Origin of the sequence: Peristeroidobacter soli (genome assembly GCF_004138485.1) — a bacterium.
GTDB lineage: Bacteria > Pseudomonadota > Gammaproteobacteria > Steroidobacterales > Steroidobacteraceae > Steroidobacter > Steroidobacter soli.
Map to the genome: position 1 here is coordinate 229,955 of NZ_ML142848.1, position 115,343 is coordinate 345,297.

A 115,343-nucleotide genomic window follows, 5' to 3' on the forward strand; every position below is an offset into this window, starting at 1 on the left:
CGGCGGCAATCCGCAACTCGATCCCGAGATCGCCGACACGCTGACCGTCGGCGCGGTGTTCACACCCTCGTTCGTACCGGGCCTCGAAGTGTCGCTCGACTACTATCACATCAAGATCGAGGACGTGATCTCCACGCTGACGGCGCAGGAAATCGTCAACAGCTGCTATGACGAGGGCAATCAGAGTGCCTGCAGTCAGATCACTCGCGACGGCACCGGCGGCATTTCCCAGATCAACGCCACCTACATCAACATCGCCGAGTACACCAACAAGGGCTACGACCTCGAGGCATCCTACAAGATGCCGATCGGTCCCGGTCAGCTGACCGTGCGCGGCCTGTTGAACTACGTCGATTCGCTGGTGGTGGACAACGGCATCTCCGCGATCGAAGGCGCCGGCTATCTCGGCTGGCAAACCGGATATCTGGTCCCGAAGTGGCGCGGTTCGCTGTCCTTCGCCTATGAAAGCGAGTTTGTCGGCGGCGACGTGCGCGCCCGTTATCTCGACGGCGGCGGCTATGCACCCGAGGAAGTCGTGGCCCTGGCCGGCAACCACATCGGCAGCCGCGCTTACATCGATCTGGGTCTGCGCACCTACATTCCGGTGGGCGATTCGAAAGTGACGGTGTTCGGCAGCGTGCAGAACGTGTTCGACAAGCAACCGGCGGTGGCCGCGTTGAACTCGCCCTACTTCGACATCATCGGCCGGTACTTCACGCTCGGCGTGCGTGCCAACTTCTGATAGAGCAGCATCATGAAACAGTTGATCGTCGCCCTCGTGGCAGCCCTGGCTCCGGCCGTCGTCTGGAGCGCCCCTTATGAATTGGTGATTCGCGGGGGGCGCGTGCTGGATCCCGAAACCGGGCTGGACGCGACCATGAACGTCGGCATCAACCAGGGACGCATCGCACGCGTCTCGACGGAGCCACTCACCGGAACCCGCAGCATCGATGCGAAGGGACTGGTGGTGGCTCCGGGTTTCATCGATCTGCATCAGCACGGACAGAATGAAGAATCCGGCGTGCTGAAAGCGTTCGACGGCGTCACCAGCGGCCTCGAGATGGAGATCGGGGTCCCCGACGTCAAAGAGTTTCTGACACGGAAGTCCGGTCACTCGTTGATCAACTATGGAACGACCGCGAGTCACGCGGCGGCGCGAGCTGCCGCGTTCGGCTCACCGCTGGCGGGAGACGACCTCATCCCTCAGAGCGGACATGCGACCAACGATCCGGCCACGCCGGAACAAGTCAGGCAGATGCAGGCTCGCCTCAACAGCGAGATCGATGCCGGCGGTCTGGGCATCGGCATGGGCATTCAATACGTGCCGGGCGCGACCCGTCAGGAGATCATTCATATCTTCCAGACGGCGGCGGGCCGCAATGTGCCGGTGTTCACGCACATTCGCAGCGTCGGCCGTAAAGAGCCCGGCTCCAGCATCGAATCGGTCAGCGAAGTCATCGGCGCGGCGGCGGTGACTGGCGCCCCGCTTCAGATTGTTCATATCAATTCGACCTGCCTGGCCGATGTTTCGGACTGTCTGGCCATGGTCGCCGGCGCGAAAGCACGCGGGCTCGATGTGACCGCGGAGGCTTATCCGTACATCGCCGGCATGACCTCGATCAACTCCGCCCTGTTCAATCCGGGCTGGCAGGAAAAGTTCGGCATCGGCTACGACTCCTTGATGCTGCCGGAGACCGGCGAGCGACTCACCAAGGAACGCTTCGACGAGCTGCATGCCTCGCCGAAAACCCAGGGCGTGGTGCTCTTCGTCAATCGTCAGGAAGTGGTCGACGGCGTCATCGCCAACCCGCTCACCTCGATTGCGAGCGACGGTGAAATCGGCCACCCGCGCAACGCAGGCAGCTACAGCATGATCCTCGCGCGCTACGTCCGCGAGCTGCGCACGATCAGCTTGAGCGATGCGATTCGCAAGATGAGCCTGATGCCGGCGCAGCGGCTGGAAAAAGCCACCGTGTCGGCGCGACGCAAAGGCAGAATTCAGGAAGGCGCGGACGCGGATATCGTGGTGTTCGACCTGGCCACGGTGAAAGACCGGGCCACCTACGAGAAGCCCAACGAGCGCAGCACCGGCATGAAGTTCGTGCTGGTGAACGGCACGCTGGTAATCGATAAAGGCGCGCTAGTTTCCGGCGTATTGCCGGGTAAAGGCATCGTGTCCAAGCAGTGAGGTCGATGCCGTACCGAGTCGATCCCACAGACTGCCGATGAGCGTGTCGCCGTTCACGACGAACACGCTCTCGTCATGTAACACGGTTCGATTCGGCACGGCGAGGCCCGGATAAGGCTTGGCGCTGTCGGGCTCATCGGTCTTGATCACCCCCGCCAGCGACAAGCGCGGCGCCGCGCTCGTCACATCATCTATTTCCAGCAGATGGATGCCGCTGTACGTCCACTTGAAGCCGTTGTTATACGGCGTATCGAACACATTGATCGGCAGCGCGATCCGGTAACCTTTGGTTGGTTCGTGCGGCAACACCGCCAGTGCCTGCGGGTCGTCGGTCGCCTCGCTCGATGAGCCCAACTGCCCGAACACTTGCGTGCCCAGCGATCGCGGCTGCCGAATGTCAGTTGCGTCGAAGAGCTCGACCTTGATCCCGCGCTCTCGCCCCACAGAGAGCAGCAACGTCTCGCCCGTCGGCCCGATGATGGGCTGCAGATGAGTCGCGACGCCGGGAATTTCGAGCGCGCCGGCAATGAACGGGTCCACGGGCCGGCTCAAGTCGATGACGTACAGCGGGTCGGTCACTCTGGCAGTCACAACATACGCGCGCTCGCCAAAGAAACGCACGGCGTGTATCTGCTCACCTGGCTTACCGAGAGGCGCTGGCTGTTGCGCGTTCGGCAACTTCGCCATCACGGCGAGCCGTCGATCCGGCGTTTCACGCAACACCGACAGGCCATGTACGTCGCCATGGCTCGTAACGACGCGCAAGTCGCCCCGGAACTCATCCATAAAGTATGAAGCCTTCAGCCAGCCCATCCGGCCGCCGACCGCGCCGCTCGCGCGATAAGTGATATCGCCGCGATTCAACCCGAACTTGTGTAGCACCGTAATCGCCGCGCCGTCGGCGTCATCACCTTCGCCACCGACATACAAACTGTCGACCGAAGCGTAGATGCCGTTGACGTTGGTGCTGACGCAGTTGACATCGGTCACGCGCCGCTCGCTCAGATCGACGGCGGTGATGACCACCAGGTCGGCGTACGCGTCCCGTGACGACAGACTTGCCGGTAACACGCAGTCGCGGATCGTAGCGAGCGGCAATCTGGCTCCGCCGTCGATGCTGTAACCAGGCAGCAGCTCCGCCGCGGTCGCGCCAAGAATGCGCCGTTCGTTTGCTTCCCGGGCCGCGACCGTGTCCGCCGGCAATTTCAATCCCGACAGTCGCGGTCGATAGCTGCTGACGAGATACAACATATCGCCGATCTTGCGACTGGCACGCAGCCAGCCGTCGAGCTCGAGCTTCCAGGCCTGCGAGATGTTGAAAGGATCGCGCACATCGAGCAATTGCAGGACGGTGCGATCGGGCAGAGCCACGAGCGCGTCGACCGCCAGCCGGGATTGCAACCAACCCTGATAGTTCTGACTGACCGCCGCGACATAGTCCGTCCGCCCGCTGGCGGATTGCACTTGATACAGCAGCGGCGCGGAGCTGCGCTCACCCTCCAGGGTGAACTCGGAGGTGACTCGAATCTCCGCGTCCGCCGGATTGGTGCTCGCGACTTTCAGAACGTTGCGAATCAGCCCGCCAGGCTGCGGCCTGGGAACGAGCGCATAAATGCGCTCGCCGTCGTATTTGACGAGATCCGGCTCATCCACGCCTGCCACCGGTACGGTGGTGCCGGAATATCGGGCTGACCCGTCGACGGTGGCCGCCGCGGGTCCATCGATGAGAGCGATCTCAGGCGCGCCGCCCAACGACATCCGAATTCCATTGCGGAGGGCTGCCAATACCTGTTCGCCCTTTGTCGCATATTGCAAGCCACCCTCGGTCGAAGTCGCCAGTCGCAGATCGGAGTAGTCGGTATTCAGCGACTGCCCGTCGGAGCCGTCACGGCCCGCCAGCCCGAGCGAGGTCGCCAGCAGCAGCGCAGTGTTTTTCGCTGATGAGCTCATGCACGGTTCTCCGGATCGGTGCTGACATCGGCCGCCGGCATACTAGGAACAGGTGGCTGGCGAATCCGTCGCGCATTTGTAAAGGTTGTCAGTGGGACGTACAGATGGCACGCTGTGTTAACAGAGCAGGAACACGACGTACATTTGCGTAACAAATCGCTACTAAAGCTTCACAGCTGAGCGCGTGCGCACTGGGGACAATGCCGCTCCAGCGCGGCCCGACCGCACGCACGCAGCACACGCCAATGCCTACGAAACTGCGCACATTCGCCCTGCTTCTGCTCATTTCAGCCTGCCTCCCGCAGCCCGCCGGTGCACAAGTTAAATGCACGGCCGTATCACCGGATTGCGTAGTCGTCGGTGAGTGGGATCTCAGCGTCGGGCTCGGCGCCGGCGTGCGCACCAACCCGGTCGCGGGTCGTTCAGACATTCCACTGTACGTCATTCCTCAGTTCAGTTATTACGGCAAGCGCTTCTTCGTCGACAACCTGGAGCCGGGATTCACATTGCACGAGGGGGCTGTGCACACGATCAACCTCGTAGCCGCGCCGGGTTACGACCGCGTATTTTTCAGCCGTAGCGATCCGCAGAACCTGCTGGTGAACAGCCTGGCTGCCGCGCCGGGAGTGGGCGCAGGCGCGGGCGGGGATAACCTCGGCTCGGGCGATGGGCGCAGCGCTCAGGAATTTCCCACTCATCGGCGCCGCACGACTTATCTCGCCGGCCCCGAGTGGTTGTTTTCCTACGGCCGGTTCGCCGGACAGCTCAGCGCCCTGTATGAAGTGACCGGTCGACACGATGGCTATGAAGTCCGAGGCGCGATCTCCACGCCGCTGATCCAGACCGAACATTCCCTGATCGCAAACGCCGGCTTCACCTGGAAGAGTGCGCAGACGGTGCGCTACTACTACGGCATCGAGGGATTCTATCGACCGGCCGCGGCGCTCAATCCTTTCGTCAAACTGGCTTACTCCCGCGTGCTGTCCGAACGTTGGACGCTCAATGCCTTCGTTCACTACGAATATCTCAGCGATGAGATCGGTGACAGTCCGCTGGTCTCCGATCCATCGGTGGTAACTGCGTTTGTGGGTTTCAACTTCAAAGTATTCTAGTGCGGCGCTGCTGTATGGCCTGCTCCTCGCAGTCCCGGCCAGTGCCGCGCCCGAAGCCGGGCCGCCACCGATCGAGCTCCAGTTGCGTCCGCGTGTCTGCACGCTTGCCGACAACGACGCAACCTGCAACACCACCGTCCGTGCGCAATGGCGCTCGCCCAAGAACGAGTCTCTGTGTCTGGTGATCGTCGACCAACCTCACATCAAGCACTGCTGGGAACAGCACTCCGAAGGCACGTATAGCGTGGAAGTTTCTTTCAGCCAGGATCTGGTGGTCCAGTTGCGCGATACCGAGCTCGATCGGGTGCTGGCCTCGCAGGCGATCGCCGTCATTCGCAAGGCATTGCAGTTTCGACGCAAGCGCCGGCAACCCTGGAGCATCTTCTATTGAGCGCCGAACCCTCCCTGCCGGTCATCCTGCTGGTCGAAGACGACCCGCGGCTGTCGGAGCTGGTGCGCACGTATCTGCAGGGCAATGGCTTTCGAGTGATCGTGGAACATCGCGGTGAGCTGGTGGTCGGGCATCTACAGCAGGACCGGCCCGACCTGATCATTCTCGACCTGGGTCTGCCGGGCCGCGATGGCTTTTCGGTATGCAAGGAAATCCGCAGCCTGTCGTCGCTGCCCATTCTGATCCTCACCGCGCGCAACAACGACATCGATCATGTCGTGGGTCTGGAGCTGGGCGCCGACGATTACGTCGCCAAGCCGGTCGAGCCTCGCGTGCTGGTAGCACGCATTCATGCGCTGTTACGTCGTAGCAAGAGCAGCGCACCGCCCGAACAGCGCCTGTTGAAGTTCGGCAACGTTTGTATCAATCCGCTGTCCCGCTCGGTATTCGTTGGGACGGATGAAGTCACCCTCTCCAGCAACGAATTCGACCTGCTGTTCTTCCTGGCGTGCCGCGCCGGAGAGATTCAGTCGCGCGAGACGTTGTATCAACAGCTCTACAAGCGCGACTACGACGGGCTCGATCGCACCCTCGACGTGCGGGTCTCGCATCTGCGCAAGAAGCTGAGTGACGCCGGCGCGCCGGAACGAATCAGAACGGTGTGGGGCCACGGCTACCTGTTCGCGTCCGAAGGCTGAGCATGACGCGTCACTTTCTGCAGCTCTACTTTGGCATCGTCGCGACGCTCGCCATCGTCAGCTGGGGTCAGGACCGGTTGTGGCATCTGTATGCGGACTCCGCACGGCCCGACAGCTATCCATCGCAAGCCGCCGTGCTGACTCTCGTCGAACGACAGCTCGAATCGATTCCGCAGGAACGCTGGCCCGCGGCGGTCGATGAGCTCGCTCGCAGCACCGGCTTGGATCTGGATCTCATGGAGCCCGAGGAATTGGCCGGCATCGATGCGGCCGGGCCGCGGCAAGACGAGCCGGCGCTGTGGACCGACGCGGAGAATCGAGTCTGGGCTCTGCAGCGACTGGCCAACAGCGATCGCATGCTCGCGTTCCGATTCGTGGCTGAAACATCCCAGCGAACGCCGCTGGAATGGCTGGCGGTCATCGTTTTCTATGCCGCCATCGCGCTGGTCATCATGCTGTGGCTATGGCCACTGCGTCGCGACCTGCGCGCGCTCGAGGACTCGACGCTGAAATTCGGCGATCGCAACTGGAGTTTCGACGCCGCGATCCCGCCCCGCTCTCCCGTCGCCTCGCTCGCCGCCGCGTTCGGCCGCATGGCGCGCCGGATCGACGGACTGATCGGCTCGCACAAGGACATGGCGAATGCAATGTCGCACGAGATCAAAACACCGCTGTCGCGCATGCGCTTCGAGATCGAGCTGGCACGCTCGGCCGAAACGCGCGAAGCCATCCTGCAACACCTCGACCATTTGAACACCGACATCGCCGAGCTGAACGCCTTCGTCACCGCGACCCTGGAATATGCGGTGCTGGAGCGAGCGGAAGTCGCGTTGAACATCGGCCAGCACGATTTCACGCTGGTGGTCCCGGCCGTGACCGAATCCGTCAGGCGCAGTGCCCGCAGCGACCTGATGTTGAGCTACGACGTCGCCCACGATACTCACAAGGTGATGTGCGACGCGCACCTCATCGAAACGGTACTGCGCAATCTGCTGTACAACGCCACGCGCTACGCGAAGCAACGAGTCCACGTGAGCTTCAAGATTGCGGCCGACAGCTATCATCTCTACGTCGAAGACGATGGTCCCGGCATTCCCGCACCGGACCGCGAACGCGTGTTCGGCTCGTTCGTGCAACTCAGCGCGCGCAGCACTTCACACACCGGCTTCGGACTCGGCCTGGCGATCGTCAAACGCGCCATCGAATGGCACGGCGGCGCCGCCCGCGTCGACGGATCACCGCTCGGCGGCGCCAGATTCATGGTCGAGTGGCCGGTGCGAACCAGCGGCGCCTGAGCGCCGCGGTCTCATGACACCTTTGAGAGTTGCCGCGCCGTAAGGCCCCGTTCTTTACGGCAGCATTGAAAATCAACCCGAGCCGTAAAGCCGCGTTCCTTACGGCACGCCTCGAAAATCATCCAGCCGTAAACTTCGTTCCTTACGGCACGCCTCGAAAATCATCCAGCCGTAAACTTCGTTCCTACGGCACGCCTTGAAAATCATCCAGCCGTTCCTTACGGCATGGCTCTCACAACTCGAAATCCCAGCGTGTTATTCCGCCGGGCCGAGTCATCGCCGCCATAGCGCTGCGCCGAGCGCACCGCTTCCGGCTTGTTGTACCAGCCGCCGCCACGATCGATACGCCGGGCACAGTCTCCGCTCAACCAGGCGCGACCATCCGTCGGCGCGCCCTGATACGACTCGTTGTAGCAGTCCTCCACCCATTCCCAAACATTGCCGACAGTGTCGTACAGGCCGAATCCATTCGGCTTGAAGCTGCCCACGGGTGAGGTCTTCGCGTAGCCATCGTTGCAATCATGGCGCGGCCAATCCGGATGTTCCTGCTTCACCGACTCATCGCCGACGTTGGCGAACTCACAAGCCCGCTGCGAATCCTCACCCCAGAACCAGGGCGTCGTCGAGCCACCGCGCGCTGCGTATTCCCACTCGGCCTCGCTCGGCACGCGATACTGCTTGCCGGTTTTCTTCGTCAGCCACTTCGCATACCCCTGCGCCATCTCGAAGTTGACGTTGAGAACCGGCCGACGCCCGCGCCCCCAGCCTTCATCTCCGACCGCGTCGCACGCCTTGGCCGCCACACAAGCGTCCCATTCATCGAACGTGACTTCGTACTTTCCAATCGCGAACGGTTTGACGAACGTGACCGTATGCAACGGCCCTTCGTCGGCGAGACGCCCCTCCTCCCGCTCGGCAGAGCCCATCTGAAACTTGCCAGCGGGCACGACGACCATTTCAGGACAATCCGCGCAGTCCCGAATGCTGGACGCATCAGCCCAAACGACGCCGGGAGCGAGCATTACGCAGCTCAACCAGAAGTCTCTCATCGCTCAACGCCTCCAACCATCGCCTCATCACGAAACTTTCGATACACGGCGCGCGCCTCGTCGAACTGCGCATAGACGTGATCCTTCTCACGCTGCGAGCGCCAGCCCGGCCACGCCTCCGCCATCTGCTGCAACTTGTCGATCCACTTCAGACAATAGTCCGCGGCCGCCGCGTTGCGCACGGGCTGATCGCCAACTGTCACCCACACCGGATTGGTGAACGCCTGTGCGAACTCAGCATCGAGTGGATAGCGCTCTTTCGGATTTCCCTCCGCGCGCAGGTGATACCAGCCACTGCGCGCGACCTTGAGCTTCTTGCTCAATTGCGCGCTCCTGCGATTCGCCGACAGCGGGATCTTCTCGATAGCCTCACCATTCCATATGAGCGTGACGGTCTCCAGCGGCGTGATCGATTGCACGCGCGCCTCGACGGTGACTTCACCACCGGCGGCCGGCAGTTTGATTTCGTTGCCGGGGATCTGGCCGTTCACCGTCAGCTCAACCAGCGGCCCCGTCGATACAAACGCGTGTCCGTTGCGCAAGCCTTCGAACCAGGCGTCGGCGTCGAGCCCGCGATCGCCGGTGTGCACATAGGTCCGCGCCGAGCCGACCATCTTCGAGATCTGCATGCTGCTGATCGAGTCCTCACCACCGACAGCGGTCACGCGCAGTCCGTTGTTGAGGGTCGCATACCAAGGAAAGAAACTGCCCAGGCCCGGGTAGGACCATTCGAGCGCATCCGTCGTGCCGAGCGCGGCATCGACGATATAACCTTTGCCGCCACCGAGCGTGCCGAGCAGCGGATCTTTGCTGCCGAACGCATGCACGTATCCAACGGTCGCGCCCTGCGCCTTCGCCTTGCGCAGCATGTCCGTATTGCTCGGATACAGGCTCTCGATTGCCGTCCCCTCGTAGCCCGTGGTGAACGGGCTGATCAGATGATCGCGCAGCTGGAACATGAACACGTGCCCATAAAACGCCGGCCGATATTCCTGGCCCACGATCATCAGCCGCTCCGGCGTCGAGATCGGGTGCGGCTTGCCGCCGGGAATGAACAGGTCGTAATCGAGGATACGATTGTCCTTGTTCGCGACCTGCTCGTTGACCATGTCCTGATCTTCGGCGGCCGACATCATCATCAGATTCGCCGGCGTGTTGTGCAGGTTGCCGGCGTAGTTCATGTGAACGTGGGTCGAGCCGTTGTACCAGCCGCGGGCCGACAGATCGGTCAGTGGCTGCAGTTTCAAATCGATCTGCGCGAGCTTGCCGTCACGAACCTGCACCGTCGTCTGCACCGGCGTGTATTCGAAGCCCTTGACGGCCTCGATGGTCACAGGCCCGACCGGCACCTGGACCCGAAATGTTCCGGTCTGATGGAAGACCCGATCACCCTCACCGGTCACGCGAGCGTACGCGTCTTCCGGCGCATACATCTTTCCATCCGATGCGGTCAGATGAATGCGCGAAGCGGTCGGACGACCGGTCGCCGCGTCGAGCGTCCGCACCGAAAGCGCAGCTGTCGGCCGTTTCCAGCGCCGCTCACCGATGTGGATCTTCTTCAGCGTTCCGCCATGAGTCTCCAGCAACTGCAGCTGCGGCAGACCGTCCTCATTCGAGATGAATGCGATCCACTCGCCATCCGGCGACCAGCGCGGATGGAAAGCGTCGTGCCGGAAGAAGGTCAGCTTGTAGGGTTCGCCGCCGGCGGTCGGCTGCACGTAAAGGTTGTTGAATTGATCCGCCGCGCCCCGCGTCGACGAATAGACGAAACGCTTGCCGTCGAGAGAGACATCGGGCCTTGTACGGAACAGCGATTGCTCCGCAAGCACTGTAGTCGCCTGTTCGATGCCGTTCGCCGCTGCTGGCACGCGCAAGACGTTGCCCGAGCCGAGCGGCACGTTGCGATTCGAAACCAGCAGCAACTCCTTGCCATCGGGCATCCAGGCCGGCGTGATGTGCAGGTCCATCGGTCCGAAATAGAGGCGGTCCCGGCCGAAGTCGTTGTCGTGCGTGACGGCGATCTCGTCGCCCGCGAAGCGTCCATCTTTCAATGCGCGGATGTAGACATTGAAAGCGCCCTTGGGCCTGGTCGACACGTAGGCGAGCCGCGTTCCGTCCGGTGAGAACGTGGGGTCCATGTAGACCTGATCATCCGAGGTCAGCGGCCAGCTCTTGCCGGTCTGGACCTCGACGATCTCCAGTTGAATCGTCTGGCCACCATCGTCGGCGACGTACGCGATCCAACGCCCGTCGGGCGACCAGGTCGGCATCGAATGATACTTGCGAGAGTAAGTGAGCTCACGTGCACTGCCCAAGCTCGGATCGACGATCCAGATGGAACCGCTCATGGCGACCGCGATCTTCGATCCGTCCGGTGACCAGGCCGGTGCCCACGGCGTCGAGCTCGGCGCAGGGCCGAAGTAATAGTTGTGCGTGTAGAAGCCGCCCTGCGTCGAGGCAGGATAGGAAACATTCTGGCCGACGCTCATTGCGCTGACCAGCAACAGACCCACAGCAACCAAGCTGACAAAGGGAGAGCCAAGACGTTTCATGCGGGGCGTGATCGCTCGAACAATGGAGACAGACGTTTCATGCAGGACGTGATCGTTCGAGCACTGGAGACCGACGTTTCATGCGTGGCGTGGTCGTTCGAGCGCTGTGGAGAGTCGGGTCAATGTTGCTGGGACTCGCTCATCCATTGTTTCAAACGCGTCGGCTCATGGCGTTTCAGCGCGGGATGACGCTCGATCGCGCGGTCGATGCTCGCAGCGTTGCCGTCGCGTACGTGCGCATCGAGGAAAGCAAGGACCACATCGCCAATCGCGGACAGCGCTTCATTGCCATCGATCTCACCCACACGTTCCACCCGTTTCGGGCCATCGAGCAAGGCGACGAGGTCCGTGAATCCCATGTGCCGGATGCCCTCCAGACGAACACGCAGCACATCGTTCTTCTGGCCCGCCTCATCCCAGGTTTCATAGGCAAGATCGTTGGGGCTGAAATCCGCGGCGCGAGGCTGGCCTTCGAACAGGCTGTATCGTTCCCAGTCACTGAGCAGCAGCAAGAAGGGACGGCCCACCGGTCGATCAAACAACTCCGGATCGAAGTTCTGACCATCGAGGTTCACCGCCGCGCGACAGGCATCGACCAGCTTGCAAGTCGTGCCCGCGGTCGCGCCGCCGAACGACATGCCGGCGAAGGCAAGGCGACTGCGGTCAGCCGTGGCCAACACGTCGCGCAGACTCTTGGGCTCGTTGTTGGTGACGATAGTCTTGGCAACCGCCAATGTATCGTCTCGCCATTCGGCGAAGGAACGGCCGAGCCGGGTCGCCGGAAAGGACTCCGCATAAACGGGCAGCGCTTCGCGAGCTGTTGCGAGGTCCTTCCCTCCCACCAGCGCCTTCATTGCCGTACCAAACCTCGCGTCATCTCCCAAGCTCGCGAGCTTGGTCGCGGCGATGCTGCCATCCTCCAGACGCACGTCCGCGACGTCTCCAGGATGCGCAATCGACACCACGATGTAACCATGACTCGCGAGGCGCGCGGCGAGCACGCTGTTCTGCTCTGGATATAAGAAGAAGCCGTGGCTGTACACCACCACCGGAAATCCCCGTGACGGCTTCGCCGGCGTCGCGCCTGGTCGCACTTTCATCCGCGTGGTTGTCAGCGCGTGCAGGTCTTCGACTGCGTAACTGAAATTGCGAGCGATGGCCGGCAAGGTGACGGTCGCCGCATCGCCTTCCATATAGCCCGCGCCGCCGACCGCCCGCCCCTTCGCCGGATACCAGACAATCGCCGGCATTCGCCTCGGCCCGCTGACCGGATCGGCGGCATCGAGTCGTCGCGACAGGTCGGCGAATTCGGCCCGGACCACGCCGACGTCGTACTTGCCGTCCGGCATCGGCACTGCCGACGCCGACACCGGCGCAGACGCGAATGCAGCCCACGCCGCAATGACGATGCAGAAGAACGATTGCCCCATGCTCAACCACCTTTGTCGACGACAATGCGCGGTCATCGCGCTGGCATCAGTAACGCTCGACTTTCTTGCCTTCGGCAAACGCCGCCAGCCCTCGCCTGGCATCGGCACTGGTGAACGCCAGTTGCCCGAGCACGGCCTCCCGACGAAACGCGTCCTCGAGCGGCAGATCGCTCAACTCCCGGACCGCGCGTTTGGTGACCTTGAGTGCCGTGGGACTCAAACGCACCAGGCGCTCGGCCCACTGAGTCGCAGTCTCCGACAGCTGCTCTGGCGCGACGACTCGATTGAGCAAACCGACCCGCAACAACTGTTCGCTGCTGAAACGATCCGCCGTCATCAGGATTTCCATCGCCGCCGCGTAGCCGATCTGCCGGACCAGCCGCACGAGCGTGCCGCCCGCCGGCACGATTCCAAGCGAGACTTCGGGAAGGCTGAATACTGCCGCGCTGGACGCGATACGCAAGTCTGTCGCGAGCATGATCTCGAATCCGGCCCCCATGCACAGCCCGTTGATGGCGCAGACGATGGGCTTGTCGAGGTTCAAGTGCTTCAGATGCGCGGCATCCCACGCGGAGATATCGATCTCGTTGCGCGCCAGTGCGGGGATGGACTCCTTCAGGTCGGCGCCGGCACAGAACGAGCGATCGCCTGCACCAGTGAGGATCACCACGCGCACGCAGTCGTCTTCGCCGGCCGCCTTGAATGCAGCGCCCAGCTCGTCGTACATGGCCAGCGTCATCGCATTGAGCTTGGCCGGCCGATTGAAAGTGATGCGGGCGATGCCGTCCTGAACGTCGTAAGCGATGGCCATCAGATCACCTTGCGCTCGCGCAGCGACTCGAAAGCCTGCCGGTCGAGGCCGAGCCAATCGAGAAAGACGGTTTCGTTGTGCTCGCCGATCAATGGGACCCTGGGCTCCGCGCCGACGGAGCTTTCAGACAAATGCACGGCGGAGCCAAAGACCTTGACCTTGGTATCGCCGTAGCCCACCTGCACGAGCATGTCCCGCGCCAGCATGTGCGGATCCTCGACGACTTCGCCGATGTTCTTGATCGGGCTCAGCGGGAAGCGGTCGGACGCGATGGCCTCGAGCTCCTGCTTGGTCTTATCGGCGAACCAGCCACGAACGATGGGTTCGACCCGGCGCGCATACACCGCTTGATCGAAGCGCTTCTCCATCGTGTCGATCTCGGGATCGGTCGCGAACTGCGGCGTACCGAACGCGGCACAGGACTCTTGCCAGAACTTGTCCGTGTACCCGCCGAAGAACACATGACCGTCCTTGCATTCATAACGGCCATACGGCCGCACGAACGGATGATCGTTGCCCAGCGGCTCCGCGATCTTCCCTTGAGTCGTGAAATTCACAACGGCGTTTTCGGTGAGTGTGAACACCGCATCCTGCTGTGAGACATCCACGAGCCGGCCGACGCCTTTGCTCTCCGCTTCACGCAAAGCGGCAACGGTGCCAAGCGCGGCATATAACGAGGCAGCGAGATCGCCGATGATCGTGCCGACCCGCTGCGGCTCACCCGGTGTTCCGTTCATCGACCATAGTCCTCCGCTTGCTTGAGCGGAGTTGTCGTAGGCGGGACGCGCCGAGTTCGGACCGCTTTGCCCGAAGCCGCTGATACCTGTGTAAATCAACCGCGGATTGACCTTACGCAGCGCCTCGAAATCCAGGCCGAGCTTGCGCATGGTGCCCGGCCGGAAGTTTTCGACCACGACATGAGCCTTGCGAACCATGTCGAAAAACAACTCGCGGCCCCGGGCCGACTTCAGATCCAGCGTCACGCCCAGCTTGTGCCGATTGTATTGAGCGAAGAATCCGCTGAGCCGTTCCGTGCCCTGCTCCACCATCGGTGGAAACGTGCGCACGTAATCGGGGTCCTGCGGATTCTCGATCTTGATGACAGTCGCGCCCAGGTCGGCGAGCATCATCGTGCAGTACGGCCCCGCGACGACCCGCGTCAGGTCCAACACCAACACGCCATGCAACGGCCCGACCGCGGGAGCTGCCGGCACTTCGTTTTCAGCCGCGGCCATGGAGAAACCTCACTTGCGCGCCTGCGCGAGCAATTCGACGGCCAGATCCATGCGAACGTCGCGCAACTCGACCATGCGTTTGACGACCGCATCCACTTCAGCCCCGACGGCACCAGCCGCCACCGCGATATTGCGAGCGTGCAGCGCCATGTGCCCGCGCTGGATTCCTTCGGTGGCGAGTGCGCGCATCGCACCCATGTTCTGCGCGAGACCGACGGCAACGATGATCTCGGCCAGCTCTTGAGCCGAAGTCACTTGCAGGATTCTCAACGCAGCTCGCGCCAGCGGATGTGTCTTGGTCGCGCCGCCGACCAGGCCCACCGGCATCGGCATCTCAATGGTGCCGATCAGATCGCCGTCATTCGCGCGCTCCCAGGTCGTCAACGAAGTGTAGTGACCGCTGCGCGACGCGTACGCATGCGCACCTGCCTCGACGGCACGCCAGTCGTTGCCGGTGGCAACGACGATGGGATCGATGCCGTTCATGATGCCTTTGTTATGAGTCGCGGCCCGATAAGGATCGACAGCGGCGAACGTGTAGGCGTCGAGCATTCCTTCGATCACGCGTTCACCGGAATATTCCGACGTCGCGAGCACCGACGGCGATACACGCAGACTGGCCCGCGCCAGACGCAGGTCGGCGAGATTGGAAAGGATACGAAGGCGGACCGACCCGCCGGTGATGCCTTCGATCTTCGTTGCCACCGCCTCGGCCATGGTGTTCACGGTATTGGCACCCATGGCGTCGCGGACGTCGACGATCAGGTGAGCGACGACCATGGGACCGCGAGGCGTTTCGGGGAACACATGCACCTCGATGTCCCGACAGCCGCCGCCCAACCCGACCAGTACCTTGTCACGGCCGTTCGCCACCTCGATCAACTCGGCGCGCGCACGCAGGATGGCCTGACGCGCGCCATGAGGATCGGACACGCCGATGACTTGAATCTGAGAACGCATCAGCGGCGGCGTGCTCGATGTGAAGAAGCCGCCCGACTCACGCACCAGCTTGGCCATGAACGAGGCCGCGGCGACGATCGACGGCTCTTCCACCACCATCGGCACGACGACGTCCTTGCCATTGATCCGGAAGTTGCTGGCCACCGCGAGCGGCAGCTCGAAGGTGCCGATGACGTTCTCGATCATTCCATCGGCCGCGCCAATCGGCAGCGAGCCGGGCTTGGCGAGCAGATCCACGTCGGCGGCCGCGACGATGCCGGCATCGGCAAGCGCACGCAGGCGCTGTGAGGGAGTCAACGAGCGGAAATTCGGCAGGCGTGAATCGAGTGTCATGATCGTCTCGCGAGTGCTAATCGATATTCAATACGCAGAACGAAACAGCTCCAGAAAGTCCTGCTCGCTGGTGAGGCGCGGATTGCAGGTGCTGTGGTCCGAGGCAAAGCTGCGTCGAGCCAATTCATTCAGCCGATCTTCATCGATCCCGACATCGCGCAAGCGCGGCGGAATGCCAAGATCGCTGCAAAGTGCGCGCAGCCCGTGAATGGCCTGTGCCCCACCCTTCGCTTCACGTCGACCGCTGCCGTCGATGCCCAACACTGCAGCGATCCGCGCATATCGCTCGGGATTCGCAGGCGCGTTGAACGCGGCGGCGTGCGGCAAACAGACGGCACTGGCCAGCCCCTGCGGCACTGGGAACAACGAGCTCACCGCCGACGCCATGCAACTCACATTGCCCAATCCGGTGACGCCGAACGACATCGCGGCCATGGCCGATCCACACAACATATCCAGCGCGGCCGATGGGTTGTTTCGATCCGCGACGAAGACGCGAATGCTGGCCGCGATCAGTGTCATCGCGTGCAAGTTCAGCGCATCGGAAAAGACCGTGGCTCGTTTGGACAAGTAGGACTCGAATGCATGCACGAAGGCGTCGATGCCGGCATGGGCCGCGTCATGGCTGGGCATGGGGCCCACTGTGAGCGGATCCAGAATCGCGGCCGCCCCCTCCGCCGACACTGCGGCTCGCGTGCCGGCCGTCGTCGGGATGGAGATCAGCGGCAACGACGACATCAGCAGATCGACCGACTTCGCCACCTCGATGGTGTTCTCGCCACCGATAGCCACGATTCCTTCGGCATGCCGTTCACGACTCCGCTCGAATGCAGCTTGAACATCGATATCGCTGAGCACGACCGTCGCAACGTCGATCTGCGCCAGGATGTCGGCCACCTTGCGGTGAATGGCGCTGTCCACGAGCGCGGGATCGAGCAGCACCAGCAAACGTTTGGACGCATGCTCACGAACCAGATCGGCGAGCCGCTCATGAGCACCGACGCCGAAGATGAGCTTCGTCGGACACTCGAATGAGCCGATGCCCGCTTCATGCCACATGGACGCGGGCACCTCGCTCATGCAGTAACACCGAACGCAGGAACGCGACGCCGTCGTCAACCGCTTCGTTGGCAACGCGCGAGATGGCAACCGCCTCGATGAAGCTGTGCGGCGCGCCTGGGTAAACCTTGGCCTGCACCTGGACGCCGGCTTCGAGCAAGCGGCCGGCCATGTGCAAGTTCTGTTCGGCCAGGATGTCGCACTCGGCAATCACCAGAAACACTGGCGGCAAGCCCTGCAACGGCGCATACGCGGTTGCTACATACGGGTCGCGCCGATCGCCGAGGCGGCCGATGTAGTTGTCCCAGAACGTGTCGACTTCGTTGGTCGTCAGCATGTCTTGCTCGGTGCCATAGCGTTGCCGAGAAGCCGGCGAGCAATCCGGCGTCGAGCCGCCGTAGATGCTCAACACTGCTTTCACCAGATTCGGATGACCGGCGTCCCGCAAGCGCAGCGCGGCGCCCATCGAAAGATTGCCGCCCGCGGAGTCGCCTCCCACCGCGATCCGTTCGCCGTCCAGACCATGCGCCCGACCTTGCTCGTGCAACCAGTGCACGACGGCGATCACTTGATTCAGTGCGGTCGGATAGCGGACTTCGGGAGACAGATCGTAATCGACACCCACGACGGCCATGCCGCCGCGGTGTGCGAATTCGCGCATCACTCGATCGTGCGTGTTCACGCTGAACAACGACCAGCCGCCGCCGTGCATGTAAACAAACGTCGGCTTGCCGTGACCCGGCGACGGATCGTAGATACGCAGGCGAACGGGACCGGCCTTCGTCTCGGCGACGATGTTGCGAGTGTCGGCGATCACCGGCCCGCCCTTGGTCCAGGGCGCGCGAGTGATCTCGCAGATTTCGCGGCGCTCAGGCCAACTGAGGTCACGGCCCGCGGTCAGCTCGCGGCCCTTCGCGATGACGTCGTCGATGAAACGTTTGATTTCCGGATCGAGCGCGCGCGGCGGCGGCTGACTCGGTGCCAATGCCTGCGCCGGCCGGGATTCGCCGAAGCGACGCATCCACTTGGTCAACGGCGCCTGGTCTTTGATATCCAGCGCACGCAGGATGTCGGCGAACACTTCGTCGCGCTCGTCCTGACCCAGCTTGAAACAGCTGCGCACGGCGAGAATTCTGGCCTCGAAACCGATGATGCCGGCCACGAGCTTGTCGTAACGCGCACCCATCTCTTCGCTCGACCAGGCGGCCGGACGATTCGTCTCCATTTGCTCGACCAGCCCCGACAGCAAACGATCCGCATCCGCGCGCGTGTCGCAAAACTTCAGATCGACATCGAACACCGCGCTCGCGTAATTCCACGTCGGACCCCAGGTGCGGTCGCTCACCCACGAGGGCGAGATGTAACCGTGCGGGCCGATCAGCAATACCGTGGCTCGCGAGGTGGCAGCGAGCGCTGCCACTTGCGGATTGCGTCGGGCGAAATGACCCAATAAGGTTCGCGGCGTGCCATCGGCATCGCACACGAGTTGCACCGGCAGCGGCGTCGCATGCTGTGCGCCCGGCCCGCCGGAGACGATCCATGCCAGAGGTTGCTCCTGCACCAGGGCACGAAGGTCCTCGGCGCTGCGGGGTTCGAATCGGTTGCTCATGAAAATCGTCGAGGTGAACTTATGAATTGAAAGTGGCGACGCTGTGCCTGGGCCAGCGCTGGGCCCAGGGCAACGCGGCTTCGAGCTCGAACGCCAGCGTGAGCAACACGTCTTCTTGCGCGCGATCCGCGGCAAACATGCTGCCGATGGGCAACCCTTCGCTGCTCTGGAACAGCGGCAACGAAATGGCCGGCGTACCCGCCATGTTTTGCAGCGGCGTGTACGCGATCCAGTCGAACATCGTCGACATCAGCTGTTCCATCGGCACCGCCGGCCCATAGGTGCCGAGCAGCGGCGGCGGTGCGTTCGTCACCGGCGACAGAACAACATCGAAGCGCGAGAAGAACTCATTGAGCTGAATCGGCAGCCGTGCGATCTGTTGATACGCGCGCTCCAGTGCCGTCGTCGGCAATCCTTCGGCACGCTTGCCCAGCCCGATGGTCCACGGCTCGATTGCATCCTCCAGCCGGCCGCCGCCCAACAGCGCGCGAGTCGCATCGACACAGTCCGCGGCCAGGTGCGACCAGATGTTTTCGAACGAATCGAGAAAGGCATGACCGTCGATGGGCCAGGAAGTCCGTTCGACCTTGTGCCCAAGACTCGCGCACAGATCCGCGGTGGATGCGATTGCCCGAGCGACGTCCGCGTGCGGGACATTCCCTCGCAAGCCATGTTCGATCACTGCGATACGCAGGCGACGTGACGAAGGACCAGTCACAACAGAGCGTTTTGAATCGTAGTGAGCCGCGGCGAAGCCCCACGCAACGTCACGAACACTGCGTGAATGCAGACTGTCCGCGACCAGCAAATCTTCGACGAGGTGACGGGCGCGCACGCGAACCGTGCTGTCGCGTCCGGGTTTCAGTCCGACCACGCCACAGCATGACGACGGCAAGCGAATCGAACCGCCGCCGTCACTGCCGTGCGCGAGTGGCACGAGCCCGGCTGCGATAGCAGCGACGGCGCCACCGCTCGATCCGCCCGGTGAATGCTCGAGCGACCACGGATTGCGCGTCGTCGGTCCCGCGAGCGGCTCGGTCGACGCCAACAATCCAAACTCCGGCATCGAAGACTTGCCGAGCGCGACCAACCCGGCCTGCTGCATGCGTTGCACGTACGGATAGCCATGTTGAATGGCCTTGCGCGTCCGGCTGCGTGAACAGGACGTCGTCGGCATGCCGGGATAATCCAGCGAATCTTTCGGCAGCCACGGCACACCGCGCATCGTGCCGCCGCTTTCGCGCAGCGCTCGAGCTTCAGCGCGAGCCAGAGCGGGATCGTAATGACTCAAGGCACGCACGGTCGGATCGAGCGCGTCGATGCGCAGAATCGCGGCCTCCGTCAGTGCCTCGACCGGCAGCTCGCCAGCGCGGACGAGTCGTGCCTGATCGTGCGCATCCAGCTTGCCGAGCGCCAGCGCATCGGACAATGAAACTTCGCGGATCGTCATCAGTTCAAACTTCCCGAAAGCTCGGCGGGCGCCGTCTGCAGGCTCTGAGCCCGTGGCTTGCCATACAGCGTGTAGATCGCGAATCCGATCGCGAGATAAGTCAGCAGCAGGCAAGCAGGCAGCCATTCGCCGTGACGGATCTGATTCACCAGATCGAGCAGCACCGGCAAGGTCATCAGGAAGCTGACGATGATGGCGAGCACCGGCACCGTGCCGAACCAGATCCCGTTGATCCACACGCCGCCCAGCGGCACGCGGAAGCGCCCTTGTTTTTCCGGCTCGCGACTGCGCAGGTCGATCAGCGCGGCCGCCACCATCGCGAACGTGAGCGACACGCCGAGCGAAATCATGTCGGCCAGCACCGAGATCGGCAGCAGCGCCGCGCCGAGCCCGGCGAGACTGGCCAGCATGAGATTGGCCTTCCACAGACTGTTGCGCTTCGGATGGACCACCGAGAACAGTCGCGGCAGATAGCCGTCGTTGGACATCGCGTAGCAGACGCGCGAGTGACCGAAGGCATTGGCGAGAAGCACCGAACCGAGGCCGGCCAGCGCACCGATCTTGATCAGCGTGGCGATCACGGGCCAACCGATGCGATCGACCGCGAGCGCGATGGGATCGGCGACGCCGAGCTCGCGGAACGGCACCAACCCAGTCAGCACTGTCGCGACCGCCACGTACAACAACGCGCAGATCGCCAACGAACCGAGAATGCCCACCGGCACGTCGCGATGGGGATTGCGCGTCTCGGCGGCGGCCGTCGACACCGTTTCAAAACCGAGGAAGGCGAAGAACAGCAACGAAGCAGCGCGCGCGATGCCTTCCCAGCCATACGTGAATCCGCCTTCGTTGGCCGGGATGTACGGCTGCCAGTTGGTCGGATCGACCGCGTGCGCACCGGCCAGCACGAAGCCAACCAGCACCAGCACCTTGATCACCACCAGCACGGAATTGACGAGCGCGGACTTCGAGATGCCGAGCGCGAGAATGATGCCGGCACCGAGACACGCCGCAGCCGCGACCAGGTTCACGCTGTTGCCAATGCCGAATTGAAAGCCGACGCCGTCCACCAGTTTCGCGGTCACCAGCGAGGTCGACACGCTCGCCGGCACGTGAATACCGAAATCGCCGAGCAGGCTCAGGAGATAGCCGCCGAAGCCCAGGCCGAGCATGGACGCGGCGATGTTGTACTCCAGGAAGAGCAGCCAGCCGAGCGCCCATCCCGGCAGTGCACCGAACGTGCGGCGGGTGTAGGTGTAAGAAGATCCCGACTCCGGCAGCCGCGACGCCAGCTCGGCGTAGCACAGGCCCACCAGCAAGCACGCGAAGCCGGCGAGCAGGAACGAGATGGTGACGGCCGGCCCGGCGAAGGACGCCGCGGCGGTACCGGTCATGACGAAGACGCCGGCGCCAAGGATGTTGGCGACCCCCAGCACCAGCAGCCCCGCCCAGCCGAGCGAGGGACGCAGCGAAGCTGCGGATTGCGAGTCGGGAGGATTCCCTGGTTGTGTCATTACTTCGGCCAGAACGTTCGGGTGGCGTGACGCGTGCGAGTAAATATGGATATAGTCGGCGTCAACGTCCAGCCATCAGCCACGGCGTGAGGCAGGTGCACAGCCCTTGATGTGCAAGGCTTTTTTCCTGAGACCACGCAACAATCGGCGCGGCGGGCCGGCAAAAGACGCAGATCCTTACCGGCAGGTCCGGGAGATTGACAGGATCGACCGCCCGCGCCGCTCGCCCCGCAGCAGGTACGTGTGATGAGCGCCCCGCATGAAAAGAAAGACACCCCCGCGAACTTCGAAGAGGTGGACCAGATCGACCTCAAGATCATGGAGGTCCTGCAGAAGGACGCCCGGATCACCAACCAGGCGCTGGCCGATCGGGTCGCGCTGTCGCCGAGCGCCTGCCTGCGACGGGTACGCGACCTCGAAACCCGCGGGCTGATCAGCGCCTACCGCGCGCAGATCCAGGTCGACAAGATGCGCAGCGTGACCATCGTGATGGCGCACATCACGTTCTCGCAGCACACGATCAAGAATCTGCACGACTTCGACGCCTGCATCGAAACCCTCCCGGAGATCGTCGAGTCGTATCGGGTCAGCGGCAACGTCGACTACATCCTGCGCGTGGTCGTGCCCGACATGCATGCGTGGAAACGCATCATGACCGTGCTGGTGAACGGCGGCTTCGGCGTGGAAAAGATCGTCTCGCACTTCCTGATGGATCAGATCAAGACGTTCAAGGGCTACAAGCTGATCCAGAAGCCCGGCGACTGAGGTCACTGCGTGACGGGCAACACGATGTGACTTGCATCGGGGCCAGCGACCACCACCTTCTGCGTCGCCTTTACGTAGTCACGCGGCCTGGCGAAGAAAATGTTCGGGACGAACGTCTGCGGATTGCGGTCGTAGAGCGGGAACCAGCTCGACTGCACCTGAACCATGATGCGATGACCGGGCCGGAACACGTGATTCGCATCGGGTAACGCGAACTCGTACAGCAACGGCACATCGGGCTCGAGCGGCGCCGCTTGCGACAGCGACTTGCGATAGCGGCCGCGAAAGATCTCCATTGCTATGGGCAACTGATAGCCACTCATCCCCGGATCGTCCGCTCGATCCGGATACACATCGATGAGCTTCACGACCCAATCGCTGTCCGTGCCGCTGCTCGACGCCATGAGCTTGACCATTGGCTCGCCCGCGATGCTCACTGCTTTATCGAGCACTTTCGATGTGAATGTGAGCACGTCAGACCGCGCGGCACTGCTGCGCTGATCGCTCGTCAGCCACGGTTCCCATTGCTCGCCGTCGTCGTCCACTCGAATCGGACGCGGCACGAACGTCACCGGATCGGCCGGATCGGAAATGTAGTTCGCCGTTTGCATCGCGCCTGGAGTTGCCGCGAACCCCAACTCGCCCTTCGGCTTCAGATAGAGCCTGGTGGTGCTCGCTTGCGCCGGCGGCCATTGTTCCAGCCGTCGCCATTCGTTGGTCCCCGACTGAAACGCGGTGACCGGCGCCACATCCATCGGCGTGCCTTTCAAATGATGCGCGAGAAACGGGGCGAGCACGTGCTGTCGCCACCACTTCGCCGTGTCGTGCCCCCAGCGAATCTTGCCGACGCTGCTGCCATCGAAGATGGCGTGCGCGTGGTGCCAGGGCCCCAAGGTGAGATAGACCATCCTGCCCGTCTTGTCCTTGGGCTCGATGGCTTGGTAGACCGCGGTGGCGCCGTAGATATCTTCCTGATCCCACAGCGAGTGCGAAATCATCACCGGCACCTGCAGCGGCCGGCTCGCAAGGATCCGGTCGACGGCCTGCGACTGCCAGAACTCATCGTAGGCCGGATGCTCGACGATGTTTCGCCAGTACTGAACCTTATCGGTGCCGCGCTGGCGCGCCAGTTCTCCCACCGATCCGGCGCGCATGAATGTTTCGTAGCGATCGGTGCTGTCCCACGGGAATTCGAGACTGTTGTCGCGTGACTCGCTGCCGTGAATGGCGGCGATCGCGTACTGGCGGAAGGCGCCGTTATGAAACCAGTCGTCGCCGCGCCAGCCGTCGACCATCGGGTCCATCGGCACGGCGACTTTCAGGGCGGGATGCGGATTCACCAGCGCCATCAGCGTCGTGAAGCCGTTATAGGAAATGCCGATGACGCCGACCTTGCCGTCGCTCTCGGCGACGTGCTTCACCAGCCAATCGATGGTGTCGTAAGCGTCCGTCGATTCGTCCACTGAAGTGCGATTGAACGGCGAGCCGGCGAGCGGCCGGGTCATGACAAAGTCGCCGCCCGAGCCGTGCTTGCCGCGAATGTCCTGAACGACCCGGATGTAGCCGCCGTCCACGATCACATCGGCGGCATTGTCGAAGCCTTCGAGCAGCACGCGCATGTCGCTGCTCTCTTTCTGCTTCGTCATCCACTCCGCGTTGTAGGGCGTGCGCGTGAGCAGGATGGGCGCCTCGTTCGCACCCTTCGGAATCACGATCACCGTGTGCAGCTTCACCCCATCGCGCATGGGGATGTCGAAGACGCGGCGTTCGTAGTTGGCCGCGCTGGCGAGCGAGCTGATGAACAGCACTGTAACCAGCGCGCATCGTCCCAATGCAGTCCAAGCAGAAGTCATATGACTCTCTCGCCGCCGGCCAACCACAGGCCGGCGGCGATGATGCCAACGATGCGGACGACTTAGAAGCGCCAGTCCACGCTCAGCGAGTAGTTACGTGGCGCACCGTAGTAGCCCACGTTGTACAGGCTGGTGATGTACTTCTCGTCGCCGATGTTGTTGACGTTGCCGCGGACCGTGATGTTCGGCTGGATATCCCAGGCCGCGAACGCGTTCACCAGCGCATAGCTGTCCTGGTAAACCGGGTGGAAGGTGTAATCCTCCTCACCCTTGATACCGCTCTGCCACTTGCCGCTGATGCCGAAGGATAGCGCCGTGAAACTCGGCACTCGCGCGCTGATCGTCGCATTGGCAGTCCGGCGCGGCACCCACGAATAGGTGTCGTCGCCGTCTTCGCCATCCATCCGCAGATAGGTGTAGCCGAGCAACACATCGACATTCTCGCCGAGCTTGCCGGTGGCCTCGAACTCGAGGCCCTCGGATTCGACGTCGACCCCTCGGTAGTAACCATAGGCGTAACCGGGCATGAAGATGGTGTCGACATACGTCGCGAGGCCATCCTGCTTCGCCTTGAACACGGCGAAGGTCGTCAACAGGCGCTGGTCCAGCCACTCGACCTTGACGCCGGTCTCGTAGTTCGTGCCCTTGGTCGGTGCCAGATAACCGCGGTTGATGTCGACCTGCTCCTGCGGCTGGAAGATGTACGAATAGTTGACGTAGCCGAGGACCCGGTCGGTGAAGTCGAACGTCAAGCCGGCATACGGAGCGAACTTGCGGTCGGTCTTGTCGGTGACCTGGCCGGTGTTGTCGACGGCATCGAGCGAGTATTCGGCCCAGTTGAAGCCGATGATGGCCTTCAATCGGTCGGTCAATGCCACCCGGCTCGCGCCGAACACGCGCTTCATCTCCTGGTCCATGGTCGTGTAAACCGCCTTCGCGCCCCACACCGGTTCGGGAATCGCGTCGCCGGCAAACGGGAAGGCGGGCAACGCCTGGAACTGCACGCCGGTCGTGTCCGTCGGGTTGTAGTAGTCCACGCCATCGCTCTTCGCCCAGCTCACGCCGAGCATCGCTTCACTCTCGCGGCCGAACAGCTCGAACCTGCCGTTGAGCTTCACGTCGACCAGATGCGCCTCGGTCTGGTACGGGCTGCGGTAGGCCCAGCCATACAACCCTTCGTGAGTCACCGGATCCATGCCGGCGAGCGAATACGCCATGAAGATCTTGGAGTCGTGCTCGTACAGGCGATAGTTGTACGACGTCTCCACTTTCCAGTCGTCGCCGAGCCGGTGGGTGTACTCGACGAAAGCGGCTTTCGTGGTGGAGTTCCAGTGCACCCAATCCTGAGTGGCCGAGGCGCTGCGATCCCAGTTGAGCCGATTGCCGTCGACATCCGTGAAGGTCAGCGCGCCCCACATGCCGTGGTCGGTCTTGGCCTCCTGCCAGGAATAGCCGAACGCCAGCGAGCCGTTCTCGCCGATCTGGCCGTCGATCACGCCGTAAACATATTTCGTACCGGACTCGAAGTCGCGCAGGTACGAATCGCTCTCCTCGTTCGCGACCACCAGGCGGCCGGCCCAGGTGCCCGCTTCGTTGAATGGCGTCGAGTAATCGGCCTCGACGCGGCGGCGATCCCAGGAGCCGATGGTCACGCCGATCTTGCCCTGCGCTTCGTTGGTCGGACGCTTGCGGACATAGTTGATGGTGCCGGAGGCGTTGCCGACGCCGGTCAGCAGACCGTTCGCGCCACGGATCACTTCCAGCTTTTCGAAGCCGAACGTGTCGATTCTGTTGGTGACCAGGCCCCAGCCGTTGGGCAGGCCGACGCCGTCGATCTGGGTGTTCTTGATCTCGAAGCCGCGCGCCAGGAACTGAGTGAGATTGGTCGAGGTCTGCTCGACCTGGATGCCGGTGGCCATGCGCAGCGAATCGTTCAGATTGTCCGAGCCGAACTGCTCCATCTGCTCCGCGTTGATCACGCTGATCGACTGCGGGGTTTCCTTGATCGCCATGTCCAGATTGGTGGCACCGCTGCTGACGCGCCGGGCGCGCTGGGCCACGACGAACACTTCCTCCAGCGACTCGGCTTTCATGTTCGAAGTGCCCGCGTCGGCGGTCGTCTGACCGTGCGCGGTGCCGGCAAACGCACCCGCTGCAAGAATCGCCGTGGACAGAACGCACTGGCGCCGGGGCGCCGCGGATCGAAGCTTCATTGGTACAAGGTCTCCCAGCCGATTTTCTCTATTAGGACTTTGTGATCCCCGGGGACCAATATGGGATCGTCGCGCGCTGCCGTCCATCCACTGGACGACAGGCGCCGAATCGCGGCTGAGCCTTGAAATTAAAAGATTTTTCTCACTCCGAGCGCAAGAATCCGCGCGTCATGCGGCACAAATGCGCAGATCCGCGCGGGCATGTCGCGAAGAAAGATAGGATCGGCGACCTCGAAACAGCGTCGAATCAATCAGCGCCGTTCTGCTTCGCATCGTCCTCGACCCGGGTGAACTCGATATCCCGCACCCAACCAAACTGAGCGCTCGCCTTGAATCCACGGATGCCCTGCTGCCGGTCGCGGACAAACCGGGCGATGAAACGATGCTCGAGCGAGACGAACTCATCCTCCAGCATGGGTTCGAGCGAGATCGCCGGCGTTTGAATCGATGGCCGGTCGCGTCCGCCGCGCATCGTCAGCCGCCCCTCCGCCACCGACACCTCGTACAACGTATCGAGCTCGGCGCTGTAGTAACGCCCCACATAGCCTTGCAGACGCGCCGCGCTTGGCTGCGCGACCTCGATCCGCTCGAACCTGCTGGTGCCGCTCGACAGACTGGGATGCAACTGCCGGAAACCTGGTGAAACAGCGCTGCCGTCCGGGGGCGCCGCGAATTCGAACTCACCTTTGACGCCGCTCGCCTCGAACCGATTCGCCGCAACCCGCCGCAATGTATGCTCGATGACGTCACCGACCATGTGCAGAGCACCGTCGCGCACGCTGACGATTCGCGGCAAGGCAAGCTGAGGATCGCGGTAGAACCCGACAAAACGCGCCAGGTCACTCATGCTCGATCGCTGCGTCGTCACGGAGTTGGAGCTATCCACAGTCGCTGGGATGCCGAGCAACGCGTCGGCAACCGCCATGACCAGCGAGTCCGCATACGCACCGTTGTTACACAGGCCGACGACGACCAGCGCGCGCTTCGGAAAGATCATGGCGTAGGTCTTGTAACCCAATCCCGAGCCGCCGTGGCTGAGCGTCTCGTTTCCTTTGTAGGGCGCAGTCTCCAGCCCGAACGCGTAATCGGTGCGCGAGCCGTCGGCGAGCAGCGCCGTTTCGCGTAACCTGCTTTGCAGTGCCTTGCCCCCCGGCAACAGACTCTGCGCGGCGATCAGATTGGCGGCCCAACGCTGGTAATCGTCCACGGTGGTCATCAATCCACCCGGACCGGGAGTGATCAGATTTTCCTGCGCGGTGGGTTGCCACCCCGCGGCCGTCTTCGAATACGGTTGAGCTCGCAGCACATCGGGCGGCGCGCCGTGTGCAAAGTAGGTGTGTGTCATTCCGAGCGGCTTGAAGATGTTGTCGGCCGCGAATGCCTGCAATGAACGTCCCGTGGCGCGCTCGACAATCTCCGCGAGCAGCAGATACCCTGAATTGTTGTAACTGAACTCGGTGCGCGGTACGAAGTTGAGGCGCTGCTGACGGGCGATGAGCTTCAGGATGGCCGGCTTGTCCCGATACAGATCGGGCTTGAACGTCAGTTTGACCAGATGATTGAAATCGCGCAGGCCGCTGACATGATGGATCAGATCGCGCACCGCCACTTTGTGACCATAGTCGGGCAGCTCCGTCAGGATTTTTCGAATGTCATCATCGAGACTGAAATATCCCTGCTCGGCGGCAATCGCGGCGGCGGCGGCGGTGAATTGCTTGGAGATCGACGCCGCGCCGAACACGGACTGCGGCGTGAGCGCCTTGCGATCCGTGAGGTCCGCCAGGCCAAAGGCCGTATGTAACAAAGCCCGCCCCGAGCGATAGGCGCCGATCGCGCATCCCGGCTCATCCGGCCGGGATGCCTGAGCGACGATCTGCGCGGCGCGGGCGACCCGAGCCGGGTCGTCCACTGCCGCGGCGTCGACCAACCCCGGCAGCAAACCGGCACACAACATCGCGACCCAACCGACGGCGCGGGATCTGTTCATCGCCATGACCTGTCGTCGCCCGGTTTTAGAACTTGTATCCGAGCTGCATGCCGATGGTGCGCGGCCGTGGAATGTAACCAAAGCCGGCGAGCGTGTTGGTCAAGCCGCGCCACGCGAACTCATCCACGTTCGTCAGGTTGTTTACGAACAGCTCGGCATCGACCCCGAGGAGATGCGCGCCGGTACGCAGATTGATCCGCGTATAGCCGCCCGATTTGGTGAGCGGGCTCTGCTGAAGATTGCCGTAGAACGTGCCGGTGTACGCACCGTCCAGGCGGGTGTAGGCATCGACGCTGGCCAGTGAGAAGTCGTACTGCAGGGCCAGATTGGCGACCACCTTCGGCGATCCCGGCAACCGATCGCCATCGAACGCATTCAGCGCCGGTGCATCCGCCGTCAACTCGGCATCGGTGTATGAAGCGCCGAAGTCCACTCGCAAGCCGTGCGTGAGTTGCAGGCTGCCCTGCAGCTCCGCTCCCGTCGACATCGCCTCGCCGGCATTCGCCACATAGAAATAGGCGGCCGAGCCGCACGTCACGCGCGTGTTGGTAGGCAGCCCCTCCCACTTGATCCGATAGGCGCTGCCGTTGAGCACCAGTCGACCGTCGAGCAACGTGAATTTGCCGCCCAGCTCGTAGTTGTCCAGCGTGTCGGAATCGATTTCACGCGTCGACGCCATGGTGATATCGGTGCCATCGACCAGACCGTCGCGGTTGGTGTCGCAGACCGCGTCGATGAGTCCGGCGCTCGGCCGGCCGAGCCGGAAGCCCTGCGACCAGCTGGCATACAGCATCGCGGTATCCGTGGGCTTGTAGCTCAGGTTGGCCTTGAAGTTCTCACCGGACTTGTCGATGTCGTTGTCGGAAACGTTGATCGCGCCCAACGCCGTACCGACGAACCAGCCCTGGGTTTCCAACCGGTTGTCGCGCTCATACCGATAGTGGCGCCCGCCCACGGTGAGCTCCAGTTGCTGCGTCAGCTGATAGGAGATCTCCGCGAACAGCGCATCTTGTTTCAGATCGCGGCGGTTGTCGTAGATGCCGAGGATGTCATCGACACCGTTGCCGCGGGGATTACGTGCCGGATCGATCAGCGTGCCATAGGTTTCCACCGAACTGGCATCGGATTTCTCATGGAACACGCCCGCCAGGAACTGCAGCGGACCGTCGAGCTTCGATGCCATGCGCAGCTCGGCGGACAACGCGCTGTAGGGGCTGCGCGTCATGGTGTCGTAGTAGGAGTTGAACGACGCACCGTTGCTGAACTCGGTCGCCGAATCGGTCCAGGACACCGACGCCACCAGATCGGCCCAGCTCACATCGTAATCGAGCACCAGGTTGGTGATGTCGACCCGGTTGTAATAGACATGATCGACCGCGCCGCGAATCGCATGCTGGGGACTGATACGAAAGCGGATGTAGCCGTAGCCATCGTCCAGGCCCTGCGATGAGCTGAAGCCTTGCTGCTCGGACGTCTGTCTCACATGCGACAGCGTCACCAGCAGATTATCGAGCGCCTGCCAGCCGATCGCCATGCGCCCGCCCACCTGTTCGTCGCTGCCGCGATCGCTTGCGTTCGTGGCCAGCGCCAGGGCTTGCGGCCCCAACAGCGTGGCGTAGGCCTGCATCTGCGGATCGGATCCGGACACGTTGTTGTAGTAGCCGCTGTTCTCATATTTGTAGCCGACCACGCGAACCGCCAGCCGGTCGTCGACCAGCGGCACGTTCAGAATCCCCTGAAACATCGTGTTGTCGCCGCCGTTGCCGCTGGTATTCGAATAGCTCGCGGCCACTTTGCCTTCGAAGCGGGTCAGCACCGGCGCCACCGGGATGGTGCGCACCGCGCCGCCGAGCGATGAGTCGCCGAAAGATGTGCCCTGGGGACCGCGCAACACCTCGACCCGCTCGATGTCCACCAGCTTGAGATCGACGCCGCTGCCGCCGAGCAGACCGGCGGAATTGGTGATCGGCGTCTCGCCGAAATAAGTCGCGACCGTGGTGCCGGCCCCGAAGTTCTGAGTATCCGGAGAAGTTTCGATGCCGCGAATGACGATCGCGTTGCTGGAAGCGCGGGTTTCGATGTAGCTGACGCCGGGTACCGCGGCGAGATAGTCGGCCATGCCCTTCAGGCCGCGGCGCTCGATCTCCTGGTTACCGATCGCGGTGATACTGATCGGCACGCCCTGGATACTCTCGGCGCGCTTGGTTGCGGTGACAATGATCTCGGCCACCACCGCCGAATCCTCGACGGCGGACGCCTTTTCAGGAGCCGGCGGAATCCGCCGCACGGCAATGGTGTTCTCGTTGAGATACTCGAACTCCAGCCCGCTGTTGGCCAGCAGCTTCTCCAGCGCAATCCGCGGCTTGTACTCGCCCACCAGGCGCTCCGAAGTGACGCCTTCGGCATCCGGGGTCTGCAGGATCACTTGCACACCGGCCTGACGCGCAAACTCATTGAGCGCCTCGCCGATGGGCTGCGCCTGGATGTCGAGCTTGACGGGCACCTCCTGCGCCCCCTGAGCGTGCGCCACGCCGAGCGCCGCGAGAATTGCCGTCAATAACAGTGCACGATGCGTCCGCATGATGATTCGCTCCCCGACTTTCATGTTGGTGGACCCGCGCCCGATGCCGGGCATCGCGCGGCCCTTACTGATGAAGATCGGCCTCGACAGAATCTGTTTACCGAGGTAAACAAAAATCGCCCCGAACCGATCATTACTCCCATGAGTCGAGAGAATCACGACCTGTCCGACGCCGGCGCGGAGCCGCCTGCCCCACGCGACGGGCCGAACGCAAGCGGACCCGCGTTCGAGGAATTGCGTGGCGGGTTGCGCAGTTACCTGAGGCGTCGCCTGCGGCGCGCCGAGGACGTGGAGGATCTCGCCCAAGAGGTTTACTTGAGGCTGCTGCGCTTCACCGATAGCAAGCAGGTGAAGTCGCCTGCAGCCTATGCATTCAGGGTGGCCCTGCACGTCCTGTACGAATTCAATCTGCGCCAGCACCGCAGCCCGATCACGTACAACTCCGACTCGGCCGCGGCCGCCGCCGAACATCTTCCCGACAGCGCGGCGCCGCCCGAAGAGATCCACGATCAGTTGCTGCTGCGGGCGACGCTCAAGGAACGCATCGATCGGCTGCCGCCGATGCAGCGACTGGTGCTGTTGCTGACCACCCGCGAAGAGCTGTCCTACGACGAAATCGCGGTCAAACTCGGCATTTCCGCGAGCACTGCCCGCGTCCACCTGTTTCGAGCCATGGCCACCCTCAGGGATGAAGCCTCCAAGCAAGGACCCCCATGAAAACCCACGATCATGACCGGGAGCGCAGGCTCATCAGCCAACAGGCGCAGCAATGGATCTGCGATCTGCGCGACGCCCGGCAGGACCAGGAAGCCGAGTTCACGCGCTGGCTGAAACGCTCGCCGCAGCATGTGGCTGAATTTCTGTTGGCGACGTCCCGCTGGGATGAGATGCGCGACATCGGGCGGCTGGATGCCACCGATCTGGAGGCGCTCGCCGCCGAGGCGCTTACGAGCGAGAACCGGGACAATGTCGTTCGCCTCAATCCCGGGGCGCCCGCCGAGATCGAACCGCCGGCCCTCGAACCCACCGCGACGGCCCATCGACGCCTGGGGCGCGCAGCGGCCTGGACGATCGCCGCGAGCTCGATACTGGCGATCACGATGATCGCGTGGGCAGGCTGGCGCATCCATGCCGGGCCGACTTACGCGACCGCGGTCGGTGAGCAGCGGACCTTGCAGTTGCCGGATGGATCGCTATTGCAATTGAACACGCACTCACGCGTGCAGGTGCATTTCTCCTCGACGTCGCGCGACGTGCGGCTGCTGGAAGGCGAAGCGTTCTTTAGCGTGCAGCACGACCCGACCCGACCGTTCCGCGTCGAATCCGCCGGGACCGTGGTTCAGGCCGTAGGCACGCAATTCAATGTGTATCGCGACGGCAGCGAGACCAAGGTGGCGGTCATCGAAGGGCGCGTTCGCATCGTCGATCACACCGCCGAGCGCGAACAGGAACCCCAGCAACTGCTGAGTGCCGGCGAGCAAGTCAGCATCGCACCGGACCGTTCCGTGATCAAAGACCCCAGCGACGACGTCGCCAGCGCGGTTGCCTGGCGACAGCGCAAGCTGGTATTCAATGGCAAGCGGCTGGAGGAGATCGCGGCGGAATTCAATCGCTACAACCAGCGACGGATCGTCGTCACCGACGACGCGGCCGGCAACAAACTGCTGTCCGGGACCTTCAACGCCGACGATCCGGATTCGCTGATGTTGTTTCTCGGCCGCCTGGACGATCTCAGGGTGCAAACGACCGCCGACCAGTTCCTGATCGGCGGCCGCTGATCTCAATACAGATCGAACCAGGCCTTCACCCCCGACGCGCCGATCGAGTCGATGGTGAACTCGTGGCCCGCCGCGTGCTGAAGCTCCTGGGTCGCGACGCCCGCCGATAGCAGCGCCTGGTAGTACTGATCGACAGTCGACACCGGCACGAACGGATCGAGCTGCCCCCGCGCTGACCGGTCACCGTGCCTTCGAAATCCAATACCGGTCACCTGACAGCAAGCGACAGTTCCCGTTGTCGCAAGATCCGATACACCGCCGGAATCACCAGCAGCGACAGCAGCGGCGCCGTGATCATTCCACCCACCATTGGTGCGGCGATCCGCTGCATCACCTCCGAACCCGTGCCATGGCTCCACATGATGGGCAACAGGCCGGCGATGATGACGCTCACGGTCATGACCTTGGGCCGCACGCGTAGCACCGCGCCCTCGCGGATCGCTTCGTCGAGCAAGGCCAATGTCGGTGGCCGTCCCGATGCAAGCCGTTCCTCCCAGGCCTGCTTGAGATAGATGAGCATGACGACACCGAACTCCGCGGCGACGCCCGCGAGCGCGATGAACCCCACGGCGGTCGCAATCGACACCTGATGCCCCAGCAGATAGACGTACCAGAATCCGCCGATCAGTGCGAACGGCAAAGTTCCCATGATGAGCAATGCCTCATCGACCCGACGGAACGTGAGATAGAGCAATACAAAGATCACGACCAGGGTGAACGGCACCACGATCCGAAGTTTGGCCTGCGCACGCTCCATATATTCGAACTGCCCGGACCAGGCAATCGAGTAGCCGGCTGGCAGACCGACCTCACGCGCGACCGCTTTCTTCATGTCCTCGACGGCTGACGCAAGATCCCGCCCACGCAGGTCGACATAAACCCATCCCGACAACCGCGCGTTCTCGCTTCGAAGCATCGGCGGGCCATTGGTGATTTTCAGCTCGGCCACGGTGCCGAGAGTGATTTGAGCCCCGCTGGCGGTCACGATGGGCAATTGCCGCAGATCGGATAGCGAGTCGCGCAACTCACGCGGATAACGCACGCTGATGGGAAAGCGCTGCCGGCCTTCCACCGTCTCCGCAATCGTCTCACCGCCAATCGCCGCAGTAATGATGCTCTGGACCCCATCGATGTTCAGACCATAACGTCCCGCCGCATCACGATCGATGTGCACTTCAACATAGCGACCGCCGGTGAGCCGTTCGGCCAACGCGGACGTAACGCCAGGCACCTGCTTCACTGTCTGCTCGATCTGCTGAGCGACGCGATCGATGACGGCCGGATCGGCGCCGGCAATCTTGATGCCCACGGGACTCTTGATGCCCGTGGCCAGCATGTCGATACGATTCCTGATGGGCGGCACCCAGGTATTCGCGAGCCCCGGGATCTCGAGGGTTCGATCCAACTCCTCGATGAGCGCTTCAGTCGTCAGTCCCTCACGCCACTGATCGCGCGGCTTGAATTGAACCGTGGTCTCGACCATTTCGATCGGTGCCGGATCGGTCGCGGTCTCCGCCCGCCCCATCTTGCCGAACACCCGCTGCACTTCGGGAACGGTCATCAACAGCCGATCCATCTGCTGCAACAACTGCGAAGCCTTGCCCACCGACAGCCCGGGCAACGCCGAGGGCATGTACAACAGATCCCCCTCATCGAGCGGCGGCATGAACTCACTACCCACTCGCATGATCGGGAATGCGGTGAATGCCAGCAGAATCATGCCGACCACGATGGTGAACACCGGTCGCTCGAGCACCCGATCGAGCAGCGGTCGGTAGCCACGCACCAGCCATCGACTCAGCGGATTCCTGTCTTCCGCTGGAATGCGCCCGCGAATGAAGTAGCCCATGAGCACCGGAACGAGCGTGACAGCAAGCCCGGCTGCTGCCGCCATCGCGTAGGTCTTGGTGTAGGCGAGCGGCGCGAACAGGCGTCCTTCCTGCGCCTCGAGCGTGAAGATCGGAATAAACGATAGCGTGATGATCAGCAGACTGAAGAACAGCGCCGGACCGACTTGCACGCTCGCATCGCCAACGAGCTTCCAATGCTCCGCGGATGACAGCTCGCGCTCCGGGTTGGCTTCGCGCCAACGCTCCAGATGCTTGTGCACGTTCTCGATCATGACGATCGCGGCGTCGACCATCGCGCCGATGGCGATTGCAATGCCGCCGAGCGACATGATGTTCGCATTGATCCCCTGGTAGTACATGATCACGAAGGCGATGAGCACGCCCAACGGCAGCGAGACGATGGCCACCAGCGCTGAGCGCAGATGAAACAGAAACACCAGGCACACCAGCGCAACGACCACGAATTCCTCGGCCAGTTTGCTGGTGAGATTGCGCATCGAACGCTCGATCAACCCCGAGCGGTCGTAGGTCTCTACCACCTCCACGCCTTCCGGCAGTCCGGGTTTGAGCTGTTCGAGCTTGCGCTTGACGGCCTGGATGGTTTCGAGCGCATTCTTCCCCGAACGCATCACGATGATGCCGCCGGTCACTTCTCCTTCGCCATCGAGCTCGGCTATGCCTCGCCGCAGATCCGGTCCCAGCTGTATGTGAGCCACGTCGCCCAACTTCACCGGCACACCCGATGCGTCGGCCCGCAGTGGAATCTTTCGAAAATCATCCAGGCTTCGCAGATACCCAGTGGCACGCACCATGTACTCCGCCTCGGCAAGCTCGAGCACTGAGCCACCCGCTTCCTGATTCGCGCCACGGATCGCTTCGATGACCTCTCGATGTGAGATTCCGTAAGCGCGCAGCCGATCCGGCTGTAGCACGACCTGATACTGGCGCACGGCACCGCCGAGCGTGGCCACTTCCGCGACGTTCGGCACGCTCTTGAGTTCGTACTTGAGAAACCAGTCTTGAATGGCGCGCAGCTGCGACAGGTCGTGCCGGCCGGTGCGATCCACGAGCGCATATTCATAGATCCAGCCCACCCCGGTCGCATCCGGCCCGATGGAGGGCTGCACGTTGGCAGGCAACCGCCCCTGCACCTGATTCAGATATTCGAGCACACGCGAGCGCGCCCAATACAAATCGGTGCCGTCCTCGAACAGGATATAAACGAAGGAGTCGCCGAAAAACGAGTAGCCCCGAACCGCTTTCGCACCGGGCACGGACAGCATCGTCGTGGTCAACGGATAGGTGACCTGATCCTCGACGATGCGGGGCGCCTGCCCCGGATAGGAAGTGCGAATGATCACTTGCACATCGGACAGGTCCGGCAAGGCATCCAGGGGCGTGCGTGAGACGGCCCATGTTCCCCATGCGGCAAACACAATCGTCGCGAGCAGGACCAGGAAACGATTCTGCAGCGACCAGCGAATGAGCGCTGCAATCATTGCCGCGGCTCCTTCGCATCGCCCGACAGCCGCGACACCGTCGATCTGAGGCTCGCCTCCGAATCGATCAGGAACTGACCTGACAGCACGATCGACTGCCCTTCCGTCAGCCCGGAGAGAATCGCCGTCTTACCATTCGCTTCCGCTCCGACGCTGACGTTCACAACGTCGAAGCCACCTGCTTCGCGCGCCACGACGACCACCGTGCGCTCCCCCGTCATGATCACCGCTTCGCTTGGAACCAAGAGCTGTTCCCGACCTGCGTTACCCGCGAACTCGAGCGAAACGAACATGCCGGGCGCGAGTTTGAACGCCGGGTTCTCGATCTCGATGCGGACCGGCAGCGTGCGTGTCTGTGGCTCGATCTCTGGCAACAGCGCCACCACGTGGCCTTTGAAGCTCACGCCTGGCCACGCCGTGGCGTGAGCAGTCGCGCTCGACCCAATCGGGATCGATGCAACCTGCGCCTCGGGCACCTGGGCGTTGGCCCACACCGTCGTCAGTCCATTGATTCGGAACAGTGCCGCGCCCGCTGGAAACGCAGCACCCTCACGCACAGCAAGCTCCGCCACGACGCCATCGACGGGCGCCACCACTGTCGTCGTCGCATTCGTGTGACGGTTCTTCTCCAGATCGAGAATCGTGGACTCGGGCACACCGAGCACTGCGAGTCGTCGCCTGGCAGCTTCACGAATTCCCTGCCCGCGCTCCGACTGAGCATCGAGCAGCGTGAGATATTCCTCCTGCGCGGCGAGCCATGCCGGCGACTGAATATCGACAAGCGGTTGACCGCGACGCACGCGCTCCAGTACGGACTTCACATGGAGTCGAATGACATAGCCTTCGACGCGAGACTGCACGACTTCGAGCAGGCGCTCATCAAAGGCAACGTTGCCCACCGTGCTCAATCGCGACTGCAGAGCCCCTTTCTCCACCGTTCCCAGCCGAATGCCTAGATTCTGTGAGACAGCCGGACTCACCGTCACTTGCGTACCGCTCACTTCGTCGTCCACGTATACGGGCACCAGATCCATGTCCATGAACGGCGACTTGCCTGGCTTGTCGAAGCGCGATCCCGGCGACATGGGGTCGTGCCAATAAAGTACTTTGCGTTCGGCCTGCTCCACGGCGATCTCGCTCGACGGACGCCGTGAAATCGCGACGCCGACAGCCACTCCGATCAGCAACGCAACCATCGCAGCTGCAATCAATTTATAGTCGCGGCTCATGGCTGAGCGCTCCCCGCGACAGTGCGCGTCGGATAGTTGAGATACGCCAGATAGGCCCACGCAGCGCCGAGATCCGCCAGCACCTTTGCGTGCTCGCGCTCGAGCGCGAACTCATCGATCCGCGCGTCGAGCACTTCAGCGATGGCTGTCTGGCCCGACTGGAATCCTGCGAGCGTTGCCCGCGATCGCTCGCGCGCTATCGGCAATCGGTCCCGCTCCAGTAGTTGAATGCGTGCGCGTGCGCTCTCCCAAACCTCCAGCTGTTGGGCCACCTCCGCCGTGTGCATGCGAAGTTGCGCCTCCCGTTCGCTTCGCAACTGCTCCAGCTCGGCATGGCGCGCGGCGATGACAGGGTCCTGTCGAGTACCGCCAAAGATCGGCAGCCCAACGCGCACCTGAAACGACACCATGTCGCCGTACACATCGCCGCGCTTGCCGTAGGAGAGCTCCGTTGTGATATCCGGCCGCTTCTGCGCACGGGCGAGATTGAGACGCGCATCGGCGGCTGACAGCTCAGCGTCCAATGTTTCCAATGCGACGTGTTGATGAATCGAGGCGAGCAGGACCTCACGCGGCGCTGGGAGCTGATCGACAGGACCCGGCGCGGACAGCTCACGACCTGCATCGTCACCCAGCCATCGAGCCAGCTCGATCCTTGCAATCTTTTCGATGCGACGCGCTTCGAGCAGTCGATCTTCGAATTCGCCAACAGCCGACGCCGCCGCGAGTGCATCCGCCGCCGTGCCCCGGCCGCTCGCCAGAGCAGTCCGTGCGACTTCGGCTTGCAACATGACCTCCGGACGACTCTCCTCCAGACTCAAGGCCACCTTCTGTGCCGCATACACGTCGAACCAGGCGCGGCTCACCTGCACGGCGATTTCCTGCTGTTCCTGCAGGGACCTTGCCCGAGCGGTTTTTATCTGAGCCTCGGCCTGCTCGCGTTCCGAAGCACGCTTGCGTGAATTCGGGAACGTTTGCATGACGCCGATCTCGCGCATCGTCATCTCCTCGCGATCGAAGCTCCAGGCATTGCGGCCTTCCATGGGCACGTTCACTGCCCCCACCAGCAGTTCCGGATCCGGCAACCGGCCCGCAGCGACAGCTGCGTGCTGAGCGGCTTCAACCATTGCCGCTCGCGCCTGCAATTCCGGCGCACGGTGCAGGGCCAGCTCGATGGACTGTTCGAACGACAAAGGATCGGAATACGCCGCAGTCGCGGGCATGAGAACGAGCGCTGTCGCGAGCAACGCGCTCAGGGACCTGACGAACATACATTCCTCGTGAGCGCGCACCGACGCGCGCTCGTGAAGCAAATGGAATTGGAATGCGGCAGCCTCGCAGTCGACCGTTACGTCAACGCGGATGAGCCGCGGGCTTCACATGCCGAGGATATTTAGAGGCGTAGACGCCCGGTGCGCAGGTAGGTGTCCTGCTGAGGAATGATGAGCGGAGGATCGATCGGTGCTCTGGACAAGAGCACCGGCGGCGCGCGCGGCATGACGAAGCCCGGCTGCGCACTGCCCTCGGCAGGCAATGATGTTTGCTCGTCGTGGTGTTGCTGTGTCGAAACTGAGGATGAGTTCGACGTCGCCGCCGGCGCACAACAGACCAGAGCCGCCGGGTCCTGCGCCGGATGGCTCCGCTCAGTTTCGCAAGGCACGCCTTCCGGACAACAGTCGCGCTGCTCAGGCATGACGCTGCAAGCCAGCGACGGGGTGACCCAGCCACACAGGCTCAGCAACAGAATGCAAAGGAACCGCAGGGAGCGACTCATGGGCGCAGTCTACCGCCCGGAAGAATGGGCCTACAAGGCGACTGGCTCTGAGGACGTCCGTAACAACGCGTAGCGCCCCTGAAGCCACGGCAGGGTGTGAACCAGTCGGATCCCTGGCGGTCCATGCAAGGGACCGCCGACGCCACCGTCCAAGATGAACGTCACAAAGCCGCCATCAAGTTCGTGAGAAACTGCCCGCCCTGAGGCATACTAACTGCATGTTACGTCACTCCCCCATCGCCAGGCTCCTGTGGCTGCTCGCCATAGCGCTGCTATTGGTGCGGGTTGGAGAGGCGCATCTGCATCTGTGCCTGGATGGCCAGCAGCAACAATCGGTGGCCGTGCACGTCGAGGACGCGCCGACGCACAGCGGTACCGAAGCGTCCACCGATGATCACAACGACGTGGATGTCGATCTCTCGGTCGCTCCCTGGGTCAAGAAGATCGGCGTCGACGAACTGCCAGTCATCGTGTTTGCAAGCATCCTGCTCGCGATGCTGCTGCCGATCACACAGAGCACGCGCCGTCCGGCCCGGCGGGTCATTCCCCCTCTCGCCTCTGTCTTCGATCTCCGTCCGCCGCTGCGCGGACCGCCTCGCTAAACCTCCGTTCTTCAGTCATTCCCTGTGACGTCACGCGTGTGAACCCGCGCGTGCTGTAGGAGGTTTTTTCATGCGATCGGCATTTGCACGCGCCTGGGCGTCGTGCGCTCTATTGTTTTTGTCTGTTGTTTGTTCCGCTGAATCGGCCAATCCGGAGGGCGAGCTGACGCTGGCGCGTGCCATCGACGCCGCCCTGCGCAGCAATCCCGACCTGCTGGCGAGCGCGTATGAATTGAGCGCCGCTCAAGCACGAATCGTGCAGGCGGAGTTGCGACCGAATCCGGAATTGGGCGTGGAGCTGGAGAATTTTGCGGGCACCGGTGCGGCTCGGGGAGTCGACTCGCTCGAGACGACGCTCAGCCTCAGCCAGGTCGTCGAACTGGGCGGCAAGCGAGGCTTGCGTCGCGCGGCCGCGGAGGCCGATCTGGATTTCACCGGTATCGAACAACGCGCTCGCGAGTTGGATGTCCTGTCGGAAGTCACGGGGCGATTTATCGATGTCGTCGCCGCGCAGGAAAGGGTTCGCTTCGCCATACAGGCAGCGGCGCTCTCCCAGAAAACGCTCGATGCCATCGGCGCTCGCGTCGAGGCGGGACGTTCCCCGGAAGCAGAGCGCAGCCGAGCACGGATCGCGCTGACTCGGGCACTCATCGAACAGCGACAGGCGGAAAGCGAGCTGCGCGCAGCTCGTTACGCTCTCTCCGCCGCGTGGGGCAGCCCCGAGCCCGCATTCACTACGGCCAGAGCAGAGCTATTCGATCTGCGTGCAGTGGAATCCTTCCAGGCGCTGATGGACCGCCTGGAACAGTCACCCGATTTCACTCGGTTCGCGTCGGAAGCACGCCTGCGCGAAGCGGAGTTGCGACTTGCCCGCGTCCAGGCTCGGCCGAACCTCACTTTCAGCGTCGGCGTGCGGCGTTTCGAAGAGACCCATGACGCTGCGCTCGTCGCCGGCTTCTCGATGCCGCTACCGGTCTACGACCGGAATCAAGGCTCGATTCGGGAAGCGCAAGTCCGGCTCACCCAAACAGACGCGCTTCGCAACGCCGCTCGCATCAAGGCGCGCGCCAGCCTGCTTGCTCTGTATCAGGAAATGAATACGGATCGCGCTCGCGTCGACACGTTGCGAAACGAGGCCCTGCCTCAAGCGCAACTCGCGCTCGAGCAGACACGCAGCGGTTACGACCGTGGGCGCTTTTCCTTCCTGGAGCTCATCACGGTCCAGGAGGAACTGCTCGGGTTGCAAGCTGCGGCCATCGATGCCGCCGCCGCCTACCACCGCGTGCTGGCTGAGATCGAACGTCTCACCGGCGCCGCCCTCACCCGCCCGATTTCACCTTGAGTTGCCCCCATGAATCAAAAATCACTATTGGTGTTGATCGCCGCGGCGTTGGCCCTCAGCGGTTGCGGCGGCCCCGGTCCCACTACAGAGGCAGCATCCGCGCGAACCACGCCCGACCACGACGAGCATGGCGAAGAAAGCAGCGAGCCGAAGCCTGTCGCGCTGACGCCCGAACAAATTCAGGCCGCGGGAATCGTCGTCGCTGAAGCCGGCCCGGCCATCATCCGCGAGACATTGCCGGTCTACGGCGTGATCGCACCGAATGCCGAGCGCGTCCGGGATGTCGGTGCCCGCTTCCCTGGCGTGATTCGCACCGTCACCGCGAAAATCGGCGACTCCGTGCGCGCCGGTCAAACATTGGCCACCGTCGAGAGCAACGAGAGCTTGCAAACTTACGCGGTCGTCGCGCCCCTCAATGGCGTCGTCTCCGCGCGCCAGGCAAACCCGGGCGAGCAGACCGGCGACAAGGTGCTGTTCACGATCGCCGACCTGTCGTCCGTATGGGTTGAGCTCTCACTGTTTCCTCGCGACATGGCAAAAGTGCGCGTCGGCCAGACGGTTCGGGTGTCGAGCAATGACACGGGCGTGAACGCCGACGGCAAGATCGTCTACGTCGCGCCTTTCGGCAGCAGCGCCAATCAAACGTTGACCGCGCGAGTGCTCCTCGACAACGCCGATCGCCGCTGGGCTCCCGGATTGTATGTAACGGCGCATGTCACGCTTGGCGAGAATCAGGTTCCGCTCGTCGTTCGCAACGAAGCCTTGCAGACGCTGGAGAACGACAACGTCGTGTTCGTTCACGCCGAGGAAGGATTCAAACCGCGACCTGTGCGCATCGGTCGTGCCGACGGCCAGCTGAGCGAAGTGACGGCTGGACTGCAAGCGGGCGAACGCTATGCCGCCGCGAACAGCTACATCCTCAAGGCCGAGCTGGGCAAAGGCTCGGCCGAGCACGGACACTAGGAGCCCGCCCATGATCGACGCAATCCTGCGTTTTTCGATTGCCCGGCGCTGGCTGGTGCTGTTCCTGGTGCTGGTCGCCGCCGCCGCCGGCCTCTGGAACTATCAACGCCTGCCCATCGACGCGGTGCCCGACATCACCAACGTCCAGGTTCAGATCAACACCCAGGCGCCCGGCTACTCGCCGCTCGAAGTCGAGCAGCGCATCACCTATCTGGTCGAGGTTGCGATCGCGGGCCTGCCGCACCTGGAGTACACGCGCTCGCTGTCTCGCTATGGATTGTCACAAGTCACCGTGGTGTTCCAGGACGGGACCGACATCTACTTCGCCCGCAATCTGATCAACGAACGCCTGCAACAGGCGAAGAGCCAGCTGCCCGGCGGCATCGAACCGGAGATGGGCCCGATTGCCACCGGCCTGGGCGAAATCTATCTCTACACCGTGCACGCCGACGCGGATGCCCGTCAGCCCGACGGACGCCCCTACGACGCCACTGCCCTTCGTACGTTGCAGGACTGGGTCATTCGTCCCCAGTTGCGCCAGGTTCCGGGCGTGACCGAGGTCAATACCATTGGCGGCTTTGAAAGGGAATATCACGTCACGCCCGATCCCGCGCGACTGCTCGCGTTCGGGCTGAGTTTCGACGACATCGTGGCGGCGCTGGAAAAGAACAACGCCAACGTCGGCGCCGGCTACATCGAGCGCAACGGTGAACAGTATCTGATCCGCTCGCCCGGCCAGGTCGCCGACATTCCGTCCATCGAACAGATCATCGTCGCGCATCGCGGTGGCGTACCGGTCACGATTCGAGACGTCGCGGAGGTGGCCTACGGCAAGCAGTTGCGCACCGGCGCGGCCACACGCGACGGCGAAGAGACCGTACTCGGCACGGCGGTGATGCTGATCGCGGAAAACAGCCGCACCGTCTCGAAGGCCGTGTCTGAAAAGCTCGCCGAGATCAACAAGACCTTGCCCGCGGGAATCACCGCCGATCCCGTCTACGATCGCACGGTGCTCGTCGAGAAAACCATCGCCACCGTTCAAAAGAATCTGCTCGAAGGCGCGATACTGGTCGTTGCGGTCCTGTTGCTGATGCTGGGCAACGTCCGCGCCGCCCTGCTGACAGCCGCAGTCATTCCGCTTTCGATGTTGATGCTGATGACCGGCATGGTGCAATCGAAAGTCAGCGCCAATCTGATGTCGCTCGGCGCGCTCGACTTCGGCCTGATCGTCGACGGCGCCGTGATCATCGTCGAGAACTGCATCCTGCGGCTGTCACAGCGGCAACATCGGCTCGGACGGTTGCTGAATCTGGAAGAGCGCTTGAAGGCGGTGTTCTCCGCCACTCGCGAAGTGTTCACGCCGAGCCTGGTCAGCGTGCTCGTGGTCATTCTGGTCAATCTGCCCATCCTCGCCCTCACCGGCGTGGAAGGAAAGATGTTCCGGCCCATGGCGCTCGCCGTCATCATCGCGCTGATCGCGGCTCTCATCCTGTCACTGACGCTCGTGCCCGCCGCAGTCGCGCTGTTCCTGACTGGCAGGATCGAGGAAAAAGAGAACGCGATCGTGCGAGGCGCGCGCCATGCCTATGCGCCCATCCTCGAGGGTGCATTGAGGTTCCGGACGTTCATCCTCGCCGGCGCGGTACTCTTCGTCGGGCTCTGCGGGTGGATCGGTTCGCGCATGGGCTCGGAGTTCATTCCCAATCTCGACGAGGGCGACCTCGCGGTTCAAGCGCTGCGTATTCCGGGCACCAGCCTCACTCAATCGCTGGAGATGCAGTTCCAACTGGAGCGCGCGCTGCGAGACGTGCCGGAGGTGAAGACGTACTTCTCCCGTGTCGGCACCGCCGAAGTGGCGACCGATCCGATGCCACCGAACATTTCGGACGGCTACATCATGCTCAAGGATCGCAGCGACTGGCCCGATCCCAGGAAGACCAAGGCCGAGCTGGTGAAGCAGATCGAGGAGAAGCTCGAGGCCATTCCGGGCAACGCGTTCGAAATCAGTCAGCCCATTCAACTGCGCTTCAATGAACTGATCTCGGGCGTGCGTTCGGACCTGGGCATCAAGATCTACGGCGACGACCTGGATCAGTTGTTGAAATCGGGTAACGCCATCGCGCGCGTCCTGAATGGCATCGAGGGCGCCGAGGGTGTGAAAGTCGAACAGGTGGCGGGCCTGCCCGTTCTGTCCATCGAACCCAATCGCGCGGCGCTGTATCGCTATGGCCTGAATGTCGCGGACGTTCAGGACGTGCTCTCCGCCGCGACCGGTGGCGAAGAAGCAGGTCAGATCTTCGAAGGCGATCAGCGCTTCGGCGTGGTGGTTCGACTGCCGGAGCATCTGCGTGCGGATGTCACCAATTTGTCGCGCCTGCCCATCTCGCTGCCTCAGGGCGGCTATGTGCCGCTTGGCGAAGTTGCAGCGCTGCAGCTCGCGCCCGGACCGAATCAGATCAGTCGCGAGAATGGCAAACGTCGGCTGGTGGTTTCGGCGAACGTACGCGACCGTGACTTGGGTGGCTTCGTAACGGAAGCGCAAGCCAAGATCGCGCAGGAGATCGAACTGCCGTCGGGATATTGGCTCGACTACGGCGGCACGTTCGAGCAACTGCAATCGGCATCGCAACGGCTCGGCGTGCTGGTGCCCGTGACGCTGGTGATGATCTTCGCGCTGCTGCTGATGACATTCGGCTCGGCGAAAGACGCCGCTCTGGTGTTCAGCGGCGTCCCGCTGGCGCTCACCGGCGGTGTCATCGCACTTTGGATTCGCGACATCCCGTTGTCGATCACTGCAGGCGTCGGGTTCATCACGCTGTCCGGTGTCGCTGTGCTCACTGGGGTCATGATGGTGTCCGCATTCCGCGATCGACTCGCAAATGGAGTGGGATTGGAGGATGCGATCCGAGAAGGCGCGATGATGCGCTTACGTCCGATCTTGATGGTCGCACTCGTAGCCGCCCTCGGATTTCTACCCATGGCGCTGAACACGAGCACGGGCGCGGAAGTGCAGCGGCCGCTGGCCACCGTCGTCATCGGCGGCATTCTTTCCTCGACGCTGCTGACCTTGCTGGTGCTGCCCGGTTTGTATCGCATGGCCTACCGGCCCGAGTCGGTTCGCGTCACCCCGGCACAGACATTACAGGAGTCTCACTGATGAAGCGCCAGCTACGCCGGCCAGCGAATATGCAGCTCGTCGATGACGAAGGCATGCGAGTGCTGGTGCCCGCCGTCGCGCAGGTGAGGATGGTCCGGCGGCAGGTCGTCATGACGATGTGCGAGGATTTCCTTGTCACGACGCGGCCAGGCGATCGAGGCAACGAGCACGCCCGCCGCGGCGAGGCCCGTCATCGCCAGCAGCGCCGACGCCGTTCCCGCCCGTGCGCCCAGCCAGCCCACCAGCGGATAGGCAATCAACCAGCACGCGTGTGACAAAGAGAACTGCGCAGCGAACAGCGCCGGGCGATCTGCTTCATGCGAAGACCGACGCAGGAGCCGACCGCCTGGTGTGACCAGAGCCGCGTACGCCGCACCGAGCGCAAGCCAGGCGACTAACAGCATGGGCCAGCGCGAAGATGAAGACAGCGACGACCACAGCGCCCCTTGCAGCGCCAGCACGAGCGTCAGAGCGACGCCGCCGGTCATCATCACGATACGATCCGACCAGCGCCGCAGAATGCGGGGTAAACAGAACGCCATCGTCATGGACCCAGCGCCAAACGCCGCGAGCGCCAGCGCGACCGCTCGGTCCGAATGTCCCAGCTCACTACGCACGATCACCGCGGTATTCACGATGACCATCGCGCTTCCGGCAGCTGCCGCGAGGTTGAGCGCCATCAGTCCACGCAATCGTGGCGTCAGCAGATAAATTCGAATGCCACGCGTGAGCTTCTCTCGAACGGTTGTCTGCAACGTCGGCAAGACAGCCCGTGGCAGCACCACCGAGACAACCAGCAACGCAGAGCCCAGAAAGCCGAGCGCCGTGCCGACGAACAACGCGTTGTAGCTGACGACAAGCAACAGCACCGCCGCCAGCGCCGGGCTGAGCAGCGTCTCCAGATCATAGGCAAGCCGCGAGAGCGACAACGCCTTGGTGTAATCCTTCTCCTGCGGCAACACCTCCGGAATGGTGGCCTGGAAGGTCGGCGTGAACGCCGCCGAACAACTCTGCAAGACGAAGATCAGCACGTAGATCTGCCAGATCTGGGTAACGAATGGCAGCACGGCAACGACAGCCAGTCGCGCCAGATCGAGCGTCACCAGCAACGTCCGACGCGGCAGACGATTCGCGTAGGCGCCCGCGATGGGCGCGATCCCCACGTAAGCAATCATCTTGATCGCCAGCGCGACACCGAGCACGGCGCCGGCACTTTTCCCAGCGAGGTCGTATGCCAGCAAGCCCAACGCAACGGTGGCCAGCCCCGTCCCGACCAGCGCGACGATCTGCGCCAGGAACAGGTGGCGATACGTGCGGTCGGCAAGCACCGCGAACAGGGAATCTCCGCTCTTCATAGCCATGCGCGCCATTCTCAGCGCAAAGCCCGCTCCGATCGATAAGCAAGGTTACGGGGGGACTGATGCACCAGACTATAGAGCGCAGGCAGCACGATCAACGTCAGCAAAGTGGACGACACGATGCCGCCGATGACCACCGTCGCCAGCGGCCGCTGCACCTCGCTGCCGATGCCGGTGTTGAAAGCCATCGGCACGAATCCCAGAGCGGCCACCAGCGCCGTCATCAGCACCGGTCGCAGCCGGGTCGAAGCACCCTGACGAATCGCCGCCTCGAGCGATACCGCCCGGCTGCGCAACTCGCCGATGAATGTCACCATCACCAGTCCGTTGAGCACGGCGATGCCGGACAGCGCGATGAAACCCACGGCCGCTGAAATGGAGAACGGAATGTCGCGCATCCAGAGCGACAGTACGCCGCCCGTCAATGCCAGCGGCACCCCGGAGAAAATGACGGCGGCATCCCTCATCGAGCCCAAGGCGAAATACAACAGACCGCCGATGACGAGCAGCGTCAGTGGCACCACCACCCCGAGCCGCTTCGAGGCAGACTCGAGTTGCTCGAACGTGCCGCCGTATTCAATCCAGTAACCCGCCGGCAATGCGACTCGCTCCGACACAGCTGCACGCACGTCACCCACGAACGAACCGAGATCGCGACCGCGTACGTTTGCTGTCACGACCACGCGACGTTTGCCGCTCTCCCGATTGATCTGGTTGACGCCCGCTTCCAACTGCAGCTGCGCGATCTCGCCCAACGGCACATAGCCGCCCGCTCGCACTGGCACCGGCAGCAGTTGCAACGAATCCATATTGGTTCGTAACTTCTCGGGCAGACGCACGACGATGTCGGAACGGCGGTCGCCCTCGTAGAACGCGCCGCCCACCGAACCGCCGACGGCAGTGGCGACCAGATCCTGAACCTCGGCTACGTTGATTCCCAAACGTGCCATGGCTTCGCGCTTCGGCAGCACGGTCATCACCGGCAAGCCAGTGGCCTGTTCGACGGCAACGTCGGCTGCGCCGCTGACGCTCTCGACGGCATCGCCAATCTCACCGCCCAGTTGCACCAGCGTATCGAAATCGTCGCCAAACACCTTGACCGCGAGCTCGGCACGCACCCCCGCGATCAGTTCGTTGAAGCGCATCTGAATCGGCTGCAGGAACTCATATCGATTGCCCGGGATCGGCGCGACATGCCCGGCGAGCTCGGCGACGAACCGGGCTGTGGGCTTGTCGGGATCGGGCCATTGATCGCGAGGCTTCAGGATGATGAAGTTGTCGGCCACGCTCGGCGGCGCCGCTTCGGTGGCGACTTCAGCCGTGCCGATCTTCGCAAACACCCGCTCCACCTCGGGCAATTCCTGCACGCGCGCCTCCAGCAATTTTTGCTGCTGGATCGCCTGAGTCAGCGACGTTCCCGGAATGCGCAGGGCATGCATGGCGACGTCGCCTTCGTCCAGATTCGGAATGAATTCCGTGCCGAGCCGTGTGACCAGCCATCCGCAGAACAAGGTCAGCACCACCGCCGCACTCACCACAGGCCAGCGCAATCGAAGCGCCAGGCCGATCAGCGGCTCGTAGGCCGAGTTCGCCGCACGCACGATGACGTTGTGCTTCTCCGGCATGGGCTTGCGAAACAGCAACGCGACGCCCGCCGGCACGAAAGTCAGCGACAGCATCATGGCGCTGATCAATGCGATGATCACAGTGATCGCCATTGGATGAAACATCTTGCCCTCGACGCCTGTGAGCGCCAGGATCGGCAGATACACGGCCGCGATGATGAAGACGCCGAACATCGCCGGTCGCAGCACTTCACGGGTCGCCTCGAACACGATGCTCAGGCGCTCGGACAGCGCCAGCTCGTGATCCTCGCGAGTCACCGCCAGCGACAGACGCCGCAGACAGTTCTCCACGATGATCACCGCGCCATCGACGATGAGCCCGAAATCGAGCGCGCCCAGGCTCATGAGGTTGGCGGTGACCCCGCTTTGGACCATGCCCGTGATGGTCATCAGCATGGCCAGTGGAATGACCGCCGCCGTCAGCAGCGCGGCTCGAACGTTTCCGAGCAGCAGGAACAGAACGACAATGACCAGCAACGCACCTTCGACCAGATTCTTCTCGACGGTGGCGAGCGTCTTTTCGACCAGTCGTGTTCGATCGTAGACCGCCGTCACCGTGATGCCCTCGGGCAGACTGGCCTTGATCCGATCGAGCCGGTCGGCAACGCGACGCGCGACCTCGCGACTGTTCTCGCCTATCAGCATGAAGACGGTGCTCATCACGACCTCGCGGCCGTTCTGAGTCGCCGCGCCGGTGCGCAGTTCCTGGCCGATATCCACCGTCGCGACATCTCGCACGCGAAGCGGCACGCCATCGAGTTCCTTGACCACGATACTCCCGAGGTCCTCGATGGACAGGGCCTGCCCCGGCACTCGCATGAGCCACTGGGCGCCGTTGTGCTCGATGTAACCCGCGCCACGATTGCCGTTGTTTGTTTCCACGGCTCGCAGCAGATCGGCCTGAGTCAGGCCGTGAGCCAACAGTCGCGCCGGATCCGGCGCAATCAGAATCTCCTTGCGATAGCCACCGATCGGATTGACCTCGATCACCCCGGGGACACGCAACAGCTGCGGACGAATGATCCAATCGTGCACGGTACGCAGGTCGGTCGGCGTCACCTCGCTGCCGTCGGCATTTCTGGCGCCCGGTTCGGCATCGACCGTGAACATGAAGATCTCGCCGAGGCCCGTGGCAATCGGCCCCATTACCGGCTCACGTCCTTCCGGCAGGTTGCCGCGCACCGCCAGCATTCGCTCGGCCACCAACTGACGCGCGAAGTAGATATCGGTGCCGTCTTCGAACACGACAGTGACTTGCGATAGTCCGTAACGCGACAGCGAGCGCGTGTAGGACAGGCGGGGCAGCCCGGCCATCGCGGTCTCGAGCGGCGTGGTGATCCTCTGCTCCGCTTCGAGCGGCGTATAGCCCGGCGCCTCGACGTTGACGATCACCTGAACATTGGTGATGTCCGGCACGGCGTCGATGGGCAATCGCAGGAAACTGAAGACACCGAGCGCTGCGACCAGCAGTGTCGCCAGTATGACCAGTCCGCGGCGGCGGATGGATAGATTCAGGATGCGTTCGATCACGATGATTCCTCAGTGGTCGTGCGAGGCACCGGACTTGCCGACGTCAGCCGCGATCAGATAACTGTTCTCGGTCACGTACTGCGCGCCAGGCTCCAGACCGCCGAGCACCTCGACCCACTCGCCATAGCGCTTGCCCAGCTCGAGCATACGAACCTCGTACGTATTCTCGACGCGTTCGAACACGACGGTGAAATCGCGGAACGGCTGCAGCCCCGAGGTCTTCACCGCGAGCGGAACGTCGTGGTTGGCGACTGCCACCTGTGCGGTCACAAAGCTGCCGACCAGCAATTCCCCTCGCGAGTTATCCAGCGTGACGCGCGCGGTGACCATTTGATTGGCGCCGGCTTGCACGTCGATGCGATCGACGCGACCGGTCAAGGTCACGTCGGAATCGTTGGCCTTGACCGTCACCGTCGCCCCCGGCCGAACCCGCGCACGGTCCCGCTGAAAGACACCGAGCTCGGCCCACACCACACTGGGATCGACGATGGCAAACAGCACGCGCTCGGCGGTTTGCTCTCCTTCATTGGCACTGCGCTCGGTGATGACACCGGCGATCGGTGCCGTGACCGTGTAGGTCTGCAGGCTTTCGTTACTTTCGATCACCGCCAGCGCGTCGCCGACGCGCACCGGATCGCCCAGACGCTTGCTTACCGAACGAATGATTCCAGGAAAGCGCGCGCTGACATCGCGACGATGCGACTGCGCCGCCACGATGCGCCCGTACAGCGACACCGATTCCACCAATGTCGCCGGCCCGGCAGGCTCCACTTTGATTCCCGCCGCATCGGCGATTTCACTGGCGATGGTGGTGCGCCCCTCGAAGCTGTCGAAGGACCACTGATGAGCTTGCCCGCTATAGGACGCCGTGACATTGACGCTGAAGGAATGCGGTTCATGGACCACTCCGCTGCCGCGCAGATAGCCGGCGTGCGGTGTGAAGGTGAACCGGTCGATCTTGTTACCGAGCCGATGCAGCTCGACTCTCACGTCGACGCTATCGAGCGGCACGGCTTTGCCGTCGAGCGTCGGCCACGCGTGATATTCCGGCGGAACGCCCGACTCGAAAATGGCCAGCTCGATCGCGAACGGCCCATCCTTCAGCAGGCGGCCGTTGTTGGGCCCTTTGACGACCTGTTCGGCAGCATGCGCCTCATGCTCGCTATTCGCCGCAGGCGGTTGCTCGCGTGCTCCGCAGCCCGCGAGCAGCAGTGCGGCGATCACTAGAAATGGTTTGTTCATGGCTTTACTCATGGCTGAAAGCGACCGCTCAGGGCGGCAGCGGTCAATCGTTCTATTTCGATGCGAAAGCGGTGCACGTTCGCGGCCGCTTCCAACAGCGCGCGACGTTGCTCGAGCAGCTCGCGTTGCGCCGCCACCCATTCGATATATCCATACCGCCCGCGCTCATACGCATAGCGCGACTGCTCTACCGCCGTTTCCATGCGCGGCAGAACGTCGTTGCGCAGGACCTCCGTCTCTGAGTGTGCGTGGCGAAGTTCCTGATAGAGCGCAAACAACTCAGCATCCAATTGCACGCGCAGCGCCTCTTGCCTGGCATCGACTCGAGCCGCTTGAGCGCGCGCCGTCGCGATCGCACCCTCCGTTTGAGCGCGCGCCGGCAGCGGCACAGTGAGGCCGACGACGAGCGCGTGATCGCTTTGGTCTTCAAAGCGGCGGATGCCGGCCGTAACTTGCCAAGGCGGTCGTCGCGTGGTTTCCGCCAGCCGCAACTCCGCTTCACGCAGCCGGCGTTCGGACAGAAGCATTTCAAATTGTGGATTGCGTTCGAGGCGCTCGACGAAAGTCTCGTACGCTTCGAGCCGCGGCAGATTCAGTAGCGCCCCTTCGACGGAGCCAAACTCGAACTGCCGCGCTCCCCACAGTGCGGCCAGGCGGCGCTTCGCCGTGGCGAGTTGATGCTCGACATGCTCGTGTTCGAGGCGGAGCTTCGCAATCTGAGCGTAGGCGCGTGCCTCTTCGGCCTCTGGCGACTTGGCCGCCTTCACTCGGACTTGCACGGCCGACAATGTTTCTTGTGCCAGCTGCACCGAGCGATTCACCTCCGCCAGCTCTTCCTGACTGGCGAGAATCGCGAGATATCGACGTGCTGCTTCGGCCGCGACGTCGAGGCGACGCACCGTCGTCTCCACATCGAGCAACTGACCGCCGGCCAGCGCCGCATCCACCCGGCGCTGGCGTGCTCCATGCTCTATCAGGAAGCCCAGACTGAGCGTGGTTTCAGCGGAATCGAAACCGCGGCGCGCTCCCGTGCCCAGCGCGTTCTCGACCAACAGACTCACTTCGGGACTGGGACGTGCGCCCGCCTGCCGGACGCGCCCCAGCTGCGCCTCCAGCTCGTACCCAAACGCCTTCAAATCCGGATTGTTTTGCAGGCTGCGAATGATCGCGTCCTGCAGGCCGAGCGCCGACTGCGAAAACGCCGTGAGCGGCACGCCGCAGGAAAGCGACGCACACACGCAGGCCGCCAGCGCCTTGCGGGCAAATGAAGAAAACATTGCAAACTCCATCCGTGCGCACGCGGCGCACTGCTAGAAACGCGGTGTCGTTATCAGCGGATGGAGAAAACGGGAGGACCGCGCAGCGGCGGTCGCCAATGGCCACGCCGGGAGGCGCGCTCGGGATCGGAGGAAGGGGGTGAGAAGACAGCAACGCGCGGTCGTGCCACCAGGAAGGCGATCGCAACCAAGCAAGCCAACGGGATCCAGTTCGACCAGGACATGGACTGGAATGTGTTCTGCGCGCTCAGCGAACCTTGCAGGTCGACGATTTGCTCGGCGGCACCAGGCGCGCTGTCAGAGTGCGGATGAGAATGGGGCTCGAGGTCGTGGCTATGGCCGGAATGCACAGCCGTGCTCAACGAAGCCGCGGAACTGATGTGCGCATGACTGGTATCGAACGGCATCAGCAGGACGCTGAGGTTCAATAGCAGACACAGAATGACGAGGGAACGGCGCACGCCGGGAGTCTAACCCGGGCGCCAGACGCGTGGAAGGCCAGAACTTTTCGCCGTATGCTCCGCCGATGCGTCTGCTGCTCGTCGAAGACGAAGAGAAAACCCGGACCTACCTGTGCAAGGGACTCAAGGAGGCCGGGTTCGTCGTGGACTCCGCCGACGACGGCGTGGGCGGCGCGCACCTGATGGAGACGCAGGAGTATGACCTGCTGATTCTGGATGTGATGCTGCCAGGCAGAGATGGCTGGTCGCTGGTCAGCCAGCTGCGGGCGTCTGGAAAACGCACGCCGGTGCTGTTTCTAACGGCTCGCGATCAGACCGAGGACCTGGTCAAGGGGCTGGAGCTGGGCGCGGACGACTATGTCGTCAAACCGTTCGTCTATGCGGAGCTGCTGGCCCGCGTGCGCGCCCTCACCCGCCGGGCTCAAAGCAGAGAGCCGGATACGCTGCGGGTCGCGGATCTCGAGCTGGACTTTCACAAACACAGAGCGACCCGCGCCGGCCGCCTGCTCGACCTCACACCGAAGGAATTTCTGCTGCTCGCACTGTTGATGCGCCGTCAGGGCGAGGTGCTCAGCCGGACACTGATTGCCTCACAAGTCTGGGACATCAACTTCGATAGCGACCTGAACCTGGTGGACGTCTCCGTCGGCCGGCTGCGGCGCAAAGTCGATGGCGACTCGCAGCTCAAGCTCATCCACACTGTGCGCGGTGTCGGCTTCGTCCTCGAAGCGCGTTGACTACTGCTTCTTGATGAAGCTCTCCGCCCGGTCGAATCTGCTCGACTCGATCGAGAACAGATCCAGGATCGTATCGAACACCGCGGGCTGACCGTACTCGTCGCGCTCGACGACGGAGATCGGCACCGACGATTTGACGATCAACGGAATCTGCGCCTGCTCGTCGGGCAACTTCATGCCGGGCGGCATGCCATGAAACATCACGCCGTTCTCCAGCAACGATTCGCCGTGATCGGACAGATAGATGAGCAGATAGGGCACGCGCGACTGCTCCAGCGTCTGAATCACCTGCCCCAGCACGTGGTCGACGTAAAGAATGGTGTTGTCGTATGAGTTGTAGATCTGCTCGGTGGTGCACTTGCCCGCGACGTCGGCGTCCTCGCACATGGGCTTGAACTGCTGGAACTCCGGTGGATGCCGGTCGCTGTAGACCGGCCCATGACTACCGCCGCCCAGATGCAGGACGATGAATCGGTAGCCGGACTGGTAATTGGCGACATTGCTCTGGAGCAGCGGAATCACATCTTCGTCGTAACATTTGCCGCCGTGACCGCAATTTGTCACCTTGGTTTCTCCGACCGATGCGCAATTGTCGTAGAGCGTGTAGTTCACGTAGCACACGGTCGGGATGCCGGCTTTGGCGACCACCGTCGTAAGCTTGATGTCGTCCTTGGTCAGGATCTTCGGCAGCGCATAGAGCGTTGAAGCTCGCGTCGCGATGCCGTCGAGCAGATGCAACCCCGGCGTCTTCTCCAGCACGGGCGTGGTGTTCTTGCGCGTGTAGCCGTAAACACTGAAGTTCTTTTTCCGCGAAGACTCGCCGACCGCCAGCACCACCACGAGGTCATCGGGCGCCGTCACGCGCGCATCGATCTGCACCTCTTTTTCGCTGCGCTTGAAATGAGGTTTGATCGCCTTGGACGTCGCGTTGATGGAACTGGAAATGACGTTGACCGGCACCAGCGAGTAAACGATGTATTTATTCGAGACATTGCCGGCCCGAAGAATGGCGTTGTACTCGACGTACAGGCAGGCCAGGGCCAGCAGGAACGTCACGCCGAACAGTTTCAGCGAACCCAGCAGGTAGCGACCCGAGGCCTGAAACTCCACGTCCACCCACAGGATGATGGCTATCGGCACCACCATCAGGAACAGGACGTACGGGATCATCTGCGCCGACAGGAGTTGGCGCACTTCCGTGGCATCGGTGTGCACGGTGTTCTGGACCATGGAGCTGTCGATGGCGACACCGTACTTCGCGATGAAGTAAGTGACCGCGGCGCTCAGGACGGTCAGCACGATCGCGAACGGCTTGAGCGTCCAGCGATGGGCCAGCAGCGTGAAGAACGCGATGAACAGACACAGCCCGGCGACCAGATAGGCGCTCAGTGCCGAGTAGTCGATGCCGTCGCCCTGACGGAACCAGCGCGACAGGCTGTCGATGTTGATCGCGTTACAGACCGCATACAGCAGCAGGGAAAACGCCACCAGGAACCGGGTATGCGACGTTCGCAGTCGCGCTCTGGAATTTAACAAAGTCGGCTCGCTCGGCTACCGCTGCAAACGGGTGGGCGATTGTAGCGGCAACTTTTCGTTGGCGTGCAATCGGTGATGCACCGCGATTGGTTTTTCTCCAGCTCGCGTCTTACAGCCAATGTCGCTGCCGGCCCAGCGTTGGTCGGGCGGTTCGTCGTGCTTGCGGGGGCGCTTTTCTCGATGCAGTACCTCAAGTTGAATCGTAGCCGGATCATTCTGGCCTGCTTCGCGGCATCGGCCTCGCTGCTGATGGTGTTTCCGCAGATCGATCTCTCCATCTCGCGACTGTTTTTCGACCGGGGTTTCCCGTTCGCCGACCATTGGTGGAACCAGCTCATGCACGCGAGCATGGGCTACGTCCTCTGTCTCTCCTTGACTACAGTGGTCACAGTGTATGTTTGCAACAAGTTGTGGAAGCGCAACGTGTGGCAGCTGGACGGGAAAAAGATCGCGTACCTGTTCCTGGTCCTGCTGCTCGGTGCCGGGCTGATCGTCAACCTGGTGCTCAAGGACAATTTCGGCCGGGCGCGACCCAGAAATGTCGTGGAGTTCGGCGGCACCAGGCTCTACACAGCGCCTTTCATCGTCAGCGACGAGTGCGGCAAGAACTGTTCGTTCTCATCGGGCGAGGCCGCCGGCGGATTTTTCTTTCTGGCGCTGGCCCGGGCGCTGAGCCGACGACGCGCTGTGCTGGCCGCGGCATTCGGCTTTGGCGCGATGGCATCGTTGTGCCGTATCGCCAGCGGCGCGCACTTCTTCTCCGATACGGTCGCCTCCTTCTTTGTGATGCTGATCGTCGCGGACGTTCTGTACTACTACCTGCTGTCGCCGGAACGGGAACGGGTGGCGCCGAGACCGCTCGCCTTGCCCAGACCGCAGGTCGAAATCCCATGAGGTACACTCACATGTAAATGCCCGATGCCCCTGCCAAGAATGCTGAGGGATCCAGCACGTGGTCGATTGCCGCGCGCATCACGGCGCTCATCACGGTGTCCGGCTTCGGCCTGCTGCTGGCTGGTGGCTTGTTTCTCTATTGGACCTTGGCGCGGAGCCTCGACGACGAGACCGCGCGCTTTCTGGCCGACAAAGTCTTCGTGCTCAGAGCGATCATTCACGATCGACCGCACGACATGGCCGCATTCGACGAGGAAACCCGACTGGAGGGAGCCGCCCGGCGTTTCAGTCGTTACTACGTGCGCGTGCTGGACGAACAGCGACAGTTGATCGTCGAAACGCCCGACATGAGCAAGCTCATCGCGCCGGCCGCATTCGCCGCCGAAGTGGCGGTCCCCGAGGAGATGCGCGAGATCGAGGTGGGCACTCAGTCGCTCGCCCTGATGACCACGAGCGCGCCGACCACCGATGGCAGATCCTGGCAGGTGCAAATCGCGCTCGACGTCTCCAATAAAGAAGCGTTGCTCGAGCGTTATCGACGCAATCTGCTCCTCGTACTCCTGACGGGCCTGGCGACGTCCGCGCTCGGCGGCTACGCGATTGCGCGTCGGGGGCTTGCGCCGCTCGATTCAATCACCCGCGCCGCTCGTGCCATCAGTGCCACGAACCTGGACCATCGCGTCAGCAGTCAGGCCTGGCCGAAAGAGTTGACCGCCCTCGCCGGCGCCTTCGACCAGATGCTGGAGCGTCTCGAAGACTCGTTCCGGCGTCTGTCGCAATTCTCGGCGGATATCGCGCACGAGCTGCGCACGCCGGTGACGAATTTCCTGACCGAGTCGCAGGTGACGCTGTCGCAGCCGCGCTCGCTGGAAGAATATCGGCAGGTGCTCGAATCCGGCATCGAGGAATTCGCCAGCCTGGCGCGCATGATCGACTCCCTGCTGTTCCTGGCACGCGCCGATCAGGTCGACGGACGGCTGGAGCGGGTCGAGCTCGACGCCGCCAGGGAAGTCGGCAACGTCATCGAGTTTCATCGCGCCAACGCCGAAGAAAATGGCGTGACCCTCGCCTGCGAAGGCAATGCCCCGCTCTATGCCAACTCTCTGCTGTTCCAGCGGGCGATCAGCAATCTGCTGAGCAATGCCGTCCGTCACACGCCCGCAGCCGGACGAGTCACGGTCGGAATCGCAACCGCCGATGGCGGCTCGACCAGCATCTGTGTCCGCGACACGGGCTCCGGCATCGCTGCCGAACACCTGCCCCATCTGTTCGATCGCTTCTATCGCGCCGACGCCTCTCGCAGCCAGCGAACGGGCGGATTCGGATTGGGCCTCGCGCTGGTCCAATCCATCATGACGTTGCACGGTGGCGCGGCTCGTCTGGTGAGTGAAATCGGCAAAGGCACGGCCATCACCCTCACCTTTCCCGGCAAACCCGATCTCTGACAACTTCGTCAAAGTTTCGTCAGAGTTGTGTTACTGCCGCGCTGGCACTATGGGGCGATGTACCCGATGCCGCTCCGTCGCGCCTCGATCCTCGCGGCAAGCCTGTTGACGCTCACAGCCTGTACCCACTTCGAACCTCGACCGCTGCAACCGGAGACCATCGCTGAGAAGTACCACACGCTCAGCTTGAATGACGATGACCTGCGGGCGTTTCTGCAGACCGCCGCCCCGCAGCTCGCCGAACCCTGGCCGCGACCGTCGTGGGATCTGTCGGCTCTGACGCTCGCTGCATTCCACTTCAATAGCGATCTTCAGCTGGCACGCGCCGAGTGGCAAACAGCCGAAGCGACAGTGGCTTCTGCAGCGATGCGGACCAACCCCTCGCTCACCGTGACGCCCACTTACAACGTCGATGCGCAGAGTGGCACGTCGCCCTGGCTACCCGGCGTATCCCTGGATATTCCGATCGAGACGGCCGGCAAGCGTCGTCTTCGAATCAGTAAAGCCCGGCATCTTGCGGAAGCGGCACGGCTGAATTTCATCGGTGCCGCCTGGCAGGTTCGGAGTGAATTGCGATCGGCATTGATCGAGCTGACCGCCGCGCAACGCCGCTTCGCGTTGTTACAAGAGCAACTGAGCGTGCAGCAACGTATCACAGACCTCCTGCAGCAGCGGTTCGAGCTCGGTGCGGCATCGGCCGCCGACCTCTCGCCTGCCCGACTCGCCACAACCCGTCTGCAGCTCGACCTCGCCGAAGCAGAGCGGCAACAGAAGGATGCTCAAAGCAATCTCGCGCGTGCGCTTGGTGTGCCGTTACATGCGCTTACCGGCGTGCCGTTGAACTTCGCTCTCGATCCGGCCCCCGCTCTCGATGTGGCACAGTCACGTCGGCTCGCGCTTCAACATCGAGCCGATATTGCCGCCGGGCTCGCCGAGTACGCGGCGAGCGAGGCCGATCTGCAGACGGAGATCGCCAAACAATATCCCGATATCCATCTGGGACCGGCGTACGAGTGGGATCAAGGGGAGAGCAAATGGAGCCTGGGGCTCGGCTTGGAGCTGCCCTTGAATCGTAATCGAGGCGGCATCGCCCAGGCGGAAGCGCGACGCGACGAAAGCGCGGCTCGCTTTCGTGCGCTCGAAACAGGCGTCATTGCGCAGATCGATCAGGTCAATGCCACTCACCGTCTCACGAGAGATCAACTGGCGCGAGCACGCACGCTTCACGAGGCACTCGCAAACGATATCGCTCGCCAGGACCTGCGCCTGCGCGCCGGCGATATCGATCAACTGGAATATCAAACGTCGAAGCTCGAAGCCGCGGTCAGCGCCGTGGCGGTTCTCGACATCGAAACTCGAGCGGCACAGGCCGCCGGCGAGCTGGAAGATGCGCTTCAACAGCCGCTCGCCGCAATCGATGCACTCCAATGAAAAACACCTGGGCGGCTTTGGCAGGCGGGATACTCATCGGCGCTCTGGCGGTGTGGGGGCTCGCTCACTTCAACGCGGAAGAACTGCAGCAGCCGGATGACGATGAAGCAACCGGGAACAACTCCACTCCCGGCGTCGTGCAGCTGGATCGGGAACGGCAGACCCAGGCCGGAATCGTCCTGGCCGACCTCGAACCTCGCGAGGTCGCGCAGGAGGTGAAAGGCTACGGGCGCGTCGTCGACACTCAGCCGCTGCTCGATATGCTCGCCGAACTGCGCTCCGCCCAGGCCTCGCTCGAAGCGTCGACCAAAGAATACGAACGCGTACAGGCGCTGCACGCGAACGATCAAAACGCGTCGGCACGCACGGTGGAGACTGCGTCGGTCACGGTGAAGCGCGATCAGATTCAAGTAGAGACGATTCGCAGCAGGCTCGGCAGTGCCTGGGGTGCAGCGTTCATCAAAAGCGATGCGGCTCGGCTGGTGCAATCGCTATCGAGCCTGGACGCGGTGTTGATCCAGGTGGACCTCGCGGCCGGCGAGTCGCTGCAGTCGTCGCCCGCCGCTGCACGCATCGAGTCTCCTTTCGATTCCACACGCTCCGCGGAGGCGCGATTTCTAGGTCGGGCGACGATGGCATCCGCACAGACGCCCGGCCAGGGTTTCCTGTTTCTGCTCCAGCCCAACTCGTTCGAGCTGCGGCCCGGGATGGGCATCGTTGCCTTTCTCACACTCGAAGGACCGCGACTGCGCGGCGTGCTAGTACCGCGCTCCGCCATCGTTCGTCACCAGGGACAGCCCTGGGTGTACGTGCAAACGGCCGATCGCACTTTCGAACGCAAACCCGTCCTGCTGGAACATGCCTTCGATGACGGCTGGTTCCTCGAGGCCAGTGTCGCGCCTTCAGGTCGCGTCGCCGTCAACGGCGCGCAGACTCTGCTCTCCGAAGAGCTTCGATCTCAGATTCATCTGGCGGACTGAGCATGCTCCGTCGCATCGTCGCGCTGTGTGTCCGCTGCCGCGTTCTGGTCGTGGCCACTGCCCTGCTGCTGGCGGCCTACGGCCTGTTCATCGCTCAGCGCGCGAAGCTCGACGTCTTTCCGGAGTTCGCGCCACCGCAAATCGTCGTGCAAACGGAAGCACCGGGCTTGTCCGCCGAAGCGGTCGAGACGCTGGTGACGCGCCCGATCGAGTACAGCCTGAATGGCACGCCCGCGCTGGAGAACATCTACTCGCAATCCATCCAGGGACTCTCGGTCGTCACGCTGGTTTTCGAAGACGACGCCGACATCTATCGAGTGCGCCAGCTGACCGCCGAACGTCTCGCGCAGCTCGGCAGCACCCTTCCCACCGGCGTTCACACGCCTGCCATGGGCGCGCTCGCATCGTCCACCAGCATGGTGCTGTCGATCGGCCTCACCTCCGAACATCACTCGCCGATGGAACTGCGCACGATGGCCGACTGGACCGTGCGACAGCGATTGCTCGGCGTTCCTGGCGTCGCACGCGTGGAGACATTCGGCGGCGAGATCCGGCAATTGCAGATCCAGCTCCTGCCGGATCGCATGATGCTGTATGGATTGTCGATCGATGAGGTCGTCGCGGCCGCGAGCAGATCCACTGGCGTCCGAGGCGCTGGGTTCATCGAGACCGACAATCAACGCATCACGCTACGCACTGAAGGACAGTCCCTCTCCGCGGCCGCCCTGGCCGAAGCCGTGGTTGCACAACATGGCACCACGAGCGTGCGACTGCGCGACGTCGCGAACGTCGTCGATGGGCCTGAGCCGAAGATCGGCGATGCGCTGGTCATGGGCCAGCCCGGCGTCATCATGAACATCCATGGCCAGTACGGCGCGAACACGCGGGATGTGACGATTGCGGTCGAAGCGGCGCTTGCCCAGCTGCGGCCGATTCTGAACGCCGAACGAGTCACGCTGCATCCGGCGCTGTTCCGCCCCGCCAATTTCATCGAGACTTCGATTCGCAACATCACCACCGCGCTGTTGATCGGCGGCGCGCTGGTGATCGTGGTGCTGCTGTTCTTCCTGGCCAATCTTCGCAGCGCCTTCATCGCGATTGCCACGATCCCCCTGTCCCTGCTGATGGCACTGGTGGCCTACGAGCATTTCGGCGCATCGATCAACACCATCACGATCGGTGGCTTTGCCATCGCCATCGGCGAAGTCGTCGACGATGCCATCATCGGGCTGGAAAACGTATGGCGACGCCTGCGCGAGAACCGGGCGAGCGCCGAGCCGAAGCCATTCGATACTGTGGTCATCGATGCGACGCTCGAAGTACGCAGCCCCATCGTGTATGCGACCTTCATCGTCGTCGCCGTGTTCTGGCCCGTGCTCATGATGTCGGGCATCAACGGCAGACTGTTCGCGCCGCTGGCCGTGTCGTTCGTCCTGGCCGCCATCGCTTCGCTCATCGTCGCGATCACGTTGACGCCGGCGCTGTGCAGCCTGCTGCTCGCGAATACGGATGCGCGGGAGCCCGGCTATATCGAACGATTGAAACACTGGCACCGACGCGTTCTGGAGCGGATCGACCGGCGCCCCCGACTCATCATCGGCGGCACTGCCGTCGTATGCCTCGCTGCCTTGTGCGCACTGCCCTTCATGGGCGGAGAGTTCCTGCCGGAGTTCAAGGAAGGTCATTACGTTCTGCGAGTGATGACCGCTCCAGGAACTTCGGTCGACGCGGGGCTCCACTTGGGTGGGCGGATCACGCAGGAGCTGTTGCAGAACCCGCACATACAATCGGTATCCCAACAGCTCGGGCGCGCCGAACAGGGTGAAGACACGGCGGGCCCTGAGTTCAGCGAATTTCACATCGAGCTGAAGCGGCTCTCCGGCGAGGACGAGGAACAGGTCCAGGAGGAGATCCGGGCGGCGCTGAAAACGTTTCCCGGCATCAGCTTTGCCGTCACGCCGTTCCTGGAAGAACGCATCGAAGAGATTCTCACCGGCGGCCGCGGCGAGCTGGTGATCAATATCTTCGGCGAAGACCTCGACGTTCTGGACCGCGTCGCTCAGCAAATCAGGAATGTCGTGGCTACGGTGCCGGGCGCGGCCGACGTACTGTCGCAAACCCAAGCCGGCGCGCCCGAACTCGAAGTCATCTTGCGCCCGGATCGTCTGCGCCAATACGGATTCGCACCGTTGGAGGTGCTCGAAGCCATCCAATTCGCTTACCAAGGCGTCGTGGTGGCGCAGACCAACGATAACAACCGGGTGTTCGAGGTAGCGGTCATCCTCGAACCTGGCAGTCGCCGGGATCCGGAGGCGATTGGCGGAATGTCGATACGGAACGCCGCTGGCACGACGCTGCCTCTGCGGGAGCTGGCGAACATCGAAAACACGTCAGGCCGCTACGTGATCATGCACGAGGGCACGCAACGGCGTCAGCAGGTCACTTCAGACGTCGTTGGCCGCGACTCGAGCTCGTTCGCGCAGGCCGTTCAGGAGAAGCTCCGTTCCGACATCGCGTTGCCACCGGATGTTTCGGTGGTCGTCGGCGGCGCGGAGCAAGCCCGGGTGACGGCGCAGAACGAATTGCTGTTGCATTCCGCGTTCGTGGTGATCGTGATCGTCATGCTTCTGTCGATGGTGTTCGCCAACCGGCGCAACCTGCTGCTCGTGATGGCCAACATTCCGTTTGCATTGGCCGGCGGCGTGCTCATCCTGCTGCTCACCGGCGGCGCGCTGTCGATCGGCGCCATGGTCGGCTTCATCTCGCTGTTCGGCATCAGCATGCGCAATTCCATCCTCATGATCTCCCACTACGAGGAACTGGTGACTCGTGAAGGCAGACCCTGGGGCCTGGCGACCGCCCTGCAGGGCGCGAGCGAACGCCTCGTGCCCATCGTCATGACCGCATTGGTCGTCGCCCTCGGCCTGCTGCCCATCGCGGTCGGCAGCGAAGAGGCCGGCAAGGAAATCGAAGGCCCGATGGCCATCGTCATCCTGGGCGGTCTGGTGACCAGCATGCTGTTGAACCTGCTGGTCCTGCCGGCGCTGGCCGTCCGGTTCGGACGGTTCGAGCTTCAGAAGGCTTCGTCGAACGCAACCTCGCCCTGAACGCCCACTTGATACGCCGACACGCGGCGTTCGAAGAAGTTGGTCAGCTCCTGCACATCCTGCAGTTCCATGAACGCGAAGGGATTGCGCACGTTGTAACGCGTCGGCAGATGCAGCACCCGCAAGCGCTGATCGGCAACGTATTCGAGGTACTGCCGCATCTCGCGACGAGTCAGACCGACGACTCCGCCCGACAGCACATCCTCAGCGAACGCAGCCTCGCACTCGACCGCTTCCTCGATCATGGCCTGCACCTGCCGCGCCCAGGAAGCGTCGAAAAGATGTGGCTCTTCCCGGCGCACGGTGTTGATGACTTCGAATGCGAACGCCATGTGCGCACTCTCGTCACGGAACACCCAGTTCGTGCCGGCGGCCAAGCCGGGCAGCAGTCCGCGGGAGCGCAGAAAATAGACGTAGGCGAACGCACCGAAGAAGAACAAGCCCTCGATGCAGCTGGCAAAGCACGTCAGATTCAGCAGGAAACGACGCTTGTCGTCATCGCTCGCGATCCGCTGCAGGCCGAACACCTCATCGGTCCACTTCTGACAGAACTCGGCCTTGCGCCGGATCGACGGAATGTTCTCGATGGCGGCGAACGCCTGCGCGCGCCGTTGCTGATCCGGAACGTAGTTGTCGAGCAGCGTGAGATAGAACTGGATGTGCAGCGCCTCCTCGAACAGCTGGCGCGACAGATACATGCGCGCCTCGGGCGAATTGATGTGCCGGTACAGGCTGATGACCAGGTTGTTGGAGACGATCGAATCGCCGGTGGCGAAGAACGCCACCAGCCGCTCGATCAGATGCCGGTCGGCCGGCGTCATTCGCTGCGACAGATGACTCAGATCGATCTGGAAGTCGATCTCCTCGACCGTCCAGGTGTTCTTGATCGCAGCCCGGTACATTTCGTAGAAGCGCGGATGGCGCATCGGACGCAAGGTCAGATCGAAGCCCGAATCCAGCAACGAAGCCCGGCGTGAAGTCGAAGTCATGACGGCGCTCACTGGCAGGCCTCGCACATTTCAGGATTTTCCAAGGAACACACCACGGCGGCCGTGTCGCTCACCTGCACCGTCGTCTTCGCGATGTTGGTCGCCGGACGCGAACGCAAGTAGTAGGTCGTCTTGATGCCGCTCTTCCACGCATACATGTACATGCTGGAGAGCTGACCGATCGTGGGATTGGCAATGAACAGGTTCAACGACTGGCTCTGATCGATGTACGCGCCACGCGCCGCCGCCAGATCGATCAGCCCTCGCATGGGCACCTCCCAAGCCGTGCGATAGATGGCGCGCAGCGCCTCGGGAATATCCGCAATGCCCTGCACCGAGCCATCGGCGAGCTTGATCTGATTGCGAATCTCGTCGGTCCACAATCCGAGCTGCTTCAACTCCTCCACCAGATACCGGTTCACCTGGAGGAAATCGCCAGACAGGGTCTCGCGCTTGAACAGGTTGGAGACCTGCGGCTCGATGCACTCGTAACAACCGGCGATCGAGGCGATCGTGGCGGTCGGCGCGATGGCGATCAGCAAACTGTTACGCAGGCCGTGCGCTTTGATTTCATCGCGCAACGTATTCCACTGCGCCACATCCGACGGCGTGACGCCCCAGCTGTCGAACTGCAACTCACCCTCCGCTGCGCGCGTTTCCTTGAACGTATCGTGCGGTCCCAGCTCTCGGGCCAGCTCCATCGATGTCCGCAGGGCGTGGAAGTAGACCGTCTCGGCAATGCGCGTCGACATCTGCTTCGCTTGCGAGCTGTCGAACGCCAGCCGCAGCTGAAAGAACACATCCTGCAGGCCCATCACGCCGAGGCCGACCGGACGCCAGCGCATGTTCGAGGCGCGCGCCGTGGCGATCGGATAGAAGTTCAGATCGATGACGCGATCCAACTGCCGCACGGCCGTCTGCACCGTCTGCGCCAGCTTGTCGAAATCGAAGGCGCCGTCGATCACATGACGGCCCAGATTGATGGAGCCGAGATTGCAGACCGCCGTCTCGCCCTCGCTCGTCACCTCGAGAATCTCGGTGCACAGATTCGACAGGTGAATCGTATTGCCGGCACGCGCGGTTTGATTGCCCGCACGGTTGCACTTGTCCTTGAAGGTCATCCAGCCGTTGCCGGTCTGCGCCAGCGTGCGCATCATGCGAGCATACAAGTCGCGTGCACGAACGGACTTCCGCGCCAGTCCTTGCGCCTCGGCCTGGGCATAGGCCGCATCGAACGCCTCGCCCCACAGATCCGGCAACTGCGGCACGTCCTTCGGATCGAACAGCGACCACATTTCATCCGCTTCCACCCGGCGCATGAACAGATCGCAGATCCAGTTCGCGAGGTTGATGTGATGAGTGCGACGGCCTTCGTCGCCCGTGTTGTCGCGAAGCTCCAGAAACGCTTCGATATCGGCGTGCCACGGCTCCAGATAAACACAAGCCGCGCCCTTCCGCTTACCACCTTGATTCACGGCCGCGACCGACGAGTCGAGCGTCTTCAACCACGGCACGATGCCGTTCGACAGGCCATTGGTGGCGCGAATCAACGACCCTTCGGAGCGCACGCGATGCCAGGCCACGCCGATGCCGCCGGAGAATTTCGACAGCAGCGCGATGTCCTTGTAACGGTCATAGATGGATTCGAGCGAATCGCCCGGCGAATCGAGCAGGAAGCAGCTGGACAGTTGCTCGTGACGCGTACCGGCGTTGAACAGCGTCGGTGAGCTGGGAATGTAGTCGAGCGACGAGAACACCTGATACAGGTCGATCGCCTCGTGCACGCTGGTGCTCAGCGCGCAGGCGATGCGCATCCAGAACTGCTGTGGCGTCTCCAGCGCGAGCCGGCGCGTCGGATGCTTCAGCAAGTAGCGGTCGTGCAGCGTCTTCAGGCCGAAGTACTCGAACTCGTGCGTGCGACGCGCATCGATGGCGTCGTTGAGCTTGCGAGCGTTACTCTCGACAAAGCTCATCACGCGCTCGTTGATCAGCCCGACATCGAAGCCGAGGCGAATCGATTGCGAGAACGAATAAACGCCCTGCCCCTGCACCTCCTTGTCGATGAAGCCCGCGAGCAGGCGGGCCGCGAGGCGCGAATATTCGGGCTCCTCGAACGTGAACGATGCAGCCGTGCGGATCGACAGCTCATCCAGCTCCCGCGTGGTCGCGCCATCGTACAAGCCGGCGATGGTCTTCAATGCGACGCGCATCGGATCGACCGCGTCGAGGCCATCGCCACAGCGACCGACCGCTCGCACGATCTTGTTCACATCGACGGCTTCGCGCTCGCCATTGCGCTTGGTGACCCGCATCTGGGTGCGAGCCGAGTGTGGCGGCGTCAAATGAAAATCGGTCTGAGGAGAATCGAGCGTCGCCTGCATGTTCCTGGTCCCCGAAGCATGGGGCTCGCGACGCAAAGACAACGCACGGCCCTCGCGCTTTGCAAGCACGAACCGTTACGCGGCCTTCGCTCCCGCGAGCGAAATCGGGTGATCGATGAGAGCGGGGAATAACGGAGCGCGGTCGCTTGCGAAGGCAGCGACGCGAACATCCGCCAGCCCTTTCCCACGAGAGCCCGACAGCCTGTGCGCGCCTGTGACGACGCGCGATCTTCGGCAGGTCTTCGGGCTCATGGGCTGCGGCGAATGCCGACCTACTTGGCGCTGCTTCCCAGGCAAAAGCCCAGTGCTGTGTGCGCCGTTCGTTCCCAATTACCGCTGCGGGGCAGCTCCGGAATGCGCGCCAGGAGGGGCGCGGTCACCGGATTCCCTTTTCAGCCCACCCCACTGATCTTGGGGCAGGCACCGAGGATGGGCACAAGATATTGTGGTTTGCGCAAGGCGTCAACGCTCATTTCAGATTCCAGACCAGTTTCAGCCAGCCGGTGCGGCCCGGCTCGTTGATCCGCACGGGATCCGCCGGATAGCCGAAGTCGGCGCTGCCGGCGAGGTTCAAATGCTCCGCGTAGGCCCGGTCGAGCAGATTGTCGATGCCGACCGAGAGACTCATCTGCGTGGACAAGCGATAGGCACCATTCAGCGACAACACCGCGAAGCCGCCCGTCTCGCTCAGGTCGCGCCCCACCACGTTGCCCTGGCCGGGAGCCACGCGACCCTGACCATCGACGATTCGTAACAGCGCGCCGGCCGACCAGCGCGTGTTGTCGTAAGCCAGCGTGAAGCGCGCATCGAGCGGCGGAATCTGTGGCAATGCCGCTCCGGTATCGCGGTTCTCCGCCCAGGCATAAGCAACGGTGGCGCCGAGTTTCCATCGCGACAGCAGCCGGAACTCCACACCCGCTTCGCCGCCACGCACGTTGGCGTCTACCTGATCGACGCTCGACATCAAGCCCATCATCCCGCCGCTGCTGTAAGTGAACAGGATGAAGTCATCGATCCGTCCGGCGTACGCCGAGACCCATGCATCTATGTGGGGAGTCCGATACTGCAAACCGACGTCCAGCTGCGTGGTCTGCTCGGGATCGAGCGCGGAGAACGCATTCACCGAGCCCATCGGCCCCATGTCCGCCGAAAACAATTCCCAGTAGTCCGGCATTCGTTCGGCCCGGCCAACGCCCGCGAACCAGCTGATGGGCGCGTTACTCACGTCATGTTCGTATCGAGCGAAACCATTGGCGAGCGTCTCTTTGCGAGTGTCGCCGGCGGTGGGATTTGGCATCGGCATCATGCCGCCGCTCATCTGTCGCTTGTCCGTGACTTCCGCGCGATCGGCACGCGCACCGAACACGGCGCGGCCGCTATCGTGCATTCGCCACGCGAGCTCGACGAACGCCCCCGTGTTGGAAAGATCCGCGTCGGTCTGCCAGGGCTGCAGTTCATAGGCTCCCCGCCCCATCGCGCTACGATCTCGGTGGCGGCTGTCTTGAGTATCGGCGCCCGCCGTGACTTCCACGCTCGCGAGCCGCCACATCGCCGCAACCCTGCCGCCGGTGGTGCGCCGATCGACATTCGCCGCCATGGGCATCGGCATCGAGCTCATGGGATTCGGCTCGCGCAAGGTGTAGTTGTCCATGACGTGGTCGGCGTAGTTGTAGAAAACATTCGCCTTCACTTCCTTCAAGACCCCGGTGAGACCGGTCTTCTCGATTCGCAGGCCATAGCTGGTGCGCTCGAACTGAGCGCCGTCCATGCCACGCCCCGCGTAACGTGCTTCGCCATCGCCAGCGCCGGCGGACAGCTCGAGCAGCGTGCCCTCTGACGGCGTCCAACCGAGCGCGGCGTCCGCGTTCCATTTCTGCCAGCTCGAGGGCACGCGATTGCCGTCGCCATCTTCATAGTCATCCGCTTCGGAACGATTGGCGCTCAAGCGCGCGTAGCCCTGGCTCGCACCGCCAACCGCGTCCAGCACCTGATCGTTGCGACCGTGCGATCCAGCCAAGGCATTGGCATTCACCCGCACTCCAGGCTGGTCGAATCGATTGGCGTTGGCATCGCGTTCGAAACGAATGGTGCCGGCGGACGCCCCCGGCCCCCACAGCACGGTCTGCGGCCCCTTGATGACGACCAGCCGGTCATAGGTCTCCGGCGACACGTACGAGAGCGGATTGTCCATGCGGGCGGGACAGGCGCCGGGCATCGCGCCGTCGTTGGTGAGAATATTGAGGCGCGAACCGAACATTCCTCGCAGCACCGGATCGCCGTTGGTACCACCGTTACGCACGGCGCTGAAGCCAGGAATGGTTTTCAGATAGTCCGCCCCGTCGCTGGCAGGCACCGGCTGGCGCGGCAGCTTGGGGTCGGTGATAAATGTGAGCGGCAACTTTGGCGCCACTCCCGTGACGACAACGACGTCCAGCAAGTCATCGCCGGATGCCGCGCGATGCTCTACTTCCGCGGCACTCGCCACACCTGCGACCAAAGGCCCGACGACCACCAACCAACCCGCCAGCGACGCAGAGATCTCGCGCACTCTTCTCTCCCTAACGACAATGTCGTGAATTGTCGCTCCGGCGGTGGCCGGGCGGGTGCGACCGAATGTCGCAGTAACGCGCGTTATTCGCCGGGCTCATCGGGGAGCTTGCGCTCCGGTCCCGGACGTTTTGCCAGCTTGCGCTGTAACGATCTGCGATGCATCCCGAGCAGCCGCGCGGCGGCCGATATATTGCCGTCGGTTTCGCTCAGCGCCTGCTGGATATGTTCCCACTCGACGCGCGACAGCGGGACCATGGTGTTCTCCGGCGCCGAGTCGCTCTCGATCTCATCGTTCAGAGCGCGCACGATGGCATCCGCGGTGACCGGCTTCGTCAAATAGTTGTCCGCGCCGCGTTTGATTGCCTCCACCGCCGTCGCGATGCTCGCATAGCCGGTGACCAGCAGGATTTTCATGTCCTCGCGCACCGCCTTGAGCGGATCGATCAACGCGAGCCCGGACTCTTTGCCCAAACGCAGATCGATGAGCGCGAACTCCGGGCGATGCAGTCGTGCCGCCTCGGTGGCAGCCGCGACGGTATGCGCGAGCACGACGGTGAAGCCCCGCTTCTGCAGCGACCGCTGCAACGTTCGCAGATACAACTCATCGTCGTCCACCAGCAGGCCCGGACCCGCGATCATGTTTTCACCATCGCCGGCAGATCGAAAGTCACTGACACCCCTTGCCCCTCCACGGCCGCCTGCATCGACAGCGAGCCCCCCAACCGCTCCACCGTTGCATGCGAAAGCGCCAGACCGATTCCCATGCCGTCCGGTTTGTTGGTCCGGAACAGCCGCGAGGGGAGCAACGGCTGGGCCTGACCGAAGCCCATTCCGTAGTCACGTATCGAGACTCGCAGCCGGTGCGAATCGGCATCGATGTGCAGATCGACGCGCGCCGCTCCAGCCTGCTCGCCCGCATCGGCGGCATTGTTGAGCAAGGCCAGCAATAAATGTCCCACCGCGGGATCGACGTTCTGGAGCGTGGCCGCCGAACCCGAACGATGCAGCTCGATGGTCGGCCGCACCAGTTGCCAGCGTTCGATCACCCGTTCCAGATCGACATTCGATGCCCGACTGCCGGACTGGCCGGCTTCAGCGGGCTGCGCCAGCTCTCGTACCCGGTCGCGACACACTTCGAGCAACGATTTCATGGTCGCATAATCTTCCCGCCGCGACTCCGTCGTCGCATCCGCCGCCAGATCCTCGACCATCAACGTCAGGGTGCCGAGCGGTGTATTGAGCTCATGCGCCACCGACGCGGCGTGCGTGGCGAGCGCGATGATGCCCTCGTTACGAGTGAACCGCTCCCGCAACCGGGCGACCTCACGCTCGCTGTTTCTCCTCGCGGCGGCCACTCGCGTGAAGAAGATCAGCACGACGGCAGCCGAGACCACGAAATTCACCAGCATGCCGACCTTATGGATGCTGAACGCATCGCTGAACAGGCCATGCACATGAGGCAATTCGCGGCCGGCGAGCGCGGACGCGCAATAGCCTGCGATGGCCGCCGCCGCGATCGCCGCCATCCAACGGCCCGGCAACGCCAGGATCGACAACGCGATCGGCAACAGAAACAGCGAGGAGAACGGGTTCTCCACGCCGCCGCTCCAGGCCACCATCCAGGCCAGCACCACGATATCCACGAGCATGTGCCCAAAGACTTCGGGCGCGCTCACCTCGAAGGAACGACGCACCCGCCAGGCGGCAAACCCATTGAACGCCGCGAGCGCGCCGATGCCCCACCACAGCGGCGCCTCGGGCAAGTCCACCTGCAGCGGGCCGGTGACGATCACGACGGTGAGCGCCTGGCCGACGATCGCCAGCCAGCGCAGATTGACGAGCAGCCTTATGAAAGACAGGGCAGCGTAATTGTCCACGGGGTGACTGTAGCGGCGATCGGTACGCCAGGGGTGCGACAAGTTGTCGCAGCCTGCCGAGCCGCGCGTCAATGGTCAAATTCACCCGCCCCAAATCAGCTTTAGCCCCAGGTCCAATAGTGCCGCCGCGCCTGAGGTGGGAATCTTCGCCGATTGCAGGTTGGAAGGAATGGGTCATGTACCAGCCCCTGTCGAACCGGATGAGCATCTGCATCGTCGGTGGCGCACTCATTGCGATCGCCGGATGCGAAGCCACCTCGCATCGGGTCGGCCAGACCGCGAGCGTGCAATTCGGGCTCGTACAAAATGCGCAGCAAGTCACGTTGGACTCGAATGCCGCGCAAGGCGCGCTGATTGGCGGAACCATCGGCATCATGTCCGGCGGACGCGGGCGCGGTGCCACCACTGGAGCCGTCGTCGGTGCCGCCGGTGCAACTGCCATGCAAGGCAATCGGACCGGCATTCAGTACACGGTGCAGATGGCGGACGGCAGCTCCACTCGCATCATCAGCGATCAGCGCGAGATCAAGGTCAACGATTGTGTCGCCATCGAACGCGTCGGCAGTCGAGCAAACATTCGTCGCGCGTCGTCCGACTACTGCGATCCCACCAACGCGCAGGCGGTCAGCCAGGTGAGCGATGCCGTCAAGTCGGAAGCAGTCCATTGCGATTCCGCCAAAGAAGAGCTCGCGAAGGCGACGGATCAGAAGGCCATGGATCTGGCCGTTCGCAAAATCGAGCTGCTGTGCGACGACTGATGGATAAAGCGCGCCGCGGTCCTGGCCACCGCTGTCGGCGGCCAGGAAATCAAATGAACCACCCCGTCCGCTGCCGGCTCAGTCGCTCACTCCGAACACCTGCACTTCCCGCCCCGAACCGCCGGTCACACAGTAGCTCGTTACTGTGTCATCGATCCCGAGGAAGTACATCCTCTGGCCGCTGGTCTTCGCAGCCAGTGCCGTCGCGAGGAAATATTTGCTGCTCTCGCCCGCATTCGCCGGATACCAGATGTTCTTCGATGCATCCGCAAACTCCACCATGATACGGGGAAAACTGTTGCACATGGCGGTGCGCACCTGAACCGGCACCGCCCAGCCTTCGAACGTGGCGGAGCAGAACCCTGATCATTCCGACCGGGGTCGACGCGGACAAATCTCGACGCACGTCGCGTCACGGCGAGCTGGTCTATCGGCGCTTCAACATTCCCAGGCGCCGGCGAGTGATCGTCTACATGGGACTTTTACATGAGCGCAAGGGCGTTCATGTCTTGATGGGCGCTGCGTGCATCTGGTGCAGCAACTGAAGCGTGACGACATTCACGTTCTGTTCCTCGGCAACGTCGGTGAAGAAGTGGAACTGGTCCGCCCGCATTGGAACGACGCGTCCTCGCACATCACCTTCGGCGGCTATCAAACCGATGTGCCGGCGCTATTGTCGTTGCTATACGCAGCAGCATCAGTTGAACAATCTGGTGCGCTACCTGAGCGAGCGGCTTTAAGCCGGCGCGTCGCTCGGTCGCAGCCGATAGCCCAGCCCGGTTTCGGTGATGATGAACACCGGCTGTGCCGGATTCGGTTCCAGCTTCTGACGCAGATGTTTCAAGCACGCGCGCAAACTCTGCGTATCGTGCGCTCGATCCGGGCCCCACGCTTCGCGAATCAGCTGATTGGCGGTCACGATCATCCCGGCCTGACGCGCGAGCGACTCGAGCACTCGATATTCCAGCGGAGTGAAACGGATTTCCTTGTTGGCGGCGCGTGCCTCCCGGCGGGTCAGGTCGATCGTGACATCACCGAGCCGGACGATGGCCGTGCGATCCGAGCCTCGCGAAGTCCGGCGTAGAGCGGCGCGCACTCGCGCGATCAACTCGGGCGCACTGAACGGTTTGGTGACGTAGTCATCGGCGCCAGCCTCGAGTGCCGCCACCTTCTGTGTTTCCATGGTCCGCGCCGACAACACGATGATGGGCACGCTGGACCACGCGCGAACGCCCTGGATCACAGACATGCCGTCGGCATCGGGCAGCCCCAGATCGACGAGCAGCAGATCGGGTCGATGAGTCCGCGCTTCGATCAACGCTCGCGCCGCTGTCTCGGCCTCGACCAGACGATACGGCTCGGACTGCAACAGTGCGCGCAGCACGGAGCGAATGGTCGGGTCGTCTTCCACGACCAGAATGCGGTGCATGGCCTGGGTCACGGCGAGCCTGCAGTGGTTGGAAGATCGAACTCGACCCGCGCCCCGCCGCCTGGCCGGTCGGTCGCGCGAATCGTGCCGCCATGCGCATGGACGATGGCGCGACAAATCGCCAATCCCAGGCCGGCGCCGGCGACCGCGCCTTCATCCTGTCCGCGACTGAATTTGTCGAACAGGCGCTCGCGATCGACGGCTGGAAAACCAGGCCCTTCATCGTCGATTTCCACCAGCACCCGCTCTGCCTCGAGCCGCGCCCTGATATGAACGACCGCCTCCGCAGGCGTGTACTTGGCCGCGTTGTCGAAGATGTTGGCGAGCGCTTGCACGATCAAAGTGCCATCCACGTGTAACACAGGCAGGTCATTGGGCAGATCGATGCGGACCGGATGGCTGCGCAGGCGCTCTTCGACCCGGCCCAGCGCCGAGCCGATCAAATCATCGAGCGCGTGCAGGTCGCGCCTGAGCGTGATCTGGCCCGATTCGAAGCGCATCAGATCCAGCACGTTGGAAACGATCTCCGACATTTCCACGGCCTTCGCTTCGATCGAGCGGGCCAGCTGGGTGCGGATGCCGTCGTCGAGCTCTCGTCCCCGCTCGGCCAGCGTGCTGCTGGCGCCGGCAATCGCCGCCAGCGGCGTGCGCAAATCGTGCGATATCGAAGCCAATAACGTATTGCGCAGGCTTTCGGTTTCCGCGGCGACCCGCCCTGCTTCGGCGGCAGCCGACAAGCCGGCACGTTCGACGGCGAGACTCAACTGCTCAGCGAACGCTTCCAGCAGACGGGTCTGCTCCGGTGCCAGCAATCGCCGCTTGGTCTGTGGCAACACCGCCAGCACACCGAAGCGTTGCTGCTCGTGGGTGAGCAGAAGATACATTGCCGGCGACTCCGGCCTGTGATCGGAACCGAGACCGCCGCGCGGCCCATGATCGAATACCCACTGCGCCACGGACAGGTCGGCGTTTCGGAACGACCCCTCGATCGGCGCCTCGTCGGGACGTTGCAACTTGCCGGTGGCATCGGGCAGCAGCACGGCAGCGTTGCAATCGAAAACTTCCACGATGTGTCGAACCGCGATGCGCGACATGTTCGCGACACCGCGCGTGGCACTGAGATCGCGGCTCATCGCATATAGCAATGCCGTGCGCCGCTCTCGATCTCCGGTGGCCCGGATCTGCCGGCGCACACTACCCATCAGATTCGCCATGGTGACCGCGACGATCAACATCACAGTGAACGTGACCAGATACTGCAGATCGGACATCGTCAGCATGAAGCGCGGCGGCACGAAAAACACGGCGAGCAGGATGACGTTGGCCAGACAGGCCAGCGCCGCGGGCCCGCGGCCGAACTTGATACCGACGAACGCCGAGCTGGCCAGGTAAGTCATCACGATGTTAGGCAGCGCGAAAAATGGATCCATCGCGTACGTGATGGCGGTGGTGAGCGCGCTGATCGCGAGCGCCCATGCATAACGCCGCCATTGGATGGATGCCAGCAGGCCGGTCTCGGAGGCGTCCACGGCTCGTGCGTCGACGCGCTCGCCATGGCCAGCATCGACGCTGATGACGTCGAAGCCCTCAGCCTTGCGGACCAGACGCCACGTCGTCGATGGCCGCAACCAGGCAAGCAGCCCGCGTCGCTTCGGCGCGCCAATCACGAGATGGGTCGCTTCGGAGATCCGTGCATAGTCCAGCAACGCTTCCGAGGCGGACGGCCCATCCAACGTCACTGTCTGCGCACCGAACGACGCCGCGAGGCGCTGCAATTCGGCCCAGCCATTGCGTGAAGAGGGCGTTTCGACGAAGACCAGCGTCCACGGCGCCGCCAGCAAATCGGCCACGCGCTTCCCCGCCAGCATCACTTGTTCGGCTTGTGGATCCGCTCCCACGGCCACCAGCACTCGTTGTTTACGACTCGGCGGAGGCGCCATGAATCCAGGGGTGTTTGGTTGGTTGCCAGCTGCGATGGCCTACTATGGCGCAGGCGCCGGGACGAGTACACCAGTCAAAGTACGAGGCCCCTGCTTGGGCAGCTCAATGGTCCGCGCCAGTTTCATGGCCGGCCGCTCGATCAGGACATTCATGATCCACGCGGCGACGATGCTCGTCAGCATGCCGCAGAGGAATGCGATGTAGGCCCAGACAGTGGAATAGTGGACGCCAATCAGTTCCCGGACCAGGACGGTGGTGCGCCAACCGATGCCGAGGTGCAATAGATACAAGCTGTAAGAGATGCGCCCCAGGAACTGCATGACCGGTCCGGCGAGGGACTTGCGCCAGGGCTCGAATCGAAAGCTCGCCACGATCGCGAGACCGGTGGCGGCGGTCACCAGCGGAGCCGCGACTCGATAAGTGCCGTCGCCGAACACCACCGCGGCAACCACGCACACGACCATCGAGACGATGAGCACATCCCGGTCGCAGTGACCGCGATAGTAAAGGTAGACGACCACGCCCAGCGCGAATTGGAACCAGCGGTCCAGAAACAGCCCCGGCCGCAACGGCGGCAGCAGACCGACGAACAGGCAGATCGACCAGAGAAAGGTCAGCGACAGCGCGACGCTGGCGATGGTACGAAGGGTGACGACACTGACGCCGGCATTGCGCATTTTTTCCAGCAGCACCAGCGACAGTACCAATACCATGTAGAACTGCACTTCGTAGCACAGCGTCCAGAACACCGGCAGGATGTGCTCATAGCCCAGGAAGGTCTGCACATAGAACGCATTCGTGAGGATCTGCGCGGTCGAGGGCAACTCCCGGGAGTACTGCACCAGCAAATGGCCGCTGAGCCACAGCAGCCCCACTTCCAGCAGGATCACCGACCAGTACGGCAGGTCGAGGCGTACGAACCGGCGGGCGGCGAACCGGCCGAAATACTTGAACGAGTACTCGCCGGCGGTCAGGCTGTGGGCGATCACGAAACCGCTGAGCACGAAGAAGATCTGTACGCCGTAGCGGCCGAAAGAGGCCAGCTCCGCGATCCCGGGCCCGAGAATGCCCGGATGCCGGTCGGAAGCCGCGTCGGCAAGGTGAGCGATCGCCACCAGCAGCGCGGCCACGCCTCGCAGCCCGTCGATGAACTCGAACCGAGCTGAACTCGACGCTGTCTCGCCGGTGGCCGCCATTATTTCTCGGGCAAGTAGGAAGGATGCGGTGGTGGACGACGCGGCGGGTCCTTGATGAGCCATGCAATCGAGATCAAGCCAGCCAACGCCACGACGGTCAGCACAACGATATGCTTCATCATTATTAGGTGGCGTCCCCGCGAGCCATCTCGATCGCGCGACAACCCCTGTCGCGTCTCCCGGAAGCGACAATAGGGTCAGCGTTGTGATCGCGGCGTGACTTTTTCAGGCCGCCCTGGCAATTCGGGATAGACCGCACACGAGTGTCGGCGAACTTGCCAATTGCGCGACTCGATATGAGAACGAATTCACAGGCCGCTCATTCGTGGTCGGCAGGAACGACCGCGGGCCTGGACGGCTTGCGCCGGTCAGTGTCGTGCCGGCATGGCATCAGAAACGCACGCCCAGTCCGATATCGACCAGCAGGAAGGTCTGCTTCGGTTGATAAGGCGCGTAGTGAAGATCCGCTTCCGCCCAGGCTTCGACGAAGCGACCGAGCGGCCAGGAGCGCAGGGCCGACAGGTGCGGTCCCCATCGATGCACGAATTCGCTGCCGCCCAGATCCTGATCGGGGTAGCCTACGTGATAGGCCTCCTCGTAACGTGCCGCGCCAATGGCCACGTCGACGGGCCAGTCGGTCGCCGCTCGCGTCACCACGAAATCGAAACCCTCGTAGTCGAGATCGTTGTCGCCGGTATTGCTCTGAATCCCCTGCGTCCGCTCGAACGAGCCCTTCAGATAACGCACGCGGAATCTATCGCCCGGCAGCGCCACCGACAGCGCGCCCATCTTGTGACCGTTGACGTACACGGCGCCCTCGCCCGTCAGCATCGTCCCGACCCCACCACCGCCCCACACGGACACATGATCCGCGTGCGCTGTCATACCGATTCCCATCGCAACCAGGAACACCAGCGGAGGAACGGGACGTGCGAAGCCCATGGCACCTCTCCTCAGTGACGCCTGTTCGGTTGGACGTCACCCGCACGTTGAATCAGTCGCTACCGGCGCGCGTTCGGATCCGGATTCCACCGAGGGGCGCGCTTCTCTGTGAAAGCTTTCGGGCCTTCCTCGAAATCCGGGTGCGCCCATTGTGACTTGAGCAGTTCCCAACCCATCACGGCCGCGGCCGGATCGGCGAGCTCGGTGGCACCCCAGATCGCACGCTTGGTCAGCGCCATGGCCTGCGGCGAGTTACTGCACATCGCTCGAGCAAGCTCCCGTGCCCGGGTCAGCGCCGCGTTCGGATCGGGCCGCCGCCATTCAGCGTCAGCAAAGCAACGCCGTCGGTCAGCTCGAAACCCAGCGCTGATTCATCCATGAGGTTGTGACTTCAGTTGCGACCGCAGTTTGCTCGGCGTCGCGGAGAACCAGCGATAACAGCTGCGTGAGAAAATCGACGGATCCGAGTAACCAAGCTTCTCGGCCACATGCTTGAAGAGCATGTCATCCCGCTGCAGGTAACGAAGCGCCACATCGCGACGAACCCTGTCCTTGATGTCTTCGAAGGACGTGCCTGCCGCGCGCAGCCGCCGTTGCAGCGTACGAGGATGCACGCACAGTTCGGCCGCAATCCGCTCGCACGTGCAGTTCTTGCTGTCCAGACCCTGAAGCACTCGATGTCGAACCTGAGATAACAGCGGCGCCTGCGTTTTCGGATAGCGTGTCTCGATGAACGAAGTCGCCATCTCGTACACGCGATCATCGGGATCGACGACCGGTCGCAACAAGTCCTGCTCGGTGAGCACCAATCCATCGACCCGCTGACCGAACAGCACCTGACAGCCGAAGCGCGACTGATAATTGAGGCGCGTCGACTGCTGAGTGTGACGGAACATGACCTTGCGAACGCGTGCCACGCCCGCGGTGATCTCGCGAATATTCAAGCAAGCCAGCATGAAGGCGTGCTCGATCGCTTGCGATCTCTCTTCGGGTTCCTGAAGCAGAATCTCCAGTCGCAGCAACAACAGGTGCCGCTCCCGATCCGGCTCGAAGCGAACCCGCGTCGCGAGCGAGTACGCGTGGATGTGCCTGGCGCAATAGCCGATCGCCTGCCCCAGCGTCTTGGAGTTCTTCATCACCACGCCGATCGGGCCGATGGCTTTGTTGCCTCCTTGCAGCGCGGCCAGTTGCAAGCCGAAGTCCGGGCATGACAGTGAGTCGGCTGCGGACTGCATCACTCGCAACAGTGATCGATATTCGATGACTGCATCTCGCGTAGCGAGCGCGTCGACGTCGATCTGTGCCTCGCGAAGTAGCGCGTCGGGGTCGCCGCCGAGCTCGCGAACCAGCTCGGGAAAGCCGCGAAGCGCACTGGCGGCGACGATGGCCGGTGCGCCCTGCAACTCGGGCATCATGACGCCGCACTCGCGGGCTGATAGCCAACGTACGCCGTCTCTTCCAGAAACGCTTCGAAGCCGAACGCGCCCCACTCGCGGCCGTTGCCCGACATCTTGCAGCCGCCGAAGGGTGAGTGAGGATCGAGCAAATCCAAGTCGCCGTTGAGACAGACCTGGCCGGCACGGATTCTCGAACCGACTTCTCGCGCCTTCTCGATCGTGCCTGCGTGCACATAGGCTGCGAGCCCGTAAGGAGTGTCGTTGGCGATGCGCACCGCTTCGTCGACGCTGTCGTATGGCTCGATCGCCAGCACCGGCCCGAAGATTTCTTCGCGCGCGATGGTCATGTCATTGGTGACATCGGAGAAAATCGTCGGCTTCACGTAGTAGCCCTGCGCGAGACCCGCGGGCTTGCCCACGCCGCCGACCACCACGGTCGCACCCTCGTCGATGCCTTTTTGGATCAGCTGCTGCACGCGATTCCATTGCGAAGCATTGACCAGTGGCCCGACGAAGGCGCCGCTATCCGGCGGACCGACCTGCAATGTCTCAGCCGTCGCCTTGGCGATGGCAACGACCTGCGCGAGCCTGGAGCGTGGCACGATCATGCGCGAAGGCACCGAGCACGTCTGGCCGGAATTCAGAAACATATAACGCACTCCCGAAGCCACGGCCTTCTCCAGATCCGCGTCTTCCAGAATCACGTTCGGGCTCTTGCCGCCGAGTTCCTGATGCACCCGTTTGACCGTAGCGGCCGCGTTGCGAGCCACTTCGACACCTGCGCGAGTCGAACCGGTGATCGAAACCGCGTCGACCTCCGGATGACTGCTGAGCGCCGCACCGACCGTCGGCCCGTCGCCGAAGATCATGTTGAACACACCCGGCGGCAGCTTCGCCGCCTCCATGATCTCCGCCAGGATCTGTGCCGAGAACGGCGCGAACTCCGACGGCTTCCACACCATCGTGCACCCGACCGCGAGCGCCGGAATGATCTTGGTGATAGCGAGCGAGATGGGCCAGTTCCAAGGCGTGATCAACGCGCAGACACCGATGGGCTTCTTGCTCACCATCGTGATGCCGCTCAAATGATCGAAGGCGTAGGTTTTGAGCAGCTCGATAGCGACGTTGATGTGAGTGGCCGGCAGCGGCACCTGCGCCTGCTCGGCGAGCCAGTTCGGACAGCCCATCTCGGCTGTGACCGCGGCTTGCAAATCAGCCTTGCGGGCTTCGAACTGTGCGGCCACTCGTTGCAGCAGCTCGACACGTTGCTCGCGAGTGGTACGCGAGTAGCTATCGAATGCCCGGCGCGCAGCAGTCACCGCGCGATTCACATCCTCTGCGGCCCCCATCCTGACCTGTCCGACGACTTTCTCCGTCGCGGGATCGATCACCTCGAACTTGCCGGTGCCGACCGGTTCGACCCAGCGGCCGTCGATATAAAACTTTACGCAGTCACGCATACTGACTTACCCCCGCTCAGCGCAGAAACGCACGCAGATCGCGTTCAATAATGGCTCGCGCGTCGCGCACGATGCGCGCGACGAGCTCGGCAACCGTGGGCACGTCGCCGATCAAACCCTGCGACTGCCCCGCCCACACCAGACCGGCATCGAGATTGCCGGTCTCCAACAACTCTCGCCCCCGAGCGCCGCGCACCAGTGGGGCCACGTCTTCGAAGGTCGCATCGGGTCGACTCAGACGTCGCACGACCTCATCGGACACACTGTTCTTGCCGACGCGTGCGGTGTTGTGCAGCTTGCGGAAGATCAGATTGGTGCCGCGTTCGTCGTTGTCGACCAGAAACTGTTTGACCTTGTCATGAATCGGCGCTTCCTGAGTCGCGCAGAAGCGCGTCCCCATGTTCACGCCCTGCGCGCCGAGCGCCATCGCTGCCGCCAGACCGCGACCATCGGCGAAGCCGCCCGAAGCGATGACGGGAATTTTCACTTTGTCCACGGTTGCCGGAATCAGGATCAGGCCGGGCACATCGTCTTCGCCTGGATGACCGGCGCATTCGAAACCGTCGATGGAGATCACATCCACGCCCATCCGCTCGGCGGACAACGCGTGACGCACCGAGGTGCACTTGTGAATGACTTTCACGCCGTTGGCTTTGAAGTCGTCGACGTGTTCCTTGGGCTTGGAGCCCGCGGTCTCGACGATCTTGATGCCGCTCTCGATGATGGCGCGTCGGTACTCCGCATACGGCGGCGGCGTCATCGTCGGCAGGATGGTCAGGTTCACGCCGAACGGCTTGTCGGTCATGCCGCGACACCGTTCGATCTCCTTCGCCAAGGCTTCCGGCGTCGGCTGTGTCAGCGCGGTGAGAATGCCGAGCGCACCAGCGTTCGAAACCGCTGCGGCCAGTTCGGCTCGACCGACCCACTGCATGCCGCCTTGAACGATGGGATGCTCGATGCCGAGCAATTCGGTGAACGCCGTCTTGAGCGCCATGGTCAGAGCGCCTCCACGATGGTGACGTTCGCCAACCCGCCGCCTTCACACATCGCCTGCAATCCGTAACGCTTGCCGCGTGCACGGAGTGCGTAGATCAAGGTGCTCATCAGCTTGGCGCCCGATGCACCGAGTGGATGACCCAGCGCGATTGCACCGCCGTTGACGTTGAGCCGTTGCGGGTCAGCGTCCAAAGCCTGCAACCAAGCCAGCGCGACCGGCGCGAATGCCTCGTTCACTTCATACAGGTCGATATCCTGCATGCGCAGACCGCTGCGCTCGAGCGCACGATGAGTGGCGGGAATCGGGGTTTCCAGCATGACCACCGGGTCGCTGCCCAGCACGGTCATGTGATGAATGCGGGCCAGCGGTTTGAGTCCGTGCTGCTTCAACGCACGCTCGTTCACGACCAACAAGCCAGCCGCGCCGTCGCACATCTGACTCGCGCTCGCAGCGGAGAGGATTCCGCCCTCTTCCAAGGGTTTCACTGCCGCGATTGAAGCGAGCGAGGCGTCGTAACGGATGCCTTCGTCCTTGGTGTGAAGGCCGTCTTTGCCTTCTACCGGAAGGATTTCCTGCTTGAAGGCGCCAGCATTCGTAGCCGCGGCGGCACGCTGATGGCTGAGCAATGCGTAGGCGTCGAGCTGCTCACGTGTGTAACCGTACTTCTGCGCGAGCATCTTCGCGCCTGTGAATTGGCTGAACTCCTTGACGCCATAGCGACGTTGAATGCGCTCGCTCCAAGGTCCGCCGAAGCCCGCGTTGACGGCCAAGTTCGTCGGCGCTCCCATCGGCACCCGACTCATGCTCTCCACGCCCGCTGCGATCACGATGTCCTGCGTACCGGACATCACTGCTTGCGCCGCGAAGTGCAGCGCCTGCTGAGACGAACCGCATTGGCGATCGATCGAAACGGCGGGCACGCTGTCCGGCAGCTTCGACGCAAGCACGGCATTGCGACCGATATGAAAGCTCTGCTCGCCGACCTGGCTCACACAGCCAACGATCACATCATCAACGGCGCCCGGATCAATGCCGCTACGATCGACGAGCGCGTTCAGGACCTCACCGGCGAGATCCGCCGGATGCCAGCCCGAGAGCTGACCGTTACGACGACCGCCAGCGGTACGAGCCGCGGCGACAATGAATGCATCACCCATGACAATCCTCTACCCGGCGCGCGACAGCGCGGCCTCACTCAAATACTTGGTCGCGCTCCAGCCGCCATCGACCGCGATCACCTGACCATTGATGAACGCACCATCGGGCGAGCACAGCAGCGCCACCAAGCCAGCGACATCTTCCGTCGTGCCGGGGCGCGCGGCGGGCGTCATCTCAAAGTTCATTCGCTTGAATCGCTCGCTGTTCCAGGCGTACTCGGTCATTCCAGTGCGTAACACACCGGGCGCGACCACATTCGATCGAACGCCTTGCGCGCCGTATTGAGCCGCCATGTGCGTAGTGAGGCCGATGATTCCGGCCTTCGCCGCGGAATAAGCACCGCCGCGCACGCCACCGATGACCGCGAACGTAGACGCGATGTTCACAATCGCCGCCTCGCCTTTAAACGCCGCCAGCGCCGAGCGGCAGTATCGAAACGGCGCCCGCAACAGCACGTCTAGAAACAAATCCAGATCCGCGTCGGACGTCTCGTGCACCGGCTTCGGCTGACCGATGCCGGCATTGTTGACCAGGTAATCGAGCCGACCGAATCGCTCCATGGCGAGATCGACTGCATCCTGAGGCGCGCTGTCGTGTGTTACGTCCTGCTGAATCGTCGCAAGCGCCGCGCCCTTCGGCAGAGCCGCCTGCAAACGCTGCAGCCCCTCAGGATTCCGCCCGCTGCCAACGATGGCAACGCCTTTCTCAGCGAGGCGCACGGCAATCGCACGCCCCAAGTCGCCACTCGCCCCAGTAATCAAAGCCACCGGCTGGGAGCTCATCATTCACCTCGACTCTTTGACGGCGGCCACGCCAGATCGACCGAGGCCGCGAATTGTTCCTGACTGCCGCCCGACTCGGCCTGCAACGCACGGATGCGATAAGTCCATAGATGCAACGGATACTCGAGCGTGAGTCCCATCGCGCCGGAGAACTGATGCAGATCGAAGGTGAGCTGCCGCGCCATCTCTTGCGCATAGCCTGCAGCGGCGGCGGCATCAGCCGCGTCGCCTCCATCGGCAGCTCGCAGTGTCAGAACGCGACACGCTTCGACGCTGGTCGCGGCCATCGCCAGCCGATGCTGCACAGCTTGAAACGCACCAATAGGCTTACCGAACTGCTCTCGTTCCTTGACCTGACGCAGCGTGCGCTGAAGCGCCGCGTCCGCTGCTCCAGTGATCTCAGCGGCAATCGCCAATCGATAGCGTCGAAGCAACTCGTCCGCAGGCACATCGACTACTACCGCGCGCTCAAGCGCCGCTGGTACCAACACACCGTATGGATACGCATAGTGAGTGGTGCACGCTCGCACGTCTTCCGGTTGCAGCTCCACCAGGCTCACTTGATCGTCGGCCAAGATGACGAGGGTGTGCGCGCCCGACAAGAATCGGATCGGTCGTGTCGCAAGACGCGCCGCACGTGATCCGGATCGACCCGACACCGCGACTGACGTCTCGCCAGCCGAAGTCTCTCGAACGATCGCGATCGGCCGACGCACCGTCTCCGGCAACAGCGGCCCGATCAACAGCGAAGTGGCTGCTTCGACACAGACCGGCAGCTTGCCGATGCCGATAGCGACGAGTACCGCTTCGAGCGTGGAGTACCCATGCTGAGCCAGCGAGAAGAACCCCGCATCCTGCAGCTGTTCTTCCAGCGCCGGATCGGCAATGTACCGGTCCACACAGCGCTCCGGCTCAGCGCCCTCGCCAGTAATCGCGACGAGCGCATCGAGCAGCATCGTCTGTTCTTCGGTGAGCTCAAACTGCACGGGCGCGCTCCCTCGGCAGTTCGAGAAACATCCGGGCAATCAGGTCGAGCTGAACCTCGGCAGCACCCGAAGCGAGCCCTGCCGCAATCGCTCGCATGTGATGTGCCAATAACAAAGGCGGCGCCCCCTCGTGCAATCCGTCCGGCACAAAGTCGAGGACGAACTCACAAACGGCGCGCTCCGCCGAAACCACCGCCCATCGCGCCAGCGAACCTTGCCCACGATCCGCCCCCCGCTTGGCACGCTGATCAACCACTCCATACACCAGCATCCGAGCAGCCTCGACCGCCGCGAGCGCCTGACCCGCACGTGCCTTGACCGCGATCGAATCGAGCTCCCCGCGATCTCGCAAAAGGCCAATCGCTGTATCGAGCGCACGCCGAGCAAAGGCGTACCTCGGAATGCCGATACGCTCGTTAGCGAGCGCATGCGTGATGATGTCCCACCCCTGCCCTTCGCCCCCGAGGCGCTGCGGCTCAGCGACGAACACATCGTGGAAGAACACCTCGTGGATGTCGCCTTCACCAATCAACGCCGGAATCTGCTGGACCTTGATGCCCGGGCTGTTCATGGGCACCAGGAAGATGGCAATACCCCCTTTGCGATCGGCACTGGTGCGTGCGAGCAAGAAGCAGTACTCCGCCTCCGCCGCATAGGACGTCCAGATCTTCGACCCATTGATGAGATAGCCGCCGTCGACCCGTTCGGCTCGCGTCCGCAACGATGCCAGATCGGAGCCGGCGTTCGGCTCGGAGAATCCCTGGCACCAGATGACGGTGCCGGCGGCAATCCGGGGCAGATGTTCCTGTTGCTGAGCCGGCGACCCGTAACGCATCAGAGTCGGGCCGATCCAGTTCACATTCATATATTGCGGGCCGCGAGGCTCGCCGGCTGCCCACAACTCCTCGCCGATGATGAAGTGTTCCCAGGTCGAGGCGCCGCGACCACCGAACTCCACCGGCCAATGCGGAACCAACAACCCCCGCGCGGCCAGCTTCGGACAGAACTCTCGTGAGAACGCGGTCTGTTCGGCGGATCCTGGCCCTTCACGGGCGATGCGATCCCAATCGGCAGGCAGGGTCTCGGCGAGCACCGTCCGGACCGAGTCGCGAAGTGCCAGATGCTCGGGCGTCCAACTGAAATCCATCGTGCCTCTACTGGGTGGCTGGAGACTGCCTGGGTGGAACGGCCGCAAGCAGCATGAGCGCGGAGATGATTGAAACAGCACTCACGGCATAGAACGCCATCGTGTAAGTGCCTTGTCGGTCGTACAGCAGGCCGACCAGAAACGGCGATGCCGCGGCGACGGCATTGCTGAAGGGCATCAGCGCGCCGAGGATCGAGGCGAACGCCGTCGGCCCAAAGTAATTGGCCACGGTCGAATGCCAACACGTCAACGCGGCGCCCGACCCGAAGCCGAGCAAGCCCGTGAATAGATACATTGCGGCCGCGCTCTGCGCGTGTGTCGCTACAAACACTGCCAACCCCATCATCACAATCGACACGGACCACGCATAACGCGGCTCGATCCGGTCGCAGAAAAATCCGACGCTGAGCTTTCCAGCGATGGTGCACATTGCAAACAAGCCGAGTGCCGCGGCAGTCGCTTCAGCGGAGTGACCGAGATCGCGCAGGTGAGGAACAGCGTGAGCGATCGCGGCAACGGACGGCACAGATTCACCGACCGCAGCAACGCCAATGAGCCAGAACGCCGGAGTCCTCATCGCGTCGCGGACCGTCCAGCGCTCACGAGTCCGATACACCGTCGACACAAAGCCCGTGGCCTGCTCGCCGCCCTGAATCGCCTGCGCCTTGGCACCATCCGGCTGCTGCCCCAGATCGGCCGGCCGGTTCTTCACCACCAGCAATGCAATGGCAGCCGCAGCCAGCGCAGCCACGAGTACCACGTACCATGCTGCCCGCCAGTTGCCATCGGCCAATGCAATCACGCGCGTCAGCAACGGCGCGAACAGCAATCCGCCAATACCACTACCGGTCAACACCAACGCCAGTGCCAACGCGCGCCTCCTCTCAAACCATGCGCTCGCACAGGTCTGCGCCGGAATCAGCGCACCGAAGGCGCAGCCCAGTCCCAGCATCAGTCCGTAAGCGACCACATACTGCCAGCCCTGAGTCACCCAGGAGGCGAGCAAGATGGAGCCAAAGGCGACAAAAAGAGAGCCGATACACAGCGACAGGCGCGCCCCGAGCGAGTTGATGACCCGCGCGACCAGAGGCGCACCCAGACCGACCGAGAGCACGAAGACCGTGGAGCCCAAGCCGAGAGTCCCTCGACTCAGGCCGAGCTCCCTGGCCATCGGTGCGTTGATCACGCTCGCACCGACGTACGCCACACCCAGATTGACGGAGACGATGGCCGACAGCGCGGCCAACAGTTTCCAGCCGAAGAACTTGCCGGCATCCGCCATCGACAGCTCCAATGAACTCGCGGAGAAAGCCGGAGTATGCGGCTGGGAGTTCATCGCCGTCAGGCGCTCTTCTTCTTGCCGTAACCGAAATCGTGCTCGGTGCCGGTGGCGTTGATGATCATGGCCCACAGCGACCACCAACTGATGGCCATCGTGAACTCCAGTGCGCCCTGCTCGCCGTACTGTTTGACGACGCGCTTGAACAATTCATCGGACACTTCACCGCTGCAGACGGCGAAGGTGTACTCGATCACCAGGCGCTGTTCGTCGTCGAACACGTTGGCCGTTTTCCAGAACGGGATGCAGGCCTGCTGTTCCATCGAAATGCCCGCCGCCTCGGCGCCGCGCATGTGCGACTGGAACGAGAAGTGACACTTGAAGTGCACATTCAACGTCTGCACCGCCAATTCCTTGACCGCCTTCTGCTGCGAGGTCCACGGCATCTCGCGAACGATGTAGTCGCTGAGCTGGATGAGCCGCATCGCCAGCTTCGGATCGCGCGCGACCGTGGCGAACGCAGCGCTCTTGCCGGGGATCTCCGGATTCGCGTTGCCCGGAAACATGTGATTGAACAAGTCCTGCACCGCCTGCCTGGTCGAGGCATCGGGAGTGCCTGGATAGTCGGACGGCGGGAAGTCGGACGGCTTGAAGACGAGTTGGAGTCGTGCCATGGATGATCTCTCACTTAAAAGGTCGGCGGTCCCTCGCCTGCGATGTTCCCGCGTCAGAAGTTGTATTCGGCCTGGAGCACGACTTCGCGCGGACGATTGAACGTTGCAACGAACTGGGTCGGCGGACCGCCCGGCGCGCTGGACGAAGCGATCATGTAGTACTCGTTGGTCAGGTTGCGTCCGATCAACGACAGCTTGAAGCGCTCGTCCTCCGGCATCAGATTGATGGCCGCGTTCAGGCGCCAGAACGCGTCTTGCATGCCACCGGGATGATTGTCGGTGTGCGCTTGATACGAATCGCTGTGGGAAGCGTCGACGGAGAAGTCGGCGATCCATCCGGCGGTGAACTGTGCGCGATAGTCGGCACCGATGCTGAATGTCACATCGGGCGCGCGAACCAGCGCGGTTCCAGAAAGATTTTGCGAGCCGCCGACACAGCCGAGTGCCGCAGTCTGGCCCGCATAACACGGCGCAGTCCGATAGTCCGTGTAGCGTGCGCGGTTGTAGCCGACATTGCCGTTGAAGGAAAGATTGTCGGTCGCGAGCCAGTTGAACGATCCAGAGACACCTTCGGTGCGAGCCGCGGCGGCATTGCCGATATTGAAGCTGAGCGTGGTCGGATCGAACGACGCCACCTGCAGGCCGTCGTACTCATATCGATACGCCGTCACATCCAGTCGCAACGTGTCGGCCAGCAAGGTCGATTTGTAACCGATCTCGAAGCCTTTGCTCTCTTCCGGACCGAACTTCACGCTGTCGACGGTGAAGGCCCGTTGCAGAATCGCGCCGTTCGACAGGCCGCCCGATTTGAAGCCGGTCTTGTAGGCGCCGTAGATCGTCTGATCCGGCGCGGGATGCCAGGTCAGGGTGACTTCCGGAGAAACATTGTCGTCGTCGTAGCTGGAGTGCAGGACGTCGCCCACCGGACGCAGATTGAGCGTGGTGACGCCGATCGAAAGATTCTCGAAGTCGCCATCTTTCTCTTCATGCGTGTAACGCGCACCGCCGGCCAGCTCCAGCGAGTCGGTGATGTTCCAGCGCACCTGCGCGAAGCCGGAATAGCTTTCGCTGTCGACGCTGGCGCGCGTCTCGAACGTGGTCCAGTTCTGGGCCATGACGTTGAAACCGCCGTGGAACAGATCGGCGGCATTGAACCAGGGCCGGCGCGACTTCTCGAAATACACACCGCCCATGAAATTGAGCGGACCGTCGAACTCGGTATTCACGCGCACTTCCTGCGTGAACAGCTCGTAATCCTCGTGCTGCGTGCTCCACAGCAGCGAGAACGGCGTGTAGTCGGCGTTGTTGCCGCCAGTCACGGTCTGGTCGTAGTAACCCGTCGTCGACGTGAGCGAGACTTTGTCGAACTCCTTGTTGAGCGTCAGCGCGCCGAGCACGAACTTCGAATCGTAGTAAGGCAGACCGCCATTGCCGTACGGATAGTTCTCGGCGTACACCGCCGGCAACGACGCTTCCGCCTTGCGCTGATTCTTCTCGCAATCGGCATAAGGCATGGCGATGACGGCGATCGTCGGCACGGTCTGCCCCCCGGTGCAATACAGCTCGACGTATGCGTTCATCGCATTCATCGACTGCTTGTCCCAGGTCACTTTCAAATTCGCGTTGAAGTCCGACGAAGGCTCCCAACGCAACGTCAGGCGACCGGAATAGTTGTCGCCATCGGGACCTTTGTTACCGAACGTCGCGCCTGGCACCGTCACACCAGGATGCAACGGATCGGCGACCGGCTGAGCGACGTTGTCGATCCAGCCATTCATGGCGCTGCCTCGGAACGCGAGTCGCGCCGAGAACGTGTCCGAGATCGGCCCCGACACCATGCCTTCGACGTAGCGCTCTTCGGCTTCCATCTCGTAGCCGGCCTTGACGCTGGCTTCGAAATGATCGGTGGGATCGCCGCTGCGCAGGGAAATCACGCCCGCCGGGGAATTCTTGCCGAAGAACAAAGACTGCGGACCCGCCAGGACTTCCACCTGCGCGATGTCGTACACACTCGAATTGATGACGCGGCCACGACTGAGCGGCACGCCGTCGATGCTCACCGCCACGCTTTGATCCAGGCCCGCATCGGTACCCGAGGAACTGATACCCCGGATAGTGAGAAAGCCGCCCGTGCCATTGGTGTTTCGCCCGATCATCACTTGCGGGGCAAGCTCGGCGACTTTGCTGAGGTCGGTGGCGATATTGCTTTCGAGCTGGGTCGGCGTGATCGAGGAGATCGCGACCGGCACATCCTGCTGCGATTCGGCACGCTTGCGGGCGGTGACCACCACCGTTTCCAGGCCGACACGGCCGCGCGCTTGAGTATCGTCAGTGGTCTCGCCGGGCGCGACCTGTGCGAAGGCGCCGGCGGTCTCGAGCAATGCAATGACGCCAACCATCAGTCGACGCGAATGTTTGTACATGACTCCCCCGAAAAATTGACCGAATACTTGCAATATTCATCGTCAACTGCGGTCCCTGTGACATCCGCACCCGCGCAGTCGCTTCGCGTCGCCCTCTCGAACGACCTTATCGCCGATCCCTTCGATTGTAAACTGTCGACACTTTGCTAAAGCAAACCGCGCGACTCCCGTTGACTCATCACCGCACCGACTTCGCCGCCCGCACGCGCCCGCTCTTTTTCGCCGGCGTCTTCTTTTTCGCTTCCGTCACATCATCGGCGAACTCGGCCGACAACGATTCGATGCGTGCGTGACTGATATGTTCACGCATCACCGCCTCGGCCGCGACCGGATCGCGACGGCGGAGCGCCGCGATGATCTGCTTGTGCTCCTCCACCACTCGCAATGCCGTCTCACGCGTCGTCACAGCGACGGAACGATGCACCTTGAGCAGGAAGTTCACCTCTTCGGTGAGCATCTTGCTGAGCCGTTCGTTGCCGCTGCCCACGATGATGCGGGTGTGGAAATCCAGATCCCAGGAGTCGTAGTCCTCCCCTTTGCCCGGCTTGTGCTTGTAACGGGTCAGCACCTGCTCGAGCGCGTCGATATCCGCATCGCTCATGTGCTTCGCGGCCAGGCCGCACGCCAGACCTTGCAGGACTTCCTGAACCTGCAGGATCTCCGACACATCCTTGCGTGACAGCGCCACCACTCGCACGCCGATGTTGGTGGTGCGCTCCAGAAGCTTGCGCCCTTCGAGCCGGCGGATCGCCTCTCGCAGCGGGCCCCGGCTGACGCCCAACGACATCGCCAGCTGCAATTCGCTGAGCTTGCTGCCCGCCGCCAACTCGCCGCTCAGAATCGCGGCTTCGAGTCGTTCGGTGACGCTGTCGACCAGCGAATGCGCACGCACCTTATTGTTCAACAATCCATGGATCTCCCGAAGTGCCGACCTCCCGTTCAATGCGACTTCCTGACGGCCTTCGCGTCGTAAATGGTCTGCGCGGCGGTCAGATCGTCGAGCACGGGCCCAACGATGGGATGATCTTGCATCCGTGCATAGTACTCAAGCAGCGGCTCGTGAGGCTCCAGCAGGTTGCCCTCCACGCCCAGCATCCGCGCGATGCGGGCACTCAGATGCAGCGACGGCGGCAGCACGCAATCGGCCAGCGACACCGCCCCATCCGCCTTCGGCAACGGCGTCTTCATGAAATGGGCCAGCGAGGCCAGGCCCTGCTTCCAGCGCGTCAGCTCATTCTCGACGGCGCGCTCATCGCGCGTCGCCGGATTGAGATGCGGAAACAGCCGGATGACCGGCGCCATGACATAGAGATCGACCACACGAATCGCCACATCCACCCGGGCGCGTTGCTCCGGCAGATTCGGCAACAGCGACGGCCTCGGGAAACGCGCCTCGAGATAGTTGAGAATGCTCTGCGACTCCGGAATCGCCTCACCGGTGTCGGTGATCAGCAGCGGAATCTTGCCGATGGGGTTGAGCGCCAGATATTCGGCTGACTTCACCCCACCGGTCGGCGGACGCACGCACTCCAGCTCGAGCTGTTTGGCGCGCGCAGCGATCAGCACGCGCGCGCCAAAGGGAGATTCAGGCGTTGTGATGACTCTCATGCGCCCTCGCCTCGATTAGTAACCGCTACCCTTAGTGATCGGCGCCGCTTGAGCCTGCGAAGGCGCCGGCGCCGCGGGCACGCCGAGGTTGTCGCCCTCTTCGCCGTACCAGGTCCGGAACTCGGCGAAGCCAGGCAGCTCCGAGAACGATTGGACCGATGCTTTGTCGATGACCACATGGATCAGCGCGGGCTTGCCGGACTCCAACGCTCGCGTCACCGCGGGCCCGATGTCCTCAGCCTTCTCGACGTATTCACCGTGAGCACCGAAGCTCTCGGCGGTCTTGTCGAGACGAACCTGTGTGTTCCACTTCGCTTCAGTCGCCGTGCAATCCGGGCCGAAGTTCGCTTTGTACGAAGCGACCTCGATGCCCCAGGCGTAGTCGACCGCCACGATACAAATGACGGGCAGATTCTTACGAACCGCCGTCTCGAGTTCGGAAATATGGAACAGGATGGACGAGTCGCCGGTCAGCAGCACCACTCGACGCGAGTTGCCGACCGCAACCTGCGCACCGATCGCGTACGGCAGTCCCGGACCGACGGCGCCGTAGTTCGAATTCCACATCAGATCGCGAGGCGGGTTGTGCATCAGGGCGCCGAAATACATGCTCGATGCGCCACCATCGCGAACGATCACGGCGTCCTTCGGCAGCACACGGGTCGACTCCACCGCGAGACGAGCCCCATGAATCGGGGTCGATGTGGTGGAGACGGAATCGAACAGTTGCTTCTGCTGAGCCGCGTGAGCCTTGCTCCAGCCCGGCAATTCTTCGGGCGCCTTGCGCTCGGTCTTGAGCGCCGCGCTCAGCTGAGGAACGACATCGCGCAGATCGCCGACCAGCGGCACATCGATCGGACGGTTGACGCCGATGGCGGTGGGATCGCGCTCGATATAAATCCACTGACGCTCGACGTTGCCCTTGCTCCAGTGCCGGCCGCGACCGTAGTGCAGCGGCTCGCCAAGCTCGGTGCCGATGGCGACCACGGCATCGGACTTCGCGACGATTTCGGAAGCGACCGCCGAACCGTACGGGAAGGTGCGATCGTCCAGCCCTTCGATGACCGCCTGGCCGCCGGTCGTCTGAATCACCGGGCAAGCCAGCTTGCGCGCCAGCTCCGCCACTTCGCGATGCGCACGTGACACGAACGCGCCCTGACCGACCAACAGGATGGGATGGCTCGCGCGCTTCAACGCAGCGACGGCATCGTTGATCGCATCGTCGCTCGCGCGCTGATGCACGAGGCGATAACGATGCGGCGCCGGCGCGGGCGGCAACGTGAGATCCGCCTGCATGACACTCAACGGCAACTCGATATACACAGGACCCGGCACGCCGCTCAGTGCGCGACGAAAGGCCTCGTGCACGATTTCATCGACCTGCTCGGGATATTCGATGATGCCCACATACTTCATCGCGCCTTCGAACAGCTTCGGCTGACTCAGGTACTGCATCTTGCCCCGGCGCACGCGCTGCTCGTACAGCCTGTGACGCTGCCCCATGACGAAGATCGCCGGCACGTTCTCCTTGGCCAGATAGATCGCGCCCGCCGCCATGTTGGCGACGCCGGGACCTTTGTTGACACCGAGCACGGCCGGTTTGCCGGTCAGTCGATACACGCCGTCGGCCATCAACGCGCCGGCCTGTTCGTGATGAGGGGCGATCACTTTCATGCCGCGCGCTTCGGCCGTCATGAACATGCCGAACAGGCCCGGATCGGGAATGCCGAAGATCGTGTCGACGTCCTCGGCCTGAATCAGCTCAACGATGCGCTCATGAATTTTCACGTCGACGATGCTCCTGTGGGGACCTGCCTATGATGGCCGAACCGCGCAAAGTGTCAACAGTTTACACATTACGATTTTTGACCGTCAGGCGCCGGGCAGATTGATCTGGCCGTCGATCAGCAGCGTCCGGTAATCCGCCGCTTTGAGCCGATGCGCCACCGCCGCCTGGTACTCATCGCTGCGATACCAGGCGCGCGCATCCTCCATCGATGGGAAACTCAAGATGACCGCGGTCTCGGCGGGCGGTCCCTCGAGCACTTCGAACTCGCTGTTCTTGGCCACGAAGCTCGCCTTCTGCGCCGGCGCCAGAGGCGCCAGCTTGAAGTACTGCTCGAAATGTTTGGGCTCGACGGTCTTGTTACGAATGATGACGACGTACGCGGTCATGATCCAACTCCTCGACTGAAACTCACATCCGGAAAGTGGCGCGCAACCAGACTTCACGCCCCCGCTCTGCCACGCACGACGCCTCATCGGAACCCGCGGGTCCCGGCAGCACCGCGCCCGCAACCTGGCCGCCGAAGAACACGCCGTTCTGCGAATTCGAATTGAAACAATTCGCCGCGGTGATCTTGTCGTTGAGGTTGTTGCCGATCAGCGCCAGCTCCCACTTCTCGCCGGCCTTGAGCGTCACGTTGGCACCGGCCTTGACGTAGTCGTCCTGGAAGAAGCCCGGCGCATTGATCAGATTCAGCGAGTACTTCGAGGAGAAGCTCGCCAGCGTGCCGAAGCTGAGCCGCAAGGTATCGCCGACCGGCATCTCATAATCGAAGCCCAGCGATCCCATCCACTCCGGCGCGCGCACCAGCGGCTCGCCTTCCAGATCCTGCGAGGTGTAGCGGCCAGTCGCCGGATTGAGCAGTTGATCGCAGCCCTGACCGATGGTCTGGCCGTTGCCGCAAGGCGCATTGGGGAATGAGGTATAACGCGCGCGGTTGTAGTTCAACGCGGCCTGCACGCTGAACCCAGGGATGCTGAAAGGCGCGAAGGTCGCGTCCATGTCGACACCATAAACATCGGCCGACGCCGCGTTGAGCGTGCGCAGGATCAACGCACCGGTCACACCGGAAATTTCGTTGGCGCCGACTTGCAGGTTCGAATACTTGTAGTAGTAGGCAGCGGCATTGAACGAGAGCTGGCGATCGAGCAGCCGGCTCTTCAAACCCACTTCACCGCCCTTCACCTTCTCGTCGTCGAACGAGCCGGCCGTGGTCGGAGTCAGGAAGATGACACCGTTGAACGAACCCGACTTGAAGCCGGTCTTGTAAGCGGCGAACAGGGTGAGATCGTCGGTCGCCGAGTAGGTCAAGGTCACTTCCGGCGAAACGTTGGTCGCTTCGATCTCCGGATCCAGCAGCACCGACTTGCCAACCGGACCGTTGGCCGCGTTGTAGTTGTACTGCTCATGCGAGCGCTTCTCACGCGTCCAGCGCGCACCCGGTGCGAGCTCCAGGTCCGGCGCGATCTTCCAAACCACCTGACCGAAGAACGAAATCGAGTCGATGTCGATGTGGTGAGCGAAATCGTTCAGCGTGTCGGCGAGGCCGAGGACCGTGTTGCCTCTCAGACGCACGGCCGTCTTCTGCATGCCGTCCTGATAGAAACCGCCCAACGTGAAATTGATCGGGCCGTCGTAGTCCGACGCGAGCCGGAATTCCTGCGTCAACTGGTCGCTGTCGAAGTCGCTGTCCGAGACCAGCGCGGATGCGCCGCCGATCACGCTGGCGAGATACAGATATTCCTGATTCAGCCAGTAGTAGCCGGTCAACGACGTAAGCGTCAGGCCGTTACCGAAGTTGATGTTCTGCTCCAGCGATGTGAGCAACTGCTTCTGTGTGTTGAACGGCTTGCCGCCGTTGCGCAGACCGGTGAACACCGCGGGGTCCGGCCAGGCAACACGAATGCTCCGATTGATCTTGCAGTCGTCACCGGCGATGAAGGAGATGTTGCGCGGAGCAACGCCACCCGTGCCGTCGGGGCAGTAGCCCAACTCATTCGCCGGCCAGGTGCCCTGCATGTCGGTGTACTGATAGCTGGTCTTCAGCTTCGCGCTGTAGGGCCCATCGGGAGTGAACAGCGCCGTACCGCGAACGATCACATCTTCCGTCGGCGTGACGCGTCGATCGGTGGGGTTGATGCTCGCCAGTCCGGGAATCACTTCCGCGTCGTTGCGGAAATAGCCGGCCTGATCCGAGTAGCGCGCCGCGAGCCTGAGCTTCACCGAATCGGAGACCGGACCGGAGATCATCGCCTCGGCGATCTTTTCCTCCGCTTCGTACTCATAGCCGACGCGAGCGCTGGATTCGAACGTGTCGGTGGGATCGACGCTGCGCAGGGAGATCACGCCGGCCGGGCTGTTCTTACCGTAGAACAGCGCCTGCGGACCTTTCATCACTTCGACCTGCGCGACGTCGAACATGCCGATGCCGTACGCGAGACCCTGCGTCAGCTGCAGGCCGTCGACGTTGAGCGAGATCGAGTTGTCGACCGTCGCATTGTTCGCAGTGGTGCCGATGCCGCGGATCGACACCTGCAATCCATTCGCCGCCAACGATGTGCCGATCAGCAGGCCCGGCACGCGCTGAGCGACCGTGTACAAATCGTCGGTCGCGTGTTGTTCGAGCGATTCCTGAGTGATCGCCGTCATCACCACCGGCACCTTCAGAATCGATTCGTTCTTCTTGCGAGCCGTGACGATGATGCTTTCGAGCGTTTCGCCCGTCTGCGTGGCTGCTGCATCGGACGAGGTCGTTTGCGCCTGAGCGGCGGCCACGCCGCCCGTGGCGAGGCAGCCACACACCAGATGCGTAACGAGTTTGCGTGTTCTCATGATCTCCCCCGGAAGATTGTCAACTGTCAACAGTTACCGTTAAATGCAAGCCTTGCGTCGTGCCGGTTCAATCCGTTGCGCAACTCCCTTGGCGACGCCAGAAACCAGCGCACACAGCTGCGCGACAGCACCGATGCTTCGGAGTACCCGAGCATCTCGGTCACGCGCATCAGCGGAATATCCGGCTGCTGCAGATAGCGCAGCGCCATGTCCCGACGCACCGAATCCCGCAGCGTTTCGAACGACTCCCCTTCCTGCCGCAACTTCCGCTGCAAGGTGCGGCGATGAAGGCGCAGAGCCGCCGCGAGCGACTCCTGCGTGCACTCCCCTTCGACGAGCAGCCGCGCGATGTGAATTCGCGCGGGCAGGGTCAACGGCGTCAGCCCCCTGCGGAAACGACGGTCGATGAAAATCGTGGCCATTTCATGGAGCTGCCGCGAGGAAACATGTTCCGCACCGGGCTCCACACCCGCGGCGTCACGAAGCCCACGGGGATCTCCGCCCAGACGCGTGACGATCTCGTCGAAGCCGCGCAGCGAATCGTTGGGCACCAGCGTGGAATCCTGCGTCACGTTGCAACCCTCTCACGCCACCAGTCGCAAGCCGGGCCTGGGCCACTGCGCTTCGAACAGCTGACCGTAGCCCGACAGCGTGATGTAGGCCGTGCGCATGCTCGGGCCGCCAAAACAAATGTTGGTGCAATACCCTTCCGGCGCCTCGTAGAACTCGATGAGCTCGCCCGCCGGCGAGAACACGCTGATGCCACCGCGCACCAGCGTTGCGACACAGATATTGCCGCTCGCTTCCACCGCCAGCGAATCGAAACGTTGATAGCCTGGCAGACCCGCGACCAGCTTGCCGCCATTGGGCGATGGAAATGACTGTAACTGCAACTGCCCCGGCTCGATCACCGGATACGACCACAACCGACTCGTCTCCGTCTCCGCGACGTACAGCGTTCGCTCGTCCGGCGACAGGCCGACGCCGTTGGGTGTCAGCAGCGGGAACGCGGCACGTCGAATGAAACTTCCATCGATGCGCGCGTAGTACAGCGCGCCGAGCATGAGACGGTCGGCGAACTTCTTGCCGAAGTCCGTAAACCAAAAACCGCCGTGCGAATCGAACACGATGTCGTTGGGGCCGTGCAGCGGCACCCCGTCGCAATGGGTGTAGAGCACCTCGACCTTTCCGGTCGACAGGTTCACTCGTTGAATGCTGCCGCCTTTGTAATCGGACGCCTCACCTGTCGGTCGAGTGAATCCATCGTCGGTGCGCCAGCTGAATCCGCCGTTGTTACAGACGTAGCAGTGACCCTCAGGGCCGATGGCCGCACCGTTCGGACCGCCGCCCAATTCCGCGACGACTTTGACTTCACTGCCGGGCAGCCATCGCTTCAAGCAACGGCCCGCGATCTCCACGAACAGCACGCTGCCATCCGGCATGGCGATCGGCCCTTCTGGAAATCCCAGACCGGAGGCGACGACACGGCCCTGCAGTTGCGACATTACTCATTCCCCCGGACGGCACACATATATATGTAGGGCTGGCTCAGTCCTGGCCGCCGCCGGGCAGCTCGATATTCCGATCCACGATTTCGATCACTGCCGGGAAGTAGCGCCCCGACCAGCCGTTGGTCGCCGTCGCCGCGTAGTAGCGTTGCGCGAGCTGCGTGGCATGCGCCGAAACCCCCACCTGCTCCGCCAGCTCGAGCACGCAGCTGATGTCTTTCAGCACGTACTCAGGAGAAAACGCTTTGTCCGGGAACTGCCGCGGCAACATCGCTTTGCGCGCGTGATTGCGCAGGGCGAAGCTGTCACCCGAGCCCTTGGACACAGCTTCGATCAAAACTTCCGGTCGCACGCCACCGCGCGCTCCGACCACCATCATTTCAGCGATGGCAACGGTGTTCTCGAACAGCAATGCGTTGTTGACGAGCTTGACGACCTGGCCGCATCCCACGGCGCCACAGTGCGTGACATCGGAGCCCATATAACTCAACAGAGGTGAGATGCGCGCGAACAGTGCCTCATCGGCACCGACCATGATGCTCAACTCGCCGCGCTGTGCCGCTTCTCTCGTACGAGCCACCGGCGCGTCTGCGAATGCGACGCCCATTGATGCCAGACGCTCAGCGACACTACGCGCGCCGGCGACGGTCGTCGTGCTCAAGTCGACAATGATCTTCGGTCGATGCGATCCGCTGGTCAGCCCTTCCGCACCGAGACACACCTGCTCGACCTGCTTATCGCCCGGCAGCGACAGAAACACGATGTCCGCGCGCCGTGCGATCTCGGTCAGTGTTTGAGCCCGAGTCGCCTTCGTTCCTTCCAAGCCGGCGAATGCCGACGCGTTCATGTCGAACGCAATCACGTCGCCGGGATGCTTGAGCGCGATGTTTCGACACATCGGCGCGCCCATCACGCCGAGACCGACGAAACCGATCGTCGCAGCTGCTGCAGCGCTCATGGCTCAATCCATCCACATGCCGCCGCTGATATCCAGCGACGTGCCGGTGATCCAGTTGGACGCGGGCGAGCACAGAAACAAGGCAGCTTGCGCGATGTCCTCGGCGTTGCCGTAGCGCCCCAAAGGAACAGTGGCATTTGCCGACGGCGCCTGGTTGCTCGTGACATTCGCCCACATCGCGGTTTCAACCGGACCCGGCGCGAGTGTGTTGGCGTACACGCCATGAGGAGCGCCGGCCTTCGCAATCCAACGCATCATTCCATGGACCGCCGCCTTGGAAGCAACGTACGCAGGACCCGATGCGACACCGCCATTCTTCGCGGCGATCGAGCCGCACGCGAGAATCTTGCCGTAGCCCTTCTCACACATGATGGGAAACAACTTGCGAGCCGGGTTCACGACGCCGAGCACATTGACCGACAGCATCGAATTCCACTCTTCGTCGGTGCTCTGCGCGAGCGGCGTGCGAGCGATCACGCCGGCACACAGCACGAGAACATCTACCTTGCCGTGACGAGCCAATACGCCGTCGATGACTTTGTCCGTATCGGCGCGCGACGTGACGTTGTACTGGCGATACTCGATGCCAGGGCCAATGTCTTCGTGCTCGCTCAGATCGGTGGCGATGACGCTCGCGCCCGCGGCCCTGAAGGTATTGGCGACTGCGCGCCCCATGCCGCCAGACCCGCCGGTGATCAGAACCACTTGCCCGGCCAGACTCGGCGGTCCGCTCAGATGCTGCGCCATAACTCTCTACCCCTGAACCTCAAAAAGAGACCCGAGCTAAACGAAGCTCGCCTTGGCCGACATCGCCAACTCGCCCTCCGGCCCGCGCGCCCACAGCGCCAGCGTGCCATCGTCGCTCGCCTGCCCTTCGAGCTGGAAGGCGCGACTGACGAACAGCGGTGCTACCCCTCGAAAATCAAAACCGGCGAGGCGTCGACCGCCACCATGCTCCACCGCGAACTGCTGTAACAGCGTAGCAGTGAGCGGTCCGTGCACGACCAGGTCCGGATAGCCCTCTTCGTTGCGAGCGTACGCCTGGTCGTAGTGAATGCGATGACCGTTGAAGGTCAACGCCGAATAGCGGAATAGCAGAGTCGTGTCCGGCATGACACTGCGACTCCACTGCGCCACGCCGTCGTAACGCCGCGGTTGAGAGTCCGCACTCGACGTCGTCGCCTCGCGAAAGACGACATCCTGTTCTTCCGAGATGCACACGGTGCCATCGCACGTGATTGTGTGCTCGAGGGTAACGAACACCAACGAGCCACGCTTGCCGGTCTTGCTCTCGATCTTGAGGATGCGACTGCGCTTCTTCGCTGTCGCGTCGATCGGCAATGGCGCCAGGTAACGGATGCGACTGCCGGCCCACATGCGACGCGGCTGTTCGATGGGCGGCAAGAAACCGCCGCGTTGAGGATGGCCATCCACGCCAAGTGCACTGGCACGCGCCGTGGGATTGAAGAACAACCACTGCCAACCGGGCGGAAGTGGCTGTCCAGCATCCAGGACGGATTCGAGATCGAGAGTGGCGGCCATGGCCCGAGCCACGGACACCGAAATCCGCTCGTCAGTTTCCTGTTCCCGGCCCACCCAGGCTTGCAGATCCGCAGGCACGCATACCCCCGTCAATGAATTCAGGTCTGAGCGCCGAAGCGCTTGCCTGAGAACAATATAGAATGCATTCTATATAAAAGGAACCCCTGCGAGCTAAATAGATCGTCATGAAACTCCCTCCCCTGGCCGGTCGCCGGGTCATCGAGCTCGGCACCATGCTGGCCGCCCCGTTCGCCGCCCACATCCTTTCGCAGCTCGGCGCCGAGGTCATCAAGGTCGAACCGCCGACCGGCGATCCGACCCGCAGCCTGGTCCGTGGCGGCCCGAGCGGCACCTTCATTGCCTACAGTCACAGTAAGAAAAGCGTGTGCATCGACCTGTCGAAACCCGAAGGTCATGCGGCGTTTTGCAAGTTGCTGAAGACGGCCGATGCCTTGGTCCACAACCTTTCTCCCAAGGCCGCTCGCAAGCTGAAGCTCACGCGCGAGGACTGTGAAGCCGTCAATCCGCAACTCGTCTATTGTCACATTCGCGGTTATGCCGCCGGGCCCCAGCAAGACGATCTCGCGTCCAATCCGGTGGCCGAAGCGTCCACCGGCGTCATGGAAGCGAACCGCATCAATGGACGACCGAGTCGCCTCGGCCCTTCGTATCACGATCAGTTCGCGGGTGCTTATGCGGTCATCGGCATCCTCGCCTCGATGCTGAACTCACGCGAAAAGAACACCGCAGCCGAGCCTGTCGAAATCGGTTTGTATGAAACAGGACTGCACGTCGCCTCGCGCGATCTGGTGGGAATTCAGCTGAAAACCCAGCTTTTGGGCCGTCCCGAGCGCGAGCCTCATGGTGAATTCAGCATGCCTGGCTACGGCGCTTATCAGACATCCGACCGGCGCTGGATTTATTTGCTGATGCTCACGGACGGTCATTGGTTGAAGTTCAGCCAGGCCATGGGCCTGCCCCCCGACGACTCCCTCGCCACGTTGCGTCAACGAAAAAAAGTGCGCGAACAAGTGGAGGACCTGGTGAAGTCCGCGATGGCCGCGCATACGTTCGACGCCGCCACTGCACGTTTGAAAGCCGCGGGCGTCGGCTTCACCGAAGTGTTGCCGCTCGAGCGCGTGCTCGATGCACCTCAAGCGCGTGAGCCAGGGAAACTGCGAGACGTTCCACTACGAACGCTCGACTTCGCCGTTCCTGAGTTCCCTCGCTTGCACGCCGGCTCGGACGGTGTACCGACCCAACCGCCTCCCGAACTCGGCGCGCACACCGCCGAGCTGCTTGGCACCGCCGGTGTCACGCCAGAGGAATATCGATCGATGCTGAGCACCGGCGCCGTTCAAGAAGCGGCCCCGAATGCTTTCGCCTGGGCGCCCGTTCGCAACGAGCGCTGACCGGCGCTGCTCTCAGCCACCGTCCGATGCCGCTCCCGACGAGCAACAGTCGTTGACAGTGCCAGATAAAAGAATGCATTCTGCATTATCCATTCAGGAGACGATCTTTGAGTAATCCAGCCGCCACCTCCTCCGAAGTCGGTTCCGCGCCCGCCGAGGGCCGCATCACCGACCAGGCCATCGCCGATGCCAGGGCCATGATCGGCCTGCACCTGCGCCCCGAAGGTCCGTATCTCCAGGACGCCACCGCCGACACGTTGCGTAACTGGTGCAACGGCATCGGCGACTTGAACCCGCTGTATCGGGAGATCGGTTACGGCGCGTCGACTCGCTACGGCTCGATGCTCGCGCATCCCATGTTCCCGATGGCCTTCGGTTGGTTGGGACGCACGCGCTGGGGTCTGCCCGGCGTGCACGGCTTCTACGCCGGCAACGACTGGGAACTGTTTCGTCACGTGCGTCCGGGCGATCGCATCACCGCCATCGAACGCGTCGTCGGCGTGGAGGAGAAGCAGAGCAAGTTCTCCGGTCGACTGGTCCTGCAGTACGTCGAAGCCTGCTACTACAACCAGCGCAGCGAACTGGTTGCTCGCGCCTTGGGCACCTGCACGCGTCATGAGCGCAAAGCCGCGCGCGACACCGGCAAGTACAAAGATATCGAGCAGTATCAATACACCGACGAGCAACATGATCGCATCGATCAGATGGTGCTCGACGAGCCCAAGAACATTCGCGGCTCCGCCGTTCGCTACTGGGAAGATGTGAAGGAAGGCGAAGAACTGCCGAGCATCGCGCGTGGCCCGCTGTCACTCATGGATACGATGGGATTCCTGGTCGGTTGCGGTCGTGGTCATACGCACGGCGTGGTGCTGCAAGCGGCGGTCAAACATCCCGGCCACTTCTTCCGCAATCCCGAGGCTGGCGGTGGCGTCGAGTACACCGGCATCGGCCATCATCGCGAATCGGTGGCGAAAGAAGTCGGCGTGCCGGGCACCTACGACTACGGCCCGCAGCGCTCTTCGTGGATGTGCTCCCTCATCACCAACTGGATGGGCGACGCCGGCATCCTCAAGCGAGTGCGCAGTGAAATGCGCCGTTTCAACATCGTCGGCGACACGACCTTCTGCAAAGGCAAGGTCGTCCGCAAGTACGTGAAGGACAGGACCGCGTTGGTCGACATCGAGATCGCCGCCGAAAATCAGCGCGGCGAAGTGACGACGCCGGGTCTGGCGACCGTTGCCCTGCCCTCGCGCGACGTGAAGTTGCCGGCATTCATCGACGGCTCGGGCGTCGATCTCGAGTTGCCGCTGATTCGTTAACCGAGCCGCTGCAGAGGCATCACGTGATCAATGGATTGCCACTCGCGGGTTGTCGCGTCGTCGAGAACTCACGCTCTGTCGCGGCGGCTTATGCAGGTCGCCTGCTCGCCGCGATGGGCGCCACTGTGGTGATGCTCGAACCGAAGGAGGGGTCGCCGTTACGGACGGCCCCTCCTTTGGTCAAGGACGGCGGGCCCAGTGCATTGTTTGGATTCCTGGCGCCCAACAAACGCAGTCTCACCTGCGATCTGCTTTCACCGGAAGGTCAAAGCGTGCTTGCCGGCGTTCTCGAGAACGCGGACATCCTGATCGACGACACGCCGGTCCACGACCGCGCGGCCCGCAAGCTCGATCCGGAAGCCATCGCCAGATACTTCCCCAAGCTCATTCATGTGAGCGTGCTGCCCTTTGGCGCGAGCGGCCCCAAGGCCGATTGGGACGGCGAGGAAGTGAATCTGCTGCATGCCGGCGGCGAAGGCTTTCTGTTGCCGAACGGCTTGTCGCACGAGCGTTTTCCGGATCGGCCGCCGCTGAAAATCTACGGCCATTTCGCTCAGTATCAAGGCGGCTGCATGGCGGCGTTTTCCGCGCTGTCGGCGTGGTGGTCGGTCGCGGAGGCCGGCGGCCAATATGTGGATGTATCGGTACAGGACGCGGTGCTCTCGGTGGGCGCGTTCGCATTACAACGATTGGGAGACGGTTCGCTGGAACACCGAAGCACCCGACGCTTCCGCTATGGCGGCGTCTTCGAAGCTCAAGACGGCTTTGTCGAATTGCTCACGTTGGAAGATCGCCAGTGGCAGGCGCTGGTGGAGCTTCAGGATCGCCCCGAATGGGCGCGCGATCCGGCGCTGCTCGATCCGTTGGAACGCAGCCGGCGCGGCGATGAGATCAATGCTCACATTCGCGAATGGATGAGCCGACATCACGTCGACGACATCGTCCACCGCGCTCAACAGTTGGGTGTGCCTGCCGCGAAGTACCGCACACCCGCGGATGTCATCAACGGCGAGCACGAGCGCTTCCGTGGCCTGTTCGCACCATTGGCCATTAATGGAAATGAACAAGCCGAAGTCATGGTCGCGCCCTTCCAATTCCGCGCCACGCCGCTGCAAGTCAGCCAGCGTCTGCCGGAATTGGGCGAGATGAATCGGGAGCTGACTCGATGACGGCTCCCCTGCGCGGCGTACGAATCGCCGACTTCACGATTCATGCGGCCGGCCCCTTCTGCACCCAACTGCTCGGCCAGCTCGGCGCCGAATGCATCAAGATCGAAAGCAAGACCCGGCCAGACGCGTTTCGCAAACCGCATGCCGTTTACGGACGAATGACGGCCGCTACGTTCGACCAGGTGTCCGTCAACAAGCTGTCGGTACGACTCAATCTGAAACATCCGGAAGCGGTGGTGCTGGCAAAGCGCCTCGTGGCCATCTCGGACATCACCGCCGAAAGCTTTCGCGCCGGTGTGATGAAACGCCTGGGCCTCGGCTTCGAAGAACTATGCAAAGTGAAGTCCGACGTCATTCTGTTGTCGCTGTCGTCGTGCGGGCAAAGCGGCCCGGACTCGCACTTCGCCGGTTACGCGCCGTTGTTTGGCGCCTGGGGTGGACTGGGCTGGATGAGCGGCTACAGCGACGGCCCCCCGGTCGAGATGCGCCACGTGATGGATCATTCCGCCGGGCTCCATGCCGCCGCGGCAACCATGGCCGCGCTTCATCAACGCCGCCTTACCGGGAAAGCACAACACGTCGACGTGGCCGCGAGAGAAGTTGCTTCGGCGATGATCGGCGACGCGCTGGTACTGGCCAGTTTGGGCATCGAACCGGCCCGGCCAGGAAATAGTCACATGTCGATGGCTCCGCACGGTGTGTACCCCACGCGCGAACCGGACCGCTGGCTGACACTCGCCGTTCGCGGCGACCGGGAATGGCAGGCACTGGTACGTGAGTTGGAACAACCCGCGGCCGCCGTCGATTCCCGGTTCTCCACTGCCGAGGCTCGCGTGCGCCATTCCGCCGAACTCGATGTCCTGCTTGCAAAATGGCTGGCAAACGCCAGCGCCGACAGCATGGCCGAACGGCTGCAACGCGCCGGCGTCTGCGCCCATGTTTCCTGGAACACAGCGGACATCGCACGCGATCCACATTTGCGAGAACGCGGTGTGACTCGTGAAGTCAGCGGCCCCGATATTCCGACTCGCGTCGCCGTCGGCGCGCCCGTACGATTTTCCAAGACCACCGATGTTGGCATCCGCCGCTTGACGCCGGCCCTGGGGCAGGATGAAGACTATGTCTTCGGCGAGTTGCTCGGTCTGAGCTCGGCCCAGCGCGCCGACCTCGAACGGCGCGAAGTCATTCTTTAACTGAGGGATTGCCAAGTGAGCAGCATCTATCTCGTGCTCGACATGATGAACGACCTGGTGCACGCCGACGGCCCGAACGGCAAGGCGGCGTATGGCGAGCAGGTGCGCGCGCGCCGGATCATCGAGAACACCCGTCGTGCAATCGACAAGGCCCGCGCCGCCAACCTGCCCATCGGCTTCGTCCGCGTCGGTTTTTCACCGGACTATCGGGAATGCCCGACCCACTCGCCGATCTTCTCCGGCGCCCGCAAGAACGGCGTGTTCAAGCTGGGCACCTGGGGCACGCAAACCCACCCCGAGCTGGGCCAGCAGGCCGGCGACTTCGACATCGTCAAGCATCGCGTGAGCCCGTTCTACGGCACCAACCTTGAGGTGATCCTGCGCACCCACGGCGTGCGTCGCATCTACTGCTCGGGCATTTCGACCAACGCCGTGGTGCAGGCGGCGGTCCGCGAAGGTCATGACCGCGACTATGAAATGGTCGTACTCGAGGACGCCTGCTGCGGCCTGTCGACGGAAGAGCACGAAGGCGCCATCAAGTCCTTCCAGCGGTTCTGCAAGCTGTCCTCCTCCACGGAGGTCGCGTTCGAATAGGCCCCAGGTATACTGCGGCCCCATGGACTTTCGAACCAAAGAGGAACGAGTCGCGGACTTCCTGCGGGAGGGCATCATTTCCGGAATGTTCCCCCGCGGCTCGCGACTCAAACAGGCCGAGATCGCCGAGCGCCTCCAGCTGAGCATCACGCCGGTTCGCGAGGCGTTGAAGCTGCTGGAAGCCGAAGGCTATGTGACGGGCGATTCCCATCGGGGCGCCTCGGTCGTGCCATTCGACGAAGCCGCCTCCGAGGAAGTTCTGGAGCTGCGGCTACTGCTCGAATCGAGGCTCATCCGGCGCACCGCCGAGAAAGTCACGGCGCAGGACCTGACCGAGCTGCGCGCGCTGGCCAAGGAATTCGAAGAAGCGTTCGCGCGTGGCGATCGGCCCGCGGCCAGAGGCGTGAACTATCGCTTCCACCGTCGGCTCTACGACGTGGCGCAGATGCCCCAGACCCTGCATTTCGTGCAGATTCTATGGGCCCGTTACCCGTTCGATCTGATCAACGCCGTGCAAGGTCGGGGCGACGAAGCCGCTAAAGAACACGATGAAATTCTGCAGGCCCTGATCGACGGGGATGCCTCGGCCGCCGTGCTCGCCATGCGCAAGCACATCGAATCCGGCTTCGGCGTCCTGAAGAAGTCGCCCTAACGACGCCCCGCCTGTAACGTGCGATTGGCCTGCAGAACGATCGCATAGTCGATCATCGCCCCGTCCAGCACGAACGCCGCCGAGCCCCGCGCCTCGGCCTCACGAAATGCATCGACGACGCGCTGTGCCCGGGCGATCTCTTGCTCCGTTGGAGAAAACGCGCGGTTGATCGGCTCGACATGATCCGGATGAATGCACAGCTTGCCCTGGAATCCCAAGGTGCGTGCCCATCGCAGCGAATTGCCAAAACCTTCCTCGTCCTTGGTATTCAGCCAGGCCAGATCGATCGGCGGCTCGATCCCCGCCGTCCGCGCAGCCAGCACCAGCGAGCTGCGAAATGCGATGAGCTCGATTTCTTCACGGGACCAGCGCACGCCCAGGTCCGCCGTGAAATCACCCGCACCAAACGCGAATCGCTTCACGCGAGCAGCGGCACGAGAAATTGCTTCGGCATGCGACACGCCCGCGGCAGTCTCGATCAAGGGAATCAGATCGACCGAGCCCTGCGCCAGCCCGCGCTCACGTTCCAATTGTGAGATGAGCCAGTCGGCGATCTTGATTTGATCCGGCGAATCGACCTTGGTCAGCACGATGCCGTCGACGCCCTTCTGTACGACCGCGCACAGATCGCCGTAGCCGAACTCAGTGGACAATGCGTTGGTACGAACGTAACCGAGCGCGGCACGCGGCTTCTGCAGTGCTGCGACTACAGCGCCGCGTGCGGCGACTTTCTCGGCGACGGGACAGGCGTCTTCCAGATCGAGAATGACCACGTCCGCGGGCAACGTGAACGCCTTCTCGATGCGACGGGCATGATTTCCAGGCGCGAACAACAGCGAACGTAACAGCTTCATGACTCAGCATGGCACATCGCCGGCGCGTGACTCTTGACGTGAAGCGACGTCACCCGCTCGTCACGCGCCGCTCCGGCGCCGGACTCAGATACTTATCCAGCCATTCGAGCGTGCGCCGTGTGAGATCGCGAACGTTGGCCGGACTCATCGGGCCGTGACCCTCGCCCCAATATTTCACGTAGTCCACCTCTTTGCGCTGACGCTTCAACGCCACGAACATGTCGTCGTACTGCTGCGAGAAACCGCCGACGTCCATGTCGGTGCTCACCAGCAGAATCGGCGTCTGAACCTGCCTCGCGTACGCGATGGGACTGATCTTCCAGTAGTACGCCGGGTCATCCCACGGCGAGAATCCCAGTCCGAACTGATCCAGACTTTCATAGCGGGTCGCTCCGCCCTGCCAGGACGACACCGCTGGATAGAACAGGTCGGCCACACCGATGCCGAAGTAATGACTCTGGATATTGGCGATGCCGTTGATCGACACGATCGCTTTGAATCGTGTGCTGTGACCGGCGAGCCATACGCCCGTGAATCCCGCACCACTCGCGCCGACCACCGCCAGGCGTTCGGGATCGACGTAGCCCGTTTGAACCGCAGCGTCGATGGCACGATCCACGGCTGCGACGACACCATCGAGCGGACCGCCTTCCGGCGTCGCGACCATCGGTGCCGCCACGTTGAGTAACGCATACCCATGCGACACCAGCGGTGCACGGTTCTCATACGTGAACCCCTGGAGATCCGGCACGTCGGGACAACGCGGCCGACTGCTCGGATACACGTACACCATCGTCGGCAACCGCTGCCCCGACTTCGCCTGCGGCGGCAATGTGAGGCAGCTGGTAACGACCTCGCCACCGGCCCCCGGATACTTGATACGCTGATTCGTCGGCAGATCGATGTCGGCCAGCAGGCCATTGATCTTCGCAACGACTTGCTCCCGGTCACGAGGCAGATGTAGCACCAGCTCGGTGCCTCGCGGCTGCACTTTGCGATAGGCAACCATGTCGCCCGCCATCGAAATCGCAACCGCCTCGGGCCGGCCGTCACGCAGCTCGACGCGCTTCACGGTCCCGCGCTCCAGATCGAATGTCACCAACGAACCGGTGGTCTTCTCGCTGTACACGACGCGGGACTCGAATGGTTCGCGGCTGCGAGCGGCATTCGAGGCCAGCGGCGCCGTTTCGATCTCGATGTTTGCAAATGCCGTCCGTACTCGGCCGCGAGCATCCAGTTTGTGAATTCTGTTCTCGAGCACGATGAATGAATTCCCCGCCGCCCACGGCGAAATTGCGCCGAAACGCGCAGTGAGATTACGGGGAGCTTGCGACGCACTCAGCCAGTACCAGTCGAATCGGCCGGGATCGACGTTCAAATCACGCCCGGTGACGCCACGATTCGAGAAGCGCGGCTGCGACACACCGGGCGGATTCGGCCGCGCCGGCACGGCGATGTCCGCACCGATCCAAACGAAACGCATCGGCTTCGCGGGCGGCCCGAACTCGCGTTCGTTCACCAGGTCGAGGCCGGTGTGAGGCAGCGATTGCAGGCGATGACTGGCGACATCGAATGTACGAAACACGCCAGACTGACTGTCCTCCTCGTCATGCCACGCAAAGAAGCCGAGCCTGCGTCCATCGGCGGACCACTCCACCGTGCCGGGCATTGCATCGAGCCTGGCGTCCACATCGATGCGACGAGTCGTCGCCGTTTCGAACAACGCCAATCGGCCGCGCCCCGGTACCCAGTTGTTGCCGAGCCCGTCCACCGGCATCTGAGGTTTCTCGAACTGCTGAATGGCGACCACATGACGACCGCCCGGCGCCAGGCGCAGATCGGAAAACAGTCCTTCGGCCCACGTCGCCGTCGATCCATCGCGCACGTCGAACGCCACCAATCGACCGGACAGCGGCGGACTCGAACCACCGTCGCGCCGGCTTCGATAGACGCTGGCGGACACCTCTGTTCCGCTCCAGGCTTTGCGCCACTCCGCCGCCAGCTTTTCGCCCGTCGCGCGTCGCAGATACGGAATGAATGGCGGCAAGCTGCCCGGCGCACGCGCGGCGAACAAAAGTTTGCTGTCGCCGGCCCATATCGGTGTGAGATTGTGAATATAGTTCAGCTCGGGCAACGCCTCCGACAGTCGCGACTCGCCCGTCTCGCGATCCACCGCCCCCAACCGCAGCTCGCCCTCCTTTGCTTCCAGATACGCGACATACCTGCCATCCGGCGAAAGGTTGATCAACGCGCGAACGGCGGCAGGATCGATGGGCAATAACGGACGCGTCGTCGCGTCGCCGTTGGTCTCGACCGACATCAGATGTCCAAACCTCGGTCCAGGAATGATCATCATGCCAAAGTCCGGAAACTCCTCGAGCGGCGGTGCCTGCACGAACACGAGTGCGTCGCCCGAGGGCGTGAAGGCCCCCGGCCCGATCTCCTCCATGCGAAGCGCATCGTCGACCGTGAACGGCCGCGCGATCGATCCCACCGACACCGCGCAAAGCAGTGCCGCCGCCGCGACTCTTCGTGCGGCCTTCATACCTGCTGTGAGCGGCATCAGAAATTGCTCTTGAGTGAGAGGTAATAGGTGGCGCCGCGCGGGTCGCCATAGAAGCTGTAGTAGAGATTCGAGGAGTTGCCTGCGTCGAACGCCGGCGCCTCATCGAATACATTTCTCACGCCCAGACGCACTTCGATGTTCGACAGCCACTGCAATCCCAAGCCGCCGGTGCGGTAGCCCGCATACACATCGTTGAACAACTGCGAGTCCACTCGCCCGTCGCCGCCCTGACTCAGCCGGACGCCGGCATTGGTGCTCACGAGATACGAATCGATGTAACGCGCCGTCCAGCCCGCCAGCCAGCGACCGTTGCTCCAATCCACGCCGACGTTGCCTTTGAGCTTCGAAGGATAGCCGGCGGTGATGCCGACGTTCTCCACATACGGCTGACCCGGCAGCAACTGCGTTTCGAAGTGCGGCTGACGCGTACCGAGCGCATAGAAATCGAAAGTGCCGAGCGAGGCAGTCGTCAATCGATAGTCCACCGAGAAATCCCACGCTTCCAAACGCGTGCGCGCGATATTCATTCGCGACAGGTCGAGATACGTGATCGGTCCGACTCCATACGGATCGCCCGGTGCCGGCGCGGCGCGCACGACGCGCTCAGGGAACAGAGCTTCGTTATCGACCAGCTGCTGCTGAGGCAGGAAGGTGATCGCGTTGCTCTTGCTGATACGCGTGTAGTCGAGCGACATGCGCAGCGCCGGTAGCTGCAGCGGCGAGAACACGACGCCCGCCGACCAGCTCCGTGATTCTTCCGGATCCAGATTCGGATTGCCCACACCGCCATCGATGCTGGGACTGGCAGCGGCGTTGCCACGACGCGGATCGAGGACTGACACAGACAGTCCCGGAATCACGATGGGTGCCAGCTGGTTCACGTCCGGCGGCAGAAATCCCGTGCCGAAACTGGCGCGCAGAATCCAGCTCGGTGCCGGCACGTAGCGCAGGCCGATCGTGGGATTGACGGAGCTCAGCTGTTTCTCGCCACGATACAATCGTGTGTTCGAGCCTGCGGTGTAGGAGCCCGTGACGGCGTCGATGGTGTACTCGTCCCACCGTCCGGCAAGTTGCAGCTCCAGTTCACGCACGCCGGGCTTCGCGTTCGCCGGGCCGATCAGCGGCAACCGCGCTTCGAGATAGGCGCTGTTCACCGCTTGCATGCGTCCAGGAAAAACCGTGGTGACGCCGGCCGAACTGGTCTGGCGCGCCTCATCGATGTCCAGCGTGCTGTGTTCGATCATCGTCGACAGCATCACCGGGCCGCCGGGCAATTGCAGAACGGGTCCACTCAGGCGCACGACGGCGTCCTGGAACGTGGCGTAGTACGGCGTCGGGAGCGACGCTGGATTCAGGAACGCCGCCATGTCCACCGGATGGTCGTTCAGATCGCGCAACACATCGATGGCACCCGAGTTGATCGCGGTCGCAAGCGCCGAGGTCGCCGAGAAAGCGTTACGAAAATAACTGCGCGAGCGATCCCAGGTGTAGTCGGTCTCCGCCGTCCACGCGCCCGGCAGCTGGAAAATCAGGCCGCCCATGGCACGACGCTGGCTGTTGGTGTGAATCGAATAGGTATCGCCAAAAGACAGCGGCACCGTCACGCGAATCGGCTGAGCGAACGGATTGTTGGGCGCATTGGCGGCGATGCTGTACACGCCCTGCACCTGGTTGGAAGCATAGAGACCATCGTTGTTGGACGCGCCCAGATCCAGAAACGCGCTGATATGGTCGGTCAGCGGTCGCCGGATCGTCGCTGAAAACGTTTTGACTTCGGGATCGGCGACCAGTGCACGGCCAGCTCCGCTGCCGTTGGCCGGAGCCGAGACGCCTTGTCGGGTACGAGCAAGATCGAAGTTATATTGTCCGGCCTCGGTGAGAAACGCGTGACCGCCATCACCCGCTGCCGCGAGTCCCGCGTATCCGACCGGCACATTCACGATTGGCGAATTCAGTGGTGTGCCGTCGTCGAGCGTCAGATTCCGGGGCGTGCCGTCGGGATTGGTGGCCGCGCTGCGGATATTCGTGGTGTAGCCCAGCGGTGGCGTCGCTGAATTCAGGAACAAGCCGGGATTGTTGGCGAACACGCGCAAGCGTCCGTTGCGCATGTAATCGCGTTCATCCATCAGAAATGGATTGGCATCCGAGTACGAGCCGGCCAGCAGCACGGAGGTCTTGCCATCTTCGAGTGTGAAGCCGGCGCTCACATCGATCTTGCGCTGAGCCGTATCGCTCGCGAACGAGTTCTCATACGTCATGCGTGTTTCCACGCCGGTGTAGTCGCGACGCATGATGATGTTGATCACGCCGCCGGTCGCCCCGCCGCCGTAGATGCCCGAAGCCGTCGTCGGCAGGATCTCGATGCGCTCGACTGCCGCCATGGAAATGCCATTGATGTCCGACTGCGCCGGCACGCCCTGAACGCTCGGATTCACCGCGCGGTGGCCGTCGATCAGAATCAGCGTTTCGTTGGGACTCAGGCCGCGCAACGCAATCATACTCTGATTGCCGTTGCCGCCGCCCGCCTGCGACGGCGAGCCCGAAATCGAATTCATCGGCAGGCGCTGCCTGAGAAAGTCGCCAAGATTCGTGGCACCGGAGCGTTCGATGGTGGCCCGGTCGAAAATCACATAGGGCTGCGAATCGTCGCGACTGCGGGCGATGTCCATGTTGAGCACTCGCGAGCCGGTCACGAGAATTTCAGGCATGGCCATGCGGTCGCGCGGCGAGTCCGCTGGCGTGCCGATGGCACCGGTTGCCGATGTCGCGTCGTCGCTGCTCTTCGTTTCACGCTCCGGTTTGACGGTCGACTCGGCCTGCGCAATCTGTAACTGGGCGCTGACGGCATCTCTCACATGCGCGCCGGTCTTCGCCTCGGCGGAAATGACGACCGCGCCTTGCTCGTTGACTCTGGATGTCAGACCCGTGCCTCTGAGCAACTGCTCCAACGCTCGCAGCGGCGGCATCGAGCCCGACACCGCGGGCGCCTGCTTGCCTTCGAGCAGCGGGCCCGGCGCCATGATGGCGACATTGGACTGAGCGGAGAAATCCAGCAGCGCCTTGGCCAGCGACTGCGATTGGATGTTGAAGACTTTGCTTTCGTCGGCGTGCACGGACGTCGCGCACACACAGGCCAGCAGCAGCAATGATCGAACTCGCATGTCACTCCCCGAGGTTATCGTTGTGCTGCTTGTGACGATGCAGCCTCGGATTTTTTTCAGCGTGCCGCGCGTAACACGATCCTTCCGGCGCGGCTGCGATCGACGACGATGGGCTGAGAGCCCGCCAGACTGTCGAGCATGGTGTCGATCTGATCGGTGCGAAACGCGGCAGTGACCGGCACCTCGCGCAGCCGATCGTCGGCGAATACGATCTCGCTGTCGCTATATCGATTCGCATCGGCGATGACTTCGGCGAGCCGCGTGTTCTCGTAGCTCAAGCGCCCCACTCGCCACGCCCCCGCCTCCACTGCCACGATCGAATGCACTTCGATCGCAGCTCCCGACGAGACCGCTTCCTGCCCCGCCGTCAGCGTGCGTTTGCTGACAGACGCGTCCGGCTGCTGAGCATGAGCCGCGGGCATCACTTCAACGACGCCTTCTTTCACCGCGACGTGCACGTTCCCAGCACCATGACGTAAGTCGAACTGCGTGCCCACGACGCGCACCATGGTGTCGCCGGCGCGAACATAGAACGGCCGCGTCCGATCTTTGGCGACCGAGAAAAACGCTTCGCCGGCTTCGAGATCGGCACGACGCTCGGTGTCGACGAATGTGACCCGCAATTTCGACCGGGCACCGAGCGTGACGTGGCTGCCATCAGCAAGCGCGAGCTCACGGACCTCGCCTCTACCTGTGCGATATACCGTGCCGCCCGTCGTGAGCAACAGGAACGTCAGCGCCACCGCCAGCACGACACTGGCCGCCGCCAACGACCAATGGGTACGACGCCGGCTGAATGCGGCCTTGCTCACGTCCACATCGCTCAGTGCTCCGACCACGCTCACATCGCGCCAGAGTTGTTCGACGCACCGATAAGCGTCTCGATGAGCGACATCGGCACTGAGCCAGGCTTCGAACTCCGCACGTTCCGGCGCCGTCAGGGCACCGCCATGCACTTGCACCAGCCAGCGACGCGCCCGTTCATCGATCATGCCGACCGCGGATGACTTCTGCTCCTGCCTCATGGCGACTCCATTTCCTTCAACGCGGCATCCAGCGCCGCGACCGCCCGCACCAGCTGACGGCTGATATCGGCGAGCGACCAACCCGTGCGACTGGCAATCTCCTCGTACGTCATGCCGTGAACGCGACTCATCGCGAGCACCTGCTGCTGCTTGAGCGGCAGCTTCTTGAGCGCCGCGTTGATCGCGTCGAACCGCTGCCACTCCATCACGACGCGCTCAGGAGACGCGTCCTGCAACGGCGCCGCGCCGGCCTGAGCGAGCGCGTCGCGAGCGTACCGATCGGCCCGATCCTGCGAACGCCGGTAATCGAGCACGATGTTTCGAACCATCGTGAACAGGAAAGCGCGGGGATTCTGGATGCGCTCGGGCGAGTCGAGCGCGGCGTACCGAGTGAACGCCAGCTGCACCACATCCTCAGGCTCGGGCGGCCCGGCCCCGAAGGTGTGACTGACATAACGACACAGCTCCTGCCAATGCGCCCGGTACAGCCGCCGGAGGTCGAACACCGAGGGCGTCACGGGGAACTGACCCGGGCGGGATTCTTCGGCGCTTCGAGGCGTGCGAAATGGCAGCACCTCCGACAGCGCCGGCTTCGGCGTTGACGCATCACCCATCATCGACCCTGGCCGGCACACCTCACGGCGGACTGTTGACTCCGCCACCTCCCCGACGAGCGAGGCGGCACCTGTCGCGACGGACCGTCGCGAAATCGTCCCTGCCGATTGAGACGCTGCAGGCGTGGATTTTTTCCAGCCCAGGGTCATTATTGTTCGATTCTAGCGAACGGCTGGCGGACCCTTACAGCTGCGTGGCGCCGATGCCACGCACTGCCTCCAGCACCGCCAATGCATCACGCCGTTTGACATCGAAATGTTCGTCGGTCAGCCACAGATGGAGTTGGTCCCAGGAGAAACCGCCAGCGATCAATGCAGTGGCCGCGTGTTTCACCGCACTTACCGTGCGCTCTTGAAACGGCAAGGCACGCACAGCGGTCACGAACTGACGCGCCAACTCCTCACATTGGGGAGCGGCCGAGAGCACCAAGCGAGCGACTTCCCTGATCTGCACCAGCGGATAGGAAACGAGTTCCCACGAGTCCGGAAGGAACGTGACGGCGACTTCATCATCATCCGTGAGTTCGCATCGGGCAAATGCCGCCCAAATCTCTCCCACGCCGCGCATGTCGCTCGAGCATTCGCAAGCACGTAGCGCTCCCAGACTGGCGCCACCGAAGAGTCGCGCCCCGGTGGCAGCGGCCGCACGCACTTCCGCCGGAGTTACGGCAAGTGATTGGTGAAATACGCCATCGATGAGCCCGATCGCGCGAGCGCCCGAACTCGCCGCGCGTAACAAATCGCCACGAGCGGCAGGCGGCAGGAACAGAACATCCGGAACATTCGGCCGCGGCGCACGCAGGCTCGGTCCCGCAAAAACGATCAGGCCAGGCATAACCAGCCGCGCGCTCGCGCTCCGACCCGGGAGGGATCGAACGCCCAAACCTCGAGGCCCGGCGCAATTGCACGCACCACCGTAAGACTCACGGTTGGCAGGCTCAAATCCACCCAGCTCACCGACGCGGGAAGATCGAGACAGCACAGACGTGTTTGCAATCCCTGGAGTACTTCGAATGCAGAAGCGCCATTCCATCCTTCGCGAACCGGAACGGCACGCGCATCCCCGGCGCTCAAAAACCAGGGGTCGGTTGGCTCGAGCTCATGACGATCCACTAAATCCTCGCGCGCACCCTGCAGATCCGTGAGCCGGCTCTGTGCGGCTTCTTGCAGAGCTGCGCGCAGCGCCTCCACGGCGTCGGGCCGAGCCGCCACGCCCATGTGTGCAAGAACGCCGTCGTGAATCACGCACAGATAACATGGCACATCTGTATCGCAGTGAAGATCGCGCACCAAAATGTCATGGCCACGCGACTGAATTGCTTGCAGCTCAGC

General features: G+C 62.9%; 89 protein-coding genes and 1 riboswitch (2 of these 90 running past the window's edge). Of the genes, 26 read left to right on the forward strand and 63 right to left on the reverse strand.

The window, feature by feature from the left end; genetic code table 11:
* On the forward strand, positions 1-742 hold the end of the coding sequence (locus tag EKO19_RS00895) for a TonB-dependent receptor plug domain-containing protein (protein WP_129774533.1). 1,988 nt of this gene lie to the left of the window's left edge; only the last 742 of its 2,730 coding nucleotides appear in the window; its start codon lies beyond the left edge, outside the window; the stop codon is at positions 740-742.
* A 12-nt stretch (positions 743-754) separates the two neighbouring features.
* Complete coding sequence (locus EKO19_RS00900; protein WP_129774534.1) at positions 755-2,188, forward strand: amidohydrolase family protein; 1,434 nt, start codon at positions 755-757, stop codon at positions 2,186-2,188.
* On the opposite strand, the gene EKO19_RS00905 is transcribed toward EKO19_RS00900, so the two are convergent.
* The gene (locus EKO19_RS00905) at positions 2,141-4,138 is read right to left on the reverse strand and encodes a beta-propeller domain-containing protein (protein ID WP_129774535.1); all 1,998 of its coding nucleotides are present in this window, start codon (positions 4,136-4,138) and stop codon (positions 2,141-2,143) included. The two genes, EKO19_RS00900 and EKO19_RS00905, sit on opposite strands and share 48 nt — an antisense overlap.
* Before the next feature lie 245 nt (positions 4,139-4,383).
* On the opposite strand from EKO19_RS00905, the gene EKO19_RS00910 reads away from it, so the two are divergent.
* The 4 genes from EKO19_RS00910 to EKO19_RS00925 all read left to right on the forward strand — a co-directional run bounded on the left by EKO19_RS00910 (position 4,384) and on the right by EKO19_RS00925 (position 7,634).
* Complete coding sequence (locus EKO19_RS00910; RefSeq protein ID WP_281280982.1) at positions 4,384-5,250, forward strand: MipA/OmpV family protein; 867 nt, start codon at positions 4,384-4,386, stop codon at positions 5,248-5,250.
* A gap of 82 nt (positions 5,251-5,332) precedes the next feature.
* Positions 5,333-5,641, forward strand: a complete 309-nt coding sequence (locus EKO19_RS00915; RefSeq protein WP_157995046.1) for a DUF3019 domain-containing protein — start codon at positions 5,333-5,335, stop codon at positions 5,639-5,641.
* A gap of 14 nt (positions 5,642-5,655) precedes the next feature.
* Positions 5,656-6,339 carry a response regulator gene (locus EKO19_RS00920; RefSeq protein WP_129775939.1) on the forward strand — a complete coding sequence of 228 codons (684 nt, stop codon included), beginning with the start codon at positions 5,656-5,658 and terminating at the stop codon, positions 6,337-6,339.
* 2 nt (positions 6,340-6,341) lie between these two features.
* Positions 6,342-7,634, forward strand: coding sequence for an ATP-binding protein (locus EKO19_RS00925; protein ID WP_129774538.1), 1,293 nt, complete (start codon positions 6,342-6,344; stop codon positions 7,632-7,634).
* A 218-nt stretch (positions 7,635-7,852) separates the two neighbouring features.
* On the opposite strand, the gene EKO19_RS00930 is transcribed toward EKO19_RS00925, so the two are convergent.
* From EKO19_RS00930 to EKO19_RS00975, 10 genes are all read right to left on the reverse strand, one after another.
* Positions 7,853-8,590, reverse strand: a complete 738-nt coding sequence (locus tag EKO19_RS00930) for a formylglycine-generating enzyme family protein (RefSeq protein WP_157995047.1) — start codon at positions 8,588-8,590, stop codon at positions 7,853-7,855.
* Between the two features lie 89 nt (positions 8,591-8,679).
* Complete coding sequence (locus tag EKO19_RS00935; protein ID WP_129774540.1) at positions 8,680-11,235, reverse strand: CehA/McbA family metallohydrolase; 2,556 nt, start codon at positions 11,233-11,235, stop codon at positions 8,680-8,682.
* A gap of 119 nt (positions 11,236-11,354) precedes the next feature.
* On the reverse strand, positions 11,355-12,665 hold the full coding sequence (locus EKO19_RS00940) for an alpha/beta hydrolase (RefSeq protein WP_157995048.1): 1,311 nt from the start codon (positions 12,663-12,665) through the stop codon (positions 11,355-11,357).
* 46 nt (positions 12,666-12,711) lie between these two features.
* The gene (locus tag EKO19_RS00945; RefSeq protein WP_129774542.1) at positions 12,712-13,476 is read right to left on the reverse strand and encodes an enoyl-CoA hydratase/isomerase family protein; all 765 of its coding nucleotides are present in this window, start codon (positions 13,474-13,476) and stop codon (positions 12,712-12,714) included.
* Positions 13,476-14,711: a CaiB/BaiF CoA transferase family protein gene (locus EKO19_RS00950; protein ID WP_129774543.1), complete on the reverse strand. Its 1,236-nt coding sequence runs from the start codon at positions 14,709-14,711 to the stop codon at positions 13,476-13,478. Before EKO19_RS00950 ends, EKO19_RS00945 begins: the two co-directional genes overlap by 1 nt.
* 9 nt (positions 14,712-14,720) lie before the next feature.
* Positions 14,721-16,004, reverse strand: a complete 1,284-nt coding sequence (locus EKO19_RS00955; RefSeq protein ID WP_129774544.1) for a hydroxymethylglutaryl-CoA reductase, degradative — start codon at positions 16,002-16,004, stop codon at positions 14,721-14,723.
* A gap of 27 nt (positions 16,005-16,031) precedes the next feature.
* Positions 16,032-17,084, reverse strand: a complete 1,053-nt coding sequence (locus EKO19_RS00960) for an iron-containing alcohol dehydrogenase (protein WP_217705063.1) — start codon at positions 17,082-17,084, stop codon at positions 16,032-16,034.
* Positions 17,053-18,672, reverse strand: a complete 1,620-nt coding sequence (locus EKO19_RS00965) for an alpha/beta hydrolase fold domain-containing protein (RefSeq protein WP_129774545.1) — start codon at positions 18,670-18,672, stop codon at positions 17,053-17,055. The genes EKO19_RS00960 and EKO19_RS00965 overlap by 32 nt, the downstream gene beginning before the upstream one ends.
* A gap of 19 nt (positions 18,673-18,691) precedes the next feature.
* On the reverse strand, positions 18,692-20,122 hold the full coding sequence (locus tag EKO19_RS00970; protein WP_157995049.1) for an amidase family protein: 1,431 nt from the start codon (positions 20,120-20,122) through the stop codon (positions 18,692-18,694).
* Positions 20,122-21,636 carry an amino acid permease gene (locus EKO19_RS00975; protein WP_129774547.1) on the reverse strand — a complete coding sequence of 505 codons (1,515 nt, stop codon included), beginning with the start codon at positions 21,634-21,636 and terminating at the stop codon, positions 20,122-20,124. The genes EKO19_RS00970 and EKO19_RS00975 overlap by 1 nt, the downstream gene beginning before the upstream one ends.
* A gap of 246 nt (positions 21,637-21,882) precedes the next feature.
* Here EKO19_RS00975 and EKO19_RS00980 point away from each other — a divergent pair, with 246 nt between their 5' ends.
* Positions 21,883-22,401 carry an Lrp/AsnC family transcriptional regulator gene (locus EKO19_RS00980; RefSeq protein ID WP_129774548.1) on the forward strand — a complete coding sequence of 173 codons (519 nt, stop codon included), beginning with the start codon at positions 21,883-21,885 and terminating at the stop codon, positions 22,399-22,401.
* Positions 22,402-22,403: 2 nt separating this feature from the next.
* On the opposite strand, the gene EKO19_RS00985 is transcribed toward EKO19_RS00980, so the two are convergent.
* The 4 genes from EKO19_RS00985 to EKO19_RS01000 form a co-directional block, all read right to left on the reverse strand.
* Entirely contained in the window at positions 22,404-24,254 is a 1,851-nt protein-coding gene (locus EKO19_RS00985) for a CocE/NonD family hydrolase (protein ID WP_129774549.1), read from the reverse strand.
* 62 nt (positions 24,255-24,316) lie between these two features.
* Entirely contained in the window at positions 24,317-26,467 is a 2,151-nt protein-coding gene (locus tag EKO19_RS00990) for a TonB-dependent siderophore receptor (protein ID WP_217705064.1), read from the reverse strand.
* Positions 26,468-26,714: 247 nt separating this feature from the next.
* Positions 26,715-28,454, reverse strand: a complete 1,740-nt coding sequence (locus tag EKO19_RS00995; RefSeq protein WP_157995050.1) for a serine hydrolase domain-containing protein — start codon at positions 28,452-28,454, stop codon at positions 26,715-26,717.
* A gap of 25 nt (positions 28,455-28,479) precedes the next feature.
* Positions 28,480-31,035, reverse strand: a complete 2,556-nt coding sequence (locus EKO19_RS01000; protein WP_175596916.1) for a TonB-dependent receptor — start codon at positions 31,033-31,035, stop codon at positions 28,480-28,482.
* Here EKO19_RS01000 and EKO19_RS01005 point away from each other — a divergent pair.
* A complete protein-coding gene (locus tag EKO19_RS01005; RefSeq protein ID WP_129774552.1) occupies positions 31,024-31,752 on the forward strand; it encodes an RNA polymerase sigma factor in 729 nt (242 codons plus the stop codon). The genes EKO19_RS01000 and EKO19_RS01005 overlap by 12 nt on opposite strands.
* A complete protein-coding gene (locus EKO19_RS01010) occupies positions 31,749-32,813 on the forward strand; it encodes a FecR family protein (protein ID WP_129774553.1) in 1,065 nt (354 codons plus the stop codon). Before EKO19_RS01005 ends, EKO19_RS01010 begins: the two co-directional genes overlap by 4 nt.
* A gap of 2 nt (positions 32,814-32,815) precedes the next feature.
* Here EKO19_RS01010 and EKO19_RS38100 read toward each other — a convergent pair whose 3' ends face one another.
* The 5 genes from EKO19_RS38100 to EKO19_RS01030 all read right to left on the reverse strand — a co-directional run bounded on the left by EKO19_RS38100 (position 32,816) and on the right by EKO19_RS01030 (position 39,165).
* Positions 32,816-32,962 carry a hypothetical protein gene (locus tag EKO19_RS38100; RefSeq protein ID WP_157995051.1) on the reverse strand — a complete coding sequence of 49 codons (147 nt, stop codon included), beginning with the start codon at positions 32,960-32,962 and terminating at the stop codon, positions 32,816-32,818.
* A 59-nt stretch (positions 32,963-33,021) separates the two neighbouring features.
* Positions 33,022-36,162 (reverse strand): efflux RND transporter permease subunit, encoded by a 3,141-nt coding sequence (locus EKO19_RS01015; protein ID WP_129774554.1) that lies wholly within the window; start codon positions 36,160-36,162, stop codon positions 33,022-33,024.
* Positions 36,159-37,391 carry an efflux RND transporter periplasmic adaptor subunit gene (locus EKO19_RS01020; RefSeq protein WP_129774555.1) on the reverse strand — a complete coding sequence of 411 codons (1,233 nt, stop codon included), beginning with the start codon at positions 37,389-37,391 and terminating at the stop codon, positions 36,159-36,161. Before EKO19_RS01020 ends, EKO19_RS01015 begins: the two co-directional genes overlap by 4 nt.
* Complete coding sequence (locus EKO19_RS01025) at positions 37,388-38,662, reverse strand: TolC family protein (protein ID WP_129774556.1); 1,275 nt, start codon at positions 38,660-38,662, stop codon at positions 37,388-37,390. Before EKO19_RS01025 ends, EKO19_RS01020 begins: the two co-directional genes overlap by 4 nt.
* Before the next feature lie 122 nt (positions 38,663-38,784).
* The gene (locus tag EKO19_RS01030) at positions 38,785-39,165 is read right to left on the reverse strand and encodes a hypothetical protein (protein ID WP_129774557.1); all 381 of its coding nucleotides are present in this window, start codon (positions 39,163-39,165) and stop codon (positions 38,785-38,787) included.
* 218 nt (positions 39,166-39,383) lie between these two features.
* Between EKO19_RS01030 and EKO19_RS01035 the strand changes: the two genes are divergently transcribed.
* From EKO19_RS01035 to EKO19_RS01050, 4 genes are all read left to right on the forward strand, one after another.
* The gene (locus tag EKO19_RS01035) at positions 39,384-39,767 is read left to right on the forward strand and encodes a hypothetical protein (RefSeq protein ID WP_129774558.1); all 384 of its coding nucleotides are present in this window, start codon (positions 39,384-39,386) and stop codon (positions 39,765-39,767) included.
* Between the two features lie 70 nt (positions 39,768-39,837).
* Complete coding sequence (locus tag EKO19_RS01040) at positions 39,838-41,109, forward strand: TolC family protein (protein ID WP_129774559.1); 1,272 nt, start codon at positions 39,838-39,840, stop codon at positions 41,107-41,109.
* 9 nt (positions 41,110-41,118) lie between these two features.
* The gene (locus EKO19_RS01045) at positions 41,119-42,072 is read left to right on the forward strand and encodes an efflux RND transporter periplasmic adaptor subunit (protein WP_129774560.1); all 954 of its coding nucleotides are present in this window, start codon (positions 41,119-41,121) and stop codon (positions 42,070-42,072) included.
* A gap of 10 nt (positions 42,073-42,082) precedes the next feature.
* Complete coding sequence (locus tag EKO19_RS01050) at positions 42,083-45,229, forward strand: efflux RND transporter permease subunit (protein ID WP_129774561.1); 3,147 nt, start codon at positions 42,083-42,085, stop codon at positions 45,227-45,229.
* A gap of 11 nt (positions 45,230-45,240) precedes the next feature.
* Here EKO19_RS01050 and EKO19_RS01055 read toward each other — a convergent pair whose 3' ends face one another.
* Genes EKO19_RS01055 through EKO19_RS01070 form a run of 4 tightly spaced genes read right to left on the reverse strand, consistent with a single transcriptional unit; the run spans position 45,241 to position 52,261 of the window.
* Complete coding sequence (locus tag EKO19_RS01055; protein WP_129775942.1) at positions 45,241-46,566, reverse strand: MFS transporter; 1,326 nt, start codon at positions 46,564-46,566, stop codon at positions 45,241-45,243.
* 35 nt (positions 46,567-46,601) lie between these two features.
* Positions 46,602-49,742, reverse strand: coding sequence for an efflux RND transporter permease subunit (locus tag EKO19_RS01060; RefSeq protein ID WP_129774562.1), 3,141 nt, complete (start codon positions 49,740-49,742; stop codon positions 46,602-46,604).
* Positions 49,743-49,751: 9 nt separating this feature from the next.
* Complete coding sequence (locus EKO19_RS01065) at positions 49,752-50,984, reverse strand: efflux RND transporter periplasmic adaptor subunit (RefSeq protein ID WP_129774563.1); 1,233 nt, start codon at positions 50,982-50,984, stop codon at positions 49,752-49,754.
* A gap of 8 nt (positions 50,985-50,992) precedes the next feature.
* Positions 50,993-52,261, reverse strand: coding sequence for a TolC family protein (locus EKO19_RS01070; protein ID WP_175596917.1), 1,269 nt, complete (start codon positions 52,259-52,261; stop codon positions 50,993-50,995).
* A 526-nt stretch (positions 52,262-52,787) separates the two neighbouring features.
* Here EKO19_RS01070 and EKO19_RS01075 point away from each other — a divergent pair.
* A complete protein-coding gene (locus EKO19_RS01075) occupies positions 52,788-53,459 on the forward strand; it encodes a heavy metal response regulator transcription factor (protein WP_129774565.1) in 672 nt (223 codons plus the stop codon).
* Here EKO19_RS01075 and EKO19_RS01080 read toward each other — a convergent pair whose 3' ends face one another.
* The gene (locus EKO19_RS01080; protein ID WP_129774566.1) at positions 53,460-54,995 is read right to left on the reverse strand and encodes a phosphoethanolamine transferase; all 1,536 of its coding nucleotides are present in this window, start codon (positions 54,993-54,995) and stop codon (positions 53,460-53,462) included.
* 180 nt (positions 54,996-55,175) lie between these two features.
* Here EKO19_RS01080 and EKO19_RS01085 point away from each other — a divergent pair, with 180 nt between their 5' ends.
* The 5 genes from EKO19_RS01085 to EKO19_RS01105 all read left to right on the forward strand — a co-directional run bounded on the left by EKO19_RS01085 (position 55,176) and on the right by EKO19_RS01105 (position 62,852).
* Positions 55,176-55,889, forward strand: a complete 714-nt coding sequence (locus EKO19_RS01085) for a phosphatase PAP2 family protein (RefSeq protein WP_157995052.1) — start codon at positions 55,176-55,178, stop codon at positions 55,887-55,889.
* A gap of 17 nt (positions 55,890-55,906) precedes the next feature.
* Positions 55,907-57,334, forward strand: a complete 1,428-nt coding sequence (locus EKO19_RS01090) for a heavy metal sensor histidine kinase (protein WP_129774568.1) — start codon at positions 55,907-55,909, stop codon at positions 57,332-57,334.
* 66 nt (positions 57,335-57,400) lie between these two features.
* Positions 57,401-58,765, forward strand: coding sequence for a TolC family protein (locus tag EKO19_RS01095; RefSeq protein ID WP_175596918.1), 1,365 nt, complete (start codon positions 57,401-57,403; stop codon positions 58,763-58,765).
* On the forward strand, positions 58,762-59,745 hold the full coding sequence (locus EKO19_RS01100; RefSeq protein WP_129774570.1) for an efflux RND transporter periplasmic adaptor subunit: 984 nt from the start codon (positions 58,762-58,764) through the stop codon (positions 59,743-59,745). The genes EKO19_RS01095 and EKO19_RS01100 overlap by 4 nt, the downstream gene beginning before the upstream one ends.
* A 2-nt stretch (positions 59,746-59,747) precedes the next feature.
* Positions 59,748-62,852 carry an efflux RND transporter permease subunit gene (locus EKO19_RS01105; RefSeq protein WP_129774571.1) on the forward strand — a complete coding sequence of 1,035 codons (3,105 nt, stop codon included), beginning with the start codon at positions 59,748-59,750 and terminating at the stop codon, positions 62,850-62,852.
* On the opposite strand, the gene EKO19_RS01110 is transcribed toward EKO19_RS01105, so the two are convergent.
* The 5 genes from EKO19_RS01110 to EKO19_RS01130 form a co-directional block, all read right to left on the reverse strand.
* Complete coding sequence (locus EKO19_RS01110) at positions 62,819-63,841, reverse strand: ribonucleotide-diphosphate reductase subunit beta (protein WP_129774572.1); 1,023 nt, start codon at positions 63,839-63,841, stop codon at positions 62,819-62,821. The genes EKO19_RS01105 and EKO19_RS01110 overlap by 34 nt on opposite strands.
* A gap of 8 nt (positions 63,842-63,849) precedes the next feature.
* Complete coding sequence (locus tag EKO19_RS01115; protein WP_129774573.1) at positions 63,850-66,222, reverse strand: ribonucleoside-diphosphate reductase subunit alpha; 2,373 nt, start codon at positions 66,220-66,222, stop codon at positions 63,850-63,852.
* A gap of 216 nt (positions 66,223-66,438) precedes the next feature.
* Positions 66,439-66,665, reverse strand: a riboswitch (cobalamin riboswitch).
* A 26-nt stretch (positions 66,666-66,691) separates the two neighbouring features.
* Entirely contained in the window at positions 66,692-68,770 is a 2,079-nt protein-coding gene (locus EKO19_RS01120; protein WP_217705065.1) for a TonB-dependent copper receptor, read from the reverse strand.
* Between the two features lie 83 nt (positions 68,771-68,853).
* On the reverse strand, positions 68,854-69,411 hold the full coding sequence (locus EKO19_RS01125; RefSeq protein ID WP_129774574.1) for a response regulator transcription factor: 558 nt from the start codon (positions 69,409-69,411) through the stop codon (positions 68,854-68,856).
* The gene (locus EKO19_RS01130) at positions 69,408-70,649 is read right to left on the reverse strand and encodes an ATP-binding protein (RefSeq protein ID WP_129774575.1); all 1,242 of its coding nucleotides are present in this window, start codon (positions 70,647-70,649) and stop codon (positions 69,408-69,410) included. Before EKO19_RS01130 ends, EKO19_RS01125 begins: the two co-directional genes overlap by 4 nt.
* A gap of 176 nt (positions 70,650-70,825) precedes the next feature.
* On the opposite strand from EKO19_RS01130, the gene EKO19_RS01135 reads away from it, so the two are divergent.
* Positions 70,826-71,407 (forward strand): hypothetical protein, encoded by a 582-nt coding sequence (locus tag EKO19_RS01135; RefSeq protein ID WP_129774576.1) that lies wholly within the window; start codon positions 70,826-70,828, stop codon positions 71,405-71,407.
* 78 nt (positions 71,408-71,485) lie between these two features.
* Here the strand turns inward: EKO19_RS01135 and EKO19_RS01140 are convergent, their stop codons facing one another.
* The 26 genes from EKO19_RS01140 to EKO19_RS01265 all read right to left on the reverse strand — a co-directional run bounded on the left by EKO19_RS01140 (position 71,486) and on the right by EKO19_RS01265 (position 99,530).
* Positions 71,486-71,713, reverse strand: a complete 228-nt coding sequence (locus EKO19_RS01140; protein ID WP_129774577.1) for a hypothetical protein — start codon at positions 71,711-71,713, stop codon at positions 71,486-71,488.
* A gap of 430 nt (positions 71,714-72,143) precedes the next feature.
* Entirely contained in the window at positions 72,144-72,848 is a 705-nt protein-coding gene (locus tag EKO19_RS01145; RefSeq protein WP_407676628.1) for a response regulator, read from the reverse strand.
* The gene (locus tag EKO19_RS01150) at positions 72,845-74,776 is read right to left on the reverse strand and encodes an ATP-binding protein (protein ID WP_129774579.1); all 1,932 of its coding nucleotides are present in this window, start codon (positions 74,774-74,776) and stop codon (positions 72,845-72,847) included. Before EKO19_RS01150 ends, EKO19_RS01145 begins: the two co-directional genes overlap by 4 nt.
* Positions 74,777-74,818: 42 nt before the next feature.
* The gene (locus EKO19_RS01155; RefSeq protein ID WP_157995053.1) at positions 74,819-75,973 is read right to left on the reverse strand and encodes an acyltransferase family protein; all 1,155 of its coding nucleotides are present in this window, start codon (positions 75,971-75,973) and stop codon (positions 74,819-74,821) included.
* A gap of 390 nt (positions 75,974-76,363) precedes the next feature.
* A complete protein-coding gene (locus tag EKO19_RS01160; protein WP_129774581.1) occupies positions 76,364-76,915 on the reverse strand; it encodes a hypothetical protein in 552 nt (183 codons plus the stop codon).
* A 59-nt stretch (positions 76,916-76,974) separates the two neighbouring features.
* The gene (locus EKO19_RS01165; RefSeq protein ID WP_322095734.1) at positions 76,975-77,286 is read right to left on the reverse strand and encodes an enoyl-CoA hydratase/isomerase family protein; all 312 of its coding nucleotides are present in this window, start codon (positions 77,284-77,286) and stop codon (positions 76,975-76,977) included.
* Positions 77,287-78,330: an AraC family transcriptional regulator gene (locus EKO19_RS01170; protein ID WP_129774583.1), complete on the reverse strand. Its 1,044-nt coding sequence runs from the start codon at positions 78,328-78,330 to the stop codon at positions 77,287-77,289.
* A complete protein-coding gene (locus EKO19_RS01175) occupies positions 78,327-79,772 on the reverse strand; it encodes an aldehyde dehydrogenase family protein (protein WP_129774584.1) in 1,446 nt (481 codons plus the stop codon). The genes EKO19_RS01170 and EKO19_RS01175 overlap by 4 nt, the downstream gene beginning before the upstream one ends.
* Positions 79,773-79,788: 16 nt before the next feature.
* Entirely contained in the window at positions 79,789-80,766 is a 978-nt protein-coding gene (locus EKO19_RS01180; protein WP_129774585.1) for an NAD(P)H-dependent flavin oxidoreductase, read from the reverse strand.
* Between the two features lie 2 nt (positions 80,767-80,768).
* On the reverse strand, positions 80,769-81,926 hold the full coding sequence (locus EKO19_RS01185) for an acetyl-CoA C-acetyltransferase (RefSeq protein ID WP_129774586.1): 1,158 nt from the start codon (positions 81,924-81,926) through the stop codon (positions 80,769-80,771).
* Between the two features lie 9 nt (positions 81,927-81,935).
* Positions 81,936-82,709, reverse strand: coding sequence for an SDR family NAD(P)-dependent oxidoreductase (locus EKO19_RS01190; RefSeq protein WP_129775944.1), 774 nt, complete (start codon positions 82,707-82,709; stop codon positions 81,936-81,938).
* A complete protein-coding gene (locus tag EKO19_RS01195) occupies positions 82,709-83,695 on the reverse strand; it encodes an acyl-CoA dehydrogenase family protein (protein ID WP_129774587.1) in 987 nt (328 codons plus the stop codon). The genes EKO19_RS01190 and EKO19_RS01195 overlap by 1 nt, the downstream gene beginning before the upstream one ends.
* Positions 83,685-84,842 carry an acyl-CoA dehydrogenase family protein gene (locus EKO19_RS01200; protein ID WP_129774588.1) on the reverse strand — a complete coding sequence of 386 codons (1,158 nt, stop codon included), beginning with the start codon at positions 84,840-84,842 and terminating at the stop codon, positions 83,685-83,687. Before EKO19_RS01200 ends, EKO19_RS01195 begins: the two co-directional genes overlap by 11 nt.
* Before the next feature lie 7 nt (positions 84,843-84,849).
* Complete coding sequence (locus EKO19_RS01205; RefSeq protein WP_129774589.1) at positions 84,850-86,178, reverse strand: MFS transporter; 1,329 nt, start codon at positions 86,176-86,178, stop codon at positions 84,850-84,852.
* Positions 86,179-86,183: 5 nt separating this feature from the next.
* Positions 86,184-86,795: a carboxymuconolactone decarboxylase family protein gene (locus EKO19_RS01210; protein WP_129774590.1), complete on the reverse strand. Its 612-nt coding sequence runs from the start codon at positions 86,793-86,795 to the stop codon at positions 86,184-86,186.
* A gap of 53 nt (positions 86,796-86,848) precedes the next feature.
* On the reverse strand, positions 86,849-89,218 hold the full coding sequence (locus tag EKO19_RS01215) for a TonB-dependent receptor (protein WP_129774591.1): 2,370 nt from the start codon (positions 89,216-89,218) through the stop codon (positions 86,849-86,851).
* A 178-nt stretch (positions 89,219-89,396) separates the two neighbouring features.
* Complete coding sequence (locus EKO19_RS01220) at positions 89,397-90,125, reverse strand: GntR family transcriptional regulator (RefSeq protein WP_175596919.1); 729 nt, start codon at positions 90,123-90,125, stop codon at positions 89,397-89,399.
* 32 nt (positions 90,126-90,157) lie between these two features.
* On the reverse strand, positions 90,158-90,826 hold the full coding sequence (locus tag EKO19_RS01225; RefSeq protein WP_129774593.1) for a glutathione S-transferase family protein: 669 nt from the start codon (positions 90,824-90,826) through the stop codon (positions 90,158-90,160).
* Positions 90,827-90,841: 15 nt separating this feature from the next.
* Positions 90,842-92,614, reverse strand: a complete 1,773-nt coding sequence (locus tag EKO19_RS01230; RefSeq protein ID WP_217705067.1) for a thiamine pyrophosphate-binding protein — start codon at positions 92,612-92,614, stop codon at positions 90,842-90,844.
* Positions 92,615-92,698: 84 nt separating this feature from the next.
* Positions 92,699-93,001, reverse strand: coding sequence for a DUF1330 domain-containing protein (locus tag EKO19_RS01235; protein WP_129774595.1), 303 nt, complete (start codon positions 92,999-93,001; stop codon positions 92,699-92,701).
* 22 nt (positions 93,002-93,023) lie between these two features.
* Positions 93,024-95,444, reverse strand: coding sequence for a TonB-dependent receptor (locus EKO19_RS01240; protein WP_129774596.1), 2,421 nt, complete (start codon positions 95,442-95,444; stop codon positions 93,024-93,026).
* Between the two features lie 26 nt (positions 95,445-95,470).
* On the reverse strand, positions 95,471-95,995 hold the full coding sequence (locus tag EKO19_RS01245; RefSeq protein WP_129774597.1) for a helix-turn-helix transcriptional regulator: 525 nt from the start codon (positions 95,993-95,995) through the stop codon (positions 95,471-95,473).
* A gap of 33 nt (positions 95,996-96,028) precedes the next feature.
* Positions 96,029-96,949, reverse strand: a complete 921-nt coding sequence (locus EKO19_RS01250) for an SMP-30/gluconolactonase/LRE family protein (RefSeq protein WP_129774598.1) — start codon at positions 96,947-96,949, stop codon at positions 96,029-96,031.
* 43 nt (positions 96,950-96,992) lie between these two features.
* Complete coding sequence (locus tag EKO19_RS01255; protein WP_129774599.1) at positions 96,993-97,910, reverse strand: NAD(P)-dependent oxidoreductase; 918 nt, start codon at positions 97,908-97,910, stop codon at positions 96,993-96,995.
* Positions 97,911-97,913: 3 nt separating this feature from the next.
* Complete coding sequence (locus EKO19_RS01260; RefSeq protein ID WP_129774600.1) at positions 97,914-98,657, reverse strand: SDR family NAD(P)-dependent oxidoreductase; 744 nt, start codon at positions 98,655-98,657, stop codon at positions 97,914-97,916.
* Between the two features lie 36 nt (positions 98,658-98,693).
* Positions 98,694-99,530, reverse strand: coding sequence for an HTD2 family dehydratase (locus EKO19_RS01265; RefSeq protein WP_129774601.1), 837 nt, complete (start codon positions 99,528-99,530; stop codon positions 98,694-98,696).
* A 107-nt stretch (positions 99,531-99,637) separates the two neighbouring features.
* Here EKO19_RS01265 and EKO19_RS01270 point away from each other — a divergent pair, with 107 nt between their 5' ends.
* From EKO19_RS01270 to EKO19_RS01295, 6 genes are all read left to right on the forward strand, one after another.
* Positions 99,638-100,864, forward strand: coding sequence for a CaiB/BaiF CoA transferase family protein (locus EKO19_RS01270; RefSeq protein WP_129774602.1), 1,227 nt, complete (start codon positions 99,638-99,640; stop codon positions 100,862-100,864).
* A gap of 107 nt (positions 100,865-100,971) precedes the next feature.
* Positions 100,972-102,183, forward strand: a complete 1,212-nt coding sequence (locus tag EKO19_RS01275; RefSeq protein ID WP_129774603.1) for an FAS1-like dehydratase domain-containing protein — start codon at positions 100,972-100,974, stop codon at positions 102,181-102,183.
* Positions 102,184-102,206: 23 nt separating this feature from the next.
* A complete protein-coding gene (locus EKO19_RS01280; protein WP_175596921.1) occupies positions 102,207-103,352 on the forward strand; it encodes a CaiB/BaiF CoA transferase family protein in 1,146 nt (381 codons plus the stop codon).
* Positions 103,349-104,545, forward strand: a complete 1,197-nt coding sequence (locus EKO19_RS01285) for a CaiB/BaiF CoA transferase family protein (protein ID WP_129774605.1) — start codon at positions 103,349-103,351, stop codon at positions 104,543-104,545. The genes EKO19_RS01280 and EKO19_RS01285 overlap by 4 nt, the downstream gene beginning before the upstream one ends.
* Before the next feature lie 15 nt (positions 104,546-104,560).
* Complete coding sequence (locus tag EKO19_RS01290; RefSeq protein ID WP_217705068.1) at positions 104,561-105,139, forward strand: cysteine hydrolase family protein; 579 nt, start codon at positions 104,561-104,563, stop codon at positions 105,137-105,139.
* A 22-nt stretch (positions 105,140-105,161) separates the two neighbouring features.
* Positions 105,162-105,791: a GntR family transcriptional regulator gene (locus EKO19_RS01295; RefSeq protein WP_129774606.1), complete on the forward strand. Its 630-nt coding sequence runs from the start codon at positions 105,162-105,164 to the stop codon at positions 105,789-105,791.
* On the opposite strand, the gene EKO19_RS01300 is transcribed toward EKO19_RS01295, so the two are convergent.
* The 7 genes from EKO19_RS01300 to EKO19_RS01330 form a co-directional block, all read right to left on the reverse strand.
* Positions 105,788-106,645, reverse strand: coding sequence for an HpcH/HpaI aldolase/citrate lyase family protein (locus tag EKO19_RS01300; RefSeq protein WP_129774607.1), 858 nt, complete (start codon positions 106,643-106,645; stop codon positions 105,788-105,790). The genes EKO19_RS01295 and EKO19_RS01300 overlap by 4 nt on opposite strands.
* A gap of 49 nt (positions 106,646-106,694) precedes the next feature.
* On the reverse strand, positions 106,695-109,190 hold the full coding sequence (locus EKO19_RS01305) for an alpha/beta hydrolase family protein (protein WP_157995054.1): 2,496 nt from the start codon (positions 109,188-109,190) through the stop codon (positions 106,695-106,697).
* Positions 109,191-109,207: 17 nt separating this feature from the next.
* Positions 109,208-112,372: a TonB-dependent receptor gene (locus EKO19_RS01310; protein ID WP_129774609.1), complete on the reverse strand. Its 3,165-nt coding sequence runs from the start codon at positions 112,370-112,372 to the stop codon at positions 109,208-109,210.
* 56 nt (positions 112,373-112,428) lie between these two features.
* The gene (locus EKO19_RS01315; RefSeq protein WP_129774610.1) at positions 112,429-113,397 is read right to left on the reverse strand and encodes a FecR family protein; all 969 of its coding nucleotides are present in this window, start codon (positions 113,395-113,397) and stop codon (positions 112,429-112,431) included.
* Positions 113,394-114,011: an RNA polymerase sigma factor gene (locus EKO19_RS01320; protein ID WP_157995055.1), complete on the reverse strand. Its 618-nt coding sequence runs from the start codon at positions 114,009-114,011 to the stop codon at positions 113,394-113,396. Before EKO19_RS01320 ends, EKO19_RS01315 begins: the two co-directional genes overlap by 4 nt.
* A gap of 184 nt (positions 114,012-114,195) precedes the next feature.
* On the reverse strand, positions 114,196-114,846 hold the full coding sequence (locus EKO19_RS01325; RefSeq protein ID WP_129774612.1) for a TfuA-like protein: 651 nt from the start codon (positions 114,844-114,846) through the stop codon (positions 114,196-114,198).
* Positions 114,834-115,343, reverse strand: partial view of a YcaO-like family protein gene (locus EKO19_RS01330; protein ID WP_157995056.1) — the 3' end only. 600 nt of this gene lie beyond the right edge of the window; only the last 510 of its 1,110 coding nucleotides appear in the window; its start codon lies off the right edge, out of view; it ends in the stop codon at positions 114,834-114,836. The genes EKO19_RS01325 and EKO19_RS01330 overlap by 13 nt, the downstream gene beginning before the upstream one ends.

Bases quoted from the DNA above. Each gene is read 5' to 3' on its own strand.
- EKO19_RS01095 (WP_175596918.1), top strand. From the start codon at position 57,401: ATGCCGCTCCGTCGCGCCTCGATCCTCGCGGCAAGCCTGTTGACGCTC.
- EKO19_RS01240 (WP_129774596.1), bottom strand. From the start codon at position 95,444: ATGAGAACACGCAAACTCGTTACGCATCTGGTGTGTGGCTGCCTCGCC.
- EKO19_RS01315 (WP_129774610.1), bottom strand. From the start codon at position 113,397: ATGAGGCAGGAGCAGAAGTCATCCGCGGTCGGCATGATCGATGAACGG.
- EKO19_RS01150 (WP_129774579.1), bottom strand. From the start codon at position 74,776: ATGGCGCCTCCGCCGAGTCGTAAACAACGAGTGCTGGTGGCCGTGGGA.
- EKO19_RS01040 (WP_129774559.1), top strand. From the start codon at position 39,838: ATGCGATCGGCATTTGCACGCGCCTGGGCGTCGTGCGCTCTATTGTTT.
- EKO19_RS01190 (WP_129775944.1), bottom strand. From the start codon at position 82,709: ATGAGCTCCCAGCCGGTGGCTTTGATTACTGGGGCGAGTGGCGACTTG.
- EKO19_RS00960 (WP_217705063.1), bottom strand. From the start codon at position 17,084: ATGAGCGAGGTGCCCGCGTCCATGTGGCATGAAGCGGGCATCGGCTCA.
- EKO19_RS01065 (WP_129774563.1), bottom strand. From the start codon at position 50,984: ATGAACAAACCATTTCTAGTGATCGCCGCACTGCTGCTCGCGGGCTGC.
- EKO19_RS01010 (WP_129774553.1), top strand. From the start codon at position 31,749: ATGAAAACCCACGATCATGACCGGGAGCGCAGGCTCATCAGCCAACAG.
- EKO19_RS01100 (WP_129774570.1), top strand. From the start codon at position 58,762: ATGAAAAACACCTGGGCGGCTTTGGCAGGCGGGATACTCATCGGCGCT.
- EKO19_RS01115 (WP_129774573.1), bottom strand. From the start codon at position 66,222: ATGCAGGCGACGCTCGATTCTCCTCAGACCGATTTTCATTTGACGCCG.
- EKO19_RS01000 (WP_175596916.1), bottom strand. From the start codon at position 31,035: ATGCGGACGCATCGTGCACTGTTATTGACGGCAATTCTCGCGGCGCTC.
- EKO19_RS01200 (WP_129774588.1), bottom strand. From the start codon at position 84,842: ATGGATTTCAGTTGGACGCCCGAGCATCTGGCACTTCGCGACTCGGTC.
- EKO19_RS01215 (WP_129774591.1), bottom strand. From the start codon at position 89,218: ATGTACAAACATTCGCGTCGACTGATGGTTGGCGTCATTGCATTGCTC.
- EKO19_RS01205 (WP_129774589.1), bottom strand. From the start codon at position 86,178: ATGAACTCCCAGCCGCATACTCCGGCTTTCTCCGCGAGTTCATTGGAG.
- EKO19_RS00945 (WP_129774542.1), bottom strand. From the start codon at position 13,476: ATGGCCATCGCTTACGACGTTCAGGACGGCATCGCCCGCATCACTTTC.
- EKO19_RS01020 (WP_129774555.1), bottom strand. From the start codon at position 37,391: ATGAGCCGCGACTATAAATTGATTGCAGCTGCGATGGTTGCGTTGCTG.
- EKO19_RS01175 (WP_129774584.1), bottom strand. From the start codon at position 79,772: ATGCGTGACTGCGTAAAGTTTTATATCGACGGCCGCTGGGTCGAACCG.
- EKO19_RS01030 (WP_129774557.1), bottom strand. From the start codon at position 39,165: ATGAGTCGCTCCCTGCGGTTCCTTTGCATTCTGTTGCTGAGCCTGTGT.
- EKO19_RS01140 (WP_129774577.1), bottom strand. From the start codon at position 71,713: ATGTGCAACAGTTTTCCCCGTATCATGGTGGAGTTTGCGGATGCATCG.
- EKO19_RS00955 (WP_129774544.1), bottom strand. From the start codon at position 16,004: ATGACACTCGATTCACGCCTGCCGAATTTCCGCTCGTTGACTCCCTCA.
- EKO19_RS01295 (WP_129774606.1), top strand. From the start codon at position 105,162: ATGGACTTTCGAACCAAAGAGGAACGAGTCGCGGACTTCCTGCGGGAG.
- EKO19_RS00930 (WP_157995047.1), bottom strand. From the start codon at position 8,590: ATGGTCGTCGTGCCCGCTGGCAAGTTTCAGATGGGCTCTGCCGAGCGG.
- EKO19_RS01285 (WP_129774605.1), top strand. From the start codon at position 103,349: ATGACGGCTCCCCTGCGCGGCGTACGAATCGCCGACTTCACGATTCAT.
- EKO19_RS00900 (WP_129774534.1), top strand. From the start codon at position 755: ATGAAACAGTTGATCGTCGCCCTCGTGGCAGCCCTGGCTCCGGCCGTC.
- EKO19_RS01155 (WP_157995053.1), bottom strand. From the start codon at position 75,973: ATGGCGGCCACCGGCGAGACAGCGTCGAGTTCAGCTCGGTTCGAGTTC.
- EKO19_RS00925 (WP_129774538.1), top strand. From the start codon at position 6,342: ATGACGCGTCACTTTCTGCAGCTCTACTTTGGCATCGTCGCGACGCTC.
- EKO19_RS00965 (WP_129774545.1), bottom strand. From the start codon at position 18,672: ATGAGCAACCGATTCGAACCCCGCAGCGCCGAGGACCTTCGTGCCCTG.
- EKO19_RS01300 (WP_129774607.1), bottom strand. From the start codon at position 106,645: ATGAAGCTGTTACGTTCGCTGTTGTTCGCGCCTGGAAATCATGCCCGT.
- EKO19_RS00910 (WP_281280982.1), top strand. From the start codon at position 4,384: ATGCCTACGAAACTGCGCACATTCGCCCTGCTTCTGCTCATTTCAGCC.
- EKO19_RS01050 (WP_129774561.1), top strand. From the start codon at position 42,083: ATGATCGACGCAATCCTGCGTTTTTCGATTGCCCGGCGCTGGCTGGTG.
- EKO19_RS01185 (WP_129774586.1), bottom strand. From the start codon at position 81,926: ATGGGTGATGCATTCATTGTCGCCGCGGCTCGTACCGCTGGCGGTCGT.
- EKO19_RS01255 (WP_129774599.1), bottom strand. From the start codon at position 97,910: ATGAGCGCTGCAGCAGCTGCGACGATCGGTTTCGTCGGTCTCGGCGTG.
- EKO19_RS00935 (WP_129774540.1), bottom strand. From the start codon at position 11,235: ATGAAACGTCTTGGCTCTCCCTTTGTCAGCTTGGTTGCTGTGGGTCTG.
- EKO19_RS00990 (WP_217705064.1), bottom strand. From the start codon at position 26,467: ATGAAGCTTCGATCCGCGGCGCCCCGGCGCCAGTGCGTTCTGTCCACG.
- EKO19_RS01015 (WP_129774554.1), bottom strand. From the start codon at position 36,162: ATGATTGCAGCGCTCATTCGCTGGTCGCTGCAGAATCGTTTCCTGGTC.
- EKO19_RS01305 (WP_157995054.1), bottom strand. From the start codon at position 109,190: ATGAAGGCCGCACGAAGAGTCGCGGCGGCGGCACTGCTTTGCGCGGTG.
- EKO19_RS01125 (WP_129774574.1), bottom strand. From the start codon at position 69,411: ATGATCGCGGGTCCGGGCCTGCTGGTGGACGACGATGAGTTGTATCTG.
- EKO19_RS01085 (WP_157995052.1), top strand. From the start codon at position 55,176: ATGCAGTACCTCAAGTTGAATCGTAGCCGGATCATTCTGGCCTGCTTC.
- EKO19_RS00995 (WP_157995050.1), bottom strand. From the start codon at position 28,454: ATGAACAGATCCCGCGCCGTCGGTTGGGTCGCGATGTTGTGTGCCGGT.
- EKO19_RS00970 (WP_157995049.1), bottom strand. From the start codon at position 20,122: ATGACGATCCGCGAAGTTTCATTGTCCGATGCGCTGGCGCTCGGCAAG.
- EKO19_RS01160 (WP_129774581.1), bottom strand. From the start codon at position 76,915: ATGGGCTTCGCACGTCCCGTTCCTCCGCTGGTGTTCCTGGTTGCGATG.
- EKO19_RS01320 (WP_157995055.1), bottom strand. From the start codon at position 114,011: ATGGGTGATGCGTCAACGCCGAAGCCGGCGCTGTCGGAGGTGCTGCCA.
- EKO19_RS01070 (WP_175596917.1), bottom strand. From the start codon at position 52,261: ATGTTTTCTTCATTTGCCCGCAAGGCGCTGGCGGCCTGCGTGTGTGCG.
- EKO19_RS01045 (WP_129774560.1), top strand. From the start codon at position 41,119: ATGAATCAAAAATCACTATTGGTGTTGATCGCCGCGGCGTTGGCCCTC.
- EKO19_RS01090 (WP_129774568.1), top strand. From the start codon at position 55,907: ATGCCCGATGCCCCTGCCAAGAATGCTGAGGGATCCAGCACGTGGTCG.
- EKO19_RS01075 (WP_129774565.1), top strand. From the start codon at position 52,788: ATGCGTCTGCTGCTCGTCGAAGACGAAGAGAAAACCCGGACCTACCTG.
- EKO19_RS01135 (WP_129774576.1), top strand. From the start codon at position 70,826: ATGTACCAGCCCCTGTCGAACCGGATGAGCATCTGCATCGTCGGTGGC.
- EKO19_RS01225 (WP_129774593.1), bottom strand. From the start codon at position 90,826: ATGAGAGTCATCACAACGCCTGAATCTCCCTTTGGCGCGCGCGTGCTG.
- EKO19_RS01235 (WP_129774595.1), bottom strand. From the start codon at position 93,001: ATGACCGCGTACGTCGTCATCATTCGTAACAAGACCGTCGAGCCCAAA.
- EKO19_RS00905 (WP_129774535.1), bottom strand. From the start codon at position 4,138: ATGAGCTCATCAGCGAAAAACACTGCGCTGCTGCTGGCGACCTCGCTC.
- EKO19_RS01210 (WP_129774590.1), bottom strand. From the start codon at position 86,795: ATGGCACGACTCCAACTCGTCTTCAAGCCGTCCGACTTCCCGCCGTCC.
- EKO19_RS00950 (WP_129774543.1), bottom strand. From the start codon at position 14,711: ATGGCCGCGGCTGAAAACGAAGTGCCGGCAGCTCCCGCGGTCGGGCCG.
- EKO19_RS01170 (WP_129774583.1), bottom strand. From the start codon at position 78,330: ATGATGCCCGAGTTGCAGGGCGCACCGGCCATCGTCGCCGCCAGTGCG.
- EKO19_RS00980 (WP_129774548.1), top strand. From the start codon at position 21,883: ATGAGCGCCCCGCATGAAAAGAAAGACACCCCCGCGAACTTCGAAGAG.
- EKO19_RS00940 (WP_157995048.1), bottom strand. From the start codon at position 12,665: ATGGGGCAATCGTTCTTCTGCATCGTCATTGCGGCGTGGGCTGCATTC.
- EKO19_RS01270 (WP_129774602.1), top strand. From the start codon at position 99,638: ATGAAACTCCCTCCCCTGGCCGGTCGCCGGGTCATCGAGCTCGGCACC.
- EKO19_RS01005 (WP_129774552.1), top strand. From the start codon at position 31,024: ATGCGTCCGCATGATGATTCGCTCCCCGACTTTCATGTTGGTGGACCC.
- EKO19_RS01025 (WP_129774556.1), bottom strand. From the start codon at position 38,662: ATGTTCGTCAGGTCCCTGAGCGCGTTGCTCGCGACAGCGCTCGTTCTC.
- EKO19_RS01310 (WP_129774609.1), bottom strand. From the start codon at position 112,372: ATGCGAGTTCGATCATTGCTGCTGCTGGCCTGTGTGTGCGCGACGTCC.
- EKO19_RS01035 (WP_129774558.1), top strand. From the start codon at position 39,384: ATGTTACGTCACTCCCCCATCGCCAGGCTCCTGTGGCTGCTCGCCATA.
- EKO19_RS00985 (WP_129774549.1), bottom strand. From the start codon at position 24,254: ATGACTTCTGCTTGGACTGCATTGGGACGATGCGCGCTGGTTACAGTG.
- EKO19_RS01105 (WP_129774571.1), top strand. From the start codon at position 59,748: ATGCTCCGTCGCATCGTCGCGCTGTGTGTCCGCTGCCGCGTTCTGGTC.
- EKO19_RS01250 (WP_129774598.1), bottom strand. From the start codon at position 96,949: ATGTCGCAACTGCAGGGCCGTGTCGTCGCCTCCGGTCTGGGATTTCCA.
- EKO19_RS00975 (WP_129774547.1), bottom strand. From the start codon at position 21,636: ATGACACAACCAGGGAATCCTCCCGACTCGCAATCCGCAGCTTCGCTG.
- EKO19_RS01325 (WP_129774612.1), bottom strand. From the start codon at position 114,846: ATGCCTGGCCTGATCGTTTTTGCGGGACCGAGCCTGCGTGCGCCGCGG.
- EKO19_RS01180 (WP_129774585.1), bottom strand. From the start codon at position 80,766: ATGGCGCTCAAGACGGCGTTCACCGAATTGCTCGGCATCGAGCATCCC.
- EKO19_RS01110 (WP_129774572.1), bottom strand. From the start codon at position 63,841: ATGACTTCGACTTCACGCCGGGCTTCGTTGCTGGATTCGGGCTTCGAT.
- EKO19_RS01260 (WP_129774600.1), bottom strand. From the start codon at position 98,657: ATGGCGCAGCATCTGAGCGGACCGCCGAGTCTGGCCGGGCAAGTGGTT.